Genomic DNA, 115041 nt, shown 5'->3' on the forward strand with positions numbered 1-115041 from the left:
CGGCACCTTGGCCTGGGACGACACCTTCGATGACGATGGCGCAGACGATTTCGAGGGCGAGGAAACTGCCGAAGAGACCACAGATGTCTCAGGAGACCAGGATTCAGTGGGCTCTCAGGCGGAGATGTCGCCCGGGCAGCAGGCTCGCTACCGAGGATGGATCGGCAAGATCGTCGGGCTCGTTCCGCATCTCGGACCGTTTGAGCGCATCTCGATGGTCCAGCTGACTATCACCGCTTCACTACTCCCCTTCTGGTCTACCGACCGGGGTGCGTCCGGGTGGTTCGAACCACTCAGGACCGCGCTGGAGGGGCTGGCCGGCGAGGAATGGCCAGTGCAGGTGCGAGACCGGATCGCCGCCGCAGCATGTGTCGGGCTCTATCGCCTCAGAACTGCGGTCCCGCCAGATGAACGGGGCACGCATGCAGAGCAATTCAAGACCACTCTGCGACACCTAGGGCCACTTGTGGAAGCCGCTCAGCTTCCGGCGATTGAGGACATCCTGCACCTCCTTGACGAGGCGACGTTAGTAGCCCGCTCCGCGGAAGAGGTGAAGTCCGAACTGACCGAGCTACTGCAGGTGGGCCCGGAGGGCACCCTGACTCGTGTCATCGAGAGCAACCTCCCAGGCGTGGACCGGGCCACATGGACTGCCTCCAAGCACCTGGTCCTCGACGGCGACTTCACCAACGCAAAAACAACAGCAGCACAAGTGCTGACGTATGCCAAGGGCCTTGCCGACCTAGTGCTTGCGGTCAACTCCAGCAACGGGAGTTGGACCGTTGTAGTCCGCGCTGCATCTACTCTGGCTGTGATCGAAGGCGGGCAAGGTGAAACGACCTATCGCGCTTATGACACTGGACGCCTGATCATCAACCCCTATGCCCCACTGACCGACCCCCAACGCGCACAGCAAGCACGAATCAGCAAACCTCCCTTCGCCACCCCCGGCCCCGAGGTACGCGAAATCCTCGACCGGTTCGACATTCAAGCAGTGCCTATCACCGCTCCGACGGCAGTCGCGCTCAAGGCGCCCTGATCGCTCGACGGTTGAGTTCAAGCAGGCAGTGCGCCGGATGAAGGGGGCGGCACGACGACGGCCGCGCACTAACCGCGGCGCAGGACCGGCGGGTGCCGGTGCTTGGCCGCGCGCGGCATGCAGCATGGCAAGGCGACCACCACCACGCGTGGTGCGCTCCCCCGTCTCGACGAGGAAGCCCTCAGCAGTGGTGACCTTGCGGTGTCGTCGGGAGCGGCTCGAGCGGGTCGCCTCCTGTTTCCAGCCATGGCAAGACATCTGCTGGCGGGGGAGGGGCAGCTGGCGTCGAGTTGGGACCTGCGCTGGATGGCCAATGGCTTACATTCTCGCCACCAAAGCGTTCGACACGAGCTCGACGAGTTCGTTGGGCCTGTTGGTGCTGCCGAGCACACCGCTCCCGACTCCTTCGGCCGTGGCATGCCCGGAGACGGCAAGAAGGAATACACAAACTACGCACAGCGAGGCCACTGCAAACCGCACGAACTGTTTAAGGGCTTTGGTGCGGCTCTTCCGGCTGGCTAGGCACATAAAGCATGCCAGCAACGCCCCTAGGATGAGCGTGAACACCACAGTCACCACAAGATCAACCGTAGACACGAGTCCTCCAAAGAGGCCTACCAGTTCCGTTGGAGCCCTGCGCGGGTCGCTATACGCGCGGACGGGGCGGGTTGGCCTTCGTTGGTGGTTACCTTGTCTACTTCTGTGGAACGGGTGTTTAGGCTCCGCTTCAAGCATAGCGCGCACCTAGTGAGGCCGCTGTTGCGACACGGCCGCCGTCCAGGGACGAATCAGCCCCAGCGACGGAAACCATAGCCCCGCGGCTCACAGGGGCAGCAGGTCCCCTTCACCCTTGAGGGCACACGTTGTGCAACCGCTCTTCAGCGGAGGGCGTCGGGCATCGCCCTCTGCACGATCTCGCGCATCGGCGGCCCCACCTCCAACTGGGACAGCACCGCGAGCCACCCAGCCAGACCCGCTGGAGCACACACTGCGCCGGCAGTTTGAAGGTCAAGCCGACGTGGAAGCCCTCGGCGCGCAGGCCCTGCAGGTCGGCGAACATCTCGCGCATCCAGTCCCGGCTGAAGGTGAACACCCCCGCCTGTAGCGGTCCCAGGCAGCGGTCGGGTAGGGCGCGGACCGCCTCAGCGTCCGCGGCTGCCGACACGCGCACGAATCGCTCACCCCGCTCAGCCCGTCGGGCAGGTCGTCTTGGCCCGCGAGGGCAAGACGCCAACGAGAGCGACCAGGGCAGTGGTGACGGCGAGCACGACGTAGCCGCTCCAGTGGATGATGCGCCGGACGGTAGGCGACGGTGGCCTCGCCGGGGTCCACGGTCGCTCCCGTGCTCGCGTCCCACAGCAGCCAGCCTCCGCTGGAGTCTCCGACGCTCGTCGTCGCCTCCAGCGGGACAGGGCACAGTGGCAGCGATGCGCAGTCCGCAAGGGCCGGGGGTGAGCTCGCAGAGGCCGGGTCCAGCACCTGCCCTGGCTCTCCGGTTAGTGCTGCGCCAGCACGATGAGAACAGCTCGTGGGAGTGGACCCACGCCTGCATCAACACGCTGATCGAGCACCAGGAGCAGAGCTACAGTTAGGTCTTCCGCTACCTCGGCGCCAACCTAGACGTCATCGAGGTCGGCACCCATCTTGGTGTGCGCGCCAACTCGTCGCCACGCTATGCGCCAGCGGCGGTCTGCTCGGCGATGGCGGCCTACTCCGCCTCGCTGTCCTCGCTGCGCGGGACCGTCGCACGCGGTGAGGATGTGGAGTCGCGCGGAAGAACTCTGCCTACACCGCCGCGCAGTGGGGAAAGGCCGCCAAGAACTGAGCCGCAGGCGCACCCACGCCGGCGTGGGTGGCTCCCACAGTGGGCATCCCTACGTGCGGCGCACCTGCGCGTCCTTCCCAGTCACCGCCGAGATGTCGCTCTCGGCAGTCGACATCAGCAGGTCTGCCAGGTGCCGGAGGGCGCGGGCGACGGCAACCTCGTCCCCGATCTCTGGAACCGCCCGGTCCTGCGGAGCCCGGTGGCTCCACCCTGACGCCACCAGATGCTCCGGTGAGTCCGCCACCAGCACCGCCCGGGCGTCGGTGTCGTCCTCGGTCTCGAAGATCGACACCCGGACGGTCCATTCGCGCGCGTGCGGGCTGGCAGTGGATCCTGCCACGGCCTCCTGTGCCTTGTCTCCCTCGCCCGATGGGGACAGCTTCAGCACGGTCCCCGGTCCGGGATAGATCAAACCCGTGTGGCCGTCCGACCACTCGACAACATACGGCGGACCTCCGTCCTCGCCGCGCACCTCGACGACCCGACCGTCCTGGGTGGGATCCCCGACACGTTTGCCGGCCAACACGATGTGGTCACCCTGACTCGCCCTCATCACGGCCTCCTGACGACTCTCACGTCTTCCTGCGCGGGCTCGGCGCAGGCGTTGTTTCCCGTAGTCCCAGTGTCCTCCGCCTTGGTGTCGACCGGAAGGGGCTCGGACAGCTGAGCTCGCGTCCCCGCCGAGCGCGGCACGATCAGCCAGCCCCACGGCATACGGCAGCGATCATCGGGCCGACACCGAGGGGACACGACCCCGGGGCCCACCATCAAGAGCGACGTCGAGGGCGGCGACGCCGCCGTTTTCCTAGGGTGTGCCCATGGATGAGGTGACCTGGGGACTCGATCTCTCGACCGACCCCCACAAGTGCGCGGCGGTGGCCATCCGCTGGCACCCCGACCGGGCTGAGATCGTCGCCGTCAGAACTCCTTTGAGACCAGGGGAGATCGTTGATCTCATCGCCAGCGAGACCGGGCCGTTCGCGGTCGATGTCCCCTTCGGGTGGCCCGACACCTTTGTGCAGTTCCTGGCAGAGCACCAGCAGGGCGCTCAGCAGCCCCCAGGAGATCGGGACGCCTGGCGCATCTCGACCCTGGCCCGACGGCTCACCGACGAGCGCTTGCGACACATCGCCCTCCCCCTGCCCGCCTCGTTTGACCGGCTGGGCAGGACCGCTGTGATGTGGTCAGCCATCGAGCACGATCTTCGCGCTCAGGGTGTCGTCATCGACCGTTCCGGCACGACGGGTCGTGTCTGCGAGACCTACCCCAAGGCGCTTCAGGTGTCGTGGGGGCTGGGCAAGGTGAAGCTGAGCCTGGATCTCCTGCGGGCCGCGTTTCCCTTCCTCGAGGTGCCCGAGGCCATGGCTGGCCGTCTGGCCACGGACGACGCCAGGGACGCCGTCGTTTGCTCGCTGGCGGCCCGGGCCCGCGAGCTCGGACTCACTGACCTGCCTGCCGCCGAGGAGTTGGACCAGGCCCGGCGCGAGGGGTGGATCCACATCACTTCCGTCAGCCCGTCAGGCCTGCTGAGGTCTGCTCCGAGCGGCAGGCCGGCAATGTCGGGACCAACCCCGCGAAGCATCTCGGGCGCGTGACGGATCCCGCTGCTACAGTCGCCGATCACAGCGCGAGAGGCGGGCGACCATGAGTCAGTCGGGTGCAGGTGCGATCGTCATCCAGGGTGCGCGCGTCTTCGACGGAGAGGCCTTCCTGGAGGGCACACCGGATGTCGTGATCGAGGGTGGCGTGATCACCGCGGTCGGGGCGGGCGCGGCCAGCCGGCTCCACACCGGCTCGGGAACCGTCGCCGACGGCGTCGAGGTCGTCGACGCGACCGGGCACACGCTGACACCCGGGTTCATTGACGCTCACGTCCACCTGATGGTGCAGAACATCGGTGGTCTGGACACCATCCTCAAGCCGTTCTCGCTGCCCTTCTACGAGTCGGTCGGCTACATGGAGCGCACCCTGCGCGCGGGCATCACCACCGCCCGCGACGCCGGCGGCGCCGACCTCGGGCTGAAGACCGCGCAGGCGACCGGGCTCGTGGCCGGCCCGCGGCTGCGGATCTCGGTCAACATCATCGGGCAGACCGGCGGGCACGGCGATCACATGCTGCCCTCGGGCCTCGAGATGCCGCTGTTCGGGCCGCACCCGGGCATCCCCTCCGGCGTCGCCGACGGGCCGGACGAGGTGCGCAAGGCGACCCGGATGATGTTCCGGGCCGGGGCCGACCAGATCAAGATCTGCACGACCGGCGGTGTGCTCAGCCCGACCGACGACCCGCGGCACTCCCAGATGACCCTGGACGAGATCCGGGCCGTCGTGGCGGAGGCCGAGGCGCAGGAGTCCTACGTCCTGGCCCACGCCCAGGGCGCCGCCGGGATCCGCAACGCCATCCTCGGCGGGGTCCGCTCGATCGAGCACGGCATCTATCTCGACGACGAGACCATCCAGCTCATGCTGGACCACGACGTCGCCCTGGTCCCGACCCTGGTGGCGCCGCTGTCCGTGCTGAGGACGAGCGAGTCCGGCCGCACCATGAACGAGAGGGTGCTGGCCAAGGCCGTCGCGGTGGTCGAGATCCACAAGGCGGCCATCTCCCGGGCGGTGTCAGCCGGCGTGCGGGTCGTGTTCGGCACCGACACCGGGGTCGGCACCCACGGCGAGAACCTGGCCGAGTTCGCCCTGCTCGCCGAGTGCGGGATGTCGCTCGAGGGGGTCCTCACCGCGGCCACCTCGGCGTCGGCACAGCTGGTGGCGCCGGACCTCAAGCTCGGACGCGTGGCGCAGGAGCACGTGGCCGACCTCGTCCTGCTCGACCGGGAGCTCACCTCCACCGCAGACCTCACCGACATCGACCAGGCCGTGACCGCGGTCTTCCAGGACGGTGCCCGAGTGCTCTGACCCTGCTCCGAAAGGCCGTGCCATGGACCTGCTGCCCTCCGTCGGTGTCGCTGCACTGCTCTTCGTGCTGATCGCGATCGGCGACCTCATCTCGACACGGACCAGGGCGCGGGTCCCGGCCATCCTGGTCGCCATCGTCCTCTATCTCACGCTCATCTGGACGGGCCTGGTGGACGGCGAGATCGTCTCCACCTCGGTCGTCAACCAGTTCGGCATCATGGTCATCGCGATGGCCCTGGTCCACCTCGGCACGATCATCCCGATCAAGGTGCTCACCGCCCAGTGGCGTGCCGTGCTGATCGCCGTGGCAGGCCTGGTCGTGGCGCTCACCCTGATCCTGACCATCGTCAGCCTCGTCTACGACTACCCGACCGCGGTCTCCGGCAGCGGCCCGATCGCCGGCGGCATCCTGGCCATGCTGATCACCAGCCAGGAGCTGGAGGCCCAGGGCCTGACCCATCTCCTGGTCATCCCGGCGACGATCATCGCCATCCAGGGACTGGTCGGCATCCCGATCGCCTCGGCACTACTGCGCCGGTATGCCGTGGACTTCCGTGCGCGGTCCCCTCTCGTGGCCGCCCACGCACCTGGGAGCCAGAGCCTGGCGCACACGGTCGACGACCTGCCGCTGGGCGAGCTCCCCGAGGACGTCCCGGAGGAGGAGTTCCTCGAGGAGACGCACCGCCAGCTCCTGCCCGAGCGCTACCGCTCCCCTGCGGTCCTGCTGGCGATGGTCGCGGCGCTCGGGACCCTGGCCTTCTATCTCGGTGACTGGAGCGGGGTCAACTACGGCATCTGGTCGCTGCTCATCGGCATCGCCTGCCAGTACTTCGGGGTCCTCCCTCACAAGGCCCTCGACGAGGCGAACAGCTTCGGGATCGTGACTGCCGGCATACTTGTCGTCGTCCTGGCCTCCATGGGTGGGGTGACCATCGGACAGCTGCTCGACTCCATCGGGCCCGTGCTGCTCATCCTGGGCCTCGGCGTGATCGGGCTCATGGCCGGCGGGATGCTCGCCGCGCGGCTGCTCCGGTGGGACCCCAAGAAGGCCATGCCCGTCTCCCTCACCGCGCTGATCGGCTTCCCGGCCGACTACATCATCTGCGAGGAGATCGCCAACTCCCTCGGCGAGGACGCCGAGGAGCGCGAGGCCATCATGGACGAGATCCTGGCGCCCATGCTGGTCGGCGGGTTCACGTCCGTCTCCCTGGCCTCCGTCCTCATCGCCTCCACCCTGGTCGGCACGCTGTAGGCTCTAGGTGCGCAACTATTGCGCATGTGCAGTTCTTGCGCATAGACTGCTGTGATGAACGACGAGCTCACCACCCGCTACGAGCAGGCCGTGACAGCCCTGGGCGAGGTCGACCTGGCCTCCCCCACCGCGGCGGTCACCTCCCTCACACAGGCACGTGACGCCGTCCAGTCCGCGCTGGATGAGGCGATGGCCCAGGCCGTGACCCGAGAGGGCGCCTCGCTGCGCCAGGTCGCCGCCCTCGCCGGGATCGCCCCCAACAGCGTCTCGCCGCGACTGGCACGATCAGCCAGCCTCGCGGCATACAGCCAGGACGGCCGCGTCGACGCCCAGGGGATCACGCTCGCGCGGGCCGACCACCAACAGGACGCGCCGATGCGGTTCGTCCGCCGCACCAGCAAAGGGGAACAATCGTGACTGACCCGAACTACACCCACCTGGCCTTCCTGCTCGATGCCTCCGGCTCGATGGCCACCATCAAGAGTGACGTCGAGGGCGGCTTCGACGCTTTCATCGCCGACCAGCGCACCCAGCCAGGCCGCTGCACGGTGACCCTCGCCGACTTCTCCGGCCCCGGGGACTACGTCGTCCGCTACACCGGCAAGGACCTCGGTGAGGTCGAGCCCCTGACGCTGCACCCGCGCGGGATGACCGCCCTCCTGGACTCGATCGGCCACCTGGTCACCGAGACCGGGCACTTCCTGGACGCAATGCCTGAGGACCAGCGCCCCGGCCTGGTGATCGTGGGGATCATGACCGACGGGCTCGAGAACAGCTCGCAGGAGTGGACCCACGCCGGCATCAAGGCCCTCATCGAGGAGCAGGAAAGGACCTACAACTGGGTCTTCCACTACCTCGGCGCCAACCAGGACGCGATCGAGGTCGGCGCCGGCCTCGGCGTCCGAGCCGACTCCTCGCTCACCTATGCCCCCGCTGCTGCTGGGTCGGCGATGGAGGCCTACTCCGCCTCGCTGTCCTCGCTGCGCGGAGCCGTGGCCCGCGGTGAGGACGTCGCGTCTGCTCGGCGCACCTCGGCCTACACCGCGGCGCAGCGAAAGAAGGCTGCCAAGAGGTGAGACATCGTCTGGCCTGGTGCCGCTCGGGACTGGCGAGACGGCCCTTCGAAGCGTGACTGCCTGCCCCCTCAGGTCGGGCTACTCCGCGTCGGCGTTGAACTCCTCGATCGCCTCTCGTGCGATGCGGAAGCCCTCAACCCCGTTCGGCACACCTGAGTAGATCGCGACCTGCATCAGCACCTCCCGGATCTCGTCTGTGGTCACGCCGTTGCGCAGGGCACCCTTGACGTGGAGCTTGAGCTCGTGCGGGCGGGGCAGGGCGGCGAGCATGGCGATGTTCAGCATGCTGCGCGTCTTGTGCGGCAGGCCGTCACGGCCCCAGACTGCGCCCCAGCAGTAGGTGGTGACCAGCTCCTGGAAGTCGCGGTTGAAGTCGTCGGCCTTCGCCATGGAGGCCTCGACATACTTCTCGCCGACGACCTTCTTGCGGATCTCCAGGCCGGTGTCGAACGGTTCGCTCATCGTGCACTCCTTGGTTGTGATGGGTCAGTCGGGTCCGCCCTCGGACTGGGCGGTCGTCTCGCCGCCGACACGGCGGTCGAAGTTCGCTGCCAAGAGCTCCCCGGAATGGAGGAGGTGGGCATGCATCGCGGCTCGTCCAGCCTCGGGGTCGCTCTCCTCGAAGGCAGCCAGGATCGCGTCGTGATCGGTCATCGTCGACTCGGGCCACCCGGGGATCGAGGCGTAGTACATGCGGGGCACGTAGCGGGTCAACAGGCCCAGCACCCACAGAATCTTGGGTGAGTTGCCGAGCTTGTTGAGCTCGCGGTGGAACTGGTGGTTGAGCTCCTCCAGCTGCGCGATGTCGTTGGCCTTGGCAGCCTTGCCCAGCTGGTCGTGGAGCGTGCGCAGTCGCGCAACATCGTCCGGCGTCGCGTTGGCCACGGCGCGCGCCACCATCTCGCCAGCCACCAGCGCCTGGACCGTGAACAGATCCTTGATGTCCGCCGAGCTCAGGTGAGCCACCTGGAACCCGCGCCGCGGGATGAGGTCCAGGAACCCCTCGACCCTCAGCGTCTTCAGCGCCTCGCGAGCCGGCGTCGTGGATATGCTCAGCGCCTCGGCGATCGTGTCCACCCGCACGGAGTCGCCGGGCTTGAGCTTGCCCGACATGATCTGTGCGCGCACGAACGTCGCCGCCTCGTCGCTCAGCTGCGGTCGCCGGACAACCTTCGGCACTTCGGGATCGACGGTCACGTGTCCCCCTCCTTTCCAGTGAAACGGAGACAGTATGACGTCGCCCCAGTTCGGAGCCCAATGTCTCACCCCCGGTGACACTCGGCTGGGGGTGGGTGCAGGCTGCTGACTGCCCGGCAGCGCGGCTCATGAGGGCCAGGTCTCGAAGAACTCCCGTCCCCGTTCCGCCAGCTCAGGGATCGCCTGGCCATGGCCCCACCGCGCGAAGTGCTCGCTCTCCCCGTGAGCCTTGAAGGCCGCCTCGTCCGCATAGACCTCGAAGATCCGGAACGTGCCGGGCTCGTCGGCGGATGTGTACGGCTGGTAGTAGACGTTGCCGGGCTCGGCGCGAGAGGGCTCGATCAGCTGCTCGAGCGCCTCGGCGACAATGCTCTCGCTGCCAGGCTTCGCTCTCCAGACGGCATTGACGACGTAGGCCATGACGGTCAGTCCTCCTGTGCTGCGGTCTGCTCGACCCAGCGGTAGATGTCTGTGTGGTCGGCGTGCGCGGGGAGTGTGTCCGCGGCACTCGCATAGAGCGATTCGGTGAGCCGGGCGTGGGCAGCGGGCACTCCGACCTGCTCAGCGAGATCGGTGGCGATCCGGATGTCCTTGAGCAGGAGCGCCAGCTCGAAGCCGGAGTCGAAGGTCCTCGGGATGACATAGCGTGGCCACTTGGTCATGGTGGACCAGCTCCTGCCGCTCGAGCCGTTGATCGCCTGAGTCATGACCTCGGGATCCAGACCGAACCGGGTCCCGATCAGGAGGGCCTCCGAACTCGCGACGAGGCTGGAGCCGGACAGCAGGTTGTTGATGGCTTTGAGGGCGTGCCCAGCACCTGCATCTCCGGCGTGGACCACATTGGACCCGATGCGCTCCAGGGCCGGGAGCACGCGCTCGTGGAGCTCCCGGGGTCCACCGGTCATCACCGTCAGGCTTCCTGAGACTGCGCCCGGGACACCACCGGAGACCGGTGCGTCCATGAACGGAACACCCCGCTGTGCGGCCTCACCTGCCATGCGGACCGTCTCGGAGGGACGGGATGAGCTCATGTCGACCAGGACCGACTCGGGTGCGTGCTGGGCCATGACGTCGAGGAGTCCGGCGCCGAGCATCACCTTCTCGACGACCGTCGAGTCGGGAAGCATGAGGATCAGCGAACGCGTGCCGGTGACGGTCCCCACCAGGTTCGCGGCTCGATGATAACCAGCGGCCCCGTCCAGCGCGGTGCCCTGTGCCTCGTTGATGTCATAGCCCGACACCGTGAACCCACCGTCGAGCAGGCGCTGGACCATGGGGACTCCCATGTTGCCCAGCCCGATGAAGCCGATCCGGTCTCCGGCGGTCAGGACGTCGTCGGCGCTCATGCGACACCCGTGCTGCGGGCTCGGAACGACTCGTACTCCTCCGCACCGACCTCCTCGAGCCACTCGGTGGTGCCGAGGGAGATCGCGACGTGCACGAGGAAGGTGTCGTCGTCGCTGCCGTGCCAGTGGTCCTGTCCGGGCGGGGTCCAGGCGGTGTCGCCCTTGCGCAGACGCTGGATGTCGCCGTCGCGGGTCGCGACCCACCCTTCGCCGGAGAGCACCTGCAGCAGTTGGCCACCCTCGTGCCGGTGCCAATAGGTCCGGCTGCACGGCCCGAAGTGCACGGTGTTGACCATGACCCCGTCGGTGGCCCGCATCAGCGGATCTCCCCACACGTCGCCGGTGAATGTCTCGGTGCGCTTCTCGACCACAGCATCTTCTGCTCTGGCGCGGATCACCTTCATGATGCTTCCTCTCCGTTGTGTGCGTGCGCGGCGATGCGGACACCGCCGGCGAGGTCACCGAGTGCGTCCACGACCCGGTTGCTGATGAGGTCACCTCGACCGGTCTGCAGTGCCACGCCGAAGGCGGACACCGGGCCCGAGGCGTGCAGGCTGGGCACTCCGATCTCACCCAGGTGCTGCACATAGAGCAGCAGGTCCTTGAGCATCAGGTGCGAGGTCAGGCCACCCTCGAGGTAGTCCCCCTGCACGATCGATGGGAACCGGTGTTCGGTGGCCCAGTTGGCACCACTGGAGGCGTTGATCACCTCAAGCAGCTGCGCGGGGTCGACACCGCTCTTGGCTCCTGCGACAAGCACCTCCGCGCTGGCCGAGAGATTCATCGCGTTGAGGAAGTTGTTGAGCACCTTGGCGGTGTGACCCGCGCCCGACCCACCCATCCGGCAGACGCGGTCCGCGATGATCGCGAAGACCGGCTCCAGCCGGTCGATCGCGTCAGCGTCGCCACCCACCATCAGCGTCAACGTGCCCCGGGCCGCAGCAGCGGCACCACCGGAGACCCCGGCATCGACGTAACTCACGCCACGCTCCCCCAGCCGAGCGTGGATCGAGCGGGTCGACGCCGGCGAGCACGTGCTCAGATCCGCCACCACGGTGCCCGGCCGCAGTCGCTCCTCCAGCCCCTCGGGGCCGAGCACGACACTCTCCACGACGGTGCTGTCCGGCAGGGACAGCAGCACAACCTCCGCCTGCTCGGCAAGGGTGGCCAGGTCCGGTGCCCCACGGACACCGACGCGCTCGGCCACGGCCGGGTCCCGGTCAAAGGCAAGGACATCGCACCCCTGCCCGACCAGTTGGCCCGCCATCCGTGACCCCATGTTGCCCAGGCCGACGAACCCGACGGGCCCCTTCTCCAGCGCACCAGTCATCTGATCCGCACCCCGAAGCCCGGATCGCCGGCCTCGATCGCCGTGAACCTCTCCAGGACGAGCGGGTCGTGACCAGCGACATACGCAATGCCCTCCCGCTTGGCCAGTCCGGAGATGACATCAAAGGCCTGGTACATGCGCTCGAGGTCGTGCACCATCAGGAACGGCCGGTCGAGGTCGACCTCGTCGTAGTAGTGCACCGCGTCCGAGGCGAGCAGGACCTCGCCGCCCTCACCGTCCACCAGCACGATGAGCTCACCCGGGGTGTGCCCACCCACCTCCACTGCGGTGACCCCGGGAGCGACGTCGATGACGCCGGCCATGCGTTGCAACCGACCGGCCTCCTCGACCTGGCGCAGGTAGGTGATGTCACCGGGCTCCACGGCGTGCGCGAAGATCTCGCGGCGGGCTATGGGACCGGACCAGAAGTCCAGCTCGCGGGAGGACATGACGACCCTGGCGTTCGGGAACAGGTTCACGTTGCCGGTGTGGTCGTAGTGCCCGTGAGTGATCACCACCGTGTCGACCGTCTCGGGGTCGACGCCGACCCTGGCGAGACCGTCGGGGACCGGGACGGTCATGACGCGGCCGCGCGGCTCACCGACCTCCGGTGTGAAACCGGTGTCGACCACGATCGTCCGACGCGAGTTGCGCACGACCCAGAAGAAGTAGTCCATCACCAGCGGTTCGTTGTGCACCTGCTGATACATGTGGAAGTTGAGGTAGACGGATGCGGCGTCGGTCTGCCGGGTGGCATACCGCACGGCGAGCACCTCGTAGGACTCAGTCACCGGTGGCCTCCTTGATCGGGTCCTCGGTCCTGCTCGAGCGGAGGTTGGCAGCGAAGCCGATCAGTCCCCTGGGCAGGAACAGGATGACCAGCATGAGGATCAGGCCATAGACCAGCGAGGCCAGACCGGGCACCGAGCCGGCCATGACGTTGACCTGACCGACGACGGGTTGCAGGACGAGCTCGCCGAGCACGCCGCCAAGGATCTGACCGGCGCCGCCGAGGATCCCCGCGACGACCGGGTCGAGTGTCGCGTGGACACCGAAGGCCGTCTCGGCATCCATCAGCTTGTAGGTCGCCAGGTAGGCGACGCCGGCCATGGACGCCATCGCCGCGCTGATCGCCATCGCGATCACCTTGAGGCGCAGCACCCTCACGCCGACCGCGGCGGCCGCGTCCTGGTCGTCGCGGATCGCCCGCAGCTGCAGACCGAACTGTGAGCGCGCGACCCACCACAGCGTCATCGTCGCCAGGATGGCGACAACGAGAGCCAGGTAGTAGTAGGTGCGGAAGCCCTGGAACTGCAGACCGAGGAAGTCGACGCCCGGTGAGAACGGGATGTTGAGGCCGTACTGCCCGCCGGTGTAGTCGGCGAAGTAGCGGACCAGCTCATACAGGGAGACGACCATGAAGAAGGTGAGGACCGAGAAGTAGTGCCCTCGCAGCCTCAGGGTGATGTAGCCGACGAGGCAGGCGAACAGGGCGGTGACCAGCATGGCTGGGACCAGACCCACCAGCAGTGGCACCCCCGCCTCCTGCCTGAGGATGCCGGCGACATAGGCGCCCACGCCGAAGAAGGCGAGCTGGGCCAGCGACCACTGACCGGCGTAGCCGGCCATCAGGTTCCAGCTCTGTGCGACTGCCGAGAAGAGCAGCGCGAGCGTGAGCACCCGTAGCCAGAAGGCCTGCTGGATGAAGATCCCGAGGACGATCAGGAGGATGAACGCGGCGACCGTGATCCACTGAGCGACGGTGACTCGGCTCCGTAGCGCGCTCATACTCGCCCCCTCCCGAGGATGCCCCGCGGTCTGACCAGGAGGACGAACAGCACGAGCAGGAACAGGGCCGTGTTCGTCAGGGCCGAGCTGAGATAGACGGTCACACCAGTGAGCACGAGCGCCACCAGCAGGGAGGCGACGGCTCCACCCCAGATGTCACCGAGCCCGCCGACGATGACGATGGCGAAGGCGATGATGGCGAAGGCCAGACCGCTCTCTGAGCCGAAGGTGACGTAGGTGGAGATGATGCCCCCGGCCGCACCCGCCAGGCCCGCTCCCACCGTGAACGCCAACAGGGAGAGGCGGCGGTCGTTGATCCCGGCAAGCTGCACTGAGGTGCGGTCGTCGGTGACGGCCTTGACGGCCTTGCCGACCTTGGTCCGGTTGAGGAGCACGATCGTGATGACGCCGAGGGCGATCGCAAAGGCGAAGGCGATCACCTGGGTGACCCTGATGGGGATCGGGCCCAGGTACCAGGTGCCGAGGTCGATGGGCACGGTCCGGTAGTCGCTGCCCATGAAGATGAGTAGCAGGGCTGCCACCACACTGTTGAAACCGATCAGAGCGAACATCCGCACCAGTGGGCTGTTGACCGTGAAACGGAGGTAGCAGAGATACAGGACGGCACCGATCACCCCGACCACCACCATGTCGACCAGCACCAGGATGAACGGGTCCCAGTGCAGGGCGCGGTTGATGAGGAAGGTCGAGTAGGCGCCCAGGATGATGAGCGCCCCGTGCGCGAAGTTCACGATGTCCAGGACGCCGAGGATGATGTTCAGGCCGAGCGACAGGATGAAGTAGACCCCACCCAGCAGGATCGAGCTGACGATCACGTTGGCGAGGGTGTCCATCAGGCGGCTCCCTCGTCGAGCGCGTGGCCCAGATAGACAGCAGCGAGCGAGTCAGGGTTCTCGCGGAACTCCGAGCCGTCACCGAGATAGACGATCCGCCCCTCATGGAGGACGACCAGGGAGTCGGCGACCTCGAGGACGCGGTCGACCTCCTGCTCGACGAGGACCACGCTCATGCCACGCTCGATGAGCGTGGGCAGTGCCTCGTAGATCTCATCGACGATGAGCGGGGCCAGCCCCAGGGACGGCTCGTCCACAAGCAGGCACTGGGGCCGAGCCATGAGCGCCCTCCCCAGAGCGACCATCTGCTGCTCGCCGCCGCTGAGGACGCTGGCCGACCGGTCCATGATCCCCCCGAGCGCCGGGAAGAGGTCCACGACCTCCGTCATACGCTCGGCCCGCTCCTGCCGGGAGGCATGGAACCCACCCAGCTCCAGGTTGTCCCGAACGGTCAGGGAGGGGAAGAGACGCCGTCCCTCCTGCACCATGGAGATCCCCTTGCGCGCCCGGGCGTCGGCCGGCAGGTGCCCGATGTCGGTGCCCTGCCAGAGCACCTGACCGCCGCGCAGCGGCACCACCCCGGTGAGGGCCCGCAGGAAGGTCGACTTGCCGGCCCCGTTGGGTCCGATGACGCCCAGCAGGCTGTTCTCCTCGACGTCGATGGTGATGTTGTCGATCGCGACGAGGTCCCCGTATCCGGCAGATACCGCCACGCTGCTCAACAGACTCACGCGCACTCCTTCCGACACCTGATGGCGGATGTCACTGGGTGAAGATCGGCTCAGCCGTCGCGATGTCCTCGGGGAAGACCGTCCGCGGCTTGCCGTCCTGCCACTGGACGATCACGGGTGTGGCGTCCTTGAGGGCACCGTTGTCCTCGAACTCCAGGGCACCGTTGGCGACCATCGAGCCCGGGCCCTCGGTGATGCTGATCGTCGACAGCGCGTCGCGGACCGCCTTGGGGTCGCGCGAGCCGGCCTCCTCGAGGGCTGCGGCGATGGCATAGACCGCGACGCAGTCCTCACCGGCCTCCTGACCGGGGAAGTCGAACTCCTCGTTGGCCTCGGTGAACTGCTTGACGAACTCCTCGGCTCCCGGCAGGTCCCAGTTCCAGCCGGCACTGGTGAAGGCGCCGTTGGCGGGCTCGCCGACGGTGGAGAAGTAGTGCGGGTTCACCAGGGCCGAGCCGGAGCCGAGGATCGGGCCCTCGTATCCCTGGGCAGCCAGTGCCTCCTGCAGGATCTTCATGTCGGCCAGGCCTCCCTGGGCGAAGAGGAAGTCCGGGTCTCCGGCGAGCACCTTGATGGCCAGGGAGTTGGCGTCGGTGAGGCCGGGAGCGAAGTACTCCTCACCCGTGATCTCGATGCCGCGCGACTCCAGCATGCCGACCGCTCCCGCCGCCGAGACCTGCGCCGAGGAGGTGTTCTCCGTGACCATCGCGGCCTTGCTGATGTCGTAGTTGTTGGCCTCCGCGAGGTCGAGGACGACCGTCACGCCCTGCTCACCCATGACACTGGCCGCGGCGGGGATCTTGAAGATGAACTGGTAGCCCTGGGCGACGATGTCGTCGGCGAACGACTCCGTCAGGAGCGGCATGCCGTTCTGCTCCATCACGGGCGCAATCGCCAGGGTGTAGGAGCTCGCCCACGCGCCGATCATGGCGGACAGGTCGTTGTTGTCAATGAGGCTCTGTGCCTGGTTGGCCACCTGAGCAGGCTGGGCGTTGCCCGTGTCCTGTTTGACGAGCTGCAGCTGCGCCCCGTCGAGGGCGGCGATGCCGCCGGCCTCGTTGATCTGCTCCACACAGAGGCTGGCGCCTCGATCGGCCTGGGTGCCGTTGTCGGCGAAGGGGCCTGACATCGGCTCGATCAGCCCGATCTGGATCGGCTCACTGGCGTCCTTCTCGTCCAGGTCGCCGCCTCCGCACGAGGCAAGGACCAGGCCCGCGAGGGCGACTCCGGCTGCCATCGAGACCCTGCGGGCCCGGCTCAGGTGTGTGCTCATCTCGGTTCCTCAACTTCCTTGTTGGGTCGGACTGCGTTCTGGGTCCCCGAGCTTGTTGTGTGCGCTTCTGACCTGGTCCCCTGTCGTGTCGCGCTGCCGGCTGCGTCTCCGCGTCCCTTGCCGAGATAGGCCTTCTTGACCTCCGGGGACTGGAGCACCTCGTCGACCGGCCCGGTCGCGATCACCTGCCCCTTCTCGAAGACGATCAGGGTGTCGGCGAGCTGACGGAGGGCCCGCAGCACGTGCTCCACCAGCACGAGATGGACCCCATCCTCGTGGAGCCCCCGCAGGATCGTGACCATGTCACTGATCTCCGTGTCGCTGAGGCCCTCGAAGACCTCGTCCAGGAGCAGGAGCTTGGGGTTCACCGCCATGCCCCGCGCCACCTCGAGCTTCTTGCGCACTGCCAGTGGCAGGGCTCCGGCGAGCTTGCCTGCCTGGTCCCGGATGCCGAGGCGCTCGAGCAGGTGGTCGGCCAGCTCCTGCAGCTCGGCGTCGCTCGAGCGCCTTGTGGCAGCAAAGGCCACCTGCACGTTCTCCCGCACCGTCATCTGGGTGAAGGGTCGTGGGATCTGGAAGGTGCGGGCCACGCCGGCATGGGTCATCGTGGCCGGGTTGGTGCGCCTGCCCAGAGGCACACCCATGGCTTCCACGGTCCCGGACCTGGGGCGGCGTGCCCCGGCGATGACGCTGAGGCAGGTGGACTTGCCCGCGCCGTTCGGGCCGATGATGCCGACGATGCCGGTGTCGGGACCGATCGTCAGAGAGACGTTGTCCAGCGCCTTCACACCACCGAAGGCGACGGTGACGTTCCTCATCTCGACGAGCGCGGTCACGCGAGCTCCTCACTGCTGGGAGTCGCGGACACCGCGGCCTCCAGCTCGTCGAGCACAGGCACGAGATAGCTGCGGAAGACGGCCGGGTCCTCGCTCATCGGGAAGTGCCCGAAGCCGGGCATCTCGACGAGCGTGCCGCCGATCCTCTCTGCTGCCTCCCTGCTCATCTCCGTGGTTGCCGAGTAGTCGTACTCCCCGTTGAAGATCCAGAGCGGGCAGGTGGCGGTGCCGAGGTCGTCGGCGAGCCCGGGCAGGTCGTTGGAGTAGAAGTAGGTGTCGCCCTGATAGACGCCTGGCCCCGACTGGGCGTAGCCCCAGAGTGTCTGGGCCCGAGAGGCCTGGGGACTGCTGGGTGCGATCAGACCACCGACCCAGCTCGTGAGGAAGTGCGAGTGGTCCACGGAGAGGTGGTTGGTCCAGGGCACGAACCGACCTGGGTTGCCCAGGCCGCCCTCGAGGGCGAGCGCCGCGGAGAACCGGTCTCCGTGGGTGGCCGAGAGGTAGATCGCGATGGCCCCTCCCATGGAGCAGCCCATCAGGATGGGCCGCTCCATGTCCAGGGCATCCATCACGGCCAGGATGGTTGCGGCATACGTCTCGGTGGTGAGCTGGTAGGTCTGCTCGGCCCAGTCCGAGGGCGGGTCCGACCGGCCGTGCCAGGGCATGTCGAAGGCGACGAACCTGTAGCGCCGGGTGAGCTCCTCGTCCTCCAGGAGGTAGCGGAACTGGCGTGAGTCGGCACCGGCGGTGTGCAGGCAGAGGATGGTCTGCTGCCCGGTGCCGCTGCTCTCGACGTAGATCCGCTGGAGCTGGTCCTGCACCGGGATGGTGAGATAGCTGCCCTCGATCGGGCTGCGTCCGGGGGTCGGGGCTGGGTCGGCGTTCCGTGGCGGCCGCGGAGTCTGTGCCTGCCGGAGCACGTCGAGTATGCCGTCAATCAGGGGCGAGTTGACCGCCCAGGCCGTCCGGTCTCCAGTGACGGCCTCCCAACCGATCGTGGCCCGCATCGCCTGGGCGGTGGTGTAGCCGCGGGGCGGTGGCTCGCTGGTGAACCTGGCCCAGTCGGCAGGTGTGACAGTGAAGGTGAAGGCACCCTCGTCGGACGGCGGCACGAACGCCACGTCGCCGTCGGTGATGGTCACGTCCAGGTGGGCATCGCCTGCCGCGAGCGTGAAGCGTGCGTCGCGCAGGGCGGGGAGCCCGGCCGTCGGGTAGGTGGTCTGGAGGATCTGGATCGCGTTGTCCGGTGTCGTCATTGACGTGCCTCTCCGTGCTCAACCCACCATGAACGGGTCGCGCACTACTCCCTCGGTCTCGATCCACACGGCCTTGGCCACGAGAAACTCCCGGAGGCCCTCGATGCCGTTCTCGCGGCCGTGTCCGCTGTTCTTGACTCCCCCGAACGGCATGGTCATGCCCATCGTCCGGTAGGAGTTGACCCACACCGTCCCGGCGCGCAGTCTCTTGGCCGCACGGAAGACGCGGCGGACGTCGGCCGTCCAGACACCGGCAGCCAGCCCGTAGTCGGAGTTGTTGGCCAGCTGGTAGGCCTCCTCCTCGGTGCTGAAGCTGCGGCAGGCCAGGACGGGGCCGAAGATCTCCTGGCACCAGACGGGGTGGTCGTCCGGCACGTCGGTCATGATGGTCGGCTCGAAGAACCAGCCACCCAGCTCGGAGGGCTTGCCCCCACCCCGGATCTCGAGGCCGGCCTCGCGGGCTGCGGTGGTGAACTGGACCACCTTGTCGAACTGGGCCTGGCTGGCGAGGGGCCCCATGTCGGTGGACTCCTCAGCCGGATTGCCGAGCCGGATAGCCGCGGCGCGGTCGACCACTCGCTGGACCAGCTCGGCATACACACTCTCGTGGATGAGCGCGCGAGAGCCGGCGATGCAGGTCTGCCCTCCCGCGGCAAAGATGCCGGCGACCAGTCCACCCACAGCCTCGTCGAGGTTGGCGTCCTCGAAGACGATGTTCGCGGACTTCCCGCCGAGCTCGAGGGCGACGTCGGCGAGGTGGGCTCCGGCCCCCTGGGCCACCAGGGCGCCGACCTTCTCCGACCCGGTGAAGCTGACCTTGTCGACCAGGGGCGACTGGACGAGCCACCCCCCGACCTTGGGGTCGGCGCCAGACACCGTGTTGAAGACGCCGTCGGGGACTCCGGCCTCCTCCAGGAGTCTGGCGAAGGACAGGATGGAGACAGGTGCGACCTCGGAGGGCTTGGCCACGAAGGTGCACCCCACAGCCAGGGCGGGGGCGAGCTTGAAGGCCAGCAGGAACAGTGGGGAGTTCCAGGGCAGGATCGCGGCGACCACCCCGACCGGCTCGTCGGTCACGTAGCCGAAGAAGTTGGGCTTGCGGGTGTTCGTCACGCGCCCCTCGTGGACGCCGGCCAGGTCAGCGAAGTACCGGTACCACCCGCTGATCGCCCGCATCTGTCCGGCGACCTCGCGCATTCCCTTGCCGTTGTCGCGGCTCTCCAGGCTGGCCAGGTCGAGGGCGTCGCGGTCGATGAGGTCTGCCAGTTTCCGGAGGATCTGACCGCGTTCCTCGGGAGCCAGCCGGGGCCAGGGCCCCTGGTCGAACGCCCTGCGCGCGGCGGACACGGCATCCCGGACGTCCTGTTCCGTGGCCTCGGGCACCACGGCCCACGGCGCCTGGCTGTAGGGGTCCAGGCTCTCGAAGGTGCGGCTGGTGGACCGCCACTCGCTTCCGATACGCAGATCTACGCTGACCGTCATTCGCATCTCCTCATCGAGACTGCCGAATATATTATGCGTTGTGCGTTGTGTGCAGGGACAGTAGCGCTGCTCGAGGCAGATGGCAAGGGGTCAGGCTGCGAGGTGATACCCACCGAACCCGTTGTCGACTCCAGGGTTTCCCTGTGGTTGGACGTCCCCCGTGCTTCACCGGGACCGGGACTTCGAGGTGCTCCGCCGACACTGCGGCATACAGACCGTGTCCCTGCTCGACCCCTGAGGAGGGCATCCCTCAGGGGTGCCCCCACGGCAGGCAGTCGACAGTGGTCTGCGCGGTCTCGCGGCGCCTACCGCTCTCGTGACGCGACGTCGGTGACGTTCTCGACGCCGTGGTTGAGGCTGCGCTTGACGGTGCACAGTCGATCGATGGAGCGCTCGGCGCTGGCGATCAGTCTGTCGCGCTTCTCGGGATCCAGCTGCGACATGTCGGCCTCGATCAGCGTGCGGAGGCTCTCGAACCGGTTCTCATCCACGTTGAGGAGAGCCTCAACGGTGGCGGTGGCGCTGAAGTCCTCGCCGAGCCTGTTGACGAGCTGCGCCTCGGCAGACAGCGCGGCGCACCCTGCGGCGGCGGCCTGCAACAGTTCGCCCGGGCTGAACGAACCATCGGCGCCCGGGGTGCCGATGCGCAGTTCGGCACCCCGATCGTTGCGGACGAGGTAGGTCGCGGGACTGACACGCTCAGAGATCAGCGCGGGGACCTGCGCAGTCCTGGGAGTCGTGCTCTCAACTCTCGTGGTCGTTGCTGGTTCGGTGGTGGCCATGTTTCTCCTTGGTGATCTCTGTGTGTCGGCAGGCACCTCCGTGCGCTCGGGAGCGGCAGGCGGTTAGGACAGGGAGAGGAAGAGCTTCTCCAGCTCCTCCACGTTCAGCTCCTCGTCCTGTTCGGCGGCCTCGGGGTTATCGATGCAGTACTTCATGGCGCTGGCGATGATGACGAAGCCAGCGCGGTCCAGGGCGGTGGAGACTGCGGACAGCTGCGTGACCACATCCCGGCAGGAACCGCCGGACTCGACGGCGTTGATGACGGCGTCCAGTTGGCCGCGGGCACGCTTGAGGCGGTTGAGGATCTTGCGCTGGGTCTGGGGGTCGGCGGTCTTCATGATGCTCACTTCCGTGTTCTGCTGGTGGTGGTGGAGCTGCCGGTTGTGGCGTTCACGACGTCGTCCGGCGCAGTGCCCGGGGACACGGGATGGACGGTATCCGGCACAGGATGACGGCAGCGAGCACCAGCGCCGCGAGGGACACCACGGCTGTCGCCGCAACGGCAGGTAGCTCCTGCGCCAGGACAAACACGCCCATGGCCAGGACGAAGTAGCCGAACCAGCGGCGCAGCTGCGCCTCGGGGACCCAGGTCTGCAACCGGGCCCCGGCAAAGGACCCGGCCACGGCGACGACAGCCAGGGTCATGATCACCGGCCAGTCCAGCACCGTGGTGGTCAACTGCCCCGCGAGCCCGGCGACGGAGTTCATGGCGATCACCAGCAACGAGGTGCCGACGGCCACGGACATCGGCAGTCCGCCGAGCAGCGCGAGTGCCGGGACCAGGAGGAACCCGCCTCCGGCGCCGACCAGGCCGGTCACGATGCCAACCCCCAGGCCTACCGTCATCGTGATGACGAAGGACGGGTCGGCAGCGCGGTCGCCGGCAGCCTGCCGACGGCGGCGGAGCATAGCCCCGCCCGCCGCCAGCATGATCAGCGCGAAAACCACCATCAGAACCTGGCCCGGAAGATGTCCGCCGATGAGTCCCCCGGCGAAGGCGCCAGCCATCCCTGAGGCGCCGACCACCACACCGGCACGCCAACGGACTCGCCTGTGTCGGGCGTGGACGAGAGCGCTGACGGCCGAGGTGACGCCGACGACCACCAGGGAGGCGCTGATCGCCTGCTGCGGCTCCATCCGGGCCACGTAGGTCAGGATCGGGACCATCAGGATGGACCCGCCGCCGCCGAGCAGCCCCAGGGACAGCCCGACCACGACGGTCAGGACCACCGTGGCCATCAGGTGCCACTCCATGTCGGGCTCCTCTCGGATCAGTTGGTTGTCGCGGTCGGTCTGTTCAGCGGTCCAGCAGGACCGTGGGCACCGGTGTGAACAAGGACTTCAGGGACGGGTCGGCCTCGACGCGGTTCCAGGGCATGCGCGACAGGGCGCTGGCCATGGCGCACGAGTCAGTCAGCGCCGAATAGGCCAGGCCGGCGCCGATAGCTCCGGCCATCAGTCCGAGACGGGGGTGAATCAGCTGGCCGGCCAGCGCTCCCACCAGCACCAGGCTGCCGGCCGCCATGCGGACCTGGCGGTCCATGGCCCACCGGTTGCCCCGTCGCACCACCTCACCTCCGGCAGCCTCGAAGGCTGCGATTCCGCCATCGAGCACTGCCGCGCTGAGTCCGGCGGCGTGCAGCCGCTCACATGCCTGAGCGGCGCGGCGTCCGGACTGGCAGACCAGGACGAGGTCTCCCGGCAGGCCGGCGGCAAGTTCCTCGGCACCCTCGGTGAAAAGGTCCAACGGCACGTTGCGCGAGCCGGCGATGTGAGCCGTGACGAACTCCGCCGGGCTGCGCACGTCGACGATGGTCATGGCGTCTGCCTGAGCCAGTCGATGGCGCAGGCCTGTGGGACTCAGGGTCTGCGCATCAGAGGAGGTCGCCGTCACTGTGTCGGTGGTCATCGGGTGCCTCCTGCGGTGACGCCCTGGCCGGACGCCTCAGAACGGTCGGCGCCTGGTCCGGCAGCCCAGGCGGACCAGCCGGCGTAGCTGCCCTGCAGCTCACGGACGTCGTAGCCGGCGCGTCGCAGGGCGCTCGCCGCCACGGCGTTGCGGACCCCGGACTGGCAGTACGTCACGAGGGGGCCCGCGTCCTGGTCGGGCAGCTCATCCTGTCGGAAGAGCACCTTGCCGCCGTTGAGCTGCCGGGAGCCGGGAACGTGACCCGCGGAGTGTTCGGTGCGGTTGCGCACATCCAGCACCGCGGCGCTGCCCTGATCGGCCAGGAAGGACTCCAGGTCAGCCGGGGCGACCGTGGGCGGGACGAAGGTCGGCAGTCCTTCCAGGGTCGGGGTGTACCCGGCCATGTGGTCGATGCCGACCCGCACCAGGTGGTCGCGAATGTCCCCAGCCGTCTCGGCGTCGGGGGCGAGCAGCACCAGCGGCGTGTCCTCGCTCTCCGGGTCGTAGGCCCAGGCACCGTAGCTGGCTGCCTTGGAGGCAGGGATGTTCAGCGAACCAACGACCGTGCCGGCGTGCACCTCGGACGAGGATCGGGTGTCCGCGAACACCAGGGCGCCGTCGGACAGCAGTGGCGCGACCTCAGTGTTCGGCAGCTGGTGCAGGGGCCGCAGCGCCCCGAGCAGTGCCGGGCCGTCCCGGTTCTGCCGCTTCATACGGGCGAAGTAGGCGTGGGCGTCCGGCTGGCCCTCGAGCAGTTCGTCGATGAACCCCTGCTCGTCATTGTTGGCCAGGTGCTTGGCCCACCATGCGAAGCGCCGCTCATAGCCCACAGTGGTGGAGGGAAGGGCGCCCAGTGCCTTGCCGCAGGCCGAGCCGGCGCCGTGGCCAGGGTGAACCTGCACGTGGTCCGGCAGGGTCAGGAAGGCGTTCTGCAGGGAGGCGAACAGCTGCCTCGCACCGGCGAACCGGGTGTCCTGATAACCGGCGGCCTCGTCCAACAGGTCGGGTCGGCCCACGTCCCCGGAGAAGACAAAGTCCCCTGTGAGGTAGTAGCCGGGCTCCTCGCTGAAGGCACCGTCCGTGACCAGGTAGGACAGGTGCTCCGGGGTGTGGCCCGGGGTGTGGCGCGCAGTGATGGTGATGTTCCCGAGGGTGATGGTGTCGCCGTCGCGCAGCAGCTCGGCGTCGAAGCCGTAGGCCCAGTCCTCGCCGCCCTCACCAGAGACATAGGCCGTGGCACCGGTGGCCGCAGCCAGCTCCCGGGTCCCGGAGAGGAAGTCGGCGTGGATGTGGGTCTCGGCGACTGCGGTGATCCGCAACCCGTGGTGGGCAGCCAGGTCGAGGTACTGACGGATATCGCGGCGAGGGTCGACGACGATCGCCGTCCCGTTGGCCTGGCAACCAATGAGGTAGCTCGCCTGGGCCAGGTCCTCGTCGTAGATGCGCTCGAGAAGCATGGGGTCTCCTGCTGGTCGTGGGCGGAAGTCAGTCCGATCTCTCGGATACCCCCTACCGTATCAGATACCCCAGGGGGTATCTTGCTCGTCGACCGGCTCAGTGACCGTCCAGCGCGGCGAAGTGTTGAGGAGCGCCATAACGCGCGCCTGTATCATTTCCGATACATTGATCGCATGGGATCGCCCAGCAGCGCACTGGTTCGCGTGCTCGCTTCCGCTGCGCGACTTCAAGACGTCGTGCCCGAGGCGGTCCTCGTGGGCGGCACCGCGGCTGCGTTGTATGCAGGGCACCGCGAGTCTTTCGACCACGACCACGTCCTCGCCGACCTCGAGCGGCGATATGAGCAGGTCCTCGAAGCGGTGGAGGCAACCGACGGCTGGGCCACGAGCACCCGCGCGAGCCGGCCACCGTGGACGATCATGGGGTCGCTCGGCGGCGTCGAGGCGGGACTCCGTCAACTTCGCCGCACCCGACCGCTTGAGGTGGCTCTGGTGGGGGTGCCGGATGCTGGGGAGCTGCGGGTCCCCACGCTCGATGAGGTCCTGCGCATCAAGGCCTACCTGGTGGTTCAGCGCAACCAAGTGCGCGACTACCTCGACGTCGTCGCCCTGACCGACACCGTCGGCCTCGATGCCGCCGCCCAGGTCCTGCTGGCCATTGACTCCTACTACACCGACCGGTCCGAAGGCCAGGACTCCGTGCTCACCGCCCTCGTGCAACGCCTGTCGGAACCCTCACCCAGGGATCACCGGGTGATCAGCCAGCTGGCGGCATACAAGGGGCTCAGTGCCCGGTGGCAGGACTGGCCCGAGGTGGTCCGCGCCAGCCAGACCCTCGCCGACGAGCTCCTGCGACAGACGGAGGAGGCGCTATGACGGTTCGGTTCCGCAACGTGGACGTGCCCGAGGAGGTCCGTGACTGGCCCTATGAGGCGATCACCACTGCGATCGAGCGAGGCACCATCGGCGACTGGGCGGTGCTGACCCGCGAGGTCGGCCGGGCCCCCTGGGGAGCTGTCGCCCGGCAGATCGAGTCCTACCTGGAGTATGCCGAGGAGCCGGGTGTCGCGGCCCTCTTCCGTCGCCGGATCGCGGCTGCCCGGGCTTCCGCCGAGAGCGAGGAGCGTGAGCAGGTGGCCCGACGGGTCCGCGACCTGGTGACCAGGTCAGGCATGACGCAGGACCAGTTCGCCCGGGCGATCGGCACCTCGCGGACCCGCCTGTCGACCTACCGGACCGGCAAGGTGACACCCTCGGCGGCACTGCTGCTGCGCATGGAGCGCGTCGCCGAGAGCCGTTGACCGCAGTCGATGACGCGGGCTCCACGCACCCTCATTCTCAGGCGTCGATGACCACCGGGATCACCATCGGGTTGCGCCGGTGCTTGCGGTTCGCCCACTGGGTGACCGCCCGGCCGATGCGCTGCTCCAGCTCCCGGGCGTCGCCGATGCCCTGCGCCGCAGCGTCGGCGAGCGCCTTCTCGATCGCGGGGATCGCCGCGTCGAACACCTTCTCGTCAGCGCCCAGGCCGCGGCCCACGAAGTCCGGCGGCTCGGTGAGTTTGCCCGTGTCCGCGTCGATGAGGGCGATGACGGTGACGGTGCCCTGCTGGCTCAGGGTGACCCGGTCGCGCAGCTCGTCCTCGGTGACGTCGCCGACGCTGCCGGCCGACACGTACACATAGCCCGCGCGCACCTTGCCGGTGACGTTGACCTTCCCGTTGACCAGGTCGACGACCATGCCGTCGTCGACGACGACGACGTTGTCGGGGTGGATGCCGGTGGCGATGGCCAGGTCGGCGTTGGCGCGCAGGTGGCGCCACTCGCCGTGCACCGGCATAACGTTGCGCGGCTTGATGATGTTGTAGCAGTAGACGAGCTCGCCCGCGCTGGCGTGCCCGGAGACGTGCACCTTGGCGTTGCCCTGGTGCACGACCTTGGCGCCCCAGCGGGTCAGGCCGTTGATGATGCGCGAGATGGCGTTCTCGTTGCCCGGGATCTGCGAGCTGGCCAGCAGCACCGTGTCGCCCTCGCCGATGCGGATCTGGTGGTCCCGGTTGGCCATCCGTGACAGCGCCGCCATCGGCTCGCCCTGGGAGCCGGTGCACACCAGCGTCACCCGGTTCGGTGGCAGGTTGTCCAGCTCCTTGGCGTCCACGATCAGGCCGCGGGGCACCTTCAGATAGCCGAGGTCCTGGGCGATCTTCATGTTGCGCACCATGGAGCGGCCGACGAAGGCGACCTTGCGCTTGTGCTGGGTGGCCGCGTCGAGCACCTGCTGGATGCGGTGCACGTGGCTGGCGAAGCTGGAGACCACGATCCGCCCGGGCGCCGTCCGGAAGACGGTGTCGATGGCCGGGGCCAGGTCCTTCTCGGCGGTGGTGAAGCCGGGCACCTCGGCGTTGGTGGAGTCGGCCATGAACAGGTCCACGCCCTCCTCCCCCAGCCGGGCGAAGGCACGCAGGTCGGTGATCCGGTCATCGAGGGGGAACTGGTCCATCTTGAAGTCACCGGTGTGCAGCACCGTCCCGGCCGCGGTGCGGACGGCAACGGCCAGCCCGTCGGGGATGGAGTGGTTGACCGCGACGAACTCGCAGTCGAACGGCCCGAGCGAGAGCCGGTCGCCCTCGGCGACCTGCTGGGTCTTCGGCTTGATCCGGTGCTCCTTGAGCTTGGCCGTGATCAGGGCCAGGGTCAGGCGCGAGCCGACGACGGGTATGTCGTGGCGCTCCTTGAGCAGGTACGGCACCCCGCCGATGTGGTCCTCGTGCCCGTGGGTGAGGACGACGCCCACCACGTCCTGCAGGCGGTCACGCAGGAAGGAGAAGTCGGGCAGGATCACGTCGACGCCGGGCTGGTGCTCCTCGGGGAACAGGACGCCGCAGTCGATGATGAGCAGCTTGCCGCGGTGCTCGAACACGGCCATGTTGCGGCCCACCTCGCCGAGTCCGCCGAGCGCCACCACCCTGAGACCGTTGCGGGGCAGGGCGGGCGGGGCACCCAGTTCGGGATGCGGGTGGCTCATGGATCTCCTCGGGAGACGGGGACGGGAACTATCGGTTCAGGTCTGCGCGCGGAGGCAACCCTCGGGGGTGACACGTCCGCGTCTGGGGAACAGCGTATGCCGTATGGCGGGTCCCGCGGACCGTCTCACCTCTCGCGGGGCTCCCGAAGCTGGAGGCGTGGCCCTTCCGCTGCCCGTGGCGCAGTGCCACACTCAGACCGAGGCGAGCACTCGGCATACGGGCTTGCGGTGCTGCCGGCCACGAGAGGGAAGCCACCATGAAGAGGCAGCCTGCCCACGTTGTAGTGGTCGCCGGCCTGGCGGCGGCCTGCCTGGTCGGACCGGCGGCGGGTGCCAACGCCTCGGCCGACCTGTCCACGGTGCCGGCCGCATCTGGCGCCCAGGCGGCGGAGGGTGAGTTCATCGCCGCGGTCGACTTCAGCTCGTTGCAGGCACGCGATGTCCGGGGAGACAAGTGCGAGTTCACAGTGAACGGCACACTGTCGTTCACCGGCACAGTGGACGGCGACGCGGTCGGCACCACGACCGCCGTGGTCTTCGCGCCCTGCGCCGAGGCGCTCGCGTCGCCACCGGGGACCTACTTCGACGTCTTTCGCTTCGAAGGCGACTTCACCGGTGACGTGCTCGGCGAGCCCGCGAGCGGGTCGCTCAGCTATGCCGGCCTCACCCGCGTCGGCGGAGCGATCGACGCGACCGTCATCCTCGACGGTGACGACGCGCGAGCGGTCCTGCGGGCTGACTCGCAGGTTGCCGTCGGTGGCACCTACACGGGGGTCGCCAAGCGGTCCTGAGTGCGCCTCGGCGGCAGCCGGTGCAGTTCCAGCGCAGTGATCGCACCGTCCTCGACGGCAGCGGTCGTATAGGTGCAGTACGGCTCGCGCCGCCGGTCCGTCGGCGACCCCGGGTTGAGCAGCCGCAGGCCGTCGTGCTCGGAGTCCCACGGGATGTGGCTGTGGCCGAAGACCAGGACGTCCAGGTCCGGGTATGCCGCGCGCATCCTCTCCCCGCGCCCCACCTTGCTGCCGGTCTCGTGGACCACGCCCCACTGCATACCCTCCAGCTCCGCCCGCGCCACCTCGGGCAGGCGGCGGCGCAGCTCCGGTCCGTCGTTGTTGCCATAGACCGCGACCAACCGACGGGCCCGGCCCTCCAGCTCGTCGAGCAGCGCCGGCGCCACCCAGTCCCCCGCGTGGATGACGACGTCGGCGCGGTCCACCTCGTCCCACACCTGGGCGGGCAGGCCCCGCGCCCGAGCCGGGACGTGGGTGTCGGCCAGCAGGAGGAGCCGCAGTCCACTCATCCGCCCACGCTAACGCTGGTCACAGATCGGTGGATCGCTTCCGTCCGTCGACCAGGGCCTGTTTGATGGGGGCTGGTTCAGTGCTCCTTGGCGTCGATTGTGCCGGGTTGGCCCGACTAGACCCGATCGCGTTTAAACACACACCGCAAGCGATGACCGTAGCGGTCGGAGTGTTCGGCGCCCTTTTCTTGGCCTCGGCCGCCTGCTACTCCTCCTGTTGGGGCAAGCGCCCAGTGAACTGAGAGTCCCCTACAGACAAGCACAGTCGGGGTTGCCGACTGTTCGCTAGTCTCACCCCATTAAGAAGCAGTCCAGGGCGGCAGCGAGCTAGGCGCCCGTCAGCCAGGACCGCGACGGGAAGTCCTGGACGTGACACGCCGAGTCAAGACTGCCGAGCCCCCTTCTCTGGACCCATCGGATGTTGTATTGCTATTTCAAGTCAAGGGACGCCGCTGCGCGGGGCCCGGTTACCAGTGCACGGCCGCTTCATCCGAGTACTCGTGGGTCCGACGCCAACCACTGAACTCCCCTGGTGGGCCAGCCGGGGGAGAAGCACCGTCATAAACCCACTGATCAGGCGGCGGCGCAGCCGCTCCGATGCCGAAGTACCAACCGCTGACCGTCCGACGCCAGGCCCACCAACGCTGACCGCGCCTGTCGACTTTCAAGACCACGTCTGCTGTGCCCGGTAACCCCTGCCCCTTGAACGGCTCGTCGCCAAGAATCTCCAATATGTCCGACGGGTACCGCCCACCCCGATTCCGGTAGTGCCCCATTTGGCAGGCAGCCAAGAACTCTAGAGCACGCCTCGTTGCCTGGAACTGTCTCTGGTCCAGGCGCCGCCCCTCGTCGTCGAAACCATCAACTCCTGCGTATCGGCGCAACCGTTCCTGCGCCTCCCGCTCGCGCTTCTCGAGTTCGTCGTCGGCGCGAGCACCCGCTTCGTAGGCCCGGAAGGCTTCTCGCAGCGTCGACGCTAGCGCTATCTCTCGCCATACACGCCGCGCCCGCTTGTCCACGCGTTGAACCGACAACCGATTTTTTAACACTAGAGCGACCTTGCCCCGCCAGGTGGATGCGCCCGGTTGCACTCGAAATGACATAGTCGTGAATGCCCTCTCATACGCGGCAATTAGTGCAAACATGTAGAGGAACGGCAAGAGGATGAATGTTAGCACCGCTGGCGTGGCAACACCAGCAAGGAACTGGCTCAGAACTTCGTCGCCCCAATTGCTCACGAGCCAGATCACGGCACGCACCATGAACACGATGCCAACCACGGCTACTAGCGCATCTAACAAAGTTCGGGCTGGGGTGTCCCGATACTCTTTCCTATTATGTGCCAGAAATTGCATCGGCATAAGGACGATGAGTAAGCCCTGTAATAGTAATTCTACTATGAAATGGAATGGCCAGGCGTTCATAAGGAAGGTGATGAAGGCCGGTATTCCTATCGTTTCGCGGGCGATCCTGGGAAAGTATCCCTTTTCACTCATCGAGCGAGTCGAGTTGAGATACAGGACAACCGCCGATGTGAGGTACCAAGTCAACGTCGGAGTGAAGAGGTTGAAATCCCACACGCCGAGGCGATAAGCCCAAACGATAGCCGCGCCAATGTAGAGAGTCATCAGCACGAACGACGCGATGATCTTCCAACTGGCTAGGGCGCGAAACAGGGCCCCCAAGGACTGCCGCGTAGGCCGGTACACCACGATCCCGCAGGCGAACAGCAGGGCCCATACAACCGTCGCCCACTCTCTCGCATTCAGCTCCATGCTCTGAGGCTACGGTCCGGGACCGACTCGGTGACCGACGATCCAAAGGGGTACGGTCAGGAGCTTGTGGGCTTGTCGGCTACGTCCCTCCCGCTACGCCCACGCACCTCGTCTTATCAGTCGTACTGCGCCGCCTGCACCAGCAACGTGTCGGTGACGGTGCCGCGGGGCAGCCCCACGACATACTCCACGGTGTCGGCGATGGCGTCGCTGCTCATGACCAGGGCAGGGTCCATGTCGGGGGTGCTGGACCACCGCATCGGGGTGTCGGTCGGGCCCGGGCAGAGCGGGACCACGCGGATGCTCTCGGGCGCCAGCTCGCTGGCTAGGGCCCGGGCGAAGCCGAGCACACCGGCCTTGGCGGCGGAGTACGCCACGACCGGGTAGCCCTTGAGCGCGGTCTTGGAGGAGACCAGGACGATCGTGGCATTCTCGCTCTGGCGCAGCCGGGGCAGCAGGGCGTGCACGCCGACGTACGCCGAGGTCAGGTTGACCGACAGCATCCGCTGCCAGTCCTCGAAGGTGGTCTCGCTGATCGACTTCATCAGGCTCTCGCCGACGGTGTGGACCAGCACGTCGACCGGTCCGTCGAGCACGGCGAGCAGCCCCTCGAGGGCGTCCGGGCGGGTGAGGTCCGCGGTGGTCACCGTGGCCGTGCCGCCGGACGCGGTGATCGCGTCCGCGACCTCCTGCAGCTTGGCCTCGGTGCGCCCGACCAGGTGCACGTGCGCGCCGCGGGCGGCGAGCCGCTCCGCGACCGCCCGGCCCATCCCCTGGCCGGCTCCGATGACGACTGCTGTCCTGCTCACGAGGTCTCCTCGACGGTTGCTTGCGCGCTGTGCTGGCTCAGGAAGCGGATCAGTGTCCGCACCCCGAACCCGGTGGCCCGGGCGTCCAGACCGCTGCCGGTCATCGCCGGACCGGCCATGTCCAGGTGCGCCCAGGGGATCCCCTCGGGCACGGACTCCCCCAGGAACAGAGCGGCGGTGATGGCCCGCCCCGAGTCGGCGCCCGGGTGGTTGCGCACGTCGGCGCCGGGCGCGACCGAGCGGACCTGGCTGCGATAGCGGGTGGCGTAGGGCAGCGGCCACCACGCCTCCCCCACCTGCTCCCCCGCGGCCTGCAGGCGCTCGGCGACCCCCGCGTCACGCCCCACCACGGCGCCGATCTCGGGGCCGAGGGCGATGATCGCCTGGTAGGTCAGGGTCGCGACGTCGATCACCAGCGCCGGGTGCTCGCGGGCCGCCATCGTCAGGGCGTCGGCCATGAGCACGCGCCCCTCGAAGTCGGTGTCCACGACCTCGATCCCCTTGCCGGACAGGGACCGCACCACATCACCCGGCCGGGTCGCGCCCGGCCCGGGCAGGTTCTCCGCCAGCGGGAGGTAGGCGACCACCGGCGCCTCGGCGCCCACCCCGCGCAGCGCGGTCATCGCCGCGAGGACCGTCGCCGCACCGGCCATGTCCGAGTGCATCCCCACCATGGCCGACGGGTCCTTCAGCGACAGTCCGCCACTGTCGAAGGTCACCCCCTTGCCCACCAGGGCCACCGGCGACGCGTCACCACCCGCCGGCTCGGGCCGGTAGGCCAGGCGCACCAGGCAGCTCGGCTCGCTCGACCCGGCACCGACCGACAGCAGCGCACCGAGGCCCTGCTCCTGCAGGGTCGCCTCGTCGAGGCAGCTGAACTCCAGCCCGTATGCCGTGGCGAGCCGCTCGGCGCGAGCGGCCAGTGAGGTGGGGGTCAGCTGGTTGGCCCGGGCGTCGACCAGCTCGGTGGCCAGGCCCACCGCCTGCGCCATGGCGCAGGCCTCCGTGACCGCCGCCTCGACCCCGGGGTCGTTCGGGAGTTCGGTGAGGTGCAGCCGCAGCCGGTCTGCCGCGGGGTGGCTGTGCACGCCCTCGAGCAGCCCGGCCGTCACGGCGCCGACCGCCGGCAGCAGGCCGAGGCTCCCCTCAGCGTCCGCGGCCAGCCGCACTCCGACGACCAGGTCCGGCCCGTCTGCCGGGATGTCCTGCACGAGCCGGCGTCCAGCGGTGCGGGCGGCACGGTGCACCGTCTCGCTGTCGAGGTGCGCCTCCGGACCCAGCCCGACGTGGAGCTCCGGACCACCCTCGGCGAGCACCACACAGCACTCGCCCGCGGCGCCCGTGAAGCCGCTCCAGGCGGTGTCTCCCCCACCTGCGAGCGGGCTCGTGTGTCCGGTGACCTGCACCGCGACGGGCAGGTCCCCGACCGCCTCGGTGGTGACCCGTGGTCCAGCCGACTCGTCCTCGCTCACTCGCGCCTCCTGCATACCGGGATGTGCCCACCTGACCCCGTCAGCATGGTGACGGGCCGGACCGGCGCGTCGTGCTGCCGGCACAGGGTCGGTGGCACCCGGTGGTCCGTCTGCACTGCTGAGGGGTGGGGGTCGGTTTCTAGCCTGACCGCGTCTACCAACGAAGGAGCAGCCATGGGCCAGCATCGAGTGTCGATGGACATCGGGGGCACGTTCACCGATGTCATCAGCTATGACGAACAGAGCGGTGAGTACCGGGCGGGCAAGTCGTCCACGACGCCCCAGGACCTGACCGAGGGGGTGTTCACCGCCCTCTCGTCCCTGGTCAGCGAAGTCGAGGACATCTCCTTCCTGGTCCACGGGACGACGCAGGGGCTCAACGCCTTCCTCACCCGGCGCGGGGAGCGCGTGCTCCTGCTGGCCACGGAGGGTGCGCGCGACCAGCTGCACATCGCCCGCGGTCCGCGCTGGAAGCTCTACGACCTGCACTACCGCAAGCCGGAGCCGCTGGTGCCGCTCTCGGACATCGTCGGCATCCCGGGCCGGATGACCTTCGAGGGCGAGGAGCTGCGCCCGCTCGACGAGGACGCCGTCCGCGCCGCCGCGCAGCGGGCCCGCGAGGAGGACATCCGCGCCATCGCGGTGGGCTACCTGTTCAGCTTCCGCCACCCGCAGCACGAGCTGCGCACCCGCGAGATCCTGCGCGAGGAGCTCGGCGACGAGGTGACCATCTCCCTGTCGCACGAGGCGGCGCGGGAGTGGCGGGAGTACGAGCGCACCTCCTCCGCGACCGTCGAGGCCTACACCGGCCCGGTCATCCGGCGCTACCTGAGCAAGCTCGAGCAGTCGCTCGACGACAAGGGCCTGGCCGTGCCGCTGCACGTCATGCAGTCCTCCGGCGGCATCCTCACCGTCGACTCCGCCCGCGAGCGCCCGCTGCAGACGCTGCTGTCGGGACCGGTCGGCGGGGCCATGGGCGGCGTCGCGCTCGCTGACCTGCTCGGCCGGCAGAACCTCATCTGCGTCGACATGGGCGGCACGTCCTTCGACGTCTCCCTGGTCGTCAACGGCGTCCCGGACACCTCGCCCGAGACCACCATCGAGGGCCTGCCGCTGCTCATGCCGGTCGTCAACATCCACACGGTGGGCGCCGGCGGCGGCTCCATCGCCTGGCTCGAGTCCGGCGGCCTGCGGGTCGGCCCGCAGTCGGCCGGGGCCAACCCCGGCCCGGCCTGCTACGGCCGCGGCGGCGTCGAGCCGACCGTCACCGACGCCAACCTGGTTCTCGGCCGGGTGGACCCGAAGTGGTTCGCCGGCGGGCAGATGGACCTGGACGTCGAGGCGGCCCGCACGGCTGTCGGGGCGCTCGGCGAGCAACTCGGCCTGTCCGTCGAGGAGATGGCCGAGGGCATCTGCGACGTGGCCAACGCCAAGATGGCCCAGGCCATCCGCACGATCACCGTTGCGCGGGGCATCGAGCCCCGCGAGTTCACCCTCGTCGCCTTCGGCGGGGCGGGCCCGATGCACGGGGTCTTCCTGGCCGAGGAGCTCGGCATCAAGGAGGTGATCGTCCCCCGCTTCCCCGGTGCGTTCTCCGCGTGGGGGATGCTGCAGTCCTCCATCCGCAGCGACCAGTCCGAGGCCTTCTTCTACCGCGACGAGGACCTGGAGCCCCAGGTCATGGCCGACCGCCTCCGGGCGCTGGGCGCCGAGGTCTCCGACTTCCTGGCCCACGAGGGCGTCGCGCCCAAGGACACCGTGCTGCAGTTCGCTGTCGACGTGCGCTACGTCGCGCAGGAGTACACCATCACCGTGCCGCTCAACGACGCGGAGGAGCCCACCACCCCGCAGTTCCTGGGCGGGCTCTCCGAGCGGTTCGCCAAGATGCACGACGAGCGCTACGGGCACTCCAACCTGGGTGCCCCGATCGAGCTGGTGACCCTGCGCGTCACGGGCCTCGGCGACCTGGGCCGGGCGCAGCCCGCGACCCAGCCACAGCAGTCCGGCGCGCTGCCCGCGGACCGCGCCGACGTCGTCTTCTCGGGCGCGCGGCAGTCCAGCGCCCTGCTCCGCCGCTCCCAGCTCGGCTCCGGCGCCAGCCTGGCCTCACCCGCGGTCGTCCTGGAGGAGACCGCCACCACCGTCGTGCCACCGGGCTTCACCATCACCGTCGACCCGATCGGCAACCTCATCCTGACCACGGAGGACAACTCATGAACACCCGCACCGTCGATCCGGTCACCGTCGAGATCATCCGCAACGCCCTGTCCGCCGCGGCAGAGGACATGAACGCCTCCCTGATCCGCTCGGCCTACACGCCGATCATCTACGAGGGCGGCGACTGCGTGGTCGCCCTGCTGGACGACCAGCACCAGGTCCTCGGCCAGTCCGCAGGGCTGCCGATCTTCCTGGGCAACCTGGAGACCTGCACCATCGCCACCGAGGAGATGTTCGGCCGGGAGTGCTGGCAGCCCGGCGACGTGTGGATCCTCAACGACAGCTATCTGGGCGGCACCCACCTCAACGACGTGACGATCTTCGGCCCCGTCTTCGTCGACGAGACCCTCGTCGGGTTCACCGCGTCCCGGGCCCACTGGATCGACGTGGGTTCCAAGGACCCGGGCGGCTCGATGGACTCGGTCAGCATCTTCCAGGAGGGCCTGCGCCTCGGTCCGCAGAAGCTGGTCGAGGGCGGTCAGAAGGTCGCCGCCCTGATCGACACGATCGGCCGCAACGTCCGCTTCCCCTACCCCACCACCGGGGACATGAACGCGATGATCGCGTGCATCGAGATGGGGCAGCAGCGGCTCGCCGAGATCACCCAGCGGTTCGGGCTGTCAGCGCTCCGGCAGGCGCGCGACGACATCTTCGCCCAGACCGAGCAGCTGGAGCGCGAGGTCATCGCCGGGATCCCCGACGGCGTCTACACCGCCGAGGGCTTCCTCGACAACGACGGCATCACCCTCGAGGAGCCGATCCCCGTGCGGCTGACGATCACCGTCGCCGGCGACAGCATCGACTTCGACGTGCGCGACTCGGCCGACCAGGCCGTCGGCCCGGTGAACTGCGGCTACGCCCAGACGGTGTCGGCCCTGCGCGTGGGCTACAAGCTGCTCGTGAGCCCGGACGTCCCCGGCAACGGCGGGTCGTTCCGTCCCATGACGGTGCAGGTCCGCGAGGGCTCGGTCTTCGGGGCGGTCGCCCCGGCCGCGTGCCAGTGGTACTTCTCCCACCTGGGCCTGCTCATCGACATGGTGGCCCGGGCCCTGGCACCGGCGATGCCGGAGCAGGTGGCCGCCGCAAGCCACGGCGACTCCATGATCGTCATGCTGGCCGGCGCGGACCCGCGGGTCGACCGCGACTACGTCAGCCTCGAGGCCACCCTCGGCGGCTGGGGTGCCTGGCAGGGGTCGGACGGTGAGAGTGCCCTGATCAACAACGTCAACGGCTCGCTGAAGGACCTGCCCATCGAGGTCTTCGAGGCGCGGTTCCCGTTCCGCATCTCCGACTACGGCATGCGCCCCGACAGCGCGGGCCCCGGCCGGTGGCGCGGTGGGGTGGGTGTCGTCCGCGAGTACGAGGCCCTCACCGACTGCACGATCTCCCTGTGGTTCGAGCGCGCGGTCACCCCGCCCTGGGGCCTGGAGGGCGGCGGCGAGGGCGTCGGTCCCGAGGTGATCATCAACCCCGGCCGGGAGGACGAGCGCCGGATGCTGAAGTGCAACGGCCTCCGCCTCCGCAAGGGCGACGTCGTGCGCTGCCTCACCAGCGGTGGCGGCGGCTACGGCGACCCGGCCGAGCGCGACCGCGCTCTCGTGCAGGCGGACATCGACGCCGGCATCGTCACGACCGAGCACGCGCGGGAGGCCTACGCCTTCATCGGCCCCGTGATGTAGGCGGCGAGGTGGTGGACCAGCCGCCGGTCGGGGTCGTCGACATCCAGCCCGAGCCCCCGGATGCGCTCCATCCGGGCGGTCACGGTGTTGCGGTGGACGCCCAGGCGGGCGGCCGCGCGGCTGGTCGAGCCACCACAGTCCAGGTAGGTGGCCAGCGTCAGGACGAGCTGGTCACCGTCGCGGTCCGCCAGCAGCGGCGCGAGGGTGTCGGCGGCCACCTCGCGCAGGTCGGGGCTGTCGGCCGCCGCGACGAAGGCGCGCGCTCCCAGCGCCGTGAACGAGGCCACGCGCCGTTCCGGCAGTGAGCGCGCCGCCCGCGCGGCCAACAGCGCCTGCTTGAGCGTCCGGCCCAGCCCGCTCGCGTCGCTGACCACAGACCCCAGGCCGGCCACGAGGTCGACACCGAGGTCGAGCGAGGCCAGGGTGGCCTCCACGCGCTGGGCCACCTGCCGCAGCGCCTTGCGCTCGCGCACCTCCCGGGTGACCTCCTCGTCCAGGTCGTCCGTCGTTGGCGGCAGCACGTCCCACAGTGCCCAGCCCTGCTCGAGCGGCACCGGCCGGGACAGTCCCCGGCTCGTGTCCCAGGCCGCCGCGAGGGCGATGTCGAAGCCCGGGGCGGGCGGCCCCTCCCCCGCCGTGAGCAGCACGATGCCCACGAGATCGCCGCTGAGATCCCACCCCAGGTGGCCAGGGACAGCGCCCGCCCTCTCACCCTCACGGCTGCCCGCCTCGGGCGTCGGGCTGATCAGCTGGTGCAGGGTCCACCGCTCGACCTCCGTGCGCCGGACCAGGTCCAGCAGGTCCGAGGCCTCCGCCGCCAGCACGTGGGCGCGGGCGATCTCCATCGTGGCCCGCACGGTCTGGGCCCAGGCCACCGAGCCGTGGTCGAACACGGCGACCAGGGACCGGCCCGCCACGTGGTCCAGGGCCGACAGGTCGACGCGGATCACCGACCCCGACCAGGGCGCGGGCGGCAGGGAGCCCACCAGCACGCCGTCCCGGCTCCCGCAGACGGCCACCCGCACACCGGGCAGCTCCTCCTCCAGGACCGTCAGCATCGCCGGCACCGTGCTCTCCCCCGCCAGCCGGGCGGCGCACGAGGCGAGGTGCCGGGCCCGCGCCGCCTCGGGCGCGCTGATGATGGCCGACAGCTGGAGCGCCAGGTCCGAGAGGTTGCCGTCGTAGAAGCCCACCGGGACCGAGAGCCGGTGGGCCAGCCGGGTCACGCCACCGGCGACCCCGGGCTCGAGCTGGCAGACCACGCAGCGCACGTTGCGCTCCCACGCATACCGCAGGGCGATCGGCACCGCCCACGCCGCGGTGGCCACCGGGGTGTCCAGGACCACCACCGTGCCGGGGCGGCAGCTGCGCATGTCCTCGACGTCGGAGACGAGGCGCACGGCGTGCACCTCGCGGTCCAGCCCGGCGCTGACGGGCAGGTGGACCGCCCGCAGCGGCTCGGTCCGCCGGAGCTCACCCCAGGTGATCGCACCACGCTGGGGTGCGGTGTGCCCGGGACCTGTGGTTGATGGGGGCGCGGTCACGGGCTCTCCTCACCGGGGAACGGGCAGCGGCTCACGGGACGGTCGCCGGTCGGTTGATCGGGAGGCCGAACGACGCCGGCCCGGCCAGCTCGACCCCGGCGGGGGTGTACCACCGCTCGTTGGCCGGCAGCACCAGGATCTCGACGACGTCGCCGGCCTTGAGCTCGAGCATGTCGACCATCCGGCGCCGCAGCGGGTCCAGCAGGCAGATGATGTCCGGTGCGGCCGCGGCAACCGCCCCGTCCGACAGGACCAGCACCGCCTCGTTGCGGACCTCCAGCTGCAGCTCACCCCGCTGCGGAGCCAGGTCGTCGAGCACGATCGTCACCGGACGGGCGGGCTGCCGCGAGGCCGCCGTCACGCCCCGGTGCTGGCTGATCTCGCGGACGCGACCACGCCCGAGGATCCGGCCACCGAGCTGCTGCGCGAGCCGGGAGCCGAGCTGGTCCCGGTCGGAGACCAGCAGCCGCCCCGCCTCGGCGCTGCGGGAGACCGCACCCGGGATACCCGCGGCCACCAGGGTGCGGACGGGAGACGGGTACAGCGCGCAGCACAGCCACCCACCGGCACCCGAGACGGCCGCCCTGGTCAGGGTCTCGGTCCGCTCGGGCGCACACTGCAGGGTGACGATGTCACCCCAGGGGCCGACGCCCGCCAGGGGTGCCGCCGACAGCCCACCGAGGGTGTAGGTGGTCTGGTCGATGAGGGGCAGGATCTGCCCCTGTCCGTCACAGTCGAGCAGTGGCAGACCGGTCAGGCACGCCGCCGCCACCGTGAGCAGCAGGTTGGGGCCGGACGCGTTCAACGGCGCGAGCGCGGCCACACGGCGTCCCAGGACCCGCTCCAGCTCCCGGACCGCCATCAGGGGCGCGTCATCCCGGAACGGTGTCTCCTCCACGGCCGTGAGCGACCCGACCATGCCCACGCACGCGGCGAGGTCGTCGGGACCGAACAGGCGGTCGACGTCCTCCGGCGCGACCAGCTCCACCGGGCCGCGGTCCGCCCAGACGTCCCGCACCCACAGGTCGTGGTAGCCGGGCGAGGTGCTGGCCGCCGAGATGACGCCCAGCTGGCTCCCGGCGAACAGCTCGTCGAACGACTCGACCGACAGCCTCACGAGACACCGCCTGTCGTGGTGCCCACGACCTGCACCCGGATGAGGACCGGCCCGGAGTTCAGGAACGACAGGGGGGAGGCCTGGTCGGCGATCGTGACCTGCTCGGCCGGTGCCCCCACCGCTGACAGCACCCGCCCCCGGGCCAGCTCCCTGGTCAGGTTGCGCTGCGCCCCGAGGTCGCCGATGTCCTCCACGACAGCAAAGCGCACCACCTCGCTCTGGGCGCGCGCAATCGCGGCGCCGAGCGCACAGACCCCCGCCAGGTCCTCGTCGAGGGCGACGGCCTCCGGCACCTGCCGCACGAGCTCGGCGGCATAGCGCTCGAAGTCGGCCCGGCTCTCAGCCGACCATCCCGAGCGGTCCGGCGGGGTGCCCGGCACCAGCAGGACGCTCTGGTCACCACCGAGCAGGTCGCTGCTCAGGTGCTGCCCGGGAGCTGTGCCGCGCACCGAGACGTGGGCGGCGTGCCGCTGCGCGACCCGCACGTCCGGCACGTCCGGGAGCGAGCGGAAGTGGTGGGCGCGCAGGACGCCGCCCTCCAGCGTGAGCAGGCGTGCCCGCTCCGGGCTCCACACCAGCACCAGGGCGGTGTCGGTCCCCACCAGGGCGGCGGCACCCTGCGCGAGCGCCGCGGGCACGGTGTCCACCAGCGACCAGGGGAACAAGCGGGCCTCCTCGCGGCCGATCCGCGAGCCGTCGGCCCGCAGCACCGACTGGTCCTCGAGCCGGAGCCCGGGTGACGCCTGCGCGACGAGGTCCAGCAGCCGACCGGCCGGGCCGAGCAGGGCCGCGTTGAGGATCGCGGCGTTCTCGCGCTCCATGTACCGCCGCCCGCCGACCTCGTGGGAGAGCACGACGGGGCGGTCGGTGTGGCGCACGAGGTACTCCGCCACCGCGAACTCGGTGTCGGACTCCAGGAGCGCCCCGACCGCGGCGACGGCGATGACGTCAGCCTCCTGGGCATCGGCTGTCCGCAGGGCCGCGTCCAGGACCGAGGTGTCGATCGGGTGCGGGGACCGGCCCAGCAGGTCGGTGCCGCCGACCAGGTGCACCCAGCCACCGTCGACCTGGTCCCGCAGCCACTGCGGCCAGCGCAGCAGGGGCTGCTGCCCCGGGCCCAGGGCAGGGGCGATCCGCACCGTGGTCACCCGGCCCAGGCGGACGCCGGCGCCGGGGCGCAGCACGGCGTCCAGGACCGGCCCGATGTCCAGGACCGACCCGTGCAGCGGCTCGGGCCAGGCCGGGTCGAGCAGGCCGTCCAGGTGCTGGGTCAGCTGGGCGTCCCAGACCTGCGACCCCGGCAGCCCCTCCAGCGCGGCGCTGCGCAGGAGCGGGGTCGCGGCGCCCGGGTCGGGCCCGGCCGGCAGCAGCCCGACCGCGACCGACCCGGGCGCGATGCGGACTCCGACGGTGCCGTGCACCACGTCATTGTCGGTCATCGGGCGGACGATGACGTCCCCGCTCCCGCTGGCTACTTCCGCTTCCTGCGCAGCACCTGGTCGACGCTGACGGCGATGAGGATCAGGGCTCCGGTGAGGACCTGCTGGTAGGTCGTGTCCCACCCCAGCAGGTTGAAGCCGTTGCTGAACAGCTGCAGGATCAGGACGCCCGCGCCGGCCCGCCAGATCGCCCCCTCACCACCCATGATGCTCGTGCCGCCCACGACGGTCGCGGCGATGGCGGTGAGCTCCAGCCCGGTGCCGAGGCTGGCCTGCGCCGAGCCCGCGCGCGAGGCCAGGACCAGGCCGGCGAGGGCCGCGCAGGTGCCGCTGATCACCAGGGCCATGATCCGCGTGCGCTCGACACTGATGCCCGCCAGGCGAGCGGCCTCCGGGTTGCCTCCCACGGCATACAGGCTCCGGCCGAAGTTGGTGCGGGACAGCAGCACCCAGGTGATCGCCAGGACCGCGAAGAACAACCAGGAGGCAAGGGTCAGGCCGATCGGCTGCACCGCGTAGTTGAGCGTGCGGAAGTCGATCATCTGGTCGGTCAGGGGGTAGACGATGGCGCCGCCGGTCATCAGCACGGCCACGCCGCGGAAGACGATGCTCGAGGCCAGCGTGGCGATGAAGGAGTGCACCCCGATGCCCGTGACGATCAGCCCGTTGACCAGACCCAGCAGGGCCCCGACGGCCACGGCCACCAGGAAGCCTGCGGCGACCCCGAACTCCTGGGTCGCCAGGACCCCGACGATGGCACTCACCGCCAGCACGGCGCTGGAGGACAGGTCGAAGACGCCCGAGATGATGCACAGGGTGGCGCCGCAGGCCAGGATCCCGACGACGACGAGCTGGTCGGCCAGGTTGCGCAGGTTGCTGCCGGTCAGGAAGGTGTCGGTGGTCACCGACAGCACGAGCACCAGCACCGCGATGCTGATGACGATGCCGTAGTCGCGGGCGAGCTGCGAGCGCCGGCCGCGCCGCTCCTGCGGAGTCGGTGTCGTGCTCGTCGGGGCGGTCTGGGGGACGGTCGCGGTCATGACAGGTCCTCTCGTTCGGCGAAGGCGGCGGACAGCACGCGTTCGGGGGTGGCTTCGGGTGCGTCGACCTCCGCTGTGACCCGGCCCTGGCGCAGCACGACCACGCGGTGCGCCATGTTGATGACCTCGTCGATCTCCGAGGAGATCAGCAGCACCGCCATGCCGTCGGCGGCGAGCTCGGCGAGGAGCCGGTGGATCTCGGCCTTGGCGCCGACGTCGACCCCTCGGGTGGGCTCGTCGACGATGAGCAACTGCGGGCGACGGGCCACCCACTTGGCGAAGAGCACCTTCTGCTGGTTGCCACCGGACAGGGTCCACACGGGGCCCAGGAGGTTGGCGCCCCTGACGTTGAGCCGGCGGACGGCGTCGGCCGCCAGCGCGCGCTCGGCCCGGCCGCGCCGCAGGCCCCAGCGGGCCAGCCGCCGCATGCTGGGCAGGGTGACGTTGCTGGCGATGGACTGGTTGAGGTGCAGCCCCTGGTCCTTGCGGCTCTCGGGCACCATCGCGATGCCGGCCCGCATCCCGTCGGCCGGGGACCGGACGCCGACGGGGCGGCCGTTGACGAGGACCTCTCCCCGCTCCATCCGGTCGGCGCCGAAGATGAGGCGCGCCACCTCGGAGCGTCCGCTGCCGACCAGGCCGGCCAGGCCGACGATCTCGCCCCGGCGGACCGTGAGGTCGACGTTGCGCACGGCGGTCGACCGGACCAGTCCTCGGGCCTCCAGGACGACCGGTGCGTCCGCGGCGACCTCCGGCAGCGGCGGGAACATCACGTCGACCGCGCGGCCGGCCATCGCGGTGACCAGCGACTCGGCGGTCTGCTCCGCCGCGGGCCCGGTGAGGATGTGGCGACCGTCGCGGAGCACGGTGATCTCGTCGGCCACGCCGAGGATCTCCTCGAGGAAGTGCGAGACGAGCACCACGATGACACCCTGGTCCGCCAGCCGCCTGACCAGGGCCAGGAGGGCCTTCGTCTCGGTGTCGGTGAGCACCGCGGTCGGCTCGTCCATCACGAGCAGCCGCGAGCCGCGGGAGACCGCCCGCAGGATCTCGACCTGCTGCTGCGCGGCGATCGACAGCGCGCCGACGACCCGGTCGGGGTCGAGCCGGAACCCGACCCGCTCGCAGAGGTCCTCGTAGCGCCGCCGGTCCTCCGCGCCGCGGAGGAACCCGCCCCGGCTCGACCAGTCGCCCAGGAAGACGTTGTCCAGCACGGTCCGTGCCGGCACCGTGGTCAGCTCCTGGGAGATGATGCTGATCTGCCGCGCCAGGGCGTCGGCGGGGTTGCGCAGCACCACGGGCTCACCGTCGATGACGACCGAGCCGGCGGTGGGCCGCTCCACGCCGGTGAGGATCTTCATCAACGTGGACTTGCCGGCGCCGTTCTCACCGACCAGCCCGTAGACCCTGCCGGGGGTGAAGGAGACGCTGACACCGTGGAGTACCTGGGTGCCGGCATAGCTCTTCACGATGCCCTGCAGGGCCACGCCGACTGTCATTCGTCGTACTCGCCCTGGATGTCACCCACGGTGTCCTGCGTGCACCGGCCCTCGACCGGCGACAGGGCCGCGGAGGTGTTGGTGTCCGGCACGTCGACACCGCGGGCGGCGGCCAGGCCCAGCGCAGCGGCAGTGGCGCCCGCGGTGCGCTCCGGCAGGCACACCGTGCCGAACCAGTCCCCGGCGCGCACGGCGTCCACGGCCTGACGCGAGCCGCCGTTGCCGATGAAGGCGATCTCCCGGTCGCCGGCGACGCCCGCCGCCCCGGCCACGGCCTGGGAGGAGCCGATGACGACGTTGACGTCCGGGTGGGACTGCAGGATGTCCTGCATCGCCGTGCGTCCCGAGTCGCGGGTGTAGCCGCCCTCGACCGAGGCCACGAGCTCGACCCCGTCGGCACCCTCGAGGACCTCCTTGACGGCGTCCGTCCGGGCGTTGTCCAGCGGCAGGCTCTTGAAGCCCTCCAGGTAGGCGACCTGGCACGGGTCGACCCCGGCCTCCTCGCAGGCCTCCACCCCGAGCTCACCGAGGGTCGTTCCGTTCTCCGTGGGCACGTCGACGAGCGTGATGGTGCCGTCGACCTGCGGCTCGGCCGTGTCGTACTGCGTGCCGACGGGCGTGAACTCGATGACCACCGTGATGTCCTGGGCCAGGGCCTGCTCGATGGCCGGCATCACCGCCGTGCCGTCGTTGGCCTGGACGATGAAGACGTCGTAGCGGCCCGACGTCACGGCGTCCTGGATCTGGCTGGCCTGCTTCTGGGCATCGAAGTTGGGGTCGAGGAACTCCGCGGTCGCGTTGTGCTCCCCCGCATACTCCTCGATGCCGGCGAAGGTGGCCGCGGCGAAGGAGTTGGCCCGGGCGAAGCCGAAGAAGGCGACGGACAGCTCCTCGTCCTCGGGGGCCTCGGGCACCGAGTCCGGTCCGGTGATCTGGACGGCGCTCGCGGTCCCGCCGGAGCCGGAGGTGCTGGCGGAGTCGTCGTCACCGGCAGCGTTGGCGTCGGGCTTGTCGACGGAACAGGCCGTGAGGAGCAGGCCGCTGACGGCAAGCGCAGCGACGGCCGATCGGGGGTGGGTCCAGAGCTTCATCGATCGTTCCTGTCATTCGGGTATGCGGTGTGGCCGCTGCGACGGCACCCGCGGGGGTGACTGAAGGTACGAAGGTGCGGGCCGGGGCAATTGTGCACCGCGCACGGGCGCGGCGGTCGCCGGTGTGCAGCGCGACCGATCTGTCGGGTCCGGGCGCTCGCAGACTGCAGGTCCGCGGGTGCAGGTCACCCCGTTCTGCGCTGACACAGGAGGAGCCATGGACCGGACCACGCGTATCGCGGTGGACGTCGGAGGCACGTTCACCGATGTGGTCAAACTCGACCCCGGCACCGGGGAGCTGGTCTTCGACAAGGTCTCCACCACGCCGCAGGCCCCGACCGAGGGGGTGCTCAGCTCCTTCGACAAGGCCGGTGCCCCGGTCCACGAGGTCGCCATGTTCACCCACGGCACGACCCTGGGCCTCAACGCCCTCCTGACCCGCAACGGCGCCCGGATCGCGGTCATCGGGACCAAGGGGTTCCGGGACGTCTACCTGCTGGGACGCACCGACCGGCGCGTCAACTACGACATCACCTACCGCAAGCCCCCGGCCCTCATGGAGCGCTACGACACCTTCGAGGTCGACGAGCGCAGCACCTTCGACGGGGGCGTGCACCGCCCCCTGGACGAGGACGACGCCCGGAGGGTCGCGAGGGAGGTTGCTGCCCGCGGCTACGAGGCCGTGGCCGTGGCGTTCCTCCACGCCTACGCCAACCCCGAGCACGAGACGCGGATGGGGCAGATCCTGGCCGAGGAGGCCCCGGGGGTGGCGGTGACCCTGTCCCACCACCTGTCCCGGGAGTACCGCGAGTACGAGCGCACCAGCACCGCCGTCATCGACGCCTACATCAAGCCGATCGTCACCCGCTACCTGGCCGCCCTGGAGGACGAGCTGGCGCAGGCCCGGTTCGGGGGACGCTTCCTGATGACCCGCTCCGGGGGCGGGGCGATGACCGCCTCCCAGGCACGCCACCAGCCGGTGAGCCTCATCCTCTCCGGGCCCGCCGGAGGCGTGATCGGTGCCGCAGCCCTCTCCCGCATCATCGACCAGCCCAACCTGATCACCATCGACATGGGAGGCACGAGCCTGGACGCCTCGCTCGTCCTCGACCACGAGCCGGTCGTCTACCAGGGTGCGGAGTTCGAGGGCCTGCCGATCAACACCCCCTCGCTCTACATCCACACGATCGGCGCGGGCGGCGGCTCCCTCGCCTGGCTCGACGGGGCGGGCGCCCTGCAGGTGGGCCCGCAGAGCGCCGGCGCGACGCCGGGTCCCGCGTCCTACGGCAACGGCGGGACGGAGCCGACCTTCACCGACGCCGCGCTCACGCTCGGTTACCTCGGCTCGGAGACCGCCCTCGGCGGCTCCCTCACCCTGGACCGCGACCTGGCGCTGAAGTCCCTCGAGCCGATCGCCCAGCAGCTGCGGATGAGCGTGGGGACGCTGGCCCGCGGCATCGTGCAGATCTCCAACACCAAGATCATGGGCGCCGTGCGGGCGATCACCGTCGACCTCGGGCGCGACCCGCGCACCTTCACCCTGCTCTCGCTGGGTGGCGCCGGCGGCCTGGTCGCGGTCGACGTCGCGCGCGAGCTCGGCATCCCCACGGTCGTCGTGCCCCCGGGCCAGGGCGCCTTCTGTGCCTTCGGCATGCTGATGGCCGACGTCCAGCACGACTTCTCGCGCACCCAGGTCATGCCGCTGGCCGAGCTGACCCGGGAGGCGGCCGACGACGCCTTCCACGCGATGGAGGCCGAGGGACGGTCGCTGCTGGAGGAGGAGGGGTTCCCGACCGACCGGCAGACGATGGTCCGCACCCTCGACGTCCGCTACTCCGGGCAGGAGCACTCGGTCACCCTGCCCTTCCCCGACGGGGACACCGACCTCGTCGGTGCCGTCGGCGCCTCGTTCGCCGAGCTGCACGAGCGGCTCTACGGCCACGTCATGCAGGACCCGGTCGAGATCACGACCCTGCGGGTGCAGGCGGTGGGCGCGGTCGAGCGTCCGGTGCTGCCCACCCTGCCGACCCGCACGTCCGGCTCCCCCGAGCCGGCGGGGGTGCGCTCGGTGTTCCGCTCGGACGACGAGCCGGCCGTCCCCTATGCCCTGTACACCCGGGAGGACCTGCTGCAGGGCGACCGGATCCAGGGGCCCGCCGTGGTGGCCGAGCGGACGGCCACGACGGTGCTGCACGCCTCGGAGCACTGCGAGGTCGGTGCCCTCGGCGAGCTGGTCATCACCCTCACCCACGACGACGCAGGAGCCAACTGATGAGGACGGGCACGGACAACATCACGACCGAGGTCATCCGGCACGGCCTGCTGGCCGGCGCGGAGGAGATGGCACGCAACCTGTGCCGCACGGCCTACAACACGGTCGTCTACGAGATCCACGACTACGGCCTGGGCATCCACGACGCCGCCGGCGACGTCGTCGCGGACGCCCCCGGCATCGCGATCTTCACCCGGGGCAACGACCACGGGATCAAGAAGTCGCTGGAGTTCCTGGGCGCGGACGCCATGGGCGAGGGTGACGTGTTCATCCTCAACTACCCCTACTGGTCGGCCGCCCACACCCTCGACCCCCTGGTGTTCGCACCGATCCACCACGCCGGCCAGCTCATCGGCTTCGCGTCGTGCCGCATCCACGTGCTCGACCTCAAGCAGAAGGACCCGGGCTACGTCCTGGACTCCACCGACATGTCGCAGGAGGGCATCTTCTTCCCGTGCAGCCGCCTCTACCGCGGCGGCGTGCAGAACGACGACATCTTCAACCTGATCCGCTTCAACAGCCGGCTGCCCGAGCGCACCATCGGCGACATCCAGGCGCAGGTGTCCGCGTGCATCACCGGGGTCCGGCGCACGCAGGAGATCGCCGAGAAGTACGGCACCGACGTGCTGGTGGACGCGATGGCCGCCATCAACGACCACGGCGAGCGCCTGGCGCGCCTCGCCCTGGACAAGCTGCCCCGGGGCACCTGGACCGCGCACGACTTCGTCGACAACGACGGGGTCGACCTGGACCGGCTGATCCGGATGAACGTCACCGTGACCATCACCGACGAGGAGATGGTGATCGACTGGACGGGCAGCGAGATGAACGTCCGGGGCCCGATCAACTGCCCGCGCGGCCTGACCGAGGCGCTCTCCAGCCTGGTGTTCAAGTCCCTGACCACGCCGGACACCTCGGTCGTGGCCGGCAACTTCCGGCCGCTGCGGATCATCACCGAGCCGGGCTCGGTGATGCACGCCGAGCCGCCACAGCCGACGTTCACCCTGTGGACCGGCCTGATCGCCGGCGAGGTGATCCTCAAGGCGCTGGCCTCCGGCGGCATGGAGGGCGTGCCCGCGGCGTCCGGCGGTGACGTGTGCTCGATGATGGGCCTGGGTGTCAACCCGCGGAACAACGAGCCGTGGCTGGAGGCGACCAACGAGGCGGTCGGCTTCGGCGCGACGTCCGAGGACGACGGCGAGGACGGCATCATGCACCTGTCCGAGCCCGGGTGCCGCAACAACCCGATCGAGGTGCTCGAGTCCAAGTCGCCGATGTTCATCGAGTCCTACGGCTACCGCACCGACACCGGTGGCGCGGGCACCTTCCGCGGTGGGGTCGGCGTCGGCCGGACCTACCGGTTCCTGAGCCCGTCCACCGGGATCTGCCTGGTCTACAAGACCGTGACCAAGCCGTGGGGCGTCGAGGGCGGCCTGGAGGGCGACAACAACCACATCGTGCTCAACCCGGGAACGGACCGCGAGAAGGTGCAGGGCGGCAGCTACAACCACCTCGACACCGGCGACGTCCTGGTCAACAACACGGGCGGCGGGGGCGGCCACGGCGACCCGGCCCGCCGGGACCCGGCGCGGGTCGCCAAGGACGTCCGGAACGGCTTCGTCTCCGTCCGCGCGGCCGCCGAGCTGTACCGTGTGGCCGTGGATCCAGTGACGTTCGAGGTCGACCAGGACGGCACCCGGCGGCTGCGGGAGGGGGTGTCCTCGTGACCACTGTCGTCATCACGGACGTCGCCGTCTTCGACGGCGAGTCGGAGTCCCTCGTGGACGGACCGGTGGTGGTCCGCGACGGCCTGATCACCGCCGTCGGTGAGGCGGCCCGCGAGCAGGCCGACCCGCACGCCGAGGTCATCGAGGGGGCGGGGCGCACCCTCCTCCCCGGTCTGATCGACGCCCACTTCCATGCGTATGCCGTGTCGCTGAGCATGGTGGAGAACGAGGGCCGACCGTTGAGCTACGTCGCGCACGTAGCGGCGGGCCGGCTGGGCCGGGCCCTGGCGCGCGGGTTCACCACGGTGCGGGACGTGGCCGGCGGGGACGCCGGCCTCGCGTCGGCCATCGGCGAGGGCCTGTTCAGCTCACCGCGCTACCTCTACACGGGGCCGGCGCTGAGCCAGACCGGGGGCCACGGCGACCCGCGCTCGGCCGACCTGGAGATCTGCGTGTGCGGGGGGCACTCCACCGAGGTCGTGGACGGCGTGGACGACCTGCGCCGCGCGGTCCGCGAGCGGTTCCGCACCGGCGCCCACGCGATCAAGGTGATGACCTCCGGCGGGGTCATCTCCCCCACCGATCCCCTGCGGATCCCGCAGTACTCGGCCGAGGAGCTGGCGGCCGTCGCGGAGGAGGCCGACCGCCGGGGCAGCTACGTCGCGGCCCACGCCTACTCCCCCGAGGCCATCAGGCACTCGGTAACAAACGGCATACGCAGCATCGAGCACGGCAACCTCCTCGATGAGGAGTCCGCGGCCCTTATGGCCGACCACGGCGCGTTCCTCGTGCCCACCCTGGCCACCTATGCGGCCATGGGCCGGCGCGGTGAAGAGCTCGGCATGCCGGCGGTCTCGCGCGACAAGAACGCCGAGGTCCTGGACGCCGGGCAGCACGCCGTCCGGCTCGCGCTCCGCACCGGGGTGCGCGTCGGGTTCGGCACCGACCTCATGGGCACGCTGGAGACCGAGCAGCTGTCCGGTCTGACCCTGCAGGCCGAGGCCATCGGGGCCTACGAGACACTGCGCTCGGCGACGTCGGTCAACGCCGACCTCATCGGGCGCCCGGACCTCGGGCGCATCGCCCCGGGTGCCGTCGCCGACCTGGTCCTCGTGGACGGGGACCCGCTGGCCGACATCAGCGTCCTGGCCGACCCGTCCCGCCCGCGGCAGGTGCTGCAGGCCGGCCGGACCGTCACCGGCTGAGCCGTCTCCCGTCCCGACCGGGGCGGACCGTCACCTGCTCAACCGCCTCCCGCCCCGCCCGGGCGGAGGATCAACGGCGTGGCTTGGCGGTGCCCTCACCCAGGGTGAGCATCAACCGGTTGGCCCAGGTGAACATCGCCGCCACGGCCGCGGCGTCCATGACCTCGGCGGGGGTCAGGCCGGCCTGCAGCAGCGCCGCGACGTGACCGGAGTCGACCGCGACCGGCGTCCGCGCCACGGCAGCCCCCAGCGTGGCCAGTGCCCGCTCGCGGTCCGTCGGCAGTGCCGCCGGCCCGTGGTGCTTCAGCAACGGGCCGGAGCCGGTCTCCCGCGACAGCGCGAACAGCCGGCGCCCGTGCACCGAGGCGCAGAAGGAGCACCCGGTCTCCAGGGACGTGGCGAGGGCGACCAGCTCGCGGTCGGCGCGGTCCAGCTCGCCGGGCCCCGTCATGATCGCGTCGTAGAGCGCGGTCCGCAGCGCCAGCAGGTCCGGCACGTGGTTCAGGACGCCGTAGTAGTCGGAGGCACCCTTGGCGTCGTCCGGCGCTCCCGGCGAGTCCACCGTCCGGGCGAGCACCCAGCCGGACCAGTCCATGAGTGGGAACTCGGTGCGCGGGTGACCGAGCTCGTCGCCGTCCACCGGGGCCTGCGGCAGGGGCTGGCTCTCGGTGGTGCCGTTCAGCGCCTCGTCGAGGAGCGCGTGCGAGCGGAGCAGCCGCGACAGGAAGATGGCGAAGGTGGCGACCTGGCTGGCGCCGACGATCTGGGCCGGACGCACCCCCGCCTCCGTGAGCGCGCTGATGGCCCGCTCCCCGCAGGCCGTGGGGTCCAGCGCCATCGACCGGACGTGGTCGAGGAGGGCGGTGCGCGCCGGGCCGGTGAGACCGCCGTCGGTCGCGCGGTCGGCCTCCGCCCCGTCGGTCGCGGGCAGCACCAGCTCGTCCCCCGTCGCCTCCAGGGCCACCCGCGCGACCTCGGTCGCCTCGGCACGGCTCAGGGCGTCGGTGCGGCGCGTCGGGTCCTGCCCGAAGACGGCCTCCCAGAACTCCTGGGTGTGTTCACGCGTGGTGTCGCGCAGCCTGTCCAACGGGGGTCCGGGCAAGGTCATGTCGGGCCTTTCCATGAGTGAGCGCGGCGCGGGCCACGGCGTCGGTGTCGCGCAGGAAGCGCGAGTTGGTGCGGGCGAGCGGACCCAGCTGGGTCCCCCAGTGGATCGACTCCAGCGGCACGCCGATGGCATACAGCCCCGCCTGCTCCTGGCCCTCGCTGTTCACGAGCGCATAGGGCTGGGGGCCGACCTCGAGGGCGCCCGACACGAAGTCGGGGGCCCCGGGGTCCGGGATCACGTAGGGGCGGGCGTGCCCCTCGTCGACCAGCTGCCTGATCAGGGGGTTGCCGGAGTGGGCGGCGTCGGCCGGCGGGAGGTGGGCCTCGAGCAGGCCCTGGCACCGGTGCTCGGTGCCCGCGACGGCGGGTGAGGTGACCACGAAGTGGTCCTCGCGTGCCTCGACGCGCATGTCGGGGCCGGCAGGGATCACCAGGCCGGCGTCCACCAGGGCCCCCAGCTCGAGGATGCGCCGGGCCGGCGGGCCGCTGGCCAGGGCGCCGCCGAACCCGCGGAACCACCCCTCGATGTGCCGGGAGTAGGACGTGCCGGTGAACCCGCCGTAGCGGGCCAGGTTGCGGATGGGCGCCCGGCCGGCTCCCAGGGCGACCGAGGCGCACTTGAGCGCGCTGCCGTAGCCGAGCTGGGACTGCGCGTAGTCGTGGGCGAGGTCGGCCCTCCACCACGCGGTGAGCTCGGCCTGGTCGGCGAACGTGCGGCCCCGCAGGGGCCGGTCCAGCTGCTCGAGGTCCAGGCGGTCGGCCTCCTCCGGGACCATGTCCGCGAGGGCGCGCGTCAGCCCGGGGTCGCCCCACTCGTGGTCGTCCAGGTGCGACACGAGCTCGTCCAGCTCCACGGTGAGGGCCTCCGGACGGGTGGCGGCCAGGACGGAGTAGTAGGTCCACAACGTGTCCTTGGCGACGTAGGGCCACAGGTCCGTCATGAAGTCCAGCTGTCGCCCGGCGCCCGCGAGCAGCTCCAGGTGCTCGTCGGTCAGGTAGCGCCGCTCGAAGGTCGGCGTCATGGTGCCGAAGGCCCCCTTGGCCCGGTAGGGCACGCCGCGCCGCGAACCGGCCACCATCACCGGCTCCCGACCGGACGGCTCATAGACCAGGCCGCCGTCGCCGGTCTCGGTGAACCGGCCGCCCCGCCCGGTCGTCAGCAGGGACATGTAGTCGAAGAAGTTCATGCCCAGGCCGCGGACCGCCAGCTTCTCCCCCGCCGCGACGCCGTCGAGGTCCTGGTCGATCGGGTTCGCCGGAGGGCCATGGAACAGACCGTGCCGCCGTGCGTGCTCCTCCAGCTGCGCCTGGCGCGGGCCCGCCCTGAGGTCGCTGTGCCCGGTCGCCAGGACCACGGCATCGACCAGCCAGGACCCACCGGTGGTGCTGACGCGGTAGCTGCCCGCGTCCTCCTCCAGACCCTCGGCCTCGGTGTCCAGGGGACGGACCGCGATGACCTCCTCCGGCACCGGCGTGAGGGACATGGAGTCGGGCAGCCGGGTCAGGTCCTGGGCGTGGCACCACTCCAGGTAGCGGCCCAGCAGCTTGCGGGACGGATGGCTCCACGGTTGCAGCCGGCCCGCCTCGTCGACGATCTCGGGCTCGTGACCTGCGGGCTCCGCGGCCACGACGGTGGTGGCCCACTCATACAGCGTCGGTCCGGTGACCAGCCGGCCCTCGCAGGCCACCGTGTCGTCGGTGAAGTGGGTCGCGTCGGCGCACAGGGTGTTCATCAGCAGGTGGTGCGGCTGGTCCCCGCTCCAGATCCGACCGCTGCCGAACGGGTGCGGGTCCATGAGCAGGATCTGCACGGGACGCGGGCCGGCGAGCTCGTGGTTGGCGATGAGCCGCTCCACGACGGAGGCTCCGCGCGGCCCCGCCCCGACGACGGCGATCCGTAGCGGTGTGTCAGCCACGCCTCAGCCCTCCGACCGTTCGCTGCGCTTGTAGCCGCGCAGGTAGAAGTAGAGCGCGCCGGTCAGCAGGATCGCCGTGCACACGGCCAGGGCGGAGGCGACACCGACCTGCTGCTGCTCGAAGGCCAGCGACCGGATGGCCAGCGGCACGGTGATGGCCGACCCGGAGGGCCCGCCACCGTTGGACAGCAGGAAGGGCACATCGAAGTCGTAGGCCGTCCAGATGGTCCGCAGCATCATGCCGGCGATGACGACGGGGATGATCGAGGGCAGGGTGACGGCGGTGAACCGGTGCCGCCACCCGCCGCCGTCGATGGCGACCGCCTCGTAGAGGTCTCGCGGGATCGTCTGCAGCTTGGCGAGGACGATGATGACGAAGAACGGGGTGTACTTCCAGACGTTGACCAGCACCAGCGTGGGCATCATCAGCTGCGGGTCGGACAGCCAGTTCAGCGGCTCGTCGATCAGCCCGAGGCTGCGCAGGGCGTAGTTCACCACGCCCGTGACGTCGTTGAACATGAACCGGAAGACCAGGGCCGCGACGATCGCCGGCACCATGTAGGGCACCAGCACGAGCACGCGCGCGATGCGCTGGCCCCGCAGGTTGAGGTTGAGCAGCATGGCGATGAGCACGCCTATCCCCACCTGGAGCACCATGTTGGCGACGGTCCAGTAGACGGAGCGCCCGAACGCCGCCCGGATCTGGGGGTCGGTCACCAGGGCGACGTAGTTGTCCATCCCGACCGGGGTGAGCGCCCCGGTGTTGATGTCGACGTAGTTGAAGCTGTTGAGCACGGCGACGCCGAAGGGGTAGACGGCGAAGACTCCGATGAGGACCAGCGCCGGCGCGACCAGCAGGTGCGCCAGGGTGCGGTCGCTGAGGCTGCGACGCGTCCTCATCCCTTCACCGCCCCTTCGGTCAGGCCGGAGACAAGCCACCGCTGGGCCATGAAGAACAGCACCAGGACCGGCAGGATGATCGTGATGGCCGCGGCCATCAGCAGGCCCCACGACTCGGTGCCCATGTGGCCCATCAGCAGGAAGATGGCCGGGTTGGCGGGCAGCTTCTCGTTGCTGGTCATCAGGGTCGAGGCGAAGAGGTACTCGCTCCAGGCCGCGTTGAAGGTGAAGATCGCGGTGGAGACGATCCCCGGCAGCGCCTGGGGCAGGACCACGCGGATGAAGGCACCGAACCGCGTGCACCCGTCGATCATCGCCGCCTCCTCGGTCTCGATGCCGAGGCCGTTGAAGTAGGACCGCAGGATCCACAGCGCGAAGGGCAGCAGCGTGGCGGCGTACAGCACCGCCAGGGCCACCCTGTTGTCACCCAGCCCGTTGCCGATGAGGATCTGCGTGATCGGCACCAGCACCAGGATGGGCGGCAGCAGGTAGGCCAGCAGCGACAGCTCGCCGACGGCGCGCACGGCGCGGTAGCGGAAGCGGCTCATGCCGTAGGCCGCCATGACACCGAGCACCAGAGCGGCCGCCGTGGCCGTCGTGGAGACCAGCATGCTGTTGATGAGGTACTGCTGGAACCCGTAGACCTCGAACAGGCTGGTGAAGTGCTCCATCGTGAAGGAGCGCGGCAGGAAGGTGGGTGGGTAGGCCGCGATCTCGCTGTCCACCCGGAAGGCGTTGAGCACGATCCAGTACAGCGGGATGATCGACCCGAGCACCACGACCGCCAGGCACGCGTACTGCAGCACCCGCACCAGGCCCATCCGGTGGCGGGTCAGGGGGTCGCGTCGTCGGGCCGGCGCGGTCGCCGGTGGCGGGGGTGCCGCCGGTGAGGGCGGGGGCAGGGTCGTGGCTTCGGCCATCTCACTCAACCTTCGTGGTCAGTCCCGGACCGGGGCGGGGCCACGGTCCGGGACAGGGTGGGTCGGTGGGTCGGGAACCTCAGATGATCTCCGGCGTCCAGTCCGGGTGCTCCTTGTGGAAGGCGTCGATGACGGCCTGCATCTTGCCGCTGGCGTCCTTCCAGGCCTCCTCGGTGTTGCGGTCCTCCAGCAGGATCTCCTGGAACATGACCCCGTCAAAGGCAGGTGACGGCCACAGCTCGGCGGCGAACGGGCACAGGTTGGTGATCTTGCGCTCGTAGGTCTTGTCGACGACCGCCCCCATGGACACGGACGCGGTCATGGCGTCCGGGGCAGTGTCCATGAACGTCTTGAGCCAGTCGCCGTGCTTGGTGAAGAACTCCTCCTTGGGGTTCTCCACCTCCGCCTGGAACTTGTCACGCACGCTCTTCAGCGGCGGGAGCAGGTGACCGGGCACGGTCTTGGCGAAGGCGAGGGCGTCGTCACCGGTGGTAATGCGCTTGAGGAACTCCTTGGCCATCTCCATGTTGCCGGTCTTGGAGTAGAGGCCGTACTGCTGGCTGGACCCGAAGTGCAGCTGGCCGGTCTTGAAGTCACCCGCCGGGATGCGCATGACTCCCGTGCGCTCGGCCAGGTCCGGGTCACGCTCGGCCAGGACCGCGCCGAGGCGGCCGGGGAAGGTGGCGAAGGCCGCCTGACCCGCCGTGTAGGCCGAGACGATGTCACCGAACGCTGCGTTGTACATCGACTGCGGCGCGAACCGCATGACGGAGGTGAACTTCTCCACGGCACCGAGCACGTCCGGGTGGTTGAAGGTCAGGCGACCCTCACGGTCCATGTAGTCGTGACCCGACTGGTAGATGTAGGGCGCGAAGAACTGCAGCGGCAGCTGCGGGGTGGGCCCCACGGCCATCGCGATGCCCGCGATGTTGTTGCTGGCGCCCAGCGTCTCGATGGCGTGGAGGTACTCCTCGAACGTCTCCGGGACCGGCAGTCCCGCGGCCTCCAGCAGGTCCTTGCGGTAGTAGACCAGCGAGGCGTTGCTCTGCAGGGGCATCGCGACGTCGTGGCCGTCGACGATGATCCGGGTGCCCGGCAGGAAGTCGTCCTCGCCGATGTCCTGCACGACGTCGTCGAGCTCGGCCAGGTGGCCCGCCCGTGCGAAGTCGGCGAACGAGCTGACCGCCGGGGAGAAGATGCCCAGGTCGACGTTGTTCTGGAAGGCGGTCGTGAGGTACTGCAGCTGGTTGGCGTCGGCGTAGACGGTCACCTTGACGTCGAGGTCCGGGTGGTCCTTCTTGAAGTTCGCGATCGCCATGTTGTAGAACGCCAGCGTCGCCGGGTCGTTCTCCACGGTGTAGAACGGGATGACCTTGGAGGCCTCGCCGCTGGACTGCGGGGCAGTGGTGCCGCCGGCGCAGGCGCTGAGGAGGGTGGTGGTCGACAGGGCCATGGCGCCCATCAGGAAGCCCCGACGACCGAGGTCGCCGTTGACCAGACGAGTGGTGAGCGTGTCCAGTGTCTCGCGCTCGTGACGGATTCTGCTGCTCATGCGGGGACTCCTTGGTGGGATGCGAGGAACTGTGTGAAGAGGTGGGCCGCCTGCTCGTCGGCACCGAGGTCGAGCTCCGGGGCGATCGCGCGGAGCAGGGTCAGCAGCGAGCGCATGTGCGGGACGTCGACCCCCACCGAGTCCGCCAGCCGGGCCCACTGGGCCAGACCGAAGGGCACGTCGTCCACGAGGTAGCGGTAGTCGAGGCGGACCGGCGCGGGCACCAGCCCGAACGCGTCGTAGGACAACAGACACTCCCCGATGTCCTCGCCGCTCATCCCACCCGCGGCGTAGAAGTCCTGCATCCAGTCGCGGACACCCGCCGCACGACCACCCAACCGGTCGACCAGCTCCACCCGCTCCTGGTCCACCGCGGTGAGCAGCCTGCCCACGGCCGGCGAGACGCCGCTGCGGTACAGCGTGAACGCCTCGCCGTTGTCGACCCGGGACAGGTTCGCCAGGACCACCCCCGGATGGATCATGTGGTTGGTGTTCGACAGCGACGTGGTCGTCAGGTCCGAGGGGACGAGCTCGGGCAGCAGCGCGACGAAGTAGTCGTGCAGGGCGGCCGTGGCGGTCTCGTCGACCCCTGCCACCGGCAGCGTCCGCTTGATGCTGTGCACGGAGAGCCGCTCGCCGACCACGCGGCCGCTGACCGGGAAGCCGGTGGCCTCGGCGACCTGCGGCTCGGGCAGACCCCACTCCTGGAACCAGGCCCGGACCCGCAGCACACCGCCGAAGCCTCCGGGTGCCAGCAGGATCCTGGTCCCGGTCAGCCGGGGAGCCAACGGCTGCAGGAGGTCAGCCAGCACGCGTGACTCCGCCACGACCACCAGGGCCTCGATGGGGCCGGGCGGCACCTGCGCCGCACCGACCACCTCCACGGCATGCACCTCGGGCCCGACCTCGACCTCACGGAAAGGTGGGGCGTCCGGTCGGACCAGGTGCACCCTGCGGCCGGACATCCCTGCGACGTACCCGGCCACTGCCACGGCCTGGGTGTCTCCGAGTACGACGACACTCATGGGATCTGAACCCTCCTTGGTCCGGCGTCGCACCACGAGGAACGACAGGTGGGGTCGAGTCCAACGCAGAAACCCCAGTCGTGTCAAGACCTAACCACACTAAAGTTTTAGTCTGGCGCTAGTTTGACCGATGCTTTACGCTGACCGACATGAACGGAGTGCGCAGGGGCTCTCTCGTGGATCGGGCGTACAGCCTGGCCAAGAGCCGGGTCCTCCATGCCCAGCTGCTGCCGGACTCGTTCGTCGACGAGGCAGCCCTCGCCGACGAGCTGGGCACGAGCAAGACGCCGGTCAGGCAGGCCCTCAACCGGCTCGCTGCCGAGGGGTTCATCCGGATCCTGCCGCAGCGCGGGACCATCGTGAACCGGATCACCACCGCCGACATCGAGCACGTCTACTACCTCCGTGAGCTGCTCGAGCCCGCGGCGAGCGAGCTCGCCGCGACGCGCGCCACCCGGCAGCAGGTCGAGCACCTGCGGGAGCTGGACGAGCGCTTCCAGCAGAGCGACGAGCTCGCACCCGACCTGGACACCCACAACCAGATCCACGTCGGCGTGGCCCGGATCGCCGGGATGCCCATGCTGACCAAGATGGTCGCCGAGCTGCAGGACCAGATGCAGTGGTTCCTGGCTGTCCGCGCCGCCCAGGGAGGGCCCCTCCCACCGCGGCACCGGCACACCGACCTCATCGACGCGGTCGCCGCCGGAGATCCGGCAGCGGCGGCGAGGATCACGCGGGGCAGCATCGAGACCTCGCGCACCAACATCCTGCGCGGCGACCCCAGGACGTTCCTGGGCGCCCTGTCCCCCACCGGCACCGTCACGTGACGGGCCAGGACACCCGACCGGCGCCCGACCGGGGCGCCGACCACACGGCATACCCACAGTCCCCGGACCCTGCCCCGGTGGAGCCGCTGACCGACGTGTCACCCCCGAGGCCGACCGACCGCACCTGGACCGACGGGGCCGTGCGGCGGCTGACCGCCGACGCCAACCGGAGCGCGGACACGCACCTGGTCAAGCTCCCGATGCCGGCCGGCTGGGACGTCGAGCTCTATCTCAAGGACGAGTCGACGCACCCGACGGGCAGCCTGAAGCACCGGCTGGCCAGGTCGTTGTTCCTGCACGCGCTGTGCAACGGCTCGATCCACGAGGGCACGACCATCATCGAGGCCAGCTCGGGGTCGACCGCGGTCAGCGAGGCCTACTTCGCGCGGATGCTCGGCCTGCCGTTCGTCGCCGTGATGCACCGCAGCACGAGCCCCGGCAAGATCGCGCTCATCGAGCGCGAGGGCGGCACGTGCCACCTGGTCGACGACCCCGCCGCGGTCTACGACGTGAGTCGGGACCTGGCCCAGCGGCACAACGGCTACTTCATGGACCAGTTCACCTACGCGGAGCGGGCCACCGACTGGCGGGGCAACAACAACATCGCCGAGTCGATCTTTGAGCAGCTGGCCCTGGAGGACCACCCGGTGCCGTCGTGGATCGTGGTGGGCGCCGGGACCGGCGGGACGTCGGCGACCATCGGTCGCTACCTCCGGCTGAAGGGCCACGCCAGCCGGCTGTGCGTCGTCGACCCGCAGGGCTCCTCGTTCCTCCCGGCGTTCGCCGACGGCCAAAGCCCACCGACACGCGGCTCACGGATCGAGGGCATCGGTCGCCCCCGCGTCGAGCCCAGCTTCGTGGCGGGCGTCGTGGACCGGATGCTGGGCGTGCCGGACGCGGCGTCGATCGCCACGATGCGGTTCCTGGGGTCCGAGCTCGCGCTCGGCTGCGGTCCCTCCACCGGCACCTCGATGTATGGCGTGCTGCGGCTCGCGTGCGAGATGCGGGCCCGGCAGCAGCCCGGCTCGATCGTCACCCTCCTCTGCGACGACTCCAGCCGCTACGCCGACACCTACAACCGTGCGGAGTGGGTGGAGGCACAGGGCTGGGACGTCGAGCCCTACGCCCGGGTCGTGGAGCACGCGTGGCGCACCGGTGAGTGGACCGGGTAGGCCGTGACGGCAGGTCCCCCCTCGCCCGGGCCGGAGCCGGGTTCGATGCGCCGGGACGTGCTGCGCCTGGCCGTGCCCGCGTTCTTCGCCCTGGTGGCCGAGCCGCTCTTCCTCCTGACCGACTCGGCCATCGTCGGGCACCTCGGCACGTCGTCCCTGGCCGGCCTGGGTGTCGCCAGCGCGGTGCTGCTCACCGTCATCAACGTCTTCGTCTTCCTCGCCTACGGCACCACCGCCGTCGTCGCGCGCCGGCTGGGGGCCGGTGACTCGCGCGGCGCGCTGTCCGCGGGGATCGACGGCCTGTGGCTCTCGGTCATCCTCGGCGTGCTCGCGGCCGCGGCCGTGGTCGTGTGGGCCGAACCGCTCGTGGGGGTCTTCGGCGCCACGTCGGAGGCGACCTCCGAGGCTGTGACCTACCTGCGGGTCTCGGCCCTCGGCATACCGCCGATGTTGCTGGTGCTCGCCGCCACCGGTGTCCTGCGCGGCCTCCAGGACACCCGCACCCCCCTAGTCGTGTCGGTCGTCGGGTTCACCGCCAACGCCGGCCTGTCCCTGCTGCTCGTGCACGGTGTGGGGTGGGGCATCGCCGGCGCCGCCTGGGGCACCGTCATCGCCCAGAGCGCCATGGCACTCGCGCTGGGCTGGGTCGTGCTGGTCGCCGCCGGCCGGCTCGGGGCCCCGCTGCGGCTCACCGCCTCGGGGGTCCTGCGGTCCGCGGTCGGCGGGGTCCCCCTGGTCATCCGCACCCTCTCGCTGCGCGGCGTCTCGCTGGTCACGACCTGGGTGGCGGCCGGCCTCGGCGAGCCGCAGCTGGCTGCCCACCAGGTCGCCCTGACCTACTGGGGTGCCCTGGCCCTGGCTCTCGACGCGCTGGCCATCGCGGCCCAGGCCCTCACCGGCAAGTCCCTCGGCGCCGGTGACGTCGCCGCCACCCGGGCGCTCACCGTGCTGCTGCTCCGGTGGGGTGTCTGGTTCGGGGTGCTGCTGGGTGCGTTGACCGTCCTGCTGCACCGGGTCATCCCGCTCGGCTTCTCCAGCGACGAGGAGGTCCGCGCCGGGCTGGCCGCGGCCCTCATTGTCGTCGCGGTCGGTCAGCCGGTCGCCGCGGTGGCCTTCGTGCTGGACGGGGTCCTGATCGGCGCCGGAGACACCCGGTGGCTGGCCGCGGCGCAGGCGCTGTTCCTCGTCGCCTACCTGCCGATGGGACTGGCCGTGTGGTTCTCGGACGCCAGCGGCGTCACCGGCCTGGTGTGGCTCTGGATGGCGTTCAACGGGTTCCTGGTGGTGCGGGCCGGTGGGCTCTACCTGCGCGCACGTGGCGACACGTGGATGGTCACGGGGGCCTGAGCACCCCACGGCCCGGGTGGCTGGCTACTCGCCCTCCGGCACGTCCACGACCTCGACCTGGACACCGGCCTCGGCCAGGCTCTGGGCCAGTGGCCCGTCGGGTGAGCGTGTCGTGACCAGCGTGTCGATGAGGGACAGCCGCCCGAGCGAGAAGCTGGACTCCCGCCCGAGCTTGGTGTGGTCGGCGACGAGGACGACCTCAGAGGCCCGGTCGATGAGCGCCCGGCGGAAGAAGGTCTCCTTGACCTCGTGGTAGGTGACACCGCGCGAGACGCTGATGCCGCCGCAGCCGAGGATGAGCTTGTCCAGGGCGTAGGGCTCGACGGCGGCCACGACATCGTGCGGGATGATCGAGCCCTCGGCGTTGATCTGGCCCGCGACGCACAGCCGCTCGACAGCGTCGCTGCGCAGCACGTGCAGCGCCTCCAGCGAGTTCGACAACACGGTCATTCTGCCCCTGGCGTTCAGCTCCCGCGCGATCGCCGTGCAGGTGCTGCCGACGTCGAGTCCCAGGAACTGCTCGTCGACCACCGTGCTGGCCACCCACCGGGCCATCGCCTGCTTCTCGGCGCGCATGACCTCGGCCCGGACCGCCGGGTCCTGGCGGCTGGTGGCGCCACCGTGGACGCGGTTGATCAGACCGCGGTTGCTCAGGTCGGCCATGTCGCGGCGGACCGTCATCGCCGACACGCCCAGATCCACGGCCAGGGCTCCGACATCGACGCGGCCCTCCCGGCTGATCGCCTGGAAGATGGCCTCCTGCCGCCTGCGCTTACCGGTCGCCATCGCTCGTGACCCCCTCGCCTCGGGCGGCCCGGACAAAGAAGTCCACGCCGCCGATCTGACCGCCCTTGAGGACGACCTCCAGAGTCTCCTCACCGATCCCGTTGACCACGCAGAGGCACGTGTCACGGTCCAGCACGGCCACAGTGGTGAGGTGTGTCGCGCCTAGGAGTGTAAGGACATCACCGGAGGTGTCGCCACCAGCCACGACGAGCCTGGAGAAGCTCCCCAGAGTGGTGCGGACGACGTGCGCCAGCCCCTCGGGCACGCGCGCTCCCAGCTCGGGGTCGGTCGCCGCACCGGTCGCTCCGCCGCTGTGCACGAGGACGTGCTGGCCGGCAGCCAGGCTCACCCCGGCCTGCTCGGCCACCGCCGCCGCGCTCCCGCTGGCCGGTTCCCAGGGCAGCAGGGTCCACTCCGGCCGGTTCGCGACGTGGGCGATCTGTGCCGCCGTCAGCTTCGAGCAGGACCCGGCCACGACCAGGACGGGGCCGGACGCCGCCTCGGTGGGGACCTGGTGCGCCGGGTCCTCCCGCCACCCCATCCCGGCACCCAGACCCAGCGTGGCACCGCCCGACCCGATGACGTATGCGGGTGCCTCCCCCGCCAGGAAGGTCCCGTGAGTGGTGGCGTCGTCCTCGCGCACGACGTCGAGCGCGACGAGCCGTCGCCCGGCAGCGGCCTCGCGTGCCCACGCTGCCCCCAGGGACTCCTGGTCGCGGAGGTCCTCGATGGTGACACTGCCGACGTCCTCACCGATCTGCTCGGCAAAGTGGAGCCGCAGGTCCGACTCGTGCATCGGGGTGCTCGGGTGGTTGGCCATCGTGGGCTGCCGGTCCAGCCGGTAGACCGTGCCGCGGTCGTTGGCGAAGTGGTGGCCGAACGTCGTGTAGCGACGCAGTCCCGGTTGCGCCGCCCACAGTGCGACCCGCTGGGCCCCACGCTCCAGGAACTGCTCGAAGGCCGGCCGGACCGACCCGCGGACCGGTGAGGAGTCGGCGGTGCTGCAGATCTTGTACTGCAGCACCCGCGGTTGCGCGGTGACGGCGTGGTCCAGGATCCTGCGCAGACTGTCATGGACCGCCTCGGGGGTGCGGCGCCGGAAGGTCGTGGCGACCCCCGTGCAGTTGCGCAGGTCGCCCGGTCCGGCCGCCAGGAACGCCTCCTCGGAGAGGAACATCGTGGCGGACTCCCCGCACCTGGCCGCCTGCAGCAGCACGTCGACGCCTCCGGTGAAGTCGTCGGCGACGAAGAAGACGTCCATCAGCCCCGCTCCGCGAAGTGCTCGACGGCAGCTGCCAGCTCCGGGTGGTCCTTGGCGACCTCAGCCAGGGACGTCCCGGACACCGCGGCGTCCCAGGCCAGACGCAGGCTGCGCACCCCGGCCTCGGGGCCGCCCGGATGGCCGTGGATGCCCCCGCCCGCGAGGACCAGGAGGTCCTGCGTCCTGAGCGTCTCGTAGGACTCCGCGGCGGTCAGCACCGTCTGCGCGGAGGAGAGCACGGGGAGCGCCGCCGCCACCACCGAGTCCTCGCGGGACAGAGCCTCCACCGAGGCACAGATGCTCTGCGTGTGCTCCCAGAACTTGCTCCGCAACCCTCCGACGTGGACCTGGTCCGCACCGAGCAGGCGCAGCACCGTGGCATACACCCGGAAGGAGATGCCGACGTCGGCCGATCTGTCCAGGGCTCCCCAGCCGGCACGGTGGGCCTGCAGGACCAGCGAGGTGTGGCGCCGCAGCTCGGCGAACGCCTCCAGCCCGACCCACGGCACGACCACCATCGCCGTGGTTCCGCCCCGGGCCTCGATGTGCTCAGCAGCACGCTTCATCTGGTCCAGGGTGCCCGTGATGTTGTAGGCGTACTGCGTCCCCGGGTGCCCGAGCCGCTCCAGGACCTGCTGCACCCGGTCCACGCGGTCGAGCAGCGGAGCGTGCGGGAGATCGGCGTTGAGCTCGTCGTCCTTGACCAGGTCCAGGCCCGCGCCGGCCAGGACACCGGTGAGGTCGGCGACCTGCTCGTTGTCCAGTCCGATCGAGGGTTTGACGATCGTGCCCAGCAGGGGCCCCTCGGAGCGACCCATGGCCTCCCTGCTGCCGCGGACACCGTGCGGCATCGGCTGCTGGATCGCGCGGGCGGTGACCTCCGGCAGGTCAACGTCCTCGAGGCGGACACCGGCCAGCGTCCGCAGCTCGAACAGGTTCCCGGCGACCACCGTCATCAGATGACTGGCCGAGCCACTCACGTTGCCTGCCGGGTAGGCGATGCGCACGTCGTACTCCGGCACGAGCTCCGGTGCCTCCGCCCGGTCATAGGCACGGGCAGCGACCCGGGTCCGGCCCGTCGGGCGAACACTCTCGACCCTCGCACCGAAGGTCCGTTGGAGTTCAGGGGTGTCCCCGGCCACCTGGGTGAAGGTCCCCGCGGACTGCTCGCCAGCGAGGACCGCTGCCGCCTCCTCGGGGTCCCCGGCGACCGCCACGCTGTAGGTGGCGACGACATACGCCTGTTGACTCACTGGCTCACTTCCTTGTGTGCGTTCGAACATCACTAGAACCGACTTGTGACCATACTACCGCTTGACTCACGGGAGTCGCGCTTGCTACGGTCCCCAGAACTGTTCGTTCGCACACTCGAACAGCTACCCATACACCGTTGTATCCGGAGTAGATTGCGAGGAGCCCGTTGCAGGCCATCGAGTTCGCCCAGGACGGCACTGCCAGCGCGCGTGAGGTCCCCAGGCCCACCGCCGGCCCCGGCGAGGCAGTTGTCCGTGTCACCTCAGCCGGCGTCTGCGGCTCGGACATCTCTGCCCTGCACGGCACCCACCCGTTCCGCAAGCCACCGCTGATCAGCGGCCACGAGGTCGGCGGGATCGTCGACGACATCGACCCGGAGTCCGCAGACCAGCTGCCGGTGGGCACACGGGTGGTCATCGACCCGCAGTGGCCGTGCCAGACCTGTGGTCTGTGCACCCGTGGGGACTACCACCTCTGCACCCGCAAGGCGATGCTGGGGGTGCCGACCTGGGACGGCGGTCTGGCCGACTTCGTCAAGGTGCCCGTCTTCACCCTGGTTCCGGCCCCCGCGGAGCTCGACACGAGCCTGCTGTCGTTCGCCGAGCCGGTGGCGGTCGCCGTCCACGCCGTCCGGCGAGCCGGCCAGCTGACGGGCGCGCGCACGGCTCTCGTCCTGGGCGGCGGGACCATCGGCACGCTGATCACGGCCGTGCTGTCCACCCAGGCTCCGCAGCTCGAGATCACGGTGGCTGAGCCCCGCGACCACCTGCACGGGCTGCTGGACCTGGCCGGCGCCCACTCGACCGTTGCGAGCTCCGAGGACCTACCGGGCAACGCGTTCGACCTCGTCTTCCTCGCAGCCGGTGTCCCGAGCCTGCTGGAGACCGCCGCGACCAGTGCCGCCACGGGCGGCACCGTGGTGCAGGTCGCGGTCTTCAGCGGGTCGCACCCCGTGCCGGTGGGGGATCTGCAGATCCGGGAGATCACCATGGTCGGCACCGCCACCTACACCAAGGACGACATCGCCAGCGCCCTGGACGTGATCCTGGCCAAGCCCGAGCTGGTGGAGCGCATGGTCACCTTCACCGAGGACTGGACCGACGCGGCCGCCCGGATCACGGCGATCGCAGCCGACGGGCCGGGCGAGGTCATGAAGCTGATGGTTCGCCGGGGTGCCGAGTGATGAAGCGCGTCACCGACCTCCTCGCCAATGCCCTGCTCTTCATCGCTGGAGTGCTGATCACGGTCTCGACCGTGTCGCTGCTGATCCAGGTGGTCAGCCGCTACTTCTTCAACGCACCCACGGTCTGGTCCGAGGAACTGGCCATCTTCTGCTTCGTCTGGTCCACGATGCTGGCTGTCCCGGTCGCCTTCCTGCGACGTGAGCACATCGTCATCGACTTCGCGGTCAACGCCCTCCCCCGCTCTGTGCGGCGTCTGGTCAACCCACTCACCGACCTCATCTGCGCGGTGACCCTGGGAGTGATCGGCTACTTTGCCGTGCAGCTGCTCCACGCCGCCGGCCGTCAGTCCCTGTCGGGTCTGACCATGCTCTTCCAGGCGACGATCCCACTCAGTGCGCTGTACCTCGCCATCCCGGTCGGTTGCGCCCTCAGCGTCCTGCTGATCCTGTATCGCATCGTGGCGCCGATCCCGACCCCCGATCCGGTGGCCGAGGCCATCGCCAGCGCAGAGACGGAGGTCTGACCCGTGCCCGCAATCCTCGGTCTCGGCTTTGCAGCCCTGCTCCTCATCGGCACACCCGTCGCCATCGCGATCGGTGGGGCCAGCCTCCTGTCGATGTTCCTCTCCGAGGGGATCCCCCTGGAGGTCGGCGCCCAGCGCCTCGTGGCCGGTCTTCGCAGCTTCCCGCTGATGGCCATCCCGCTGTTCATCCTCGCCGGCGCCCTGATGAACGACGGGGGCATCACGCGGCGGCTCATCGACTTCGCCTATGCCGCCGTCGGCAGCATCCGTGGCGGGCTCGCCGCGGTGAACATTCTGACCAACATGATCTTTGGTGGCATCTCGGGCTCCTCCGTGGCGGACGCCTCCGCGACCGGCAAGATCCTGATCCCCCAGATGGTCAAGCGTGGCTATACGGCGGGCTTCGCCGCCGCCCTCACCGCTCTGGCCTCAACGATCGCGGTCGTGATCCCCCCGAGCATCAACCTGATCATCTACGGCGTCACCGCCGAGGTCTCCATCGGGTCGCTCTTCTTCTGGGGTCTCTACATCGGGGTGGCCTTCGGGTTCGTCTACATCCTGACCGCCTACGTGCTGGCGCGCATCAAGGGCTACCCGGCAGAGGAGCGCGTCAGCCGACGCGAGCTCCTCCGGACCTCCAAGGACGCCGTGCTGGCCCTGATGATCCCCATCGTGGTCCTGGGCGGCATCCGCTTCGGTGTCTTCACCGCGACCGAGGGTGGTGCCGTGGCCGTGCTCACCGCAGTGATCCTCGGTGGTCTCGTCTACCGCGAGCTCACGTGGGCAAAGATCAAGAAGTCGATGGTCGAGGCCCTCATGCTCATCGCCGCCATCATGCTGATCATCGCGATGGCTCAGCTGTATGCCTGGGCACTGGTCACCGGCGGCATCCCCGGCCTGGTCGCCGACTTCGTGCTCGGGATCAGCGACAACCCGGTCGTGATCCTCCTTGTCATCAACGTCCTGTTCCTGCTGATCGGCATGGTGCTGGAGGGCAACGCGGCGATCATCATCTTCACGCCCATCCTCCTCCCGGTCGCCCTGGCTGTCGGCATCGACCCGATCCACCTCGGTCTGATCATCGTGATCAACCTGGCGATCGGTCTGCTGACCCCGCCGGTCGGCATCTCGCTGCTGATCACCACACGCATCGCCGGGATCCCACTTCAGGAATCCGTCCGTGAGGCCATCCCCTGGCTGGGGGTCGCCATCGCCCTGCTGTTCGCCGTCACCTACATCCCGCTCCTGCTCTAGAGCACCACCCGAAAGGACCCACCATGAGGAACAAGATCGCCCTGGTCAGCGCACTGGCCGCTGGCACCCTGGTCATGACCGCCTGCTCCGGAGGCGCTGAGGGCGGCGAGGAGGGACCGACCACCTGGCGTCTCGGTCACTCCTACGGCCCCGAGAGCCTGGAGAACCGCGCCGCCGAGCGCCTCGCTGACAATATCGAGGAGGCCTCCGGTGGCGATATCACCATCGAGATCTTCCCGTCCTCGCAGCTGGGCAGCTGGGAGGAGATGCAGGAGCAGCTCGAGGTCGGCTCCGTTGACATCGTCATCGAGTCGATCGGCTCGCTGGAGCGCTACTCGGACCTGGCCGGCATCGAGGGCGTGCCGTTCCTCTACGAGGACGCTGACCACTACTTCAGCACCTGGGACAGTGAGCTGGGCACCGAGATGATGCAGGCCATCAAGGAGGACTCGGGCTTCTTCCTCACCGGAGCCATCTATCGCGGTCCGCGGGTCCTCAACTCCACCTCCCCTATCACCAACCTGGCCGAGGCTGAGGGCCTGAAGATCCGGGTGCCCAACCAGGAGACCTACATCCGCACCTGGCAGGCCCTGGGCACGGCACCCACGCCGCTCTCCTTCAACGAGGTGTTCTCGGGCCTCGAGCAGGGGGCCATCGAGGCACAGGAGAACCCGGTCAATGTGGCGCGGTTCAACTCCTTCTACGAGGTGGCGCCCTACATCGCCCACACCAACCACCTCTACGGCAGCAACCACTTCCAGCTGTGGGGCGAGACCTACGACGGCTGGGACGAGGAGACCAGGAAGATGTACGACGAGGCCGTCGCCGAGGTCTCGACCTGGTCCCGTGAGGTCGCGCTCGAGGAGATGGATGACAACATCGCCTTCCTCGAGGAGAACGGCGTGACCTTTGCAGAGGTGGATCGCGCCGAGTGGGTCGAGGCCACCCTTGACATCGCCGACTCCGCCGACCCGCAGGTCCAGGAGTGGGTCGAGCAGATCCGCGAGGGCTGATGTCGGCACACGTGAGGCGAGGAGCCGTCGCCGACGACTTCACCGGTGCCACGGACCTCGCCGGCAACTGGACTGCCCGTGGGCTCCGGACCTCCGTCCTGCTCGGTCTGCCGCACGAGCAGGACGCGGCGGAGCTCGCGGAGGACGACGCGGTCGTGGTCGCCCTGAAGACCCGTTCGGCGCAGACCGACCTCGCCCGTGACCAGTCGGTCCGGGCGGGGCGGTTCCTCCTCGAGCTGGGGGCGGAGCAGATCTACGACAAGTACTGCTCGACCTTCGACTCCACCCCGGAGGGCAACATCGGGCCCGTCGCCGATGCCCTCCTGGAGCTGACCGGCGCGAGGCGTGCCGTGGTCGTTCCGTCCTTCCCGGACAACGGGCGCACGGTCTACCAGGGCCACCTGTTCGTCGGCTCTCAGCTGCTGCACGAGAGCCCGATGAAGGACCACCCGCTGAACCCCATGTGGGACTCGGACGTGACCCGGCTGCTCACCCCGCAGACGCGACACCAGGTCGGTCTGCTTCCGCTGCAGGTCGTGCACTCCGGACCCGACGCCGTCCGTCGGGCGCTCGACCGGCTGGAGGCGGACGGGCACCGGTTGATCGTGGTGGACGCCGTGTCCAACGATGACCTCACGATCATCGCGACCGCGACACAGGACGAGCCGGTCGTCACCGGTGGCTCTGGCCTGGCGCTCGGTCTGCCGGCACGTCCGAGCGAGCCGCGCACCCTCGCCACGGTCCCGGGCCACCGGGTCATCCTGTCCGGGAGTGCCTCTGCGGCGACCCAGCGCCAGGTGGCCCGTGCGCGCGAGGTGCTGCCGCACGCCCAGCTGGACGTCGCGGCATACTCCGCAGATCCGCAGACCGAGGTGGACCGCCTGCTCGGCCTGGCACAGGCTGCGTGGCGCGAGCGGCCGGGCCGGCCGGTCCTCATCTACTCCGTCGGTTCACCGGCGGACGTGGCAGCGGCCCGCCATCTGGGTGAGGACGTGCCGCAACGGATCGAGACCGCGTTCGCCACACTCGCCACCGCCCTGTCCGACGCGGGCGCCACGGAACTCATCGTGGCTGGCGGGGAGACCTCCGGTGCCGTGCTGGAGTCGCTCGGCGTGCGGCGCCTGGAGGTGGGGCAGCAGCTGAGCCCCGGTGTGTCGTGGTTGGCCGGCACGACAGCCAGCGGCCGACGGCACAACTTTGTCCTGAAATCTGGCAACTTCGGCAGCGAGGACCTCTTCGTTGCCGGGTGGGAGGGATTGGCGTGAGCGATCTGCTGGCGGAGGCGTGCCGGGGCGGCCGCCACCTGGAGTCCCTGGGCCTGTCCCCCGGTTCCTCCGGCAACATCTCGGTGCGGGTCGGCGACCGGGTGCACATCAGCCCGACCGGCGCGGCTCTCGGTGGACTCACCGAGGACCACCTGTCCGTGATGGCCCTGGGGGCTGACGGCCTCGAGCACGTCTCAGGGCCCCGGCCCTCGAAGGAGCACGGCCTGCACAGCGCGCTGTATCTGCGCGACCCGGACGCCGTGTGCGTCGTCCACCTGCACTCCACCCACGCGGTCGCCGCCTCGTGCCTCCCGCCGTGGAACGACCACAGCGCTCTCCCACCGCTGACGCCGTACCTGCTCATGCGGGTCGGCAACCTCCCGCTCATTCCGTACCACCCACCGGGCGACGCCGCCCAGGCCCGGCTGCTGCGTGACCTGGACATCGAGTGCCACGGTGCCCTGCTGCAGAACCACGGTCCGGTCGTCGCTGGTCGCACTGTCTCGGAGGCGGTCGACCGGGCCATCGAGATCGAGCTGGCCGCCCAGACGATGATGCTGGTGGGTCGCACGCCCGGTGTCCGGGTGCTCACCGACAACGAGACCGAGCACCTCACCTCCACCTACCGTCAGCCGTGGCGGGCGGCGCTGTGAACGGGCAGGCTACGGCGATGGACACGATCCGGTGGGTGGCCAACCTGCACACGCTGTTCCCCGAGCTGCCCCTGCTGGAGCGGCCCGCGGCAGCACGGAGAGCGGGGTTCACCGAGGTGGAGTACTGGTGGCCCTTCGATGGTCAGCCGCGACCGTCCGGTGACCAGGTCGACGCTCTGGTGCAGGCCGTCACGTCCGCAGGGGTGCAGCTGACGGCGATGAACCTGTATGCGGGGGCGATGGCCAGCGGGGACCGCGGAGTCATCTCCCACCCGGACCAGGCAGAGGACTTCCGCGCGAGCGTCGATGTCGCCATGGACATCGGGTCCCGGCTCGGGACCCGCCTGTTCAACGTGCCCTATGGCCGACGGCTGCCCGACGTCCCGGAAGAGGTGCAGGACGCTGCGGCAACGCAGGCTCTCTCGTATGCCGCTGAGGCGGCTGCCGCGATCGGTGCGGCTGTGCTCGTCGAGCCCCTCAGCGGCTTCCCGGACTACCCCGTCCGGACGAGCCGGGCCGCCCTCGACGTGATCGAGCGGGTGCGCGAGCACAGCGGGGTGACGGCCATCGGCTTGCTGATGGATCAGTACCACCTGGCCACCAATGGCGAGGACGTCCTCGCGGACCTGGAGTTCGTGGTCCCTGCGCTCTGCCACGTCCAGATCGCTGACGTGCCGACCCGGGGTGCACCAGGCAGTGCGGACGGGGACGTCCGCGGGTTCGTCGAGGCACTCCTGGCGAAGGGCTACGACGGCGCGGTCGCCCTGGAGTACGTGCCGGGCGGGAGCACCGAGGAGTCCCTGGTCACGTGGCGCAAGGCGTTCGACCTGGACTAGCAGGGCCGCCTGGGTGAGTGAGGAGCGGCCGAGCCCCCGCGTGGACGCTCAGTCTTGCGCCCGCTCGAGATGGGCGGCGATGAGGGGCCCGACGACCGTTGGCGCCTCCTCGACGAGGAAGTGCCCGGCCTCCACCGCCTGACCAGCGACCCCAGGGAACCAACGCCGCCACGCGGTCAACGGGTCGAACCGGTCGACCATCCCCCGCCGGCCCCAGAGGGCGAGTGCCGGCAGGTCGAGGGTCCGGCCGACGTCCGCCTCGTCGTGCTCCAGGTCCGTCGTGGCTGCTGCGGCATAGTCGGCGCACCAGGCGTCGACGACGGACTGGCGCCGGGCAGCCACCAGGTACTCCTCCAGCGCCTGCGGGTCAAAGAGGTCCAGGGTCCCGGCGAGGCCCTCGAGGGTGGACCGGAGGAACCCCTCACCGTCGGCTCCGATGAGACGCTGCGGCAGGCCGCCGGGTTGGGCCAGGAAGGCCCAGTGGTAATACCGCAGCGCCAGCTCCCGGTCGTCCATGTGTGACCAGACGTCGAGGGTCGGCAGGATGTCGAGCAGCGCGACGGAGAGCACGCGGTCGGGGGCGTCCAGCGCGAGGCGGTGGGCAACACGCGCCCCGCGGTCGTGACCGACAACGTGGAACCGCGTGTGGCCCAACGCGTCCGCCACAGCGGTGACATCCTGCGCCATCGCCCGGAACGTGAAGTCCTGGTCGACGGCTACGGACTGTCCATATCCCCTGAGGTCCGGCATGATGAGCTGATGCCCCGGGGCAAGGTCCGCCACGATCGGCGCCCACATCGCGTGGGTCTGCGGGTAGCCGTGCAACAGGAACACCGGCTCCCCGTCCCCCATCGTGCGCACCTGCAGCGCAGCGCCGGGCACCTCCATCTGTCGCGTCTCCGACGTCGGGAACACCTGATCTCCTCTCTTTGCCGCCACCTGCTCCCCCACATCGTCGTGCACCTCCTTGCCGCGCCACGGGAGGGGGGTTCCTCTGGCAAGAGCCGCTGACTTCACGTGCGTGGGGAGCGTGCTCTGGCCGAGACGGGTGAATGAGTCACCCCATGACTCAGTCACCCGTCTCTGCTACCCGCGGTCAACGGGCCCGTGCCCGAGCTACCGCCTGCCAGTCGGCAGTCCGATCTCCCTGGCCCAGAAGCTCATCCACGCAGCGCCGGCCAGGGCAAGGCCGCCCACAGACAGGACCGCGACCTGACTCGTGGACACGACCAGGACCGCGGCGACGAGACCCGGGCCACCCAGCACGCCGACGTTGGAGAAGATCGCCCAGATGCCCAGGAACCGGCCACGACCGACCTTCGGACTCAGGTCGGCACCGATGGTCATGTTGACCCCGGCGCCCAACCCGTTGCCCACCGCCATCACCGTGACGGCACCGACCACGCACCACCAGCTGTGCGCAAGCGGAAGGAGCAGGAAGCCACTGCCGTAGACGAGCAGGCAGGTCACCAGGATGGACGATCGGCCGAGGCGGTCCTTCAGGTAGCCACCGGGCACCATGAGGACGATCTCGACGGCCGCACCCCCGGCGATGGCCAGCGAGATCTGGGCGCCGGTCAGACCGATATGCACGCCCCACAGCTGGATGAGCACGGCCTGCGAGACCCGGGCGACGGCGAGCGTGCTGATGGCCACACCTGCCAGGACCACCGCCCGCCAGCGCACCTCCATTCGCGGGCGACGGGCGGGCTCCCCGCCGCTCGCCCGGCCGTCGTGCCTCGGTGTCGTTGACCGGCCGGCGGCGTCGTAGCCCTCCTCGAGCCGGCCGCCGAGGCGTGGGCTGTGGAGGACCGCCAGAGCGAGCACGCTGCAGGCCACACTCAGGACATAGACCGACCAGAGCGGGGCGACGATGAGCAGGAGCCCGGCCAGCAGCGGCCCGACCAGAGCACCGATGCGCATCGTCCCGCCGAGCGCAGTCATGGCTCGACCGACCTCGTGGGACGGGACCCGCTCGGCGACGTAGGACTGTCGGGCCAGGCTCCAGACATTGATCGCCGGGGCGCGCAGGAACGTCGAGGCCATGAACAGGGCCAGGGCCCCTGGACCGGCCCACACCAGCGCACCGACCGTTACGGCGGTGAAGACGGCAACGACGGCTGTCGCCAGGGCCATCGCCCGCCGATCGCCGACGTGGTCGATGAGGTGGCCTGCCGGCACCGTCGTGACCAGCGCGATCCCGCCGACGACGGCCACGATGAGGCTGGCCAGCGCGGCCGAGGCCCCGAGCTGCATGGCGGCGAGTACCGAGACGGGCACCGTGGCACCTGCGGCGACACCGAACAGGATCGACGGAGTCAGCACCGGCCAGAACAGCCGCCCGTACATTCCCCACCTCCCAAGTATCTTGACATCAAGATACTTGGGAGAGTGTGCCACACCCAGCCGCCCCATCGACGGCGACAGCTCGGGGAATCCAGCGCGCGTTACCCGACGACGCCCTCCCGCTTCAGTTCTGCGAGCCTCCCCTCGTCGAGCCCGACCTCGCTGAGCACCTCGTCCGTGTCCTGCCCGCGTGCCCTGCCGGTGGAGCGGATGCGCCCGGGGGTGCGGCCCATCCGCCACATGACGTTCTGCATCTTCATCGGTCCGAAGGTCTCGTCCTCAACGGTGGTGATCAGCTCCATCGCCTGCACCTGCGGGTCGGTGAGCAGCTCGCTGGGCTTGTAGACCGGCGCCACCGCCGCACCGGCCTCCTCGAACGCGGCGATGACCTCCTCCCGGGTCCGCGCCCCGATCCACTCCCCCACATAGCCGTCGAGCAGGTCGGCGTGACCGGCGCGCTGACGCCCGGTGGCGAACCACGGTTCGTCGATCACCTCCGGATGCCCCACCAGGCGCAGCACCCGCTCGGCGATGGTGTTGGCACTGGTGGAGATTGCCAGCCAGTGCCCGTCGGAGGTCTGGTAGGTGTTCCGCGGCGAGTTGTTCTGCGACCGGTTGCCGGTCCGTTCCTGGTCGATGCCGAGCTGGTCGGCATACATCACCCCGGGGCCGACGGCCGTCATGATCGGGCTGAGCAGATCGAGGTCGATCTCCTGGCCCCTGCCGTCCTTCTCCCGCTGGAACAGCGCCATCGAGACCGCCGCCGCACCGGCGATGCCGGCGATCGAGTCGGCGAGACCGAAGGCCGGCAGGGTCGGCGGGCCGTCCGGCTGCCCGGTCAGGTGGGCGAACCCGCTCATCGACTCGACCAGCGTCCCGAAGGCCGGCCGGTCCGCATACGGGCCACCCTGCCCGAAACCGGTGACCCTCAACAGGATCAGACCGGGATTCTCCCGGGACAGCTCCGCATAACCCAGCCCCCACTTCTCGAAGGTTCCCGGCCGGAAGTTCTCCACCACCACATCCGCCGTGCGGGCCAGCGCACGGAAGACCTCGGCTCCCTCGGGGCTGCCGAGATAGAGGCCGATGGTCCGCTTGTTGCGGCTGATCATCTTCCACCACAGCGACTCACCGTCCTTGTCGAGGCCGTGGCCGCGCATCCCGTCGCCCCGGGTCGGGTGCTCGACCTTGATCACGTCGGCGCCGTAGTCGCCGAGGATCTGAGCGGCCAGTGGCCCGGCGAGGATGGTCGAGGCGTCCAGCACGCGTAGTCCGGTCAGCGGACCGTCGGTGGGTCGGTCAGTCACAGTGCATCTCCCGAGTGGTGGCGGATGAGGGGCGGTATGCCGTCAGGCCGGCCTGTGCAGGTATCGCCCGGTCGGCTGACCGACCACCGATCCCGCCTCCAGGACCCGGTGGCCGCGCACCCACGTGTCGGTGACCCGGGCGCCCAGCTCGAAGCCCTCGAAGGGGGTGTACTCCTGGGTCGACAGCGAGTCCTCGGCGCGCACCGTCCACGTGGCGGACGGGTCGACCAGCGCGATGTCGGCGTCGTACCCCACCGCGAGGGACCCCTTGCTCGGCAGGGCGTAGCGCTGCGCCGGGTTCCAGGAGGCCAGCTGGGCGATCCGCTGCAGCGACAGGCCGCGCTTGCGGCCCTCGCTGACCAGTCCGGGCAGCAGGTACTCCGCACCACCGAAGCCGGACTTGGCCGCGAAGATGTCCTCCCGCGGGTCGCCGAACTTCATCTCGTCCTTGCAGCACGCGTGGTCGCTGACCACCCAGTCGATGTCGCCGGCCAGCAGGTGCTCCCACAGCGCCTCCACGTCCTCACGCGGACGCAGCGGCGGGTTCACCTTGCCACCCAGTCCGTGTGCCGTGTCGATGTCGGCGAGCAGGTGACCGATGGTGACCTCACGCCGGAAGTTCACGTGCGGGAAGGTCCTGGCCATCGTCATCGCTGCCTTCAGCGCCTTGGCCGAGGACAGGTGCAGCAGGTTGATGTTGGGGAGGTCGGTCTCGTCCGCCAGGAACGAGGCGATCGTGATGGCCAGCCCCTCGCTGTGCGGCGGGCGGGAGGCGCTGTAGGCCGCGAGCCCGGTGAGCGCACCCTCCTCCTCGACCAGCTTGGTGTAGGCGGTCATGATCTCGGCGGTCTCGCAGTGCAGGGACAGCGAGATGCTGTCGGCCAGCTCCGGGAGCTCCTCCCGCGCCCGCTGCACGGCCCGCATCACGAACTCGAAGTGCGCCAGGTCGTAGCGCTCCCCCTCGGGAATCATCAGGAACGAGCTCTGGTCCGCGGAGCGACCGTGCAGTCCGTGGCTGCCGTAGAACATGAAGATCTTGAACGAGGTGACCCCGAAGTCCTTCACGATCGCGGGGATCTCGGTGAGGTGCTGCTTACTCATCGGCGCCAGATGGAAGGCGTAGTCGATGTAGGACCGGCCCTCCGAGGCGGCCAGCACCTTGGGGAAGAACTCGGCATACGGGCCACCCTCGTTGAGGTAGTACTGACCGGTCCGCATGTAGGTCAGGCCGGTCGTGACCCCGCCCTGCGCGCTGGCGCGGCTCTCGGTCTCGGTGTCCTCCGACAGCGGGTTGTAGATGCCCCAGTGCTGGTGACCGTCCACCGCCCCCGGGAAGGCCAACCGGCCGCCCCCGTCCACGACCTCCTCGGCGTCCTCGACGGGGATGTCGGCCTCGAGCCGCACGACCTTCCCCTCGGAGATGCCGATGTCGAGGCGGTCCCCCTCCGGGGAGGCGTCGGCCTCCGGGCGCACCACGGTCACGTTCTTGATCAGGGTCTGCAGCGGCTTCATCGCTGGTGTCCTTTCAGCAGGGTTCGTATGTCGTCAGGCAGGTGTGGAGTCAGCGGTCAGGTCGTCGGACGTCGGGTTCTGACCACGCACGTGGTCGGCGGCGAGGAAGGCCAGCCCCAGGGCGGGGAGCAGGCCGTTGCCGGCCAGGTAACCGGCGGCCCCGTGACCGGAGATCCCGGCGGCGGCGCCCCCGGAGGCGTAGAGGCCGGGGATCGGCTCGTCGGCCGCCGTGAGGACCCGCGCGTTCCCGTCGACCACCAGGCCACCCTGGGTGTGGAACAGCGCCGGCATCACCTTCACCGCGGCATACGGCGGCTCCAACGGCGCCTCGAAGTGAGTGCGCCCGAGCCGGTCGGTGGCGGTCCCGTGGGCCACAGCCTCTGTCGCCGCCAGCTCCTCGGTGACGGCGGCCTCGGGGAGACCGGTGGCCGCGGCGAGCGCCACCGCGTCGTCGGCCCAGACCAGGGCACCCCCCTCCACGGTCTGCCGGAAGTCCGTGAACGGCAGGCACAGGTCGTGCACGCGCTGGTCGAAGACCAGCCAGCCCGTCGCGCCCGGACGGGCCGCCAGCTGGGGACCGAACTCCGAGTAGCCCGTGCTCTCGTCGCCGAACCGGTGACCGGTCGTGTCGAGCATGATCCCGCCGTGCATGATCGTGGCCCAGCCCACGAGCGTGGAGGTGCGCTGTGCGCTACCAGACCGACAGTCCGAGCCTCGCCTCGAACTACCCCCAACTGCGCCTGGAGCCGCTCCTACGGGACGAAGCAGAGAAGCGCGCTCCGGGCCAGATCCTGTTCAACCACACCGTGACCGGTTGGGAGCAGCAGGACAGAGGCGGCGTCCACGTCAGTGTGGTCAACAACGAGACTGACGAGGGCCAGACCATCAACGCCCGCTACGTCATTGCTGCCGATGGCGGCAAGACCGTGGGTCCCCAGGTCGGCGTGCAGATGGCCGGCCCCACGGACATGGTCGACATGGTGAGCGTCCACTTCGGGGCAGACCTGTCTGACTATGTCGACGAGGCCACTTTGATCCACTGGTTCCTCAACCCCGAGGGCGAGAGCTCGTGGGACGCAGGCGCGCTGGTGAAGATGGGCCCCACCTGGGACAACCACTCCGAGGAGTGGACCATCCACTTCATGTTCCGCCCGGACGACCCCGAGCGCTTCGACGAGACCGCCATCGTCCCCCGGGTCCGGGACCTGCTGAAGCTGCCGGACCTGGAGCTGACGGTGTACAAGGTCTCCCACTGGATCCTGGACCGCGTTGTCGCCACGCAGTGGCGCTTCGGTGACATCTTCCTGGCCGGTGACGCAGCCCATCGCCAGCCGCCAACCTCTGGTCTCGGTCTCAACACTGGCATCCAGGACGCCCACGCCCTTGCGTGGAGGCTGGCGGCCGCGGTCAACGGGTCTGCTGGCGAGGCCGTGCTGGACAGCTATCAGACCGAGCGCATCCCGGTCGCGATCGACGGTGCTGACTGGGCGCTGCTCGCCTTCTCCAACCATGCAGTCATCGACGCCGCGATCGGCTTGGTCCCCGGAGCGGCCGTGGAGGCCAACCTCGTGGCGTTCGAGACCCTGTTCGGCGACAGCCGGATCGGCGGCGCCATCCGGGCCCGGACCGCCGACGCGATCGGCACACAGCGGTTCGAGTTCCAGGCTCACGACATCGAGATGGGCTACACCTACGCCGAGGGCTCGTTTGTGGCGGACGGTTCGACCGCCCCCAAGTCGTTGGATGGCACTGTGTACACCCCGACCACCACCCCGGGGCGGCGGGTCCCGCACGCCTGGCTCGAACAGGACGGCGAGCAGGTCTCGACCCTGGACCTGGTCAGCGACGCCTGGGGCTTCACGCTCATGACGGACACTGCTGGTCGGGCCTGGGCCGAGGCCGCCGCAGCCGCTGCCGAGAGCACCGGCGTCCCCCTCATCGCCCACGTCGTGGGCGACGAGCACGGCCCGGCAGACACCACCGGTAGGTGGGCGGAGATAAACGAACTGGAAGCAGGCGGCGCACTGCTGATCCGTCCGGATCAGATCATCGCCTGGCGCAGCCAGGGCCCCGGACAGGAACCGGCGACCGAGCTCGTCGCGGCCCTGAAGGTGGTGTTGACCGGTGCGTGAGTACGGGGCTGCCCTCCGGCAGCGAACTGAGGCGTTCTATGCCGGCGTGGACACCGACGATTCGGCGGCTTTCCCGGAGCACCTGCATGCCGACGCTGTCTTCCGGTTCAACAGCACTGTCCCTGTGCCCGGTATGCGCGAGGTACAGGAGGCCGTTGACGGGTGGAAGGCGAACTTCGCAAAGGTCACACATGAGATCACGGATCTCACGATCGACCAGTCCCTCGGCCAGGTCGGTGTCGAGCTTGTGGTGACATATTCGGGCCACGACGGCGGACAGACAATCGTGAAGGGCGCGTCCTTCCTGACGTTCCAGGGTGACCTGATCAAGGACTGGCGGGTGTACGTCGATACCTCGGGTCTGGGCTGAGCGTCGCCGGGTCGGGGCGTGGCAGCGCGCCACACCCGGCCCGGCGGGCTACCCTCCACGCACGAAAACCAACGAGGCGGTATGACGACAGAGACCGAGAGTGGCGCCCCGCAGTCCACGGTGGACCAGGTCGTGGTGGCCATCCGCAAAATGATCGTGACGGGGCACCTCTTGCCCGGCCAGCGGTTCTCGCTCAGGACGATTGCGGCCGAGCTCGGGGTGAGTTTCATCCCGGTCCGTGAGGCGCTGCGCAGCCTTGAGTCCCAGGGGCTAGTGGTCACGCGCCCCGGCCGCAGCGCCGTCGTGGCACCGCTGGACGCGGCCGACTTACGCAGTATCTACCGGCTGCGCATGCGGCTAGAGCCCGAGATCGCCTTCCGGTCGTGCGAACTCCTGGTCCCCGACGACTTCGATCGGCTCGAGGCGCTCATCCTCCAGTTCGGTGACGAGTCAAAGGGGATCGACGAGATCTACGACGCCCACCACGACTTCCACCTGGAACTGCTCCGTCCGGCCGCGAGCGAGTGGGATCTGCGGATCCTGGAGAGTTTGTGGCACGCAGCGGAGCGCTATGTCCGGCTGGCGTTCGGCCAGCGCGACTTCACGCCTGGCGAGCACCACCGCCGCGAGGAGTCGCACCGCACCCTTCTCGCCCCATTCCGGGCACGGGACCCAGAACGCGCCGCCTATGCCCTGCGCCAGCACCTGGAGGCGAACGAGGCACTGGCCGAGCAGGCTATCCCACACCGTGAGGAGGAACCAGATGCCCAGCCCCACCGCTCCGGCGCCGCTGTGGGACCCGTCTGAGGAGACGCTCACGCGGGCACGGGTCACACAGTTCACCGCCCACGCCGAGCGGGTCAGTGGCCGGCGACTGTCGGCATACGAGGACCTGTGGGACTGGTCGACTACCGATCTGGACGGCTTCTGGGGTGCGGTGTGGGACTTCTTCGGGTTGACCGAGGTGTTCGGCGAGCACGGGTCGGTGCTGGCGCCTCAGGCCATGCCGGGATCGGTGTGGTTCCCGAACGTGCAGGTCAACTATGCCGAGTTCGTGCTCACCGGGAGACCACAGGACCAGGTCGCGATCGTCGGTGTCGGCGAGGACGAGGCGGTGACCGAGGTCACCTGGGGTGCGCTGCGCCGGCAGGTGGCCGCGGTCGCGCAGTGGCTGCGGGACCGCGGCGTGGGCCGCGGCGACCGGGTCGTCGGTTACCTACCCAACACGCCCGAGGCGGTCGTCGCCCTGTTGGCCACCGCCGGGGTCGGTGCCGTCTGGTCCAGCGTCGGCCAGGACTACGCCCCTTCCGCCGTCGGCGACCGGTTGGGGCCGCTGGGCGCCAAGGTGCTGATCACGGCGGACAGCTATCGGTATGCCGGACGTCGCCATGACCGTCGCGCGGCGGTCCGCGAGGTGCTGGCCTCGCTGCCCACGGTCACCGATGTGCTGCTCGTTGAGCGTGGCACCGAGGGTGGGCTGGACATCTCAGACGTGCGGACGCATGCATGGGCCGATGTCGCGGCCGGTGAGGCCAAACCGGCTTGGGAGCGCGTCGGCTTCGATGACCCGCTGTGGGTGTTGTTCTCCTCGGGCACCACGGGGCGCCCCAAGGGGATCGTGCAGTCGCACGGAGGCATCCTGCTCGAGCAGCTCAAGTTCCTCGGGTTGCACCTGGACCTCGGCCCCGCCGACCGGCTGTTCTGGTTCACCTCCCCGTCCTGGGTGATGTGGAACATCCAGTCCTCCGCCCTGGCCACCGGGGCCTCGATCCTGTGCTACGACGGGTCCCCCACCGCCCCGGATGCCCGCCGCCTCTGGCAGCTTGTCGACGACCACGACGTGACGCTGTTCGGTTCGAGCCCCGGCTACCTCGAGGCATCCAGGGCCACCGGCATCACCCCAACCGATGACCTCGATCTGACGGGACTGCGCGCACTGGCCACCACCGGCGCACCGATCAGCCCGTCCACCCACGGGTGGGCCGTCACCGCGACCGGAGGACTGCCGCTGTACTCGGTCAGCGGCGGGACCGACATCTGCAGTGCGTTCTGCGGCGGCGTGCCGACCGTGCCGATCTGGCCCGGCGAGCTGTCCGTGCGCAACCTCGGTGTGGCGATGGACGCCTGGGACCCCGACGGCAACCCGCTGCGCGGCGAGGTCGGCGAGCTGGTGATGACCCGGCCGATGCCGTCCATGCCGATCCGGTTCTGGGACGACCCGGAGGGGGACCGCTACCGCGAGTCCTACTTCGAGGTCTACCCCGGCGTCTGGCGGCACGGGGACTGGATCACGGTCACCGACCGGGACAGCGTGGTGATCCACGGCCGCTCCGACTCGACCCTCAACCGACACGGCGTGCGAATGGGCAGCGCCGACATCTACAACGTCGTCGAGGACGTCCCCGAGGTCGCCGAGTCCCTCGTCCTCGGCATCGAGGAGCCCGACGGCGGCTACTGGATGCCGCTGTTCGTCGTCCTGACCGACCCCGCAGCCGAGTTGAGTGATGAGCTCCGCGATCACATACGGCAGCAGATCCGCACCCACGCCTCGCCCAGGCATGTCCCCGACGAGATCATCCGGGTCGCGGCTCTGCCGCACACGCGCACCGGGAAGCGTCTCGAGGTGCCGCTCAAGCGGATGATGCAGGGCGCCGACCCCGACTCCGTCGTGCAACGCACCGCGCTGGACGATCCTGAGCTCCTCACGCCATTCCTCGACCTCGCGCGCGAACGGCGTGCACGGAGGCCGTCCGTACAGTGAATCCCGGGGCCGCCGGGGTGAGCGAAGTCGATCGGCAGCTCAATAGCGCCCCTCGTCCTGCCCAAGGTCAAGGCGGTCCCGGCCAACCGTGGTCCACAGGGGCCGCGGTCCCAGCGGGCGCCTGAGTCGGAGAAGCTCCTGGTCCCACCACCAGTCCGGGCCGAGTGGGCACCGCACGACCCGCAGGTGCGCTGGGAAGCGCCTCCCACCCCGGTCCCGCGCCACGAGATCGGTCTCCACCCAGGTCGGGTCCGACCGTCTCCTGGAGGGGTCGACCACCGCGAGCTCAAGGCCTGCGTGTTCCACGGCCCGCAGGACCACCGCGAGGGGTGCCGTGCCCGGGTCGGTCTCCAGGCGACTGACCCGTGACTGGCTCCACCCGAACAGTCGGGCGAGCTGACGCTGGCTGTGGCCGTCCCGGCGACGCGCCGACCGCACTGCCAACGACACCTGCTCGGCGAGCGGCAGTCGGATCGTGTGCCCTCCCGTGAACGGTGCGCGGCGCTGTGGACCCTGACTCACCACCTCAGCCTGACGTGCGACTGTCTCGCTGCTGCGGTTGGTCGCCTGTCGTGTGGAGCGCACGACCTGGGCAGCGACGCTGTGGACGGAGGATGATGTGCCTGGGCCGGGGACGGGTGACTGAGTCACCTCATGACTCAGTCACCCGTCCCGGCACAGTCGCCCCGTGCTCCCGCACAGACTTGCCGGTTCGCGAAGAGAAACTGGCTCGCCAGGATGGCCCGGACCACGTGACGGCGCGCTTCGTGAGGAGGGCATGGTCGCGGGGAGGCCGGACCCGCCTCCGCCCGGCACCAGAACGACTCAGACCAGCTCGTGCGTGCGCACCAGCCGCGTGCTGACCTGCGTGCACACCCAGGCACCGCTGACCAGCATCAGCACGACCGCGCCCACGAACACGGTCGGCAGGTCCCACACCTCGGCGACCAGGCCGCCGAGGAGCGCACCCAGGGGCATCAGGCCGTAGTTGATCATCCCGGAGGCACCGCCGACCCGGCCCAGCTTGGCCGCGGGGACGAGTCGCTGGCTGATCGAGCGCCGGATCACGTTGCCGCACATGTTCGTGAATCCGCCCAGGAGGAACGCGACAGCGATCGCCCAGGCGTTCGGCCACAGCACCGGCACCACCAACAGGGCCGAGTTGAGCAGCCCGAAGGCCAGGATCAGCGGCACCTCGGGGACGAGCGAGACCAGCTTCTCGGCCGCCACAGAGCCGATCACGGCTCCGACGGCCAGGACCGCGAGCAGCACCGGGTACTGCTGTGGCGTCAACCTGACCGCCGACTCCGGACCGACCACCCACAGCACGAACACGGCGAAGTAGGCGGTGTTGGCGAAGTTCAGCACCGACCCATTGACCAGCAGCGGGCGGAGCACGGGGTGCGCGAGCTGGAAGCGGATCCCCTCCATCACGTGCTGCCACCTCGTGGCGGCCGAATCCTCCTCCGGCCGCTCCGCCCGGTAGTCACCGCGCAGCCCCAGCCCGATCAGCAGCAGGAACGCCACGCCCAGGGCCGCCGGGATCCCGAAGGCCCAGCCGCTGCCCAGCACCAGGACCAGCCCACCGAGCGGTGCCCCGACGAAGGAGGTGCACACCTGCTGCAGACCCATGATCCGGCCGTTCGCCGCGGCCAGGCGCGACCGCGGCGCCAGCTGGGGGACGATCGATGATCCTGCCAGGTCGACGAAGACCTGCGTGATGCCGTAGAGGCCGACCGCGCCGATGAGCAGTGGCATGGTGAGCCGGTCGGTGAAGGCGAGCACCGTCATACCGGCTAGCAGCAGCACCCGCACGAACGAGCCGGCGAGCTGGACGTGCCGCCGGTCGACGCGGTCCACCACTACCCCGGCCACCACGCCGAGCAACAGCCACGGCAGCCAGAACGCCGTCTGGATGAGCGAGACCTCCCCCGGCGAGCGGGTCAGCCCGACCGCGATCAGCGGGACGGCCCCCAGGACGATGCCGTCGGCCAGGTTGGCCAGCCCGACGCCACCCAGGTGTATGCCGAACGGCCGGCCCAGCGGTTCGACCACGCGTCGATCAGTGGGCGCCAGGTGAGCAGTCCGCTGCGCGCTCGTGGCCATGAGATTCTCCCGTAGAGTAGGTGCAGAAGTTCATCTGCATACATTTCTCTGCAAAGGTACCTCTGCATCATGTCCACGCGCAAGCCGTCGCCCGATGACAGCCCCTCCGTCGCGCCCGCGGAGCGTCCTCCCTACCTCGAGCCGACCATCGACGCGGCGGCTATGAAGGCGTTCGCGCACCCGCTGCGGATGGCGATGTACGACTACCTGACCGACCGGGGTCCGGCCACCGCGACGATGCTGGCCAGGCACACCGGGGAGAGCACCGGGCAGACGAGCTACCACCTGCGTCAGCTCGAGCGGCACGGCTTCGTCAAGGACGACCCGACCAGGGGCAGTGGTCGCGAGCGGTGGTGGACCTCCGTCGGCTTCAGCATGTTCGGCACCGAGCTCGCCCAGGACGCCACGACGCGGCCCGCCGTCGAGGCGATGCTGCGCAACCAGGTGGCACGGCAGGCCGCCGCGCTCACCGCCTGGTTCCAGCGCTCGGAAGCCGAGGACCCGGCCTGGGTCAAGTCGTCGATCAACAACAAGTCCACGATGCTGCTGACCCTGCAGGAGGTGGCCGAGCTGCACGAAGCGCTCATGACGACGTTGCACGCCTATGTCGAGCGGTCGCGGGAACGACAGGGCGCGGACGAGGACGCCGGCGGCGACGAGGACGCTCCCGGTGACGGTGACGAGGAGACCCGGCGGGTCCGGGTCCACCTGGACCTCTTCCCCCTCCCCCACGACGACTGACCGTCCCGGTCCGGTCGTCAGAAGTCAGTCTGGATCGAGGCACGCGTCTCGCGGGATGATGTCGTATCACGGCACTGCCGTTCGTGGAGTGATTATGCGGTGGCTGGCCTGGCTGCCGCAGGCGACCGCCGGGACACCTCGTGTCCTGGTCTGAGAGGAGAACACACCGTGACGCAGTACCTGATCAGTTTCAACGACGAGTGGGTGCCCGAGCACTCGCTGGAGCAGCTGCGTGCCAAGGCCGCTTCGGGGCGCGCGGTCATCAAGGAGATGGAGGAGGCCGGCGTCTTCGTGTTCGGCGACGGAGGACTCGACGCCTCGAGCACGCTGTGCAGCGTCACAGCGGTCGACGGGGAGCCGGTCTTCACCGACGGACCGTTCGTCGAGAGCAAGGAGCACCTCGGCGGCTTCACCGTGATCGATGCCAGCGACGACGCAGCCGCGCGCTACTGGGCCGGTCGGCTCGCCGTGGCGCTCGACTGGCCCCAGGAGGTGCACCGGTTCCCTCCGCCCGTCGAACCCGACGTGAGCGACCCCCACCACCTGGCTCGGAGTGAGTGAGGTGCCGAGGTATCTGTTGTCGGTCTTCGGGCCGACCGAGCGCCCCGAGCTCGGTGGCTACGCGTCCAAGGAGGCGATGCTGGAGTCGTTCGCCGACACCGGCGCCTTCAACGACATGCTGGAGCGCGAGGGCCACTTCGTCTTCGCCGACGGCCTCGAGCCGGCCGCCACCGCCACGACCGTCGACGGCCAGGGCGACAAGCCGGTCATCACCGACGGGCCCTATCTGGAGGCCAAGGAACAGCTCGGCGGCTTCTGGGTCATCGAGGCCGCCGACCTCGACGAGGCCCTCGCGCTCGCCGCCGAGGGGTCCAGGGCGTGCCGCGGGACGGTCGAGGTCCGTCCGTTCCACACCGAGGAGTCCGTGAAGGCGCTTCTCGACTCGTGACGCAGCTCCCCGTCGCCGACGCGATCGCCCGGGCCCACCACGAGGAGTGGGCACGGGTGGTCGCCGGTCTCGCGCGCCGCTTCGGCGACCTCGACCTCGCTGAGGAGGCCGCGGCCGAGGCGTTCGTCGCAGCGGTGGAGCGGTGGCCGCACGACGGAGTGCCACCCAGCCCCGGCGGCTGGCTCACCACCACGGCCCGGCGCAAGGCGATCGACCGGTTGCGCCGCGAGTCCCACCGCGAGGCCAAGCACCAGGCGGCGCAGATGCTGTCGGACCACGCCCCACCCGAACCGACCGGCCCGGTCGAGGACGACCGTCTCCGGCTGCTCTTCACCTGCTGCCACCCCGCCCTCTCGATGGAGGCCCGGGTGGCGCTCACCCTGCGCCTCCTCGGCGGACTCACCGTCGCGGAGATCGCCCACGCCTTCCTCGTGCCGGAGACCACGATGGCGCAGCGGATCACCCGCGCGAAGGCGAAGATCAGGGCCGCACACATCCCCTACCGCGTGCCCTCGGCCACGGACCTGCACGAGCGGTTGACCGGCGTGCTCGCCGTCGTGTATCTCGTCTTCAACGAGGGCTACCTGGCCAGCACGGGCGACGACCCGCTCCGCGCGGACCTGACCGACGAGGCGATCCGCCTCGGCCGCCTCCTGCGCTCCCTCCTGCCCGACGACGGCGAGGTGACCGGTCTCCTGGCCCTGATGCTGCTCACCGATGCCCGACGCGCGGCGCGCGTCTCCCAGACCGGCGAGCTCGTCACGCTGGACGAGCAGGACCGCGGCGCGTGGGACCGGCCCCTGATCGCCGAGGGCCACGCCCTCGTCCGCGAACGGCTCGCCGCGGTCGCCGCCAGCGGGGAGCCACCCGGGCGATACCAGCTGCTGGCCGCCATCAACGCCGTGCACACCGACGCCCGCTCCGCCCGTGACACCGACTGGTCCCAGATCGTCACCCTCTACAACCGGTTGATGGCGCTCGACCCCTCGCCGATCGTGCGACTCAACAGGGCGATCGCCGTGGCGGAACTGGACGGTCCCGACCTGGCACTGGCACAGGTCGACCGACTCACCGAGAGCCTCGAGGGTTACCACGCCTTCCACGCCTCGCGCGCCGACCTGCTCCGCCGGCTCGGGCGGAGCGCCGAGTCCCGCACGGCCTACGACCGGGCCATCCAGCTCACCGGCAACCCCGCCGAGCGGGCCTACCTCGCCCGCCGCCGCGACCAGCTCGTCCGGTCATGACCAGGGTGCCCACCCCACGCAGCGTGCAGGGGGTCTACTACGGCCTCACGCTCGGCAACACCCTCGCCGCATCCTTCATCTGGGGCATCAACACGCTGTTCCTGCTCGACGCCGGCCTGTCGAACACCGAGGCCTTCGCCGCCAACGCCTGCTACGCGGCCGGGATGGTGCTCTTCGAGATCCCCACGGGGGTGGTGGCCGACACGCTCGGCCGGCGTGCGTCATACCTGCTCGGCACCCTCACCCTCGGGGTGGCGACGGTCCTCTACTGGCTGCTGTGGGTCTGGGAGGCGCCGTTCGTTGCGTGGGCGCTCGCGTCCGTGCTCCTAGGGCTGGGCTTCACGTTCTTCTCCGGCGCGGTGGACGCCTGGCTGGTCGACGCGCTGGGCGCGACCGGCTACACCGGCAGCCTGGAGACCGTCTTCGGGCGGTCGATGGTCGTCAGTGGGGCAGCGATGCTCTCTGGTTCCGTGTTCGGCGGCTACCTCGCGCAGGTGACCGACCTGGGGGTGCCGTTCCTGGTCAGGGCCGGCGTCCTGCTGGTGATGCTGCTGGTCGCTGCGTGGTTCATGCGGGACCTGGGTTTCGCGCCGGTGCGCGGCCAGGGCGCCCTGGTGGCCACGCGCACGGTGCTCAGGGACTCCGTGCGCCACGGGTTCGGCCGGGCGCCGGTGCGGTGGCTGCTGCTGGCCAGCCCGTTCACCGCCGGGGTCGGCTTCTTCGTCTTCTATGCGCTGCAGCCGCACCTGCTGGAGCTCTGGGGCGATCCGGAGGCGTACTCCGTCGCGGGGCTGACAGCGGCCCTGGTGTCGGGCGCCTCGATCCTGGGTGGCCTCCTGGCACCGGCGGTGAGGCGCCTGTTCCCCCGCCGGACCTCCACGATCCTGCTGGCGTCCGTCTCCAGCGTGCTGGTCCTGCTCGCGCTCGGCGTCGTGGAGAACTTCTGGGTGGCGGTCGTCCTGATCGCGGTCTGGGGCACCATGACCGCGATCGACGACCCGGTACACCGGGCCTACCTGAACGACCTGATCCCGTCGCGCCAACGAGCGACCGTGCTGTCCTTCGACTCCCTCATGGGCTCGACCGGTGGCGCCGTCCTGCAGCCGGCCCTCGGGCGGACGGCCGACCTCGGCGGCTACGGCGCCTCGCTGCTGGTCAGCGGCGCGCTCTCCGCGGTGGCCGTGCCGTTCGTGCTGCTGAGCCGCGCGCAGAACTCCCCTGCCGACACGCTGCGTGAGGTCGCCGTCCCCGGCCTCGCTCCGGAGACGGTCGCACCCGACCACGTCACCGCCGCTCCGGAGCCTGCCGCCGCCGCGGAGGCCTCCGAGGCTGCGGCCTCCGACCCGGCCGGCACCTGCCGGCCCTGGCTGCAGGGCGGCTCACCGCCGGTATGACGCGTGGTGAGCCGCCCTGTCAGGGCCGGGTTCTCAGGGGCGACCGCTGCGGATCGTGAACTCCGAGGTCCGCTCGCTCACCTGGCCCCACGCGGAGGTGCTGCGCACCGTGACCTCGTGGGTGCCGGGTGCCAGGTCGCCGGGAAGCGCGGCACTCCACAGGTGCGAGGAGTTCCACTCGGGTGTCCCGGGGTCGTCGGGCGTCCCGGCATACTTCTCGTGCAGTGCCGTGAGGTAGTCGTCGGTCGTGGGCTCCAGGTGGGTCATCGTGGTGAACGGACGACCGTCGACGCTCATCTCCACCACGTTGCGGGCACCGCCGTCGAAGACGTTGACCTCCACGCGCGGGTGCAGGTCGTTCTCGTCGTCACTCCCCGAGATCTCGCGGGGGTGCCACACGACCGGCTCCTCGAAGTCGCCCGAGCCGCTGGGTCCACCCGGCACATAGGACCGGTTGTCGTCCTCGAAGCCGATCCGCATGAGGAAGTCCGCCGGCAGGCTGGCCGGCTTGTACTGCGGGGTGACCTCCGCGCCGTCCCAGGTCATCGTGTAGTAGCCGTTGGGGGTGCCGTCGGCCATGTCGGCCTGGCGGACGCCCCGCTCATCGAGCGGGCCCCGATTCCAGCCCGCACCGCGCACCTCGGCCAGTGTCTGGTGGTGCAACGGCACCTCGCCGTCGAACCCCCACCGGGAGTCGATGTCGGTCTGCCAGCTGTTGGACGTGTCGTGCCCCGCGATCGAGTAGAGGTGCGGGCGGTCCTCGAGCAGGTCGAACAGCTGCTCGCGCCGCAGCGTGTTGTTGCCGGCCGCGTCGAGCATGGCCTCGTTGACCAGCGGGATGTGGGCCGCGATCACGATCAGTGTGTCGTCGGGCACCTCGGCGAGGTCCTTCTCGATCCAGGCGAGCTGGTCCTCGGACAGCGCGCCGATGTAGCCGCGCGCTGCCCCCTTCTTCTCCACGTTGTCGAGGGCGATGATGTGCACGTCGCCGTAGTTGAAGGAGTAGTTCGTCGGGCCGAAGTGCTGGATGAACGTGTCGGTCGCGTTGGCATCGGAGGGGGCGTCGTAGTCCATGTCGTGGTTGCCCGGCAGGTTCCACCACGGGATGCCGATCCGGGCAACGGTGTCGTTGTGGTAGTCGAACAGGTCCAGCGGGTCGTTGATGACGTCACCGACGGTGAGACCGAACAACGCGTCACTGCCCTCGAGCTCGGCGACGACGTCCTTGCCCATCATGTCGATCTGGGCCCTGGTCGAGGTCTGCGGGTCCGCGAACGTCAGCGAGGTGAACTCGCCGGACTCGTCCTGCGGGCGCAGCGCGAAGTCGACCGACTCCGGCAGCGGACCGGTGGGCTCCACCCCGCCGTAGCGCAGCTCGACCGGTGAGCCGTTGGGGTAGTGGTTGTAGTAGAACTGCGGCAGGTTCTGGTCGTCGACCGGCACCATCCACCCGCTGGGCTTGGTGACGAAGATCGTGGTCTGGTCATCGACGGACAGCTTGTAGGCCCCCTCGGCGTCGGTCCGGACGATGTCCGTGCCGTTGGAGACGAGGACGCCTGCGATCCCCTCCTCGCCGGCGTCGCGGACCCGGTCACCGTCAGCATCGTGGAAGACGACACCCGTGGTGGTCTCGGTCTCGGTGGTGTCCCCCAGAGCAGGGACCACGGGCAGGAACAGCAGCGGGGTGACCGCCACAGCGAGAGAGGCGCGTGTTCGGCGCACGAGGGGGCTCCTTCAGTCGGGGGTGATACCCCGCAAGGTAAGGAGGTTGCCCAGCGCGGAGGTGAACCGCGCGAGACCAACGCCGCACACTTGCCCAAACCTGGAACGTCCGGTGGGCATGGGCTTGGTATGTGACCACCCACCGGTCGGCGCTGCGGCAGCTCCCTCGCTACCGTGGGCACCATGCGGGAACCGTTGACCGACGCCGACCTGCTCGAGCTCGACCTCGAGCACGCCGATGCCTCGCCGGCGGTGGCGAAGGCGTTTGCCACCAGGCTCGTGTCCTGGGCAGCCGACCCGCACCCCGAGGACGAGCCCCTGCCGGTGCACCTGCTGCTGCTCGCCGGCCAGCACTTCGAGTACGGCGAGGACGACGAGGCCGCCGAACGCGCCTTCCGGCAGGCGGCGGACCTCGCGCCCGAGGACCTTCAGCCGCGCGTCTTCCTGACCAGCCTGCTCATCAGAAAGGGCCGGGTCGACGAGGCCCTGCCGTTGGAGCGGGAGCTGCGCCGCAGCCGCCCACAGGAGGTGTCGGCCTACCTCCTCCTCGGTGAGGCCTGGCACGAACGCGGGGATCATCTGCGCGCCCTCGGCTGGTACAACCGCGGCCTGGAGCAGGCGGAACGGCACGACGGGATCTCCGACGGCGGGATCGATCTGCTCTGCAACGGCCGGTTGCGCGTGCGCCAGGCGATGGGCCAGGCACCGGATGAGTATGACGAGGTGGGCCTCTCCGTCCGCGCGGCGTATGCGGACGGGGACTGACCCGTACGCATTGCCCCGTGACACTGTCGGCGCCCGGTGCCAGAGTGGGAGTCAGCGGTCGATCCGCGGCCGTCCCGAGTTCAGGAGGACCCGATGCCACACGGAGACATCACGCACATCGACATCCCGGTCGGAGACATGGAGCGGGCCAAGGGCTTCTACAGCGGCCTGTTCGGGTGGCAGATCGCCGAGGTGCCCGGCTTCGAGGGCTACCCCATGTGGCAGGCGCCCAACCAGATCAGCGGCGGTGGGTTGGCACCGCGCGATGAGGGGTTCACGCAGCCACGCTCCTATGTCGAGGTGGACTCGATCGAGGAGACCCTCGCCAAGGCACAGGAGCAGGGCGGCAAGGTCGTCATGGACAAGAGCCCGATCAGCGAGACGAGCTGGTGGGCCATCCTCGAGGACCCTGACGGCAACCACATCGGTCTCTACGAGGGGACGACCAGCACGGAGGGCTGAGCCGGGACAGCCGGTTTCAGAGGGCTGAGCCGGGACGACCGGCACGGAGGGCCGAGGCGGGAGGAGCAGCACGGAGGGCCGAGCCGCCGGGGCCCCGCGCGAAGGCTCAGGCCCCGGCTCGGTTGGCCGTGCGCCTGAGGAGCTGCTGCGCGCGCTCGCCCACGTCGCCCCCCATCAGTGAGGCGACGAACTCGGCGATGAGGTCCTCCGGTGAGCCGACCCCCTCCTCGTCGAGCAGGATCTGCTTGGTCGTCCGGACCGCGAGTTCGGAGTTCAGGCGCAGTGTGTCGAGGACGGCAGCGAGGGCCTGGTCGAGCTCGCCCGGACCGACGAGCTCGTCGATCAGGCCCAGCCGGTGGAGCGCCTCGGCATCGAGCTGTCGGGACAGCAACAGCACCGAGCGCGCGGCTCCCGGTCCTCCGATCTGGAGCAGGCGGCGCACGGTCAGCCGGTCGGGGACGAGTCCCAACCTGGCCACGGGGATCTGGAAGAGCACGGTGCTGTCGGCCACGCGCACGTCGCAGGCCAGCGCGAGCTCCGCCCCACCACCCGTCACGTGGTGGGACAGGGCCGCCACGGTGAGCTTGGGCGAGCAGGCGAGCGCCAGCAGCGCGTCGACCACACGGCGGCAGAAGGCCACTGCCTCGGCCTCGTCGCCGCACGCTGCCGCCACCTCCGCCAGGTCTGCTCCGGCAGAGAACACGTCTCCGTGCCCGCGCACGACGATGAGGCGCACCGCGGGGTCCTCGTTGAGTCGTTCCACGTGCTGCGTGAGGGCCAGCCACATGTGGTTCGTCAGCGCGTTGTGCTTCCGTGGCCGCGTGAGGGTCAGCGTGGCCACGTCATCCGCAACGGCGCAGACCACGTCTCCCTCGGGAGCCTGCCCTGCACCGCCGATCACGTCCACCGCGTCAGTCACCTGACCCATGTCAGGCCCCTGTCCGCTCGGCAGGCTGTGCCGGGTCGGCGTCCAGCCACTCGCGCAGGGCCGCGGCGTCCGCGTCCAGCACGGGCGGCGGGCGGTGCGTCACACGCGTCGTCTCGACCTCTCCGTCGGGTCCTGGTGAGAAGAACCGCAGCGGCGGCCCGGGCAGCTCGATCGGGCCGAGGCTCGAGTGGTCGACCTCGACCACCAGGCCCTGGGAGCGCGTCTGCTCCCACGCATACACCTCCTGCAGGTTGCGCACCCGCCCCGCGGGGACCCCGACGGCGCTGAGCTCCCCCAGCACCTCCTCCCCGGTGCGGTGCGCCAGCACCTCCTCGATCCTCGTGGCCAGCTCGTCCCGCCGGGCGACCCGTTCGGTCTTGTCGCCGAAGCCGTCCGCGTCAGGGTCGAGTCCCAGGACCCCGCAGAGACTGACCCAGTGCCGGTCCGTCCCACAGGCGATCTGCACGGCCCCGTCCGCGCAACGGAACAGACCGTAGGGCGCGATCAGCGGGTGGTGGTTGCCGATCGGCACGGGCAGCTCACCGGCCACCGACCACCGCGTCCCCTGGAAGGCGTGGACGCCGACGACCGAGGCGAGCAGGGACGTCCGCACGACCTGGCCGCGCCCGGTGCGGGCACGCTCCACCAGCGCACTGGCCACGCCGTAGGCCCCGTACATCCCGGCGAGCACGTCGCTGATAGCCACGCCGACCCGCTGGGGATCAGCCGCGCTGCTCCCGGTCATGGACATCAGGCCGCCCTCTCCCTGGGCGATCTGGTCATATCCCGGGCGGGTGCTCTCGGGCCCGTCGTGCCCGAACCCGGAGATCGACAGGACGACCAGTCCGGGGTTCAGCTCCAGCAGCCTGTCCGTGCTGAGCCCCAGCCGCTCCATGACGCCCGGGCGGAAGTTCTCGATCAGCACGTCGGCGCGACGTAGCAGCGCCTCCAGCGTCTCCCGCTGGTCGCCGTCCTTGAGGTCGAGCGCGATGGACTCCTTGTTGCGGTTGCACGACAGGAAGTAGGTCGAGGTGCCCCTCTCCCCACTCTCGCCGCCGACGAACGGCCCCCACGCCCGGGACTGGTCCCCACCGGCTGGTTCCTCGACCTTGATGACGCGCGCGCCCAGGTCACCCAGCATCATCCCGGCGTGGGGCCCCGAGAGCGCACGGCTCAGGTCGACGACGAGGATGCCGTCGAGCGGACCACGACCTCCGCCCTCGACGGTCGCGGATGGTTCCGGGGCTGTAGACATGCGGTCCTCTCTGCGGCTCCGTGTGCGCGGGAGGCGGTGGACACGGAGGCTCCTGGTCTGGGTAGCCGCCAAGATACCCGTGCACCGGCCCGCGGTCGGCACCGAGGCTCCGGCGTCGGGGACGCCCTCGCCGGCACCGGCGGCCCGCACGCTACCCTCCTGGAACCACACTGGAGGTGAGTCGCCTGAGCATGCACACGAACCCCGAGAACGACGGGTCCGGCACCACGACGAGCGGTGAGGACATCCGGTTCGCACGGTCCGCACTGTTCGTCCCCGGAGACCGGCCCGACCGCTTCACCAAGGCTGTGGCGAGCGGGACCGACCTCGTGGTCTGCGACCTCGAGGACGCGGTGGCCGCGCCCCAGAAGGACCTCGCCCGCACCTCGGTCACGGACTGGTTGCGCAGCGGCGCCCGAGCCTGTGTCCGGGTGAACCCGGCGGAGTCACCTGACCACGCGGCAGATGTGCAGGCCCTCGTCGGTGTGCCCGGCGTGGTCGCCGTGCTCCTGGCGAAGGCGGAGGACCCCGCGGCCGTGCGCGCCACGGCGGAGGCCCTGGAGGCCCCGGTCATCGCGCTGATCGAGACGGCCCTCGGCCTCTCGCGTGCGGCCGAACTGGCAGCAGTGCCAGGAGTCGCGCGGCTCGGCTTCGGCCACCTCGACTACTCGGTCGACATCGGGGCCGAGGGCACGCACACCGCGATGCTGAGCGCCCGGAGCGCCGTGGTGCTCGCGTCCCGCCTCGGTGGACTCACCGGCCCCTTCGACGGGGTGACCGCCCAGTTCAACGACGACGGCGCTCTGGCGGCCGACGCTGCCCACGCCCGAGAGCTGGGGTTCACCGGCAAGTTCCTCATCCATCCCCGCCAGGTGGCCGGGACGCATGCCGCCTTCGCCCCCACGCCCGAGCAGGTGGACTGGGCGCGTGAGGTCGTGCGCGCGGCCGAGTCCGGCGGTGCCGTGCAGGTGGACGGCGCCATGGTGGACGCTCCGGTGGTCGCTCAGGCGCAGGCCATCCTGCTGCGTCACAACCGGTAGTGCACCGACAGCAAGTCATTCGGCTGCGTCACAACCGGTAGTGCACCGACGCGGCGATCTGAGCGCAGATGGCCGCGACGTCCGCCCCCACCGCGGGGATGTCCAGCGTCTGGTAGCGACTCGACGGCATCGACAGCGACACGGCGCCGAAGACCTCACCGTCCGGAGCGACGATCGGGGCCGCGACGGCCGCGATGTCGTTGCGCCACTCCGCCTCGTTGGTCGCGTACCCCCGTGCGCGCGCCGTGGCCACCTGGTCCCGGATCGCCTGACCGTCCGTGATCGTGGCCGGGGTGTGTGCCTGCACGGGTTGGGCCAGCAGCTCCTCGGTGACCTCCGGTGGCATCCTGCTCAGGATGGCCCGGCCACCGGCGCTGTTGAGGATGGGCGCCTGGGTGCCGACCTCGAGGAAGGTGCGGAGGGAGTTCGTCCCGTCGACGCGGGCGATGACGATGACGTGGTCACCGTCCGCGACCGTGAGGTGGACCGTCTCCCGGTAGGTGTCACGCAGCGTGGTGAGGTGTCGCCTGGCCCCCTCGGGCAGGGTCTTGACGATCGAGCCGGACAGCCCGACCCGGAAGACCTTCCGGGTGAGGCGCCACCGGACACCCGCTGACCCGTCGGGCTCTGCCCAGCCGGCCTGGTCCAGGGTGCGCAGGGTCCGCTGGACCGAGGACTTGGGCAGCTCGACCTCACGCGCCAGCTCGGACACCCCGATCGGCTGCCGTGCCGCGAGGGTCTCCAGGACCGCCAGCGCGTTCAGGACCGACCGCACCCCGTCCCCCGCCCCCACCGATCCCCCGACCTTGGTCATGTTTCCTCCGGGTTTGTCCGTTACCTCTTGTGCATCCGCGATGCGCCTATTACGGTGCTCCGTACCGGAGGCTAGCACGCCGTGCCGCCTGGTGGAACGTACGACAAGGAGGTCGTGGCCATGACTGGCTACACGCACTACCTGGCTGAGCACGTGCAGGGCCGGGCACCGCAGGACCGCTCCCGCGCCCTCGACCTGGCCGAGCGGGCCGTCGTGGACACGATCGCGGCCAGCCTCGCGGCACGCCGCGACCTGACCCTCACGACCGGCCTGGCCTCCGTGGGCACCGGGTCAGCCGGCCCGGCCACGCTGTGGACGACCGGCGGCGGGACGGACGCCCAGCACGCGGCCCTCCTCAACGGGCTCGCCGGGCACGCCCTCGACTACGACGACGTCGATGACGCGATGATCGGCCATCCCAGCACCGTCCTCCTCCCCGCACTGCTCGCGGTCGGCGAGGAGCGCGACCTCTCCGGCGAGGAGATCCTCGAGGCGTTCGACGTCGGCCTGTTCGCCTGCCGTGACCTGGCGGCCGAGCTGGGCATCACGGGCCACTACGCCAAGGGCTGGCACGCCACCGGCACGGTCGGCACGGTGGGGGCCACGGCGGGCCTGGCCAGGCTGATGGGGCTGGACCTGGCACAGACCCGGCACGCCCTCGGCATCGCCGGCTCCCTCGCGGGTGGCAGTCGTCAGAACTTCGGCACGATGACCAAGCCGTTGCATGCCGGTGTCGCTGCACGCAGTGCCGTGCTGGCCGCGAGCCTGGCCGCGGGCGGCTTCACCGCGGACCCCGACCAGTTGGAGGGGCCGCTCGGCTTCCTGGCCCTGCACCACGGCGTGGGGCGCACCTCACGGGAGCTGCCGCCCGGTGCCGACGCCGCCGGGCTCAACGTCAAGCTCTACCCGTGCTGCTACTACCTGCACTGCGCCGCCGATGCCGCCCTCGAGCTGCGGCAGGAGGGACTCTCCGCAGACCAGGTCGCGGACGTCACGGTGACGGTGATGCCGGGCGGCCTGGCACCACTGATCCACTCCCGTCCCGTGAGCGGACTGCAGGGCAAGTTCAGCATGGAGTATGCGATGGCCGCCGCCCTGCTCGACGGCCACCTGATCCTCGACTCCTTCACCGACGGCCAGGTCGGCCGTCCGGAGGCCCAGGCGCTCCTGCGCAAGGTCACGAAGAGGGAGGACCCGACACCCCCGGTGGGTGGCCCTGCCTCGGGCGCCTTCGCCGTGGTGCAGGTGCGCACCACGTCCGGTGACGTCCTCACCCGTCGGGTGGACCGTGCGCGCGGCCACGCCTCGCGCCCCGTCGACGAGGCGGACCTGCGAGCGAAGTTCGACGACTGTCTGACGTTCGTCGGTCTCGACCAGGCCCTCGGCGGCTCCGCCTACGAGTCCCTGCGCCACCTGCGCGGTGCCACCTCGCTGCGCGAGGCACTCAGCCCGCTGCGCGCGCTGGTCACCGGGCCCGACCGCGCGACGGTCGGCAGCCGATGACGACGACACCGACCCCCCGCCCCCTCGAGGGGCTGGTCGTGGTGGCTGTCGAGCAGGCCGTCGCCGCACCCCTGACCACCCGCCAGCTCGCCGACCTGGGAGCCCGGGTCCTCAAGATCGAGCGCCCCGGCGGGGGTGACTTCGCCCGCGGCTACGACGACACGGTGCACGGCATGTCCAGCGCCTTCCTGTGGCTGAACCGCGGCAAGGAGTCGGTGGAGCTCGACCTGAAGTCCCCGGAGGGCAGAGAGGTGCTGGAGCGCCTGCTGGCGCAGGCGGACGTCTTCGTCCAGAACCTGTCCCCCAGTGCCGCGCAACGGGCCGGCCTGGACCCGGCGGCCGTCCAGCGCCGCCACCCGCACGTCATCGCCTGCGCGATCACCGGCTACGGGACGACAGGCCCCCTGGCGTCCGCCAAGGCCTACGACCTGCTCATCCAGGGCGAGGCCGGGCTCATCTCCCTGACGGGAGACGGTGACGTGATGGCCAAGGTCGGCATCTCCATCGCCGACATCTCGGCCGGGTCGCAGTGCTGCACCGGCATCCTGGCGGCGCTGCGCCACCGCGACCACACGGGTCAGGCACTTCCCGTCGACATCGCCATGTTCGACACCCTCGCGGAGTGGCTGGCCTACCCGCTCTACTACGCCGACTACGGCGGCACCGAGCCGGCCCGGACCGGCGCGCGCCACGCGACGATCGTGCCCTACGGGTCCTTCCCCGCCGCCGACGGCCTGGTGCTCCTCGCCGTCCAGAACGACCGGGAGTGGCGCCGCTTCTGCGAGACCGTCCTCGAGCGTCCGGACTTGGCCGACGACCCGCGCTTCGACTCGCACGCCACACGCATGGAGCACCGCGAGGAGCTGGAGGCCCTCATCATCGCCCGGCTGAGCCCCATGCCCGTGGCGGACGTCCAGGCCCTGCTGACGAAGGCGGACATCGCCCAGGCGCGACTCAACAGCATCGCGGACCTCGCCGAGCACGAGCAGATCACCACCCGCAACCGGTGGGTGCCCACGCCCAGCCCGGTCGGGACCGTGCGCACCCTGCTGCCCCCGTGGCTCCCGACCGCGCCCGACGGCACCCCACCAGAGCTGGGCGCCGTCCCGGCCCCCGGCGAGCACACCACCCAGGTCCTGGCCTGGCTCGACACGATCAACCCAACAGCCGAGGAGGCCTGAGCATGACGACAAAACCCGGGTGGACCGGACGGTTCTTCGAGGACTTCGAGGTGGGGGACGTCTACGAACACGTGCTCGGGCGGACGGTGACCACGACGGACAACATCTGGTTCACCCTGCTCACCCAGAACACGGCGCCCATCCACTTCGACCACGAGTACGCCTCGCACACCGAGTTCGGCAAGCCGCTGATGAACTCCGCGTTCACCCTCGCCCTGGTCACCGGGCAGACGGTGCCCGACATCTCGCAGAACGTCTTCGCCAACCTGGCGTGGGACAAGATCTCGCTGCCGCGTCCGGTGTTCGAGGGCGACACCCTCAAGAGCCGGTCCAAGGTGCTCGGCAAGCGGGAGTCGAGGTCCCGACCCGAGATCGGGATCGTGCACGTCTACACCGAGGGCTACAACCAGCGTGCAGAGGTCGTGGTCAGCTTCGAGCGCAAGGTCATGGTCTACCGGCAGGGCTTCGGACCGCGAGCCACCGCTCCCTCGACGGTCCCCACCACGCCCCTACCGGAGGTCCAGGCATGACCGCACCGACTGTCCAGATCGGCTCCGACAACGAGCTGCGACGCGACCTGCGCAGCCTCGTCGACCAGATCTGCGCGGACTACCCGAACGAGTACTGGCGTGAGCTCGACCGCACGCGCAGCTACCCCGAGGAGTTCGTCGCGGCCCTGACCAAGACCGGCGCCCTGGGTGCCCTGGTGCCAGAGGAGTACGGCGGGCTCGGGCTGGAGATGGGCGACGCGTCGGTCATCCTGGAGCAGATCAACCGCAACGGTGCCAACGCCGGCCCCGTCCACGCCCAGCTGTACACGATGGGCGCCGTGCTGCGGCACGGCAACGCGGAGCAGCGCAGCACCTACCTGCCGGGCATCGCCGACGGGTCCATCCGGCTCCAGGCCTTCGCGATCACCGAGCCCACTGCCGGGACCGACACCACCAGCCTGCAGACCACGGCGGTCCGGGACGGCGACGACTACATCGTCAACGGGCAGAAGGTCTTCATCTCCCGGGTCCAGCACTCCGACCTCATGCTCCTGCTGGCGCGTACGACCCCCCTCGCCGAGGTGGAGCGGAAGTCCCACGGACTCTCCCTGTTCCTGCTGGACATGCGCACGGTCGAGGGCATCACGGTCCGCCCGCTGGAGACGATGGTCAACCACGAGACCAACGAGGTGTTCTTCGACAACGTGCGGGTGCCGGCCTCGGCACTCATCGGCGAGGAGGGGCGCGGGTTCACCTACGTCCTGGACGGTATGAACGCCGAGCGGATCCTCGTCTCCGCCGAGTGCGTCGGGGACGGTCGCTGGTTCATCGAGAAGGCCAGCCGCTATGCCAGCGAGCGCGTCGTGTTCGGGCGGCCGATCGGCCAGAACCAGGGCATCCAGTTCCCCATCGCCCGCGCCCACATCAACATCGAGGCGGCCGACCTGATGCGCTGGCGGGCGGTGGACCTGTTCGACGCGGGGCTGCCGTGCGGCGCGGAGGCCAACATGGCCAAGCTGCTCACCTCGGAGGCCTCCTGGGAGGCGGCGAACGCGTGCGTGCAGACCCATGGCGGCTACGGGTTCGCGACGGAATATGACGTGGAGCGCAAGTTCCGTGAGACGCGCCTCTACCAGGTGGCTCCCATCTCCACCAACCTCGTCCTCTCCTACGTCGGGCAGCACGTGCTCGAGATGCCGAGGTCGTTCTGATGACCCCGACACCACCGCCGCTCCACGTGGGGCTGCTGCTGTGCAGCCAGTTCCCCGTGGGCACCGACCCGGTGCCGGCCTTCGAGGAGCAGCTGGACCAGGTCCGCCTCGTCCGGGACGCTGGTTTCGGCTCGGTCTTCACCTCCCAGCACTACCTCGCCCACCCGTTCCAGTACCTCCACCCGCTGGCGGTGCTGGCCCGGATCATCCCCGAGCTCGGCGACATGCGGATGGGCACGGCGATCAGTCTGCTCGCGCTGCAGAACCCGGTCGACCTCGCAGAGCAGACCGCGACGCTCGACATCCTCAGCGACGGCCGTCTCACCCTCGGCGTGGGCCTGGGCTACCGCGACGTGGAGTTCGCCGCCTTCGGGATGGGGACAGAGGGTCGGCTCCGGCGCTTCCTCGACAACCTGGACCTGGTGCGGGCCCTCTGGACGCAGGACCGGGTGACGTTCGAGGCGGACCACGTCCGGCTGGATGACGTCCCCGTCGCCCTGCGCCCGGTGCAGCAGCCCCACCCGCCGATCTGGATGGCGGCGCACACCGACGCCGCCATCCGCCGGGCCGCCCGGCGCGGCCTGCCCTGGGTCGCCGCCGCGGCGCACGTCGAGGACGACTACCTGGCCCACCAGGTCGGGGTCTACCGCGACGCGTGCGCCGAGTACGAGCACCCCGACCTCGACCTCCCGGTGATGCAGGAGGTCTACGTCGCGCCGACCGAGGAGCAGGCGCTCGAGGTCGTCCGCCGGTCGCTCGCCGTGAAGTACGAGGCCTACGCGCAGTGGGGACAGGACCAGATCCTGCCCGAGAGCCAGTCCTTCGACAAGGAGTTCGACCAGCTCCGCCAGGGGCGCTTCCTGATCGGTGACCCGGCGGGCGTCCTCGCCCGGATCCGGGCGCTGCAGGCGGCCGCCCAGCCCACCCACCTGCTACTGCGCATGCAGTGGCCGGGCATGACCCAGTCGGAGGCGGTCTCCAGCATGGAGCTCTTCGCCGAGCAGGTCCTGCCACATCTGGAAACCAGCACGGGAAAGGACTCATCATGAGGACCACACACAGCAACACCCTGGGTCGCCGGCGTTTCCTGACGCTCGCGGCAGCGGCCACAGCCCTCACGGCCTGCGGTGCCCCGACCACCGGCACGACGCCGGACGACGGTGCCGCGTCCGGAGGCGGCGGGGAGGAGGACGGCTCCCTCACGGTCGCCACCTACATCCCGCCCTCCTACAAGGACCTGTACGGCGCCTTCACCCTGCTGATGGACACCGCCACGGAGGCCTCCGCTGGCGCCCTGTCCTTCGAGATGTTCGACTCGGGCACGCTGCTCGCGGCCGACCAGCTCATCCCCGGCCTGACCCGTGGCGTGTGCGACCTGGCGCTGACCACCAGCTCGTACGTGTCCACCACCTACCCCGTCCTCGGGTGCTACGAGCTGCCGTTCGTCAACGAGGGCACCGACCAGACGCTGCGGGCGCTGGCCATCGACGGTGAGCTCTTCACGCTCATCAACGAGGAGATCGGCAAGAAGGGACTGCGCCTCCTGGGCAGCATGCCCACCGCGCCGGAGTACATCTGGACGGTCGACAAGCCCATCCTCAAGCCCGGCGACCTGAAGGGCATGAGGATCCGCACGGCGGGCAACGTCGAGGGCGAGACGGTCAAGGCCCTGGGCGGCGCCCCGATCTCGATGAGCTCGGCCGAGATCTACGAGGCCCTGGAGCGCGGGACCATCGACGGGATGATCTCCTACCCCGGCACGGTGATCTCCCGCGACCTGCAGAACGTGCTCAAGTTCGGCACCGCCGGCCACTTCGGTCTGTACTCCGTCGACATCTACAGCCGGCTGGACTGGTACGACGCCCTCGGCGAGGAGGAGAAGACTGCGCTCAGCGAGGGTGCCAAGGCCTACCAGGAGGAGGGCACCGCCGCGCAGCTCAAGGTGCACGCCGAGGAGTACTTCCCGGCCATGAAGGAGGCCGGGCTGGAGGTCGTCGAGCTCGACGACCAGCAGACCCAGGCGTTCAAGGAGGCCACCACCGGTGTCGTCGACTGGTGGAAGGGTCGGATGGAGGACGCAGCGGTCGCCGACCAGGCCCTCGAACTGGTGCAGAACGCGTGACCCCCGACGTCACCGGGAGGGTCCGTTCCGGTCCGGCACGGGCCCTGGGCACGGCCGACCACCTCGTGGTCGGCCTGGCCTTCTGGCTCCGGGTGCTGGCCGGGCTGCTCATCGTCATGATGACCGTCACGACGGTGTATGACGTGATCGCCCGCTACTTCTTCGCCTCACCGACGGAGTGGGCCTTCACCCTGAACTCAGCAGCACTCCTGGCGGCGACCCTGCTCGCGATGCCCCACCTCGCGGCGATCCACGGGCACATCGACATGGACCTGGTCTACCGCCGGTTCCCGCGTCGGGTGCAGCGCGTGCTCGACGTCGTCAACGGCCTGGTCACCCTGGCCTTCGGAGCGCTGCTGGCCTGGCTCGGCTACCGGGCCGCCTTCGGCGCCTACCTCAGCGGCCTCTACACGTCGGGCAACTTCAACCTGCCCATGTGGGTCCTGTATGCCGTGGTGTACCTCGGCGGTCTGGGACTGGCCCTGGTGATCCTGTTCTCACCGTGGCGGAGGCGCACCGTGGGAGATGACGTCGACACGCTCACGAGTGCGGGGGTGTCCTGATGAGTGCGGACCTCATCGTCGTCCTCGCGGTGACCCTGCTCGTCGTCCTCATCGCGATCAAGGTGCCGATCTACGTCTCCCTGGGCGTGTCCGGACTGCTGGGCCTGTACTTCATGCAGGGGCTGATCGGACTGGACCAGGTCCCGATCGCGCTGGTGTCGCAGCTGCAGAACTACTCCCTCATGGCGGCTCCGCTGTTCATCTTCATGGGCGAGGTCCTCGCCGTGAGTGGGCTGGGTCGCGACCTGTTCCGGGCGGCCTACCGATGGCTCGGCCGCGTTCCCGGAGGTCTGGCGGCGTCGGCGATCGGCTCCTCGACTGCCTTCGGTGCCATGTCCGGGGTGAGCATCTCCTCGGTCGCGGTCGTCGGCCGGATGGCCGTGCCCGAGATGCTCGACCGGGGGTACAGGCCCAGCTATGCGAGCGGCTCGGTGGTGGCCTCCGGGGCCCTCGCCATGCTCATCCCGCCCAGCCTGATGTTCATCCTCTACTCCTCGGTGACCGGCGTCGGGGTGGCCGACCTGTTCACCGGAGGCATCGTCCCCGGGCTGATGCTGTCCGGGCTGATGATCCTGTGGGTCGTCTTCGTGGCCGTCGTGAAGCCCAGCTGGGCACCGGCCCCTCCGGAGAAGTTCACGCTGGCCGAGAAGATGTCGTCCCTGCTGCGGATCACGCCCGCCATGGTGCTGATCCTGCTCGTGCTGGGGTCGATCTACGCCGGTTGGGCGACCCCGACGGAGGCCGCCGCTGTCGGCGCTGCCGGTGCGATCGTCCTCGTCGGCGTGTTCTACCGCGCGCTGAACTGGGCGAACATGAAGGCGGCCATGGTCGCGACGACGTTCGTCTCCACGGTCCTGATGGTCATCGTCGGCACGGCGTTCATCTTCACGCAGATGCTCGTCGTGGCCCGGGTCCCGGACAAGATCACGGCCTACGTGACCGCGCTGGACCTGGCACCCATCGTCATCATCCTGATCATGATGGTGATCCTGGTCCTCCTCGGCTGCCTGGTCGACGCCGCCTCGCTGCTGCTCGTCGTGACGCCGATCCTGCTGCCCACCGTCGTGGCCCTCGGCTATGACCCGCTGTGGCTGGGCATCATCCTCGTGGTCAACCTGGAGATGGCCGTCATCACCCCGCCGGTCGGGCTCAACCTCTACACGATGAAGTCGGTCGTGCCCGACCTGGACCTGGCAGACATCTTCAAGGGTGTGGTGCCCTACATCATCATCGAGTTCGCGCTGCTCCTGCTCCTCATCTTCGTGCCGGAGATCGCGCTGTGGCTGCCTAACCAACGGTGACCGGCAGGGTGGGCGGCGGTGGTCGCCTACCCTTCTCCGGCGATCGTCTCGCGCAGGACCCGGACCGCCCTCGGACCGACGCCGTGCAGAGCGAGCAGCTCGGCGTCGGTCCGCTGCGCGACCTCGTCCAGGGTGGTGATCCCGGCGGCAAGCAGCGCCCGCGTCGCCGGCCGCCCGATCCCGGCTGGAAGCCCGTGCTCGGTCGAGGCCTCTGCCGCCCGGGTGGCCGCCACCAGCCGCTTGGGTGCCACGTGCTCCCACGAGGCGCGGACCAGTTGGTTCAGCTCCTGGCCCCCGAGCCCGGCGAGCGGCACGGCGACCCCGACCCGGGCACCCATCCGCAGCAGCGGCTCTGCGGTCGGGTGCGTCTGGAGGGTGCGGTCGACCAGGTCGTCGGGGAGCTGCACCTGGACCACCCGGTCGTCGGTCACCGCGAGGAACCCCCTGCCCCGCACGGCGAACGCGATCATCCCGTGGTGGGTGCCCTCGCCGACCTCGGGCAACCGGAGAGCCGCCCTGCGCAGCTGCCCCAGCGTCGTCACCGTCACTCAGCCCTCGACGCGCACATCGATGGTGTGCCACCCGGTGGCACCGTCGGGTGCCGGCATCGCCCTCTCCTGCGTCTGCACCTCGCCGGTGCCGTCGGTGGCCCGCACGCTCACGGCATACTCCCCCGGCTCGGCCGGCCAGGTGAGCATCCACTGCCGCCACGAGTCGATCGTCGGCTCCTCCGCGAGGGTCGCCTCCTGCCAGTCCCCGTCACCGATGCGGACCTCGACCTTGTCGATGCCGCGGTGCTGGGCCCACGCCACACCGGCGATCACCACCTCCCCCGCGGCGACCGGCTCACCGGGCCGGGGCACGTCGATGCGCGAGGCGGTCTTGACCGGTCCGAGCGCCGACCAGCCCCGCGGCGTCCAGTAGCCCTCGTCCTGGTCGAACCGGGTCACCTTGAGCTCGGTCACCCACTTGGTCGCCGAGACGTAGCCGTAGAGCCCGGGCACCACGACCCGCACCGGGAACCCGTGCTCGGCCAGCAGCGGCTCGCCGTTCTGGGCGACGGCGAGCAGCGCGTTGCGGTCGTCGGTCATCGCCTCCAGCGGGGTGCCGGCGGTGAACCCGTCGACGCTCCTGGACAGCACCATGTCGGCGCCCTCCCGCACCCCCGCGCGGGCCAGCACCTCGCGGACGGGCAGCCCGGTCCAGACGGCGTTGCCGGCCAGGTCGCCGCCCACGTAGTTGGACACGCACGTCAGCGTCACCAGGGCCTCGACGAGCTCGGCGTCCAGCAGGTCCTGGAAGGTCAGCTCGATCTCGCGGTCGACCATCCCGGTCACCCGCAGGCGCCAGGTCTCGGGGTCCACCTGCGGCACGGTGACCGCCGTGTCGATCCGGTAGAAGGTCTCGTTGGGGGTGAGGTACGACGTCTGGCCGGCGACGCCCTGCGTGGCACCGGCGGGGACGGTGACCGGGTCGGCCACCCGGATCCGGCCGATCCGGGTGCGGGCCGCCTCGACCACCTCACCCGCCCGGCTCAGGGCCCGACCAGCCAGTATGCCGAGTGCCCCGACCGCGGTCAGCGCACCTCCCCAGAGGAGGACCGAGCGACGGCTCGCGGCCCCCGGGCCCATCGGCGCGGGCGCCGCGGCGGTCGCCGGGGCGAGCCGGCGCCAGAGCCGGTCCAGGACCCACAGGCCGACGAGCGTGCCCACCACCGTGGGCAGGGCGTCCGGCCAGGAGAAGTCGGGACGGTCGGCCACGGCGAGGACGCCCACCACACCGACGGCGGCGAACAGCCCCAGCTCCACCTTTTCGTAGTGGTTTCGTTGGCCCTCCCCGTCTTCTGAGAGGGGTTTCGTAGGCCCGCCCACCAGACCGATCAGGGCGCAGACACCCGTCAGGACGATGCCCATGCCGACGAAGAGGGCCAGCTTGTCGTTGGTGCCGAACGTCTGGATCGCAAAGTCCTTGAGCCAGGCGGGCGTCCGGTCGATGAAGGCCCCCGCGACCGCCACCAGCGGCGAGGCCGTGCCCGTGCCGAGACCGCCGCGCATGACCAGCGCGGCTCCGACCTCGGCCACCGCCAGGGTGACCGCGCCCGCAGCGACACCGGCCAGCGCTGCTGCCCAGCGACTCCTCACAGGGTCATCGTGGCACCGACGGCTGGGAATTGGGTCACGGGAGACCGGTCGGTCACGGGAGACAGGTCAGGACCGGGCGTGCGAGTGGTACTCCTCGTTCGGCACGAAACCGAGGGCGGTCGCGACGCGGTTGGTCATGTTGAACATGCCGATCACCTGGACCAGCTCCATGATCTCGTGGTCCCCCAGACCGACCTCACGCAGCGGCTCCAGGTCCTCGCGGCCCACCTCGTCGGGCGCCCGGGTGAGCAGCTCGGCATACTCGGCCATCGCGCGCTCGCGCCGCGACAGGTCCGCCTGCCGCCAGTTGACCGCGACCAGGTCTGCGGTGACCGGGTCGCCGGAGTACTGGCGCAGGGCGGCCCCGTGGGAGATCGTGCAGTAGGTGCACCGGTTGAGCCCGCTGACCACGACCGCGACGAGCTCCCGCTCGGCGTTGGTCAGGTAGCCCTCCTTGTTGACCAGCAGGTTGAAGTAGTTCCACCACGCGAGGAACTGGTCGCCGTTGACGGCCTGCGCCTGGAAGACGTTGGGGATGAACCCGAAGGCCTCCTGCGACTTGTCCCACAGCCGACCCACCCCCTCCGGCAGCTCGTCACGGGGAGGGACCGGGAGGAAGGAGATCTCGGGAGTCTGCTCAGCCATGGCGGCACAGTACCCACGTGGCGGGCAGAGGGTGCACCGCGGGTGAGCCGAGATCCACGGCTCAGGCCCAGGCCGGTGGCACCGGGAGATCGACCCCGGCACGGAGTCCGTCGTCCCGGCCGCGGGCGAGCCACAGCAGGAGCGCCGCCGGGGAACCGGCCACCTCCGGGCCGCCGCCGTGCAGCTCGAGCGGGTCCAGGTCGTCGGGCCGCAGCGTCAGGGCGGGAGCGTCAGGGTCCGCGTCCCAGGTGCGCACCCCGCGGCGGAGCGTCCGGGCGACCCAGCCGGGATCGGTGTCGTCGAAGGTGTAGCCGGCGAGCAGGTCGACGTGATGGAACACCACCTCGAGGGTGCGCATCGCGACCACCTGCGCGCCGGTGACCTCGGTGCCGGTGCGGCTGCGCACGGTCGCGGCGCCGGCCGGGCCCCGCAGCACCTCTGCCGCGTCCCGGAACTGCCGCAGCGTCCTGCGCACGTCGGCCAGGATCTCCGGCAGCGGTCGCCGCGCTCCGGCCTCGATGTCGTCGCGCCGGGCCTGCTCCGACCCGTAGGCCGGGCGCTCCTGCCCGTCCGCGGCCCACTGCACGAGGTTGCCCAGGGCGTCGGCGTTGCGCGCCAGGTGGGTGAGCACGTGCGCCACGCTCCAGCCCGGGCACAGGGTGTCCCGGCGCAGGTCCTCGGGGGTGAGCCGGTCCAGCGTGGCGAGGAGCCGCTCGTCCTCGGTGTCGAGCAGGGCGAGGTTCTCCGCCGCCCGGTGCGAGCCGGTCATGTCGTCTCCTCCTGGGTGTCCAGCTGTGCCTGATGCTCCGCAGCGCGGTGCGCGCCCGTCATGTCGGGTCCTCCTCGGGGTCTGCGGCCTCGCCGACCGCCCGGAGGAACGCCACGTCGGACACGGTCGCGATGTGCCGGGTCATCGCCGTCGCTGCGGCCATCGGGTCCTGCGCACGGATGGCCTCGGCGACCGCCCGGTGCTGCTGCAGGGACTCCTCCGGCCGGCCCGGTTGCGACAGGGACTCGATCCGCGTCTCGAGGATGAGCTCGCCGATCTCGGCCATCAACCGGGCCAGCACCCCCGAGTGACCCGCCCGCGTCACCGCCTCGTGGAAGGCCCGGTCACCCTCGAGCGACCGCTCCCCGGCGTGGACCTGGCTCGCCATGAGGTCGAGGGCCTCGTCGATGGCGTGCAGGTCCTCGGCGATGCGCCGCTCGGCGGCGAGCGCCGCCAACTTGGCCTCGAGCGCGGACCGCGCATCGATGATGTCGGGCAGGCTGTCGCGGTGCTCGCGGACCGCCCGGAGCAGGAGGTCGTCCTCGGCCGCGCGGTCCAGGATCACGGCGCCTCCCCCGTGCCTGACCTGCACCACGCCGACCACCTCCAGGGCGACCAGGGCCTGCGCGAGCGAGGCGCGACTCACGTCGAGGGCCTGCGCCAGCTCGCGCTCCGGCGGGAGCTTGTCGCCGGCCACGAGGTTCTCCTCACGGATGTGGGCCAGGAGCTCCTGGACGATCTGCTCATAGAGCCGTGGCCGGGCCAGGCGGGACGGCACGGCCCCACGCTTGGCGGGCCTCGGACGGCCGCCGGCGTCGTCGTTCGCTCGCGCCATACCCTCATCGTATTGACAAATGGACTAGTTGACTATTGGCTAGGCCACTGAACCACGAAGGAGTTGCGATGACGCACCCGCCGGAGTCCGGTCCGCTCACCGGTTTCACCGTCCTGGACCTCACCCGTGCCCTGGCCGGACCCCACGCGGGGATGATGCTCGCCGACCTCGGCGCGCGGGTCATCAAGGTCGAGACACCCGGTCACGGCGACGAGTCCCGCACCTGGGGCCCGCCGTTCGTCGACGGGAGCGACGGGGAGGCGGTGTCCACCTACTTCCTGTCGTGCAACCGCGGCAAGGAGTCGATCTCCCTCGACCTCAAGTCCGCGGAGGGCCGCGAGCTGCTCTCGGACCTCATCGCCCGCAGCGACGTCCTGATGGAGAACTTCCGCCCCGGCGTCCTGGACCGGCTCGGCTTCCCCACCGCGACCCTGTTCGAGCTCAACCCGCGCCTGGTGGTCCTGTCGATCACCGGCTTCGGCCACGACGGGCCGGAGGGGCAGCGCCCCGGCTACGACCAGATCGCCCAGGGCGAGGCGGGGATCATGTCGATCACGGGGTCCGGCCCGGACGACCCGCAACGCGTGGGGGTGCCGATCGGCGACCTCATCTCGGGCATGTACGGCGCCTACGGCATCCTCGCCGCCCTCCTGGAGCGCGAGCGCACCGGCCGCGGCCAGGTCGTGCGCACCTCGCTGCTGGCCGCCCTGGTCGGCATCCACGCGTTCCAGGGGACGCGGTGGACCGTCGCGCAGGAGGTCCCGCGGGCGCAGGGCAACCACCACCCCTCGATCAGCCCCTACGGGCTCTTCCACTGTCAGGACGGCGCGGTGCAGATCGCCTGCGGCAACGAGGCGCTCTGGACCCGGCTGTGCGAGGAGTTCGGCCTCGACCCGACGACGCCCACCATGGCGACGAACCACCAGCGGGTGGTGCACCGCGACGAGGTGATCGCCCTGCTGGAGTCCACCTTCGCCTCGCTCGACCAGGCCGAGCTGCTGGCTCGCCTCGACCGGGCCGGCATTCCGTCCGGCCGGGTACGCACTCTCCAGGACGTCTACGAGTGGGAGCAGACCCGCTCGCAGGGCCTCGTCGTCGAGGTCGACCACCCCACCCTCGGGCCCGTCGAGCTGCCCGGTCCCCCGCTTCGCTTCTTCGACGCCGCCGGTGCCGAGACCACCCGCACCGGCCACGGCAGTCCGCCGCTGCTGAACCAGCACGGCGACCAGATCCGGCAGTGGCTGGCGGACGAGTAGCAGCCGCCGATGACCCGCACCCACGTCCTCGACGTCCTGGCCGCCGTGCTGGACGACGGTTCGTTCGTCTCCTGGGACACCCCGGCCGAGCAGCCGGACCCCTCGCAGGAGTATGCCGCTCAGCTGGCTCGTGCGCGCGACCGCACCGGGCTGGACGAGGCCGTCGTCACCGGTGAGGGCCGCCTCGGCGGGCGCCGGGTGGCCGTGGCGGCCTCCGAGTTCAGCTTCCTGGCCGGGTCCATCGGCTCGGCCGCCAGCGAGCGCCTCACCCGGGCCTTCGAGAGGGCCACCTTCGAGGGCCTGCCCATGCTCGCCTCCCCCTCGTCCGGCGGCACCCGGATGCAGGAGGGCACCGCCGCCTTCATCCAGATGGTCAAGATCGGCCAGGCCGTCGCGGCGCACCGACGGGCCGGGCTCCCCTACCTGGTCTACCTGCGCGACCCCACCACCGGCGGCGTCCTCGCCTCGTGGGGCTCCCTGGGCCACCTCACCGTCGCGGAGCCCGGCGCCCTCATCGGCTTCCTCGGCCCGCGGGTGCGTGAGGTCATCCACGGCACGCCGTTCCCGGAGGGGGTGCAGACCTCCGAGAACCTGACCCGACGGGGCGTGATCGACGGCGTGGTGCCCATCGAGGGACTGCGCGAGACCGCCATCGCCGCGCTCGACGTCCTGCTGACCCCGCAGGCACCGGAGGGACAGCACGTCGCCCCGGGCGTCGAGGAGGACCGGCCCGCGTGGTCCTCCGTCGAGGCCACCCGGCGCAGCGACCGCCCCGGGCTGCGCGAGCTGCTGCACCACACCGCCACCAGGTTCATCCCGCTGCGCGGGACCGGCTCGGGCGAGTCCGACCTCTCCGTCATCCTCGGTCTGGCGCGCCTGGGCGGCGTCTCGTGCGTGCTGGTGGGACAGGACCGGCAGGCCCAGCAGTCCGCCTACCTCGGCCCCGCCGCGCTGCGCGTGGCCCAGCGCGGGTTCGCCCTCGCCGAGGAGCTCGACCTGCCGCTCATCACCGTGATCGACACCCCGGGGGCGGACCTGTCCACCGAGGCCGAGCACGGGGGCATGGCCGGGGAGATCGCCCGCTGCCTGGCCAACCTGGCCACGGTCGCCGTCCCGGTCGTGTCGGTGATCCTCGGCGAGGGCACCGGTGGCGGGGCCCTCGCGCTCATGCCCGCCGACCGCACGGTCTGCGCGCAGAACGGCTGGATCGCACCCCTTCCGCCCGAGGGGGCGAGCGCCATCGTGCACCGCGACGGCTCGCGGGCCCCGCAGATGGCCGAGGCGCACCACATCCGCGCCGTCGACCTGCTGGCGATGGGCGCCGTCGACGAGATCGTGCCCGAGCAGCCGGACGCGGCCGAGGAGCCGGAGGCGTTCTGCCGGCGCGTCGTGGCCGCGACCGCGGCGCACCTGGGCGAGCTGCTGTCGCAGGACCAGCAGGCGCGGCTGACCGCGCGCCACGACCGTTACCGCCGAATGAGGTGAGACCACGACCCAGGTGAGCCCGCACCCCCGCCCGACCATCCGGCATACCGCAGCACCGTCCCGACCATCCGTCGCACCGCAGCACCGCCCCGCCCCACCCACCGCTGACCAGGTCAGCGACCCACCACGGAGGAAACCATGATCTCGACACGATCCCGCAGCCTCGCCACCGCCATCGCCCTCACGGCCGCGCTCGGTCTCAGCGCCTGCGCGCCCGGCTCCGGAGCCGACAACGACGCCGGGGCGGACGGGAGCGACAGCAGCGCCGACGCCGCCGCGGCGCAGGAGTGCAGCGACACCACGCTGCGCCTCTCCCACCAGTGGCCGGAGCCCACCAGCGACGAGGGCGACTTCCGGGCGATGGTCGCCCAGAAGTTCGCCGAGGAGGTCGAGACCGCCACGGACGGCAGCGTCACCGTGACCGTCTACCCCAACAGCACCCTGTCCAAGGCCACCGAGCAGTACGACGCCATGATGGCCGGCTCGATCGACGCCTCGGTCTTCCCGCTCGACTACGCCTCCGGCCGGGTGCCGCAGTGGTCGATCACGCTCATGCCGGCGCTCGTGCAGAGCCACGCGGAGGCCCAGGCCTGGGACGAGGCCGAGATCGGGCAGGCCGTCCGCGACCACATGAAGGAGAACGGCCTGACCCTGCTGACGAACGTCTGGAACGCCGGCGCCATCGGTGTCAAGGGCGGCGAGCCGGTCCTCACGCCGGAGGACATCGAGGGCGGCATGACCATGCGCGCCGCGGGCTCCTACGTCGAGCACATGCTCGAGGACGCGGGCGCCGGCATCACCTCGCTGCCGAGCTCGGAGATCTACACCGCCATGCAGACCGGCGTCCTGGACGCGGCGGTGACCTCCACCGGCTCGTTCGCCTCGTACCACCTGCAGGAGCAGGTCACCTCCTACACCTCCCCGACGACCCACACCTTCTGGTTCATGTACGAGCCGCTCGTCATCACCAACGAGGCGTTCGACAAGCTCTGCGCGGAGCAGCAGGACGCCGTGCTGGAGGTCGGCACGGGCCTGCAGGAGTACGCCTACACCGCCTCCGCCGAGGACGACGCCCGCGTCGAGAAGATCTTCAAGGATGCCGGCGTCGAGGTCGCCACCATGTCCGACGCCGACTTCCAGGCGTGGCTGCCGCTGGCCAAGGCGCAGTGGGACGACTACGCCGCGAACGTCGACGGTGGGCAGGAGCTGCTCGACCTGGCCAAGAAGCTCCGCGAGGGCCGATGAGCACCGTCGCCCAGGCCGCGCCGGAGCAGGAGCAGCGACCTCCCGCGGTGGTGCGCTGGGTCGGCTGGCTCTGTGAGGCCTCGGGGTGGCTGTCCGCCCTCGCGCTCGTGGCCGCCACCCTGATCACCACGCACGCGGTCATCACCCGCTACTTCTTCCGGCAGCCGACCGTGTGGCAGACCGAGAGCACGATCTACCTGCTCATGCTCGTCACCTTCATCGGTGCGGCCTACGGCCTGAAGCACCACGCCCACGTCGGCGTGGACCTGCTGGTCAACGCCATCCCCGAGCGGCCGCAACTGATCGCCCGGATCGTCAACGCGGTGCTGTGCCTCGGCGTGGTCCTGGTCGTCATGGTCACCTCCTACCTGAACTGGCAGGAGGCCTACCTCTACGACTTCCGCTCCGCGACGGCGTTCCGGTTCCCGCTCTGGATCGCCTATGCGATCCTGCCGCTGGGCATGCTGTTCGTGGCCCTGCAGCTGCTGGCGATGATCCTGGAGGGCGTGCTCGGCCTGACCGGCCGGATCCCGCTGACCTCGGTCACGATGATGGCCGGCACCAGCGAGCTGGCCCAGGTCCGGGCCGACCTCGAGCTCGAGGCCGCCCTGCACGAGGACGAGGGCCCGGGTCGCACGACCAAACCGGCCCCCGGACGGGAGGACCGATGAGCTCCCTCGCCCAGGGCGGGGTCATCGGCATCATCGCGATGGTCCTGTTCCTCACCGGTATGCCGATCGCGTTCGCCCTGGCGATCACCGCGCTGGTCTCGATCGTGCTCTTCCTGGGGCCGGAGCAGCTCGAGCTGTTCGGCAAGATGACCTACGACTCGGTCAACAACTTCGGCCTGCTGGCGATCCCGCTCTTCGTCCTCATGGGCAACCTGTTCGGCGGGTCCAAGGCCAGCAGCCAGCTGTTCGAGGCGGGCGAGGCCTGGTTGTCCCGCGTCCGCGGCGGCCTGGCGATGAGCTCGGTCGCAGCCTCGACCCTGTTCGCCGCCCTGACCGGCTCCAGCGCGGCCACCGCGGCCGCCATCGGCCGGGTAGCCGTGCCGGAGATGGAGAAGCGCGGCTACTCCGACCGCATCGCGACCGGTGCGGTCGCGGCCGGCGGCACCCTGGGCATCCTCATCCCGCCCAGCGTGACGCTGATCCTCTACGGCATCGCGGCCGAGCAGTCGATCGGCCAGCTGTTCGCCGGCGGCATCGTGCCCGGCCTCCTCATCGCGGTCATGTTCTGTGTCTGGATCTTCATCGCGCAGACCCTGCAGGACCGGGCGGTCACCAAGCACGTCTCAAGCCTCGCGGAGGCCCGGCGGGAGCGCACGGAGCGGACCTACACGTGGGCCTACCGCTTCGCCAGCCTGGCCAGGACCCTGCCGTTCGCGCTGCTGATCTTCCTCGTGCTCGTGGTGCTGTACCGCGGCATCGCGACCCCGAGCGAGGCTGCGGCGATCGGCGCGCTGCTGGTCTGGATCCTGGTGAGCCTGATCTACCGGGACCTCACCGGCAAGCAGCTGATGAACGTCCTGCTCGAGTCGACCAACCAGAGCACGATGATCCTGATGATCACGGCCTTCTCCGCCGTGATCGCGACCGTCCTGAGCTACCTGCGGGTCCCGCAGGACCTGGCCCAGGCGGTCAGCGAGGCGGACCTGAACCGCTGGGTCGTGCTCCTGGTGATCAACCTGGTCCTGCTCGTGATGGGGTGTTTCCTGCCACCGGTCTCGATCATCGTGATGACCACGCCGATCCTGCTGCCGATGATCCTCGCGCAGGGCTTCGACCCGATCTGGTTCGGCGTCATCATGACGATCAACATGGAGATGGGCCTGATCACACCACCGGTGGGGCTCAACCTCTATGTCCTCAAGGGCATCGCCCCCCACATCCCCCTCAAGGAGATCCTGCTCGGCTCCGTGCCCTACATCTTCGTGCTGTCCCTGGCGATCGTCCTGTTCTCGATCTTCCCCCAGATCGTCATGGTCGTGCCGAACATGCTCTATTAGCGACCGTCACAGCACATAGGTGCGGCCTGGCTCGGCGAGCTCCACCTCGCCGGGCCAGACCTCGGCCGCCTGCCCGCGGCATACCTCCGGGTCGTTCCAGGCCGGGATGTGGGTGAGCATCAGCCGCTGCACCCCACCGGCGGCCACCGCCGCCTGGGCGGCCCGGCGGCCGGAGAGGTGGATGCCCCTGCCGTGGTCGCGCCCCTCGACGAAGGCGCTGTCGGCGAGGACCAGGTCGGCGTCGGCCATGAGCGGGAGCAGGGCCGGGCAGGAGTCGGTGTCACCGGTGTAGGCGATCGTCGCCCCGCCCGCCTCGACGCGGAAGCCGAAGGCGGCGACCGGGTGGTTGACCGCCACCGGCACCAGCCGGAACGGGCCGACCGTGAAGTCCTGCCGGTCGCGCACGGTGACGAACTCGAAGACGTCGCTGACGTCCGTGGGTCCCTCCACACCGTGCGCCCGGGCCATGCGCTCGGCGGTGCCCTCCGGACCGTGCACCGGCAGCCGCGACCCCGGCAGCCCGGTGGGGCAGTGGCTGCGCATCACGTGCAGCCCCGTCAGGTCCAGGCAGTGGTCGGGATGCAGGTGCGAGAGGACCACCGCGTCCAGGGCGAGCGGGTCGGTGTGCCGCTGCAGCGCCCCCAGTGCGCCGCTGCCGAGGTCGAGCACGAGCCGCCACGTGCGGCCCCCCATCTCGGCCTGGAGCAGATAACAGGACGCGGGGCTGTCCGGGCCGGCGAAGGACCCTGAGCAACCCACGACGGTCAGGTGCAGGCTCACTCCCCCTCCCTGCCGACGTAGGCGCGCCCGACGTGCTCGACCTCCGGGCCGAGGAACCGGCGGGCCAGCGGCGTGAAGCCGTGCGGGTCACCGGTGGTGAGGAACTGGTGCGAGGGCTCCCCCTGGCTCTCCGGGCGCAGCGTCTCGGTGTCGGTGAGCACGCGGAACAGCTCCGTGGCCGTCGCCTCGGCGGACGAGACGAGGGTGACCTGCTCGCCGAGGACGTACTGCAGCACCGACCACAGCAACGGGTAGTGGGTGCAGCCCAGGATCAGGGTGTCCACGTCGGCCTCGATCAGCGGCGCGAGGTAGTCGCGGGCCGTGGCCAGCACGTCCGGACCGCTGGTGACGCCCGCCTCCACGAACTCCACGAACCGCGGGCACGGCTGGCTGAACACCCGGACCGTCGGCGGTGCCGCGGCGAACGCGTCCAGGTAGGCCCGGCTCTGGTGGGTGGCCTGGGTCGAGATCACCCCGACCCGACCGCTGTGCGTGGCCGCCATGGAACGGCGCACCGCAGGGCGGATCACCTCGATGACCGGCACGTCATAACGCTCCCGCGCATCCGCAAGCATCGCCGCCGACGCCGAGTTGCACGCGATGACCAGGGCCTTGACGCCGTGGTCGACCAGGCGGTCCAGGCACTCCAGGGCGTACTGCCGCACCTCGGCGATCGGCCGTGGGCCGTAGGGGGCGCGGGCCGTGTCACCGAGATAGAGCACCGACTCGTGCGGCATCTGGTCCATGACCGCCCGGGCCACGGTGAGCCCACCGAAGCCCGAGTCGAAGACGCCGACCGGAGAATCCTGCACCGGCAAAGACTACGTGTCGGCCCGGACGAACGGGTTGCTCATCGAGCCGATGCGCTCGACCTCGACCTCGACGCGCTGGCCCGGCTCCACCAGGCCGACGCCCGCGGGGGTGCCGGTCAGCACCACGTCACCGGGCAGCAGCGTGAACGCGGCCGAGGCGACCTCGATGAGCCGGCCGATGCCGTGCACCATGTCCGCGGTGGTCCCGTCCTGCCGGACCTCGCCGTCGACCCGGCTGATCACCCGCAGGTCCGAGGTGTCGAGCTCGGTCTCGATCCACGGGCCCAGCGGGCAGAAGGTGTCCATCCCCTTGGCACGGGACCACTGGCCGTCCGAGCGCTGCAGGTCCCGGGCCGTGACGTCGTTGGCCACGGTGTAGCCGAAGATCACGCCGGCCACGTCCTCGGCACGGACGTCCTTGCACAGCCGGCCGATCACGACCGCCAGCTCGGCCTCGTAGCTGACCTCCTGCGTGATCGACGGGATCACCACGGGGTCG

At 70.1% G+C, this 115041-nt stretch carries 108 protein-coding genes (2 of these 108 cut by a window edge); 49 read left to right on the forward strand and 59 right to left on the reverse strand.

Annotation, left to right across the window (positions count from 1 at the left end; translation table 11 throughout):
* A protein-coding gene (locus DA085_RS05610) for a hypothetical protein (RefSeq protein WP_154402111.1) crosses the window boundary here: on the forward strand, positions 1–1039 show its final stretch. Its footprint begins 1622 nt before the window's first position; only the last 1039 of its 2661 coding nucleotides appear in the window; its start codon lies off the left edge, out of view; it ends in the stop codon at positions 1037–1039.
* A 1874-nt stretch (positions 1040–2913) separates the two neighbouring features.
* Here the strand turns inward: DA085_RS05610 and DA085_RS05620 are convergent.
* Positions 2914–3417, reverse strand: coding sequence for a dsRBD fold-containing protein (locus tag DA085_RS05620; RefSeq protein WP_109471971.1), 504 nt, complete (start codon positions 3415–3417; stop codon positions 2914–2916).
* Between the two features lie 265 nt (positions 3418–3682).
* On the opposite strand from DA085_RS05620, the gene DA085_RS05625 reads away from it, so the two are divergent.
* From DA085_RS05625 to DA085_RS05645, 5 genes are read left to right on the forward strand one after another with little or no spacing between them, the layout of a single operon-like run.
* A complete protein-coding gene (locus tag DA085_RS05625) occupies positions 3683–4459 on the forward strand; it encodes a DUF429 domain-containing protein (RefSeq protein ID WP_109471972.1) in 777 nt (258 codons plus the stop codon).
* A 49-nt stretch (positions 4460–4508) separates the two neighbouring features.
* Positions 4509–5771, forward strand: coding sequence for a metal-dependent hydrolase family protein (locus DA085_RS05630; protein ID WP_109471973.1), 1263 nt, complete (start codon positions 4509–4511; stop codon positions 5769–5771).
* Positions 5772–5793: 22 nt separating this feature from the next.
* Complete coding sequence (locus DA085_RS05635) at positions 5794–7023, forward strand: hypothetical protein (RefSeq protein WP_109471974.1); 1230 nt, start codon at positions 5794–5796, stop codon at positions 7021–7023.
* A 54-nt stretch (positions 7024–7077) separates the two neighbouring features.
* On the forward strand, positions 7078–7440 hold the full coding sequence (locus DA085_RS05640) for a hypothetical protein (RefSeq protein ID WP_109471975.1): 363 nt from the start codon (positions 7078–7080) through the stop codon (positions 7438–7440).
* Positions 7437–8099, forward strand: a complete 663-nt coding sequence (locus DA085_RS05645) for a vWA domain-containing protein (protein ID WP_109471976.1) — start codon at positions 7437–7439, stop codon at positions 8097–8099. The genes DA085_RS05640 and DA085_RS05645 overlap by 4 nt, the downstream gene beginning before the upstream one ends.
* A 78-nt stretch (positions 8100–8177) precedes the next feature.
* Here the strand turns inward: DA085_RS05645 and DA085_RS05650 are convergent, their stop codons facing one another.
* The 19 genes from DA085_RS05650 to DA085_RS05740 all read right to left on the reverse strand — a co-directional run bounded on the left by DA085_RS05650 (position 8178) and on the right by DA085_RS05740 (position 24341).
* A complete protein-coding gene (locus tag DA085_RS05650) occupies positions 8178–8561 on the reverse strand; it encodes a carboxymuconolactone decarboxylase family protein (RefSeq protein WP_109471977.1) in 384 nt (127 codons plus the stop codon).
* A gap of 24 nt (positions 8562–8585) precedes the next feature.
* Complete coding sequence (locus DA085_RS05655) at positions 8586–9296, reverse strand: GntR family transcriptional regulator (protein WP_237565330.1); 711 nt, start codon at positions 9294–9296, stop codon at positions 8586–8588.
* 126 nt (positions 9297–9422) lie between these two features.
* Complete coding sequence (locus DA085_RS05660) at positions 9423–9716, reverse strand: putative quinol monooxygenase (protein WP_109471978.1); 294 nt, start codon at positions 9714–9716, stop codon at positions 9423–9425.
* 5 nt (positions 9717–9721) lie between these two features.
* Complete coding sequence (locus tag DA085_RS05665; RefSeq protein WP_109471979.1) at positions 9722–10642, reverse strand: NAD(P)-dependent oxidoreductase; 921 nt, start codon at positions 10640–10642, stop codon at positions 9722–9724.
* A complete protein-coding gene (locus DA085_RS05670) occupies positions 10639–11046 on the reverse strand; it encodes a cupin domain-containing protein (RefSeq protein ID WP_109471980.1) in 408 nt (135 codons plus the stop codon). The genes DA085_RS05665 and DA085_RS05670 overlap by 4 nt, the downstream gene beginning before the upstream one ends.
* Positions 11043–11972, reverse strand: a complete 930-nt coding sequence (locus tag DA085_RS05675) for an NAD(P)-dependent oxidoreductase (protein ID WP_109471981.1) — start codon at positions 11970–11972, stop codon at positions 11043–11045. The genes DA085_RS05670 and DA085_RS05675 overlap by 4 nt, the downstream gene beginning before the upstream one ends.
* Entirely contained in the window at positions 11969–12763 is a 795-nt protein-coding gene (locus DA085_RS05680) for an N-acyl homoserine lactonase family protein (RefSeq protein WP_109471982.1), read from the reverse strand. The genes DA085_RS05675 and DA085_RS05680 overlap by 4 nt, the downstream gene beginning before the upstream one ends.
* Positions 12756–13760, reverse strand: a complete 1005-nt coding sequence (locus DA085_RS05685) for a branched-chain amino acid ABC transporter permease (RefSeq protein ID WP_109471983.1) — start codon at positions 13758–13760, stop codon at positions 12756–12758. Before DA085_RS05685 ends, DA085_RS05680 begins: the two co-directional genes overlap by 8 nt.
* A complete protein-coding gene (locus tag DA085_RS05690) occupies positions 13757–14614 on the reverse strand; it encodes a branched-chain amino acid ABC transporter permease (RefSeq protein WP_109471984.1) in 858 nt (285 codons plus the stop codon). Before DA085_RS05690 ends, DA085_RS05685 begins: the two co-directional genes overlap by 4 nt.
* Positions 14614–15345: an ABC transporter ATP-binding protein gene (locus DA085_RS05695; protein ID WP_161958426.1), complete on the reverse strand. Its 732-nt coding sequence runs from the start codon at positions 15343–15345 to the stop codon at positions 14614–14616. Before DA085_RS05695 ends, DA085_RS05690 begins: the two co-directional genes overlap by 1 nt.
* Positions 15346–15376: 31 nt before the next feature.
* Positions 15377–16618 (reverse strand): ABC transporter substrate-binding protein, encoded by a 1242-nt coding sequence (locus DA085_RS05700; RefSeq protein ID WP_109471986.1) that lies wholly within the window; start codon positions 16616–16618, stop codon positions 15377–15379.
* Positions 16615–17454, reverse strand: a complete 840-nt coding sequence (locus DA085_RS05705; protein WP_109471987.1) for an ABC transporter ATP-binding protein — start codon at positions 17452–17454, stop codon at positions 16615–16617. Before DA085_RS05705 ends, DA085_RS05700 begins: the two co-directional genes overlap by 4 nt.
* Positions 17451–18710: an alpha/beta fold hydrolase gene (locus DA085_RS05710; RefSeq protein WP_109471988.1), complete on the reverse strand. Its 1260-nt coding sequence runs from the start codon at positions 18708–18710 to the stop codon at positions 17451–17453. The genes DA085_RS05705 and DA085_RS05710 overlap by 4 nt, the downstream gene beginning before the upstream one ends.
* Positions 18711–18728: 18 nt before the next feature.
* Positions 18729–20192 (reverse strand): aldehyde dehydrogenase, encoded by a 1464-nt coding sequence (locus DA085_RS05715; protein WP_109471989.1) that lies wholly within the window; start codon positions 20190–20192, stop codon positions 18729–18731.
* 305 nt (positions 20193–20497) lie between these two features.
* On the reverse strand, positions 20498–20974 hold the full coding sequence (locus DA085_RS05720; protein ID WP_109471990.1) for an OsmC family protein: 477 nt from the start codon (positions 20972–20974) through the stop codon (positions 20498–20500).
* A gap of 63 nt (positions 20975–21037) precedes the next feature.
* Positions 21038–21313, reverse strand: a complete 276-nt coding sequence (locus tag DA085_RS05725; RefSeq protein ID WP_109471991.1) for a metal-sensitive transcriptional regulator — start codon at positions 21311–21313, stop codon at positions 21038–21040.
* A 52-nt stretch (positions 21314–21365) separates the two neighbouring features.
* On the reverse strand, positions 21366–22229 hold the full coding sequence (locus DA085_RS05730; RefSeq protein WP_109471992.1) for a sulfite exporter TauE/SafE family protein: 864 nt from the start codon (positions 22227–22229) through the stop codon (positions 21366–21368).
* A gap of 43 nt (positions 22230–22272) precedes the next feature.
* The gene (locus DA085_RS05735; protein WP_109471993.1) at positions 22273–22884 is read right to left on the reverse strand and encodes a rhodanese-like domain-containing protein; all 612 of its coding nucleotides are present in this window, start codon (positions 22882–22884) and stop codon (positions 22273–22275) included.
* Entirely contained in the window at positions 22881–24341 is a 1461-nt protein-coding gene (locus DA085_RS05740) for an MBL fold metallo-hydrolase (RefSeq protein WP_109471994.1), read from the reverse strand. Before DA085_RS05740 ends, DA085_RS05735 begins: the two co-directional genes overlap by 4 nt.
* A gap of 174 nt (positions 24342–24515) precedes the next feature.
* On the opposite strand from DA085_RS05740, the gene DA085_RS05745 reads away from it, so the two are divergent.
* Complete coding sequence (locus DA085_RS05745; protein WP_109471995.1) at positions 24516–25217, forward strand: nucleotidyl transferase AbiEii/AbiGii toxin family protein; 702 nt, start codon at positions 24516–24518, stop codon at positions 25215–25217.
* The gene (locus DA085_RS05750; protein WP_109471996.1) at positions 25214–25642 is read left to right on the forward strand and encodes a helix-turn-helix domain-containing protein; all 429 of its coding nucleotides are present in this window, start codon (positions 25214–25216) and stop codon (positions 25640–25642) included. The genes DA085_RS05745 and DA085_RS05750 overlap by 4 nt, the downstream gene beginning before the upstream one ends.
* Before the next feature lie 37 nt (positions 25643–25679).
* Here DA085_RS05750 and DA085_RS05755 read toward each other — a convergent pair whose 3' ends face one another.
* Positions 25680–27365 carry a ribonuclease J gene (locus DA085_RS05755; RefSeq protein WP_109471997.1) on the reverse strand — a complete coding sequence of 562 codons (1686 nt, stop codon included), beginning with the start codon at positions 27363–27365 and terminating at the stop codon, positions 25680–25682.
* 257 nt (positions 27366–27622) lie between these two features.
* On the opposite strand from DA085_RS05755, the gene DA085_RS05760 reads away from it, so the two are divergent.
* Complete coding sequence (locus tag DA085_RS05760) at positions 27623–28156, forward strand: hypothetical protein (protein WP_154402112.1); 534 nt, start codon at positions 27623–27625, stop codon at positions 28154–28156.
* Here DA085_RS05760 and DA085_RS05765 read toward each other — a convergent pair.
* The 4 genes from DA085_RS05765 to DA085_RS05780 form a co-directional block, all read right to left on the reverse strand.
* Positions 28129–28665, reverse strand: coding sequence for a metallophosphoesterase family protein (locus DA085_RS05765; RefSeq protein ID WP_202619118.1), 537 nt, complete (start codon positions 28663–28665; stop codon positions 28129–28131). The two genes, DA085_RS05760 and DA085_RS05765, sit on opposite strands and share 28 nt — an antisense overlap.
* Positions 28666–29132: 467 nt before the next feature.
* Complete coding sequence (locus DA085_RS05770; RefSeq protein WP_109471999.1) at positions 29133–30440, reverse strand: hypothetical protein; 1308 nt, start codon at positions 30438–30440, stop codon at positions 29133–29135.
* Between the two features lie 116 nt (positions 30441–30556).
* Positions 30557–31249 carry an SDR family NAD(P)-dependent oxidoreductase gene (locus DA085_RS05775; RefSeq protein ID WP_161958427.1) on the reverse strand — a complete coding sequence of 231 codons (693 nt, stop codon included), beginning with the start codon at positions 31247–31249 and terminating at the stop codon, positions 30557–30559.
* A complete protein-coding gene (locus DA085_RS05780) occupies positions 31246–32721 on the reverse strand; it encodes a M17 family metallopeptidase (RefSeq protein ID WP_109472001.1) in 1476 nt (491 codons plus the stop codon). Before DA085_RS05780 ends, DA085_RS05775 begins: the two co-directional genes overlap by 4 nt.
* A 174-nt stretch (positions 32722–32895) precedes the next feature.
* Here DA085_RS05780 and DA085_RS05785 point away from each other — a divergent pair, with 174 nt between their 5' ends.
* Together DA085_RS05785 and DA085_RS05790 are read left to right on the forward strand one after the other, a co-directional pair.
* Positions 32896–34938, forward strand: a complete 2043-nt coding sequence (locus tag DA085_RS05785) for a hydantoinase/oxoprolinase family protein (RefSeq protein WP_109472002.1) — start codon at positions 32896–32898, stop codon at positions 34936–34938.
* Entirely contained in the window at positions 34935–36617 is a 1683-nt protein-coding gene (locus DA085_RS05790) for a hydantoinase B/oxoprolinase family protein (protein ID WP_109472003.1), read from the forward strand. The genes DA085_RS05785 and DA085_RS05790 overlap by 4 nt, the downstream gene beginning before the upstream one ends.
* On the opposite strand, the gene DA085_RS05795 is transcribed toward DA085_RS05790, so the two are convergent.
* The 6 genes from DA085_RS05795 to DA085_RS05815 are packed head-to-tail and all read right to left on the reverse strand — an operon-like array spanning position 36590 to position 44347.
* Entirely contained in the window at positions 36590–38161 is a 1572-nt protein-coding gene (locus tag DA085_RS05795; RefSeq protein WP_109472004.1) for a PucR family transcriptional regulator, read from the reverse strand. The two genes, DA085_RS05790 and DA085_RS05795, sit on opposite strands and share 28 nt — an antisense overlap.
* Positions 38162–38192: 31 nt before the next feature.
* Positions 38193–39278, reverse strand: coding sequence for a DUF917 domain-containing protein (locus DA085_RS05800; RefSeq protein WP_161958428.1), 1086 nt, complete (start codon positions 39276–39278; stop codon positions 38193–38195).
* Entirely contained in the window at positions 39275–40717 is a 1443-nt protein-coding gene (locus DA085_RS21135) for a hypothetical protein (protein WP_161958429.1), read from the reverse strand. The genes DA085_RS05800 and DA085_RS21135 overlap by 4 nt, the downstream gene beginning before the upstream one ends.
* Positions 40718–40749: 32 nt before the next feature.
* Positions 40750–41757 (reverse strand): ABC transporter permease, encoded by a 1008-nt coding sequence (locus tag DA085_RS05805; protein WP_109472006.1) that lies wholly within the window; start codon positions 41755–41757, stop codon positions 40750–40752.
* Positions 41754–43256, reverse strand: a complete 1503-nt coding sequence (locus DA085_RS05810) for a sugar ABC transporter ATP-binding protein (protein ID WP_109472007.1) — start codon at positions 43254–43256, stop codon at positions 41754–41756. The genes DA085_RS05805 and DA085_RS05810 overlap by 4 nt, the downstream gene beginning before the upstream one ends.
* On the reverse strand, positions 43253–44347 hold the full coding sequence (locus DA085_RS05815) for a sugar ABC transporter substrate-binding protein (RefSeq protein ID WP_109472008.1): 1095 nt from the start codon (positions 44345–44347) through the stop codon (positions 43253–43255). Before DA085_RS05815 ends, DA085_RS05810 begins: the two co-directional genes overlap by 4 nt.
* Positions 44348–44564: 217 nt before the next feature.
* Between DA085_RS05815 and DA085_RS05820 the strand changes: the two genes are divergently transcribed.
* From DA085_RS05820 to DA085_RS05830, 3 genes are read left to right on the forward strand one after another with little or no spacing between them, the layout of a single operon-like run.
* On the forward strand, positions 44565–46619 hold the full coding sequence (locus DA085_RS05820) for a hydantoinase/oxoprolinase family protein (RefSeq protein WP_109472009.1): 2055 nt from the start codon (positions 44565–44567) through the stop codon (positions 46617–46619).
* Positions 46619–48346, forward strand: a complete 1728-nt coding sequence (locus DA085_RS05825; protein WP_109472010.1) for a hydantoinase B/oxoprolinase family protein — start codon at positions 46619–46621, stop codon at positions 48344–48346. The genes DA085_RS05820 and DA085_RS05825 overlap by 1 nt, the downstream gene beginning before the upstream one ends.
* Complete coding sequence (locus tag DA085_RS05830; protein ID WP_109472011.1) at positions 48343–49551, forward strand: metal-dependent hydrolase family protein; 1209 nt, start codon at positions 48343–48345, stop codon at positions 49549–49551. Before DA085_RS05825 ends, DA085_RS05830 begins: the two co-directional genes overlap by 4 nt.
* Positions 49552–49621: 70 nt before the next feature.
* Here DA085_RS05830 and DA085_RS05835 read toward each other — a convergent pair whose 3' ends face one another.
* The 6 genes from DA085_RS05835 to DA085_RS05860 form a co-directional block, all read right to left on the reverse strand.
* Positions 49622–50638, reverse strand: coding sequence for a peroxidase-related enzyme (locus tag DA085_RS05835; protein WP_109472012.1), 1017 nt, complete (start codon positions 50636–50638; stop codon positions 49622–49624).
* On the reverse strand, positions 50610–52574 hold the full coding sequence (locus DA085_RS05840) for an FAD/NAD(P)-binding protein (protein ID WP_109472013.1): 1965 nt from the start codon (positions 52572–52574) through the stop codon (positions 50610–50612). The genes DA085_RS05835 and DA085_RS05840 overlap by 29 nt, the downstream gene beginning before the upstream one ends.
* Before the next feature lie 3 nt (positions 52575–52577).
* Positions 52578–53474 carry a carbohydrate ABC transporter permease gene (locus DA085_RS05845; RefSeq protein WP_109472014.1) on the reverse strand — a complete coding sequence of 299 codons (897 nt, stop codon included), beginning with the start codon at positions 53472–53474 and terminating at the stop codon, positions 52578–52580.
* On the reverse strand, positions 53471–54394 hold the full coding sequence (locus DA085_RS05850; RefSeq protein ID WP_202619119.1) for a carbohydrate ABC transporter permease: 924 nt from the start codon (positions 54392–54394) through the stop codon (positions 53471–53473). The genes DA085_RS05845 and DA085_RS05850 overlap by 4 nt, the downstream gene beginning before the upstream one ends.
* A gap of 79 nt (positions 54395–54473) precedes the next feature.
* Entirely contained in the window at positions 54474–55946 is a 1473-nt protein-coding gene (locus DA085_RS05855; RefSeq protein WP_109472015.1) for an ABC transporter substrate-binding protein, read from the reverse strand.
* Positions 55943–56971 carry an NAD/NADP octopine/nopaline dehydrogenase family protein gene (locus DA085_RS05860; protein ID WP_109472016.1) on the reverse strand — a complete coding sequence of 343 codons (1029 nt, stop codon included), beginning with the start codon at positions 56969–56971 and terminating at the stop codon, positions 55943–55945. The genes DA085_RS05855 and DA085_RS05860 overlap by 4 nt, the downstream gene beginning before the upstream one ends.
* A gap of 149 nt (positions 56972–57120) precedes the next feature.
* Here DA085_RS05860 and DA085_RS05865 point away from each other — a divergent pair, with 149 nt between their 5' ends.
* The 3 genes from DA085_RS05865 to DA085_RS05875 all read left to right on the forward strand — a co-directional run bounded on the left by DA085_RS05865 (position 57121) and on the right by DA085_RS05875 (position 60317).
* Positions 57121–57798 (forward strand): GntR family transcriptional regulator, encoded by a 678-nt coding sequence (locus DA085_RS05865; RefSeq protein WP_109472017.1) that lies wholly within the window; start codon positions 57121–57123, stop codon positions 57796–57798.
* Positions 57799–57875: 77 nt separating this feature from the next.
* Positions 57876–58970, forward strand: coding sequence for a PLP-dependent cysteine synthase family protein (locus DA085_RS05870; protein WP_202619124.1), 1095 nt, complete (start codon positions 57876–57878; stop codon positions 58968–58970).
* A gap of 45 nt (positions 58971–59015) precedes the next feature.
* Entirely contained in the window at positions 59016–60317 is a 1302-nt protein-coding gene (locus tag DA085_RS05875) for an MATE family efflux transporter (RefSeq protein WP_109472018.1), read from the forward strand.
* A 24-nt stretch (positions 60318–60341) separates the two neighbouring features.
* Here DA085_RS05875 and DA085_RS05880 read toward each other — a convergent pair whose 3' ends face one another.
* Genes DA085_RS05880 through DA085_RS05890 form a run of 3 tightly spaced genes read right to left on the reverse strand, consistent with a single transcriptional unit; the run spans position 60342 to position 63617 of the window.
* On the reverse strand, positions 60342–61103 hold the full coding sequence (locus tag DA085_RS05880; RefSeq protein WP_109472019.1) for a DeoR/GlpR family DNA-binding transcription regulator: 762 nt from the start codon (positions 61101–61103) through the stop codon (positions 60342–60344).
* On the reverse strand, positions 61090–62364 hold the full coding sequence (locus DA085_RS05885; RefSeq protein ID WP_109472020.1) for a four-carbon acid sugar kinase family protein: 1275 nt from the start codon (positions 62362–62364) through the stop codon (positions 61090–61092). The genes DA085_RS05880 and DA085_RS05885 overlap by 14 nt, the downstream gene beginning before the upstream one ends.
* On the reverse strand, positions 62364–63617 hold the full coding sequence (locus DA085_RS05890; RefSeq protein WP_161958430.1) for a RuBisCO large subunit C-terminal-like domain-containing protein: 1254 nt from the start codon (positions 63615–63617) through the stop codon (positions 62364–62366). Before DA085_RS05890 ends, DA085_RS05885 begins: the two co-directional genes overlap by 1 nt.
* A gap of 167 nt (positions 63618–63784) precedes the next feature.
* Here DA085_RS05890 and DA085_RS05895 point away from each other — a divergent pair, with 167 nt between their 5' ends.
* Genes DA085_RS05895 through DA085_RS05925 form a run of 7 tightly spaced genes read left to right on the forward strand, consistent with a single transcriptional unit; the run spans position 63785 to position 70346 of the window.
* A complete protein-coding gene (locus DA085_RS05895; RefSeq protein WP_109472022.1) occupies positions 63785–64801 on the forward strand; it encodes a zinc-dependent alcohol dehydrogenase in 1017 nt (338 codons plus the stop codon).
* Entirely contained in the window at positions 64801–65325 is a 525-nt protein-coding gene (locus DA085_RS05900; protein WP_109472023.1) for a TRAP transporter small permease, read from the forward strand. Before DA085_RS05895 ends, DA085_RS05900 begins: the two co-directional genes overlap by 1 nt.
* Before the next feature lie 3 nt (positions 65326–65328).
* Positions 65329–66579: a TRAP transporter large permease gene (locus DA085_RS05905; protein ID WP_109472024.1), complete on the forward strand. Its 1251-nt coding sequence runs from the start codon at positions 65329–65331 to the stop codon at positions 66577–66579.
* A gap of 23 nt (positions 66580–66602) precedes the next feature.
* Complete coding sequence (locus DA085_RS05910) at positions 66603–67592, forward strand: TRAP transporter substrate-binding protein (protein WP_109472025.1); 990 nt, start codon at positions 66603–66605, stop codon at positions 67590–67592.
* Positions 67592–68857 carry a 3-oxo-tetronate kinase gene (gene otnK, locus DA085_RS05915; RefSeq protein WP_109472026.1) on the forward strand — a complete coding sequence of 422 codons (1266 nt, stop codon included), beginning with the start codon at positions 67592–67594 and terminating at the stop codon, positions 68855–68857. The genes DA085_RS05910 and otnK overlap by 1 nt, the downstream gene beginning before the upstream one ends.
* Positions 68854–69510, forward strand: a complete 657-nt coding sequence (locus tag DA085_RS05920) for a class II aldolase/adducin family protein (RefSeq protein WP_109472027.1) — start codon at positions 68854–68856, stop codon at positions 69508–69510. Before otnK ends, DA085_RS05920 begins: the two co-directional genes overlap by 4 nt.
* A 17-nt stretch (positions 69511–69527) precedes the next feature.
* Positions 69528–70346, forward strand: a complete 819-nt coding sequence (locus DA085_RS05925; protein ID WP_109472102.1) for a TIM barrel protein — start codon at positions 69528–69530, stop codon at positions 70344–70346.
* Between the two features lie 48 nt (positions 70347–70394).
* Here DA085_RS05925 and DA085_RS05930 read toward each other — a convergent pair whose 3' ends face one another.
* The 5 genes from DA085_RS05930 to DA085_RS05950 all read right to left on the reverse strand — a co-directional run bounded on the left by DA085_RS05930 (position 70395) and on the right by DA085_RS05950 (position 76162).
* Positions 70395–71261 (reverse strand): alpha/beta fold hydrolase, encoded by an 867-nt coding sequence (locus DA085_RS05930; RefSeq protein ID WP_109472103.1) that lies wholly within the window; start codon positions 71259–71261, stop codon positions 70395–70397.
* 201 nt (positions 71262–71462) lie between these two features.
* Complete coding sequence (locus DA085_RS05935) at positions 71463–72695, reverse strand: MFS transporter (RefSeq protein ID WP_109472028.1); 1233 nt, start codon at positions 72693–72695, stop codon at positions 71463–71465.
* Positions 72696–72793: 98 nt separating this feature from the next.
* The gene (locus DA085_RS05940; protein WP_109472029.1) at positions 72794–73999 is read right to left on the reverse strand and encodes a CaiB/BaiF CoA transferase family protein; all 1206 of its coding nucleotides are present in this window, start codon (positions 73997–73999) and stop codon (positions 72794–72796) included.
* A gap of 42 nt (positions 74000–74041) precedes the next feature.
* Positions 74042–75511 carry a dihydroorotase gene (locus DA085_RS05945; RefSeq protein WP_109472030.1) on the reverse strand — a complete coding sequence of 490 codons (1470 nt, stop codon included), beginning with the start codon at positions 75509–75511 and terminating at the stop codon, positions 74042–74044.
* Between the two features lie 33 nt (positions 75512–75544).
* A complete protein-coding gene (locus DA085_RS05950; RefSeq protein ID WP_109472104.1) occupies positions 75545–76162 on the reverse strand; it encodes an FAD-binding protein in 618 nt (205 codons plus the stop codon).
* Positions 76163–76197: 35 nt separating this feature from the next.
* Here DA085_RS05950 and DA085_RS05955 point away from each other — a divergent pair, with 35 nt between their 5' ends.
* From DA085_RS05955 to DA085_RS05970, 4 genes are all read left to right on the forward strand, one after another.
* Positions 76198–77643 carry an FAD-dependent monooxygenase gene (locus tag DA085_RS05955; protein WP_202619121.1) on the forward strand — a complete coding sequence of 482 codons (1446 nt, stop codon included), beginning with the start codon at positions 76198–76200 and terminating at the stop codon, positions 77641–77643.
* Entirely contained in the window at positions 77636–78013 is a 378-nt protein-coding gene (locus tag DA085_RS05960) for a nuclear transport factor 2 family protein (RefSeq protein ID WP_109472031.1), read from the forward strand. The genes DA085_RS05955 and DA085_RS05960 overlap by 8 nt, the downstream gene beginning before the upstream one ends.
* 81 nt (positions 78014–78094) lie before the next feature.
* Positions 78095–78820 carry a GntR family transcriptional regulator gene (locus DA085_RS05965; RefSeq protein WP_109472032.1) on the forward strand — a complete coding sequence of 242 codons (726 nt, stop codon included), beginning with the start codon at positions 78095–78097 and terminating at the stop codon, positions 78818–78820.
* On the forward strand, positions 78777–80774 hold the full coding sequence (locus DA085_RS05970; RefSeq protein ID WP_109472033.1) for an acetoacetate--CoA ligase: 1998 nt from the start codon (positions 78777–78779) through the stop codon (positions 80772–80774). Before DA085_RS05965 ends, DA085_RS05970 begins: the two co-directional genes overlap by 44 nt.
* Before the next feature lie 39 nt (positions 80775–80813).
* On the opposite strand, the gene DA085_RS05975 is transcribed toward DA085_RS05970, so the two are convergent.
* Positions 80814–81296, reverse strand: a complete 483-nt coding sequence (locus tag DA085_RS05975; protein ID WP_161958431.1) for a helix-turn-helix domain-containing protein — start codon at positions 81294–81296, stop codon at positions 80814–80816.
* A gap of 303 nt (positions 81297–81599) precedes the next feature.
* A complete protein-coding gene (locus tag DA085_RS05980) occupies positions 81600–82880 on the reverse strand; it encodes an MFS transporter (RefSeq protein ID WP_109472035.1) in 1281 nt (426 codons plus the stop codon).
* Between the two features lie 69 nt (positions 82881–82949).
* Between DA085_RS05980 and DA085_RS05985 the strand changes: the two genes are divergently transcribed.
* From DA085_RS05985 to DA085_RS06005, 5 genes are all read left to right on the forward strand, one after another.
* Complete coding sequence (locus DA085_RS05985; protein WP_109472036.1) at positions 82950–83621, forward strand: winged helix-turn-helix domain-containing protein; 672 nt, start codon at positions 82950–82952, stop codon at positions 83619–83621.
* A 168-nt stretch (positions 83622–83789) separates the two neighbouring features.
* A complete protein-coding gene (locus DA085_RS05990; RefSeq protein WP_109472037.1) occupies positions 83790–84182 on the forward strand; it encodes a YciI family protein in 393 nt (130 codons plus the stop codon).
* Position 84183: 1 nt separating this feature from the next.
* Positions 84184–84570, forward strand: a complete 387-nt coding sequence (locus DA085_RS05995; RefSeq protein WP_109472038.1) for a YciI family protein — start codon at positions 84184–84186, stop codon at positions 84568–84570.
* Positions 84567–85814: an RNA polymerase sigma factor gene (locus tag DA085_RS06000; protein WP_109472039.1), complete on the forward strand. Its 1248-nt coding sequence runs from the start codon at positions 84567–84569 to the stop codon at positions 85812–85814. The genes DA085_RS05995 and DA085_RS06000 overlap by 4 nt, the downstream gene beginning before the upstream one ends.
* A complete protein-coding gene (locus tag DA085_RS06005; protein WP_109472040.1) occupies positions 85811–87208 on the forward strand; it encodes an MFS transporter in 1398 nt (465 codons plus the stop codon). Before DA085_RS06000 ends, DA085_RS06005 begins: the two co-directional genes overlap by 4 nt.
* Positions 87209–87241: 33 nt before the next feature.
* Here DA085_RS06005 and DA085_RS06010 read toward each other — a convergent pair whose 3' ends face one another.
* Positions 87242–88930 (reverse strand): calcineurin-like phosphoesterase C-terminal domain-containing protein, encoded by a 1689-nt coding sequence (locus DA085_RS06010; protein ID WP_109472041.1) that lies wholly within the window; start codon positions 88928–88930, stop codon positions 87242–87244.
* A gap of 183 nt (positions 88931–89113) precedes the next feature.
* On the opposite strand from DA085_RS06010, the gene DA085_RS06015 reads away from it, so the two are divergent.
* Both DA085_RS06015 and DA085_RS06020 read left to right on the forward strand, forming a co-directional pair.
* Complete coding sequence (locus DA085_RS06015; protein ID WP_109472042.1) at positions 89114–89695, forward strand: tetratricopeptide repeat protein; 582 nt, start codon at positions 89114–89116, stop codon at positions 89693–89695.
* A gap of 93 nt (positions 89696–89788) precedes the next feature.
* Positions 89789–90157: a VOC family protein gene (locus tag DA085_RS06020; RefSeq protein WP_109472043.1), complete on the forward strand. Its 369-nt coding sequence runs from the start codon at positions 89789–89791 to the stop codon at positions 90155–90157.
* Between the two features lie 106 nt (positions 90158–90263).
* Here the strand turns inward: DA085_RS06020 and DA085_RS06025 are convergent, their stop codons facing one another.
* Complete coding sequence (locus DA085_RS06025; RefSeq protein WP_109472044.1) at positions 90264–91085, reverse strand: enoyl-CoA hydratase/isomerase family protein; 822 nt, start codon at positions 91083–91085, stop codon at positions 90264–90266.
* Position 91086: 1 nt separating this feature from the next.
* Complete coding sequence (locus DA085_RS06030; protein ID WP_109472045.1) at positions 91087–92340, reverse strand: CaiB/BaiF CoA transferase family protein; 1254 nt, start codon at positions 92338–92340, stop codon at positions 91087–91089.
* A gap of 191 nt (positions 92341–92531) precedes the next feature.
* Here DA085_RS06030 and DA085_RS06035 point away from each other — a divergent pair, with 191 nt between their 5' ends.
* On the forward strand, positions 92532–93380 hold the full coding sequence (locus tag DA085_RS06035; protein ID WP_109472046.1) for an HpcH/HpaI aldolase/citrate lyase family protein: 849 nt from the start codon (positions 92532–92534) through the stop codon (positions 93378–93380).
* A gap of 28 nt (positions 93381–93408) precedes the next feature.
* On the opposite strand, the gene DA085_RS06040 is transcribed toward DA085_RS06035, so the two are convergent.
* Entirely contained in the window at positions 93409–94194 is a 786-nt protein-coding gene (locus tag DA085_RS06040) for an IclR family transcriptional regulator (protein WP_109472047.1), read from the reverse strand.
* A 120-nt stretch (positions 94195–94314) separates the two neighbouring features.
* Here DA085_RS06040 and DA085_RS06045 point away from each other — a divergent pair, with 120 nt between their 5' ends.
* The 8 genes from DA085_RS06045 to DA085_RS06080 are packed head-to-tail and all read left to right on the forward strand — an operon-like array spanning position 94315 to position 102566.
* The gene (locus DA085_RS06045) at positions 94315–95697 is read left to right on the forward strand and encodes an MmgE/PrpD family protein (RefSeq protein ID WP_109472048.1); all 1383 of its coding nucleotides are present in this window, start codon (positions 94315–94317) and stop codon (positions 95695–95697) included.
* The gene (locus DA085_RS06050; RefSeq protein WP_109472049.1) at positions 95694–96878 is read left to right on the forward strand and encodes a CaiB/BaiF CoA transferase family protein; all 1185 of its coding nucleotides are present in this window, start codon (positions 95694–95696) and stop codon (positions 96876–96878) included. The genes DA085_RS06045 and DA085_RS06050 overlap by 4 nt, the downstream gene beginning before the upstream one ends.
* A gap of 2 nt (positions 96879–96880) precedes the next feature.
* Positions 96881–97408 (forward strand): MaoC family dehydratase, encoded by a 528-nt coding sequence (locus tag DA085_RS06055; RefSeq protein WP_109472050.1) that lies wholly within the window; start codon positions 96881–96883, stop codon positions 97406–97408.
* Positions 97405–98580, forward strand: coding sequence for an acyl-CoA dehydrogenase family protein (locus DA085_RS06060; RefSeq protein ID WP_109472051.1), 1176 nt, complete (start codon positions 97405–97407; stop codon positions 98578–98580). The genes DA085_RS06055 and DA085_RS06060 overlap by 4 nt, the downstream gene beginning before the upstream one ends.
* Complete coding sequence (locus tag DA085_RS06065; RefSeq protein ID WP_109472052.1) at positions 98580–99629, forward strand: LLM class flavin-dependent oxidoreductase; 1050 nt, start codon at positions 98580–98582, stop codon at positions 99627–99629. Before DA085_RS06060 ends, DA085_RS06065 begins: the two co-directional genes overlap by 1 nt.
* The gene (locus DA085_RS06070) at positions 99626–100702 is read left to right on the forward strand and encodes a TRAP transporter substrate-binding protein (protein ID WP_109472053.1); all 1077 of its coding nucleotides are present in this window, start codon (positions 99626–99628) and stop codon (positions 100700–100702) included. Before DA085_RS06065 ends, DA085_RS06070 begins: the two co-directional genes overlap by 4 nt.
* Positions 100699–101265: a TRAP transporter small permease gene (locus DA085_RS06075; RefSeq protein ID WP_109472054.1), complete on the forward strand. Its 567-nt coding sequence runs from the start codon at positions 100699–100701 to the stop codon at positions 101263–101265. The genes DA085_RS06070 and DA085_RS06075 overlap by 4 nt, the downstream gene beginning before the upstream one ends.
* A complete protein-coding gene (locus DA085_RS06080; RefSeq protein ID WP_109472055.1) occupies positions 101265–102566 on the forward strand; it encodes a TRAP transporter large permease in 1302 nt (433 codons plus the stop codon). Before DA085_RS06075 ends, DA085_RS06080 begins: the two co-directional genes overlap by 1 nt.
* Before the next feature lie 26 nt (positions 102567–102592).
* On the opposite strand, the gene DA085_RS21530 is transcribed toward DA085_RS06080, so the two are convergent.
* The 5 genes from DA085_RS21530 to DA085_RS06105 form a co-directional block, all read right to left on the reverse strand.
* On the reverse strand, positions 102593–103114 hold the full coding sequence (locus tag DA085_RS21530; RefSeq protein ID WP_237565332.1) for a hypothetical protein: 522 nt from the start codon (positions 103112–103114) through the stop codon (positions 102593–102595).
* Complete coding sequence (locus DA085_RS06090; RefSeq protein ID WP_337189763.1) at positions 103115–104707, reverse strand: molybdopterin-dependent oxidoreductase; 1593 nt, start codon at positions 104705–104707, stop codon at positions 103115–103117. It abuts the gene before it with no gap.
* 66 nt (positions 104708–104773) lie between these two features.
* A complete protein-coding gene (locus tag DA085_RS06095) occupies positions 104774–105352 on the reverse strand; it encodes a peroxidase-related enzyme (protein ID WP_109472056.1) in 579 nt (192 codons plus the stop codon).
* Between the two features lie 61 nt (positions 105353–105413).
* Positions 105414–106121 (reverse strand): maleylpyruvate isomerase family mycothiol-dependent enzyme, encoded by a 708-nt coding sequence (locus DA085_RS06100; RefSeq protein ID WP_109472057.1) that lies wholly within the window; start codon positions 106119–106121, stop codon positions 105414–105416.
* Between the two features lie 58 nt (positions 106122–106179).
* Positions 106180–106956, reverse strand: coding sequence for a FadR/GntR family transcriptional regulator (locus tag DA085_RS06105; RefSeq protein WP_109472058.1), 777 nt, complete (start codon positions 106954–106956; stop codon positions 106180–106182).
* Positions 106957–107024: 68 nt separating this feature from the next.
* Between DA085_RS06105 and DA085_RS06110 the strand changes: the two genes are divergently transcribed.
* The 5 genes from DA085_RS06110 (at position 107025) to DA085_RS06130 (ending at position 112950) form a co-directional block, all read left to right on the forward strand.
* Positions 107025–108212: a CaiB/BaiF CoA transferase family protein gene (locus DA085_RS06110; RefSeq protein ID WP_109472059.1), complete on the forward strand. Its 1188-nt coding sequence runs from the start codon at positions 107025–107027 to the stop codon at positions 108210–108212.
* A gap of 9 nt (positions 108213–108221) precedes the next feature.
* Positions 108222–109697, forward strand: coding sequence for a carboxyl transferase domain-containing protein (locus DA085_RS06115; RefSeq protein WP_109472060.1), 1476 nt, complete (start codon positions 108222–108224; stop codon positions 109695–109697).
* Between the two features lie 138 nt (positions 109698–109835).
* The gene (gene dctP, locus DA085_RS06120; protein ID WP_109472061.1) at positions 109836–110942 is read left to right on the forward strand and encodes a TRAP transporter substrate-binding protein DctP; all 1107 of its coding nucleotides are present in this window, start codon (positions 109836–109838) and stop codon (positions 110940–110942) included.
* Positions 110939–111613: a TRAP transporter small permease subunit gene (locus DA085_RS06125; protein ID WP_109472062.1), complete on the forward strand. Its 675-nt coding sequence runs from the start codon at positions 110939–110941 to the stop codon at positions 111611–111613. Before dctP ends, DA085_RS06125 begins: the two co-directional genes overlap by 4 nt.
* Complete coding sequence (locus DA085_RS06130) at positions 111610–112950, forward strand: TRAP transporter large permease (protein ID WP_109472063.1); 1341 nt, start codon at positions 111610–111612, stop codon at positions 112948–112950. The genes DA085_RS06125 and DA085_RS06130 overlap by 4 nt, the downstream gene beginning before the upstream one ends.
* 6 nt (positions 112951–112956) lie before the next feature.
* Here the strand turns inward: DA085_RS06130 and DA085_RS06135 are convergent, their stop codons facing one another.
* The 3 genes in view from DA085_RS06135 to DA085_RS06145 are tightly spaced (at most 9 nt apart) and all read right to left on the reverse strand, a layout consistent with a single transcriptional unit that may run on beyond the window.
* A complete protein-coding gene (locus tag DA085_RS06135) occupies positions 112957–113724 on the reverse strand; it encodes an MBL fold metallo-hydrolase (protein WP_109472107.1) in 768 nt (255 codons plus the stop codon).
* 2 nt (positions 113725–113726) lie between these two features.
* A complete protein-coding gene (murI, locus tag DA085_RS06140) occupies positions 113727–114542 on the reverse strand; it encodes a glutamate racemase (protein ID WP_109472108.1) in 816 nt (271 codons plus the stop codon).
* Between the two features lie 9 nt (positions 114543–114551).
* Positions 114552–115041, reverse strand: the 3' portion of a protein-coding gene (locus DA085_RS06145; RefSeq protein ID WP_109472064.1) for a fumarylacetoacetate hydrolase family protein. 287 nt of this gene lie beyond the right edge of the window; 490 of the gene's 777 nt are visible here — the last part of the coding sequence; its start codon lies beyond the right edge, outside the window; the stop codon is at positions 114552–114554.

The sequence above is a fragment of the Ornithinimicrobium cavernae genome (assembly GCF_003121625.1).
Taxonomy (GTDB): domain Bacteria; phylum Actinomycetota; class Actinomycetes; order Actinomycetales; family Dermatophilaceae; genus Ornithinicoccus; species Ornithinicoccus cavernae.

Bases quoted from the DNA above. Each gene is read 5' to 3' on its own strand.
- DA085_RS05720 (WP_109471990.1), bottom strand. From the start codon at position 20,974: ATGGCCACCACCGAACCAGCAACGACCACGAGAGTTGAGAGCACGACT.
- DA085_RS21135 (WP_161958429.1), bottom strand. From the start codon at position 40,717: ATGACCGACAATGACGTGGTGCACGGCACCGTCGGAGTCCGCATCGCG.
- DA085_RS05865 (WP_109472017.1), top strand. From the start codon at position 57,121: ATGAACGGAGTGCGCAGGGGCTCTCTCGTGGATCGGGCGTACAGCCTG.
- DA085_RS06030 (WP_109472045.1), bottom strand. From the start codon at position 92,340: ATGTCTACAGCCCCGGAACCATCCGCGACCGTCGAGGGCGGAGGTCGT.
- DA085_RS05765 (WP_202619118.1), bottom strand. From the start codon at position 28,665: ATGAGTGGACTGCGGCTCCTCCTGCTGGCCGACACCCACGTCCCGGCT.
- DA085_RS05725 (WP_109471991.1), bottom strand. From the start codon at position 21,313: ATGAAGACCGCCGACCCCCAGACCCAGCGCAAGATCCTCAACCGCCTC.
- DA085_RS05715 (WP_109471989.1), bottom strand. From the start codon at position 20,192: ATGACGGTCAGCGTAGATCTGCGTATCGGAAGCGAGTGGCGGTCCACC.
- DA085_RS06045 (WP_109472048.1), top strand. From the start codon at position 94,315: ATGACTGGCTACACGCACTACCTGGCTGAGCACGTGCAGGGCCGGGCA.
- DA085_RS05985 (WP_109472036.1), top strand. From the start codon at position 82,950: ATGTCCACGCGCAAGCCGTCGCCCGATGACAGCCCCTCCGTCGCGCCC.
- DA085_RS05910 (WP_109472025.1), top strand. From the start codon at position 66,603: ATGAGGAACAAGATCGCCCTGGTCAGCGCACTGGCCGCTGGCACCCTG.
- DA085_RS05945 (WP_109472030.1), bottom strand. From the start codon at position 75,511: ATGAAGCCGCTGCAGACCCTGATCAAGAACGTGACCGTGGTGCGCCCG.
- DA085_RS05640 (WP_109471975.1), top strand. From the start codon at position 7,078: ATGAACGACGAGCTCACCACCCGCTACGAGCAGGCCGTGACAGCCCTG.
- DA085_RS05750 (WP_109471996.1), top strand. From the start codon at position 25,214: ATGACGGTTCGGTTCCGCAACGTGGACGTGCCCGAGGAGGTCCGTGAC.
- DA085_RS05900 (WP_109472023.1), top strand. From the start codon at position 64,801: ATGAAGCGCGTCACCGACCTCCTCGCCAATGCCCTGCTCTTCATCGCT.
- DA085_RS05730 (WP_109471992.1), bottom strand. From the start codon at position 22,229: ATGGAGTGGCACCTGATGGCCACGGTGGTCCTGACCGTCGTGGTCGGG.
- DA085_RS05950 (WP_109472104.1), bottom strand. From the start codon at position 76,162: ATGCACGGCGGGATCATGCTCGACACGACCGGTCACCGGTTCGGCGAC.
- DA085_RS05670 (WP_109471980.1), bottom strand. From the start codon at position 11,046: ATGAAGGTGATCCGCGCCAGAGCAGAAGATGCTGTGGTCGAGAAGCGC.
- DA085_RS06035 (WP_109472046.1), top strand. From the start codon at position 92,532: ATGCACACGAACCCCGAGAACGACGGGTCCGGCACCACGACGAGCGGT.
- DA085_RS05805 (WP_109472006.1), bottom strand. From the start codon at position 41,757: ATGACCGCGACCGTCCCCCAGACCGCCCCGACGAGCACGACACCGACT.
- DA085_RS05690 (WP_109471984.1), bottom strand. From the start codon at position 14,614: ATGGACACCCTCGCCAACGTGATCGTCAGCTCGATCCTGCTGGGTGGG.
- DA085_RS05770 (WP_109471999.1), bottom strand. From the start codon at position 30,440: ATGGAGCTGAATGCGAGAGAGTGGGCGACGGTTGTATGGGCCCTGCTG.
- DA085_RS05935 (WP_109472028.1), bottom strand. From the start codon at position 72,695: ATGTACGGGCGGCTGTTCTGGCCGGTGCTGACTCCGTCGATCCTGTTC.
- DA085_RS06110 (WP_109472059.1), top strand. From the start codon at position 107,025: ATGACGCACCCGCCGGAGTCCGGTCCGCTCACCGGTTTCACCGTCCTG.
- DA085_RS06020 (WP_109472043.1), top strand. From the start codon at position 89,789: ATGCCACACGGAGACATCACGCACATCGACATCCCGGTCGGAGACATG.
- DA085_RS06105 (WP_109472058.1), bottom strand. From the start codon at position 106,956: ATGGCGCGAGCGAACGACGACGCCGGCGGCCGTCCGAGGCCCGCCAAG.
- DA085_RS05650 (WP_109471977.1), bottom strand. From the start codon at position 8,561: ATGAGCGAACCGTTCGACACCGGCCTGGAGATCCGCAAGAAGGTCGTC.
- DA085_RS05785 (WP_109472002.1), top strand. From the start codon at position 32,896: ATGGGCCAGCATCGAGTGTCGATGGACATCGGGGGCACGTTCACCGAT.
- DA085_RS05820 (WP_109472009.1), top strand. From the start codon at position 44,565: ATGGACCGGACCACGCGTATCGCGGTGGACGTCGGAGGCACGTTCACC.
- DA085_RS05625 (WP_109471972.1), top strand. From the start codon at position 3,683: ATGGATGAGGTGACCTGGGGACTCGATCTCTCGACCGACCCCCACAAG.
- DA085_RS05710 (WP_109471988.1), bottom strand. From the start codon at position 18,710: ATGACGACACCGGACAACGCGATCCAGATCCTCCAGACCACCTACCCG.
- DA085_RS06100 (WP_109472057.1), bottom strand. From the start codon at position 106,121: ATGACCGGCTCGCACCGGGCGGCGGAGAACCTCGCCCTGCTCGACACC.
- DA085_RS06060 (WP_109472051.1), top strand. From the start codon at position 97,405: ATGACCGCACCGACTGTCCAGATCGGCTCCGACAACGAGCTGCGACGC.
- DA085_RS05970 (WP_109472033.1), top strand. From the start codon at position 78,777: ATGCCCAGCCCCACCGCTCCGGCGCCGCTGTGGGACCCGTCTGAGGAG.
- DA085_RS05700 (WP_109471986.1), bottom strand. From the start codon at position 16,618: ATGAGCACACACCTGAGCCGGGCCCGCAGGGTCTCGATGGCAGCCGGA.
- DA085_RS06115 (WP_109472060.1), top strand. From the start codon at position 108,222: ATGACCCGCACCCACGTCCTCGACGTCCTGGCCGCCGTGCTGGACGAC.
- DA085_RS06070 (WP_109472053.1), top strand. From the start codon at position 99,626: ATGAGGACCACACACAGCAACACCCTGGGTCGCCGGCGTTTCCTGACG.
- DA085_RS06025 (WP_109472044.1), bottom strand. From the start codon at position 91,085: ATGGGTCAGGTGACTGACGCGGTGGACGTGATCGGCGGTGCAGGGCAG.
- DA085_RS05875 (WP_109472018.1), top strand. From the start codon at position 59,016: ATGCGCCGGGACGTGCTGCGCCTGGCCGTGCCCGCGTTCTTCGCCCTG.
- otnK (WP_109472026.1), top strand. From the start codon at position 67,592: ATGTCGGCACACGTGAGGCGAGGAGCCGTCGCCGACGACTTCACCGGT.
- DA085_RS05745 (WP_109471995.1), top strand. From the start codon at position 24,516: ATGGGATCGCCCAGCAGCGCACTGGTTCGCGTGCTCGCTTCCGCTGCG.
- DA085_RS06015 (WP_109472042.1), top strand. From the start codon at position 89,114: ATGCGGGAACCGTTGACCGACGCCGACCTGCTCGAGCTCGACCTCGAG.
- DA085_RS05885 (WP_109472020.1), bottom strand. From the start codon at position 62,364: ATGGACGTCTTCTTCGTCGCCGACGACTTCACCGGAGGCGTCGACGTG.
- DA085_RS05635 (WP_109471974.1), top strand. From the start codon at position 5,794: ATGGACCTGCTGCCCTCCGTCGGTGTCGCTGCACTGCTCTTCGTGCTG.
- DA085_RS05740 (WP_109471994.1), bottom strand. From the start codon at position 24,341: ATGCTTCTCGAGCGCATCTACGACGAGGACCTGGCCCAGGCGAGCTAC.
- DA085_RS06080 (WP_109472055.1), top strand. From the start codon at position 101,265: ATGAGTGCGGACCTCATCGTCGTCCTCGCGGTGACCCTGCTCGTCGTC.
- DA085_RS05860 (WP_109472016.1), bottom strand. From the start codon at position 56,971: ATGAGTGTCGTCGTACTCGGAGACACCCAGGCCGTGGCAGTGGCCGGG.
- DA085_RS05620 (WP_109471971.1), bottom strand. From the start codon at position 3,417: ATGAGGGCGAGTCAGGGTGACCACATCGTGTTGGCCGGCAAACGTGTC.
- DA085_RS05855 (WP_109472015.1), bottom strand. From the start codon at position 55,946: ATGAGCAGCAGAATCCGTCACGAGCGCGAGACACTGGACACGCTCACC.
- DA085_RS06055 (WP_109472050.1), top strand. From the start codon at position 96,881: ATGACGACAAAACCCGGGTGGACCGGACGGTTCTTCGAGGACTTCGAG.
- DA085_RS05660 (WP_109471978.1), bottom strand. From the start codon at position 9,716: ATGGCCTACGTCGTCAATGCCGTCTGGAGAGCGAAGCCTGGCAGCGAG.
- DA085_RS06040 (WP_109472047.1), bottom strand. From the start codon at position 94,194: ATGACCAAGGTCGGGGGATCGGTGGGGGCGGGGGACGGGGTGCGGTCG.
- DA085_RS05810 (WP_109472007.1), bottom strand. From the start codon at position 43,256: ATGACAGTCGGCGTGGCCCTGCAGGGCATCGTGAAGAGCTATGCCGGC.
- DA085_RS06050 (WP_109472049.1), top strand. From the start codon at position 95,694: ATGACGACGACACCGACCCCCCGCCCCCTCGAGGGGCTGGTCGTGGTG.
- DA085_RS05965 (WP_109472032.1), top strand. From the start codon at position 78,095: ATGACGACAGAGACCGAGAGTGGCGCCCCGCAGTCCACGGTGGACCAG.
- DA085_RS05630 (WP_109471973.1), top strand. From the start codon at position 4,509: ATGAGTCAGTCGGGTGCAGGTGCGATCGTCATCCAGGGTGCGCGCGTC.
- DA085_RS05685 (WP_109471983.1), bottom strand. From the start codon at position 13,760: ATGAGCGCGCTACGGAGCCGAGTCACCGTCGCTCAGTGGATCACGGTC.
- DA085_RS05980 (WP_109472035.1), bottom strand. From the start codon at position 82,880: ATGGCCACGAGCGCGCAGCGGACTGCTCACCTGGCGCCCACTGATCGA.
- DA085_RS06095 (WP_109472056.1), bottom strand. From the start codon at position 105,352: ATGGCTGAGCAGACTCCCGAGATCTCCTTCCTCCCGGTCCCTCCCCGT.
- DA085_RS05760 (WP_154402112.1), top strand. From the start codon at position 27,623: ATGAAGAGGCAGCCTGCCCACGTTGTAGTGGTCGCCGGCCTGGCGGCG.
- DA085_RS05790 (WP_109472003.1), top strand. From the start codon at position 34,935: ATGAACACCCGCACCGTCGATCCGGTCACCGTCGAGATCATCCGCAAC.
- DA085_RS05815 (WP_109472008.1), bottom strand. From the start codon at position 44,347: ATGAAGCTCTGGACCCACCCCCGATCGGCCGTCGCTGCGCTTGCCGTC.
- DA085_RS06130 (WP_109472063.1), top strand. From the start codon at position 111,610: ATGAGCTCCCTCGCCCAGGGCGGGGTCATCGGCATCATCGCGATGGTC.
- DA085_RS05675 (WP_109471981.1), bottom strand. From the start codon at position 11,972: ATGACTGGTGCGCTGGAGAAGGGGCCCGTCGGGTTCGTCGGCCTGGGC.
- DA085_RS05755 (WP_109471997.1), bottom strand. From the start codon at position 27,365: ATGAGCCACCCGCATCCCGAACTGGGTGCCCCGCCCGCCCTGCCCCGC.
- dctP (WP_109472061.1), top strand. From the start codon at position 109,836: ATGATCTCGACACGATCCCGCAGCCTCGCCACCGCCATCGCCCTCACG.
- DA085_RS05850 (WP_202619119.1), bottom strand. From the start codon at position 54,394: ATGGCCGAAGCCACGACCCTGCCCCCGCCCTCACCGGCGGCACCCCCG.
- DA085_RS05825 (WP_109472010.1), top strand. From the start codon at position 46,619: ATGAGGACGGGCACGGACAACATCACGACCGAGGTCATCCGGCACGGC.
- DA085_RS05925 (WP_109472102.1), top strand. From the start codon at position 69,528: ATGGACACGATCCGGTGGGTGGCCAACCTGCACACGCTGTTCCCCGAG.
- DA085_RS05880 (WP_109472019.1), bottom strand. From the start codon at position 61,103: ATGGCGACCGGTAAGCGCAGGCGGCAGGAGGCCATCTTCCAGGCGATC.
- DA085_RS06125 (WP_109472062.1), top strand. From the start codon at position 110,939: ATGAGCACCGTCGCCCAGGCCGCGCCGGAGCAGGAGCAGCGACCTCCC.
- DA085_RS06065 (WP_109472052.1), top strand. From the start codon at position 98,580: ATGACCCCGACACCACCGCCGCTCCACGTGGGGCTGCTGCTGTGCAGC.
- DA085_RS05735 (WP_109471993.1), bottom strand. From the start codon at position 22,884: ATGACCACCGACACAGTGACGGCGACCTCCTCTGATGCGCAGACCCTG.
- DA085_RS05845 (WP_109472014.1), bottom strand. From the start codon at position 53,474: ATGAGGACGCGTCGCAGCCTCAGCGACCGCACCCTGGCGCACCTGCTG.
- DA085_RS05665 (WP_109471979.1), bottom strand. From the start codon at position 10,642: ATGAGCGCCGACGACGTCCTGACCGCCGGAGACCGGATCGGCTTCATC.
- DA085_RS06005 (WP_109472040.1), top strand. From the start codon at position 85,811: ATGACCAGGGTGCCCACCCCACGCAGCGTGCAGGGGGTCTACTACGGC.